This is a genomic window from Massilia sp. CFBP 13721 (assembly GCF_014842025.1).
Lineage (GTDB): Bacteria > Pseudomonadota > Gammaproteobacteria > Burkholderiales > Burkholderiaceae_D > Telluria.
Map to the genome: position 1 here is coordinate 1 of NZ_JACYUY010000019.1, position 113,093 is coordinate 113,093.

Sequence of the window (113,093 nt, forward strand, 5' to 3'; positions counted from 1 at the left end):
CACACTGCCCGCGTTGCATTAACCGTAGGGTGGACTCCGTCCACGCGGTACGACGTATGCATATCGACATCCCCGCACATCCTCGGAGCGCGTGCGCCCGGAAGTTTTGCATGGCGTTGCGGTGTGCGAACGGAAAGCCGTGGACGGAGTCCACCCTACGCAGGGCGCGGCGCCGGGTTTTTCTTGCCCGGTGTTAGGTACGCCACGTGCACTTGTGAGCGGATGCACTATCATGAAGCCAACATTATAAAAAGAGCATCGGCATCATGACCCAGTACAACTTGCAGCAAAAGTTCTTCCTGATCCTGCTGACCATCGTCACCCTCGCCTTCGGCTGGATCCTGCTGCCGTATTCCGGCGCCGTGTTCTGGGGCGTGGTGCTGGCCATCCTGTTCGCACCCTTGTATCGCTACCTGCTGCGCGCCACCAAGTACAAGCCGACGGTGGCGGCGCTGCTGACGCTGCTGTTAATCGTCGTGATGGTGATCCTGCCGTTGTCGCTCATCAGCGCTTCGCTGGTCACACAGGCCCTTGCGATCTACGAGATGGTCAGCTCGGGCCAGATCGACTTCGGCGCCTATTTCCTGCGCATCGTGCATTCGCTGCCGCAATGGATGGAAAACCTGCTGGAACGCTTCGAACTGACCGACCTGTCCTCCTTGCAGCAAAAGCTGACCGAAGGCGCGGCCCAGCTGAGCCAGACGGCGGCGCGCCAGGCGATTGCCATCGGCAGCCGCACCTTCGACTTCCTGGTGAGCCTGGTCATCATGTTGTACCTGCTGTTTTTCCTGCTGCGCGACGGCCAGTCGCTGGCGACCCGTATCAAGCGCGCCTTCCCGCTCAGCAGCAACTACAAGCAGCGCCTGTTCAGCAATTTCACGACCGTGATCCGTGCCACCGTCAAGGGCAACGTGCTGGTGGCGGCGGCGCAGGGCGCGCTCGGCGGCCTGATCTTCTGGTTCCTCGGCGTCCAGGGCGCTTTGCTGTGGGCGGTGGTGATGGCCTTCCTGTCGCTGCTGCCGGCGGTCGGCGCGGCCATCGTGTGGGCGCCGGTGGCGGTGTACTTCCTGGTGACAGGCGCGATCTGGCAGGGCGTGGTGCTGATCGCGTTCGGCGTGCTGGTCATCGGCCTGGTCGACAACGTGCTGCGCCCGGTCCTGGTGGGCAAGGATACGAAAATGCCGGACTACTTGGTGCTGTTGTCGACGATCGGCGGCATGGCCTTGTTCGGCCTGAACGGTTTCGTCATCGGTCCGGTGATCGCGGCGCTGTTCATCGCTTGCTGGGACCTGTTCGTCTCGACCGAGGAATTCCAGCTGCATTGAAGAGTCAACGCGGCTGCGGCAAAATGGCATCGTCTACAGCGGCCCATCGCGTGGCCGCGCTACCTTCCTGGAACCCATGGCGCCCGACTCCCCCTCCTCCGCTTCAGGACCCAACCCGCACCCCAGTTCCGAGACGCGCTTTCGCGAATTGTTCGAGCAGGCGCCGACCAGCATCCAGATCCTCGCGCCGGACGGGCGCACGCTGCGCGTCAACAAGGCCTGGGAAGATTTATGGGAGATCCATGCCGGCACCTCGCTGTACGCCTTCATCCTGAGCGACGAATACAGCCTGCTGAGCGACCCGCAGCTGGTGGACAGCGGCATCGCCGGCTACCTGCGGCAAGCGCTGGCCGGCGAATCGGTCGAAGTGCCGGCCGTGTATTACGACGTGACGGTACTGGGCGGCAGCGGCCGCGCGCGCTGGGTGACGGCGCGCGCGCACCCGATCAAGGACGCCGGCGGCCGCATCCTCGAAGTCATGCTGATGCACGAGGATATCACCGAGCGCGTGCTGTCGGAAAACGCCCTGCGCGAGCGCGAACAGCGCTTCCGTTCGCTGGTGATGGCGACTTCGCAAACCGTCTGGAGTACCGCGCCCGACGGCCGCGTGCTGGAAGATTCGCCGTCCTGGCGCGCGGTGACCGGCCAGAGCTACGAAGAGTGGAAAGAAACCGGCTGGCTCGATGCCGTGCACCCCGACGACCGCGAACGCGCGCACCGGACCTGGATGGAATGCACCACCACGCGCGCCGTCTACGAGACCGAATACCGGCTGCGCCAGCTGGACGGCAGCTACCGCTGGACCGCCGTCAAAGGGGTGCCGATCGAGGGCGCCGACGGGACGGTGCGCGAGTGGATCGGCGCCAACAAGGACATCCACGCGATGGTCACGGCCCAGGCCGAACTGGCGGCGCGCCTGGGCCACGAGCAGCGCCATTCGGCTTTATTAATCAAAGTGGCGCAGGCGTCGCGCACCCTCGGCAGCGCGCTGGCGAGCGAGGACATCGCCGCCGGGCTGGTCGAGGAAGTGCGCGCCATCCTGGAAGTACACCAGGCGGTGGTGTCGCTGAACGTCGGCGGCGACCAGGAAATCAATGCGGTGTCGATGTCGGACAAGTACGCGCGCTACCGCAGCTATGCCGTCAAACCGGACGGCAGCGGCATCTATGCGTACGTGTGCCGCACCAACCAGGTACTGCGCCTGACCCAGGCGCAGCTGGAAGCGCATCCGGCGTGGAAGGGCTTCGGCAGCCATGCGGCGCAGCACCCGCCGATCCGTGGCTGGCTGGCGGTGCCGCTGGTCGACCGCAAGGGCCAGAACATCGGCCTGATCCAGGCGTCCGACAAGATCGAGGGCGAATTTAGCGAGCAGGACGAAGCGATCCTGGTGCAGCTGGCCTCGATCGCGGCCAACGGTTTCGAAAATGCGCGGCTGTACAGTTCGCTGAAGGAACAGGACCGGCGCAAGGACGAATTTCTTGCCATGCTGGCGCACGAATTGCGCAACCCGCTGGCGCCGATCTCCGCCGCCGCCGAACTGCTCAAGATCGGCAGCGCCAGCGAAGAACGGGTGCGCCGCTCGAGCGAAGTCATCTGCCGCCAAGTAAAACACCTGACTTCGCTGGTGGACGACCTGCTCGACATCTCGCGCGTCACGCGCGGCCTGATCCAGCTGGAGAATGTCGCCGTCGACGTGAATGCCACCATCGGCAGCGCCGTCGAGCAGGCGCGGCCCCTGATCGCAGCACGCGACCACGCGCTGACGGTGCGACAAGCGCCGCCGGGCAGCACCGTCGCGGGCGACCCCAACCGGCTGGTGCAGGTGCTGGCCAACCTGCTCAACAATGCAGCGAAATACACGCCGCGCGGCGGACGCATCCTGCTGGCGGCCGAATGCGACGGCACGCATGTGCACATCCGCGTGCAGGACAACGGGATCGGCATCGACAGGCACCTGCTGCCGCAGGTATTCGACCTGTTCACCCAAGCCGAACGCACCCCGGACCGTTCGCAGGGCGGGCTCGGCATCGGGCTGGCGCTGGTGAAAAACGTCGTCGGCCTGCACGGCGGCACGGTGACGGCGCACAGCGACGGGCCGGGTACGGGCAGCACGTTTACGGTGTCGCTGCACACGGTTTAAGCAAAGACATTTCTCGCGGCATCAGGGGCGGCGTCGATCGCGCGCAAAATCGCGGATAATCGCGGCATGTCCACATCGACCTTTCCTGCGGGCGTCTGCCCTTGCGGCGGCCCGGCGCTCGCCACTTGCTGCGGCCCCTTCATCGCCGGCGACGCCCTGCCGCCCACGGCAGAAGCCCTGATGCGCTCGCGCTATACGGCATATACCCAGCGCAATGAAAACTACCTGCGCGCAACCTGGCATCCCAGCACGCGGCCGCACGACGCCATCCTCGACCCCGACGAACAGCTGCGCTGGCTGGGGTTGGAGATAAAATCTGCTTTACGTTTACGTCAACGTAAAGCAGAATTGCCGCAGGATCCAGATAGCGATACGGTTGAATTCGTCGCGCGTTTCAAGGTCGGCGGGCGCGCGCACCGGTTGCACGAGCTGAGCCGCTTCCTGCGCGAACCCGACCCGGAGATCGGCGGCCAGCGGCGCTGGTTCTATCTGGACGGCACATTTCCGAAGTAAGAGAAAAATAGAGGACGGCATGCCCCATATCGAGAGCAAACTCAATCCACGCGGCGACGATTTCAAAGCCAACGCCGCGGCCATGCAGACCATCGTCGACGACTTGCGCGCCAAGGTGGCGGCGGTCGCCGCAGGCGGCGGCGAAGCGGCACGTAATAAACACGTCGCGCGCGGAAAACTGCTGCCACGCGACCGCGTGCAGATGCTGCTCGACCCGGGCACGCCCTTCCTCGAGTTCTCCCAACTGGCCGCCTACGAGATGTATGACGGGGCGGCGCCAGCCGCCGGCATCATCACCGGCATTGGCCGCGTCGCCGGCCAGGAGTGCGTGATCGTCTGTAACGACGCCACCGTCAAAGGCGGCACCTATTACCCGATGACGGTCAAAAAACACCTGCGTGCCCAGGAAATCGCCGAGCAGAATAACCTGCCGTGCATCTACCTGGTCGACTCGGGCGGCGCCAATCTGCCGAACCAGGACGACGTCTTCCCCGACCGCGACCATTTCGGCCGCATCTTTTACAACCAGGCGAATTTATCAAGCAAGGGCATCCCGCAGATCGCGGTGGTGATGGGTTCGTGCACCGCCGGCGGCGCTTACGTGCCCGCGATGAGCGACGAATCGATCATCGTCAAGGAACAAGGCACGATTTTCCTCGGCGGCCCGCCATTGGTAAAGGCGGCGACCGGCGAAGTGGTCAGCGCCGAAGACCTGGGCGGCGGCGACGTCCACACGCGTTTGTCGGGCGTGGTCGACCACCTGGCCCAGAACGATCTACATGCGCTGTCGCTGGCGCGGAACATCGTCTCTAACCTGAACCGCACCAAGCCGGTGCAGGGGGCGACGCGCGAGACGGTGGAACCGAAATACCCGGCGCAGGAGCTGTACGGCGTGATCCCGGTCGATACCCGCAAACCCTTCGACGTGCGCGAAGTGATCGCGCGCGTGGTCGACGGCAGCGAATTCGACGAGTTCAAGGCGCGCTACGGCACCACGCTGGTGTGCGGCTTCGCCCATATCTACGGCGTGAAAGTCGGCATCATCGCCAACAACGGCATCCTGTTCTCGGAGTCGGCGTTAAAAGGGACGCATTTCATCGAACTGTGCTGCCAGCGCAAGATCCCCCTGGTCTTCCTGCAAAACATCACTGGCTTCATGGTGGGTAGAAAATACGAAAACGAGGGCATCGCCCGCAACGGCGCCAAGATGGTGACCGCGGTCGCCACCGCCTCGGTGCCGAAGTTCACCGTCATCATCGGCGGCTCCTTCGGCGCCGGCAATTACGGCATGTGCGGCCGCGCCTTTTCTCCGCGCTTCCTGTGGATGTGGCCGAACGCGCGCATTTCCGTGATGGGCGGCGACCAGGCGGCCTCGGTGCTGGCGACCGTCAAGCGCGACGGCATCGAAGGCAAAGGCGGCCAGTGGTCGGCGGACGAGGAAGCGGCCTTCAAGCAGCCGATCAAGGAACAGTACGAACACCAGGGCCACCCGTATTACGCGTCGGCGCGCCTGTGGGACGACGGCGTCATCGATCCGGCCGACACGCGCATGGTGCTGGGCCTGGGCCTGTCGGCGGCGCTGAACGCGCCAATCGAAGCCACGAAGTTCGGCGTGTTCCGCATGTAAGGAGAACGATGATGAACTACGACACCCTCACCATCGGCATCGCCGACAAGGTCGCCACCGTCACCCTGAACCGCCCGGAGCTGCGCAACGCCTTCAATGAACAGGCGATCGCCGAACTGGCCCTCGCCTTCGATGAACTCGGCCGCAACGAACTGGTGCGCGCCGTGGTGCTGGCGGCGCACGGCCCGGCTTTTTGCGCCGGCGCCGACCTGAACTGGATGAAGAAGATGGCCGGCTACTCGCATGACGAGAACCGCGCCGACGCCGCGCGCCTGGCCGACATGCTGCGCACGATTTACCTGTGCCCGAAGCCGGTTGTCGCCAAGGTGCAGGGCGACTGCTATGCCGGCGGCATGGGCCTGGTCGCGGCCTGCGATATCGTGGTGGCCGCCGAAGGAGTAAACTTCTGCCTGTCCGAAGTCAAACTCGGACTGATCCCGGCGACCATTTCTCCCTACGTGATCAAGGCGATGGGCGAACAGGCCGCGCGCCGCTACTTCTTGACGGCCGAGCGTTTCGATGCCGCCGCCGCGCTGCGCATGGGCTTTGCCCATGAAGTGGTCGTGGCGGAAAACCTCGATACGAGCGTCGCCGCCATTGTCAAGGCGCTGGTGTCGAACAGCCCGAATGCGGTGCTGGAAGCGAAAAAGCTGGTGCGCGAAGTCGTTGGCCAGCCGGTCACGGATGCGCTGCTGCTGGATACCGCCGAGCGCATCGCGGCGATCCGCGCATCGAACGAGGGACGCGAAGGCGTGGCATCCTTCCTCGAGAAACGCAAGCCGAACTGGCTCAACTAAGACGCAATAGAAACAACAGGACTCATCGTGAAGCAGCACACCTCCTCCGACTGGATCGCACGCAGCCTGCGCAGCGTATGGCACCCCTGCACGCAGATGCAGCACCACGAAGAGGTGCCGCTGATCGCGGTCAAGCGGGGGCAAGGGCCGTGGCTGTACGACCATGAGAATAAACGCTACCTGGACGCGATCAGCTCGTGGTGGGTCAATTTGTTCGGCCATGCCAACCCGCGCATCAACGCGGCCTTGAAAGACCAGCTCGATACGCTGGAACACGCGATGCTGGCCGGTTTTACCCATGAACCGGTGATCGAACTGTCGGAGCAGCTGGCCAGCATGACCGGCCACGCGCTCGGCCATGCCTTTTATGCGTCCGACGGCGCTTCCGCGGTCGAGATCGCGATGAAGATGAGTTTTCATGCCTGGCGCAATGCGGGCTTCAGCGACAAGCAGGAATTCGTCTGCCTGCAGGGCAGTTATCACGGCGAGACCATCGGCGCCCTGTCCGTCACCGACGTCCCGCTGTTCAAGGATGCCTACGGCCCGCTCTTGCGCGCGGCGCACGTGGTGGCCTCGCCTGACGCGCGCAATGCGATGGAGGGCGAATCGAGCCAGGACGTGGCGCGCCGTGCATTGAAGGACGTCGAAACACTGTTCGCGGAGCGCGGAAATAAAATCGCCGCGATGATCGTCGAGCCGCTGGTGCAGTGCGCGACCGGCATGGCGATGCACGACCCGCTCTACCTGAAACTGCTGCGCGAGCTGTGCGACCGGTATCACGTGCACCTGATCGCCGACGAGATCGCGGTCGGCTGCGGGCGCACCGGCACCTTCTTTGCCTGCGAACAGGCCGCCATCTGGCCGGACTTTATCTGCCTGTCGAAAGGCATCAGCGGCGGCTACCTGCCGCTGTCGCTGGTGCTGACGACCGACGCCATCTACCAGTCCTTCTATAGCGAAGACATCACGCGCGGCTTTTTGCACTCGCACTCGTACACCGGCAATGCGCTGGCTTGCCGCGCGGCGCTGGCGACCTTGCAGATCTTCCGCGACGACGACGTCTTGAACCGCAACCGCGAACTGGCGACCAAACTCACCATCGCCATGGCGCCGCTGGCCGAGCACGAACGCGTGCGCCATTTCAGGCAGCGCGGCATGATCTTCGCGTTCGATGCGGTCGAACCGGACAGCGGCCGCGCTGCGACCTTCGCCCGCCGCTTCTTCACCAGCGCCCTCGACCAGGAACTGCTGCTGCGCCCGATCGGCCGCACCGTGTACGTGATGCCGCCGTATGTGCTGGATGAGGAAGAGATCGACCTGCTGGGTGTACGTGTGAAAACCGTATTCGAATCCGTGATCGCAGGGGCATGATGGACCTGATCGAGAACGTCAACCGCAAGCTGGCCGCGCTGGACGCACAGAGCCTGATCCGCCGGCGCCGCATCGCCGACACCCGCTGCGCGCCGCTGCAGGTGGTCGACGGACGCGCCATGCTGGCCTTTTGCAGCAACGATTACCTGGGCCTGGCCGCGCACCCGCGTGTGGTCGAAGCCTTGCGCGCCGGCGCCCAGCTATACGGCGCCGGCAGCGGCGCCTCGCACCTGATCAGCGGCCATAGCCGCGCCCATGCCATCCTCGAGGAACGCCTGGCCGAATTTGCCGCGCCCCATATCGAGGAAGCGCGCGCGCTGTATTTCAGTACCGGCTACATGGCTAACCTGGCCGTCTTGAGCGGGCTCGGTGCGGACAAGGATGTCATCATCTTTTCCGAGGCGCTCAACCACGCCTCGCTGATCGATGGCGCCCGCCTGGCGCGCGCAAGCGTCCAGGTCTACCCGCACGGCGATATCGCTGCGCTCGACGCGCTGCTGGGCGCGAGCGGCGCCGCCACCAAAATCGTCGCCACCGACGCCGTCTTTAGCATGGATGGCGACCTGGCGCCGCTGCCGCAACTGCTATCCCTGTGCGAACGCCACGGCGCCTGGCTGATCGTCGACGATGCCCACGGCTTTGGCGTACTCGGTGACCAGGGCCGCGGCGCGCTCGAACATTTCGGCCTGCGCTCGCCAAATCTCGTGTATATCGGCACCCTCGGCAAGGCGGCCGGCGTCGGCGGCGCCTTTATCGCGGCCCACGCCAGCGTGATCGAGCTGATGATCCAGCGCGCGCGGCCCTACATCTATACCACCGCGGCGCCGCCGGCGCTGGCGCATGCCTTGTTGACCAGCCTCGACATCATCAGCGGCGACGAAGGCGCGGCCTTGCGCAGTCATCTCGCCTTGCTGATCGCCCAGCTGGATGCGGAGTTGCAGTTGCAGCGCTGGCAGCGGGTGGCCTCGACCACACCGATCCAGCCGATCGTCATCGGCCCCAACGACGAGGCGCTGCGCATCGCCGCCGCGCTGCATGGGCGCGGCCTGTGGGTGCCGGCGATCCGTCCGCCGACGGTACCACAGGGCACGGCGCGCCTGCGCGTTACCCTGTCGGCCGCGCACACGCACGACGAAGTTGCGCAATTGGCCGCTGCACTGAACGAACTGGAACGGGAGTCCATGTGATCAATAACCTAAACGAGCCGCTGGAACCGGCAGGCGAGATGGTTGCCGGGCGCACCGCCACGTTGCCCAAACCGGTCGAGGAACCGGCGCCGGCGCCCGCCGATGCACTCGCCGCCGAAGGCATCCCGTCGCGCTTTTGCTGCTTCGTGACCGGCACCGACACCGAGATCGGCAAGACCCTGGTCTCCGCCGCCATCCTGCACACCCTGGTCGAACGCGGCCAGCGCGCCTGCGGCATGAAGCCGGTCGCGGCCGGCGCGGAGATGGTCGACGGCGAACTGCACAACGAAGACGCCGACATGCTGGCCGCCGCCGGCAACGTCCACCTGCAGCAGAACATCACGACGCCGTACATGCTGCGCGCCGCCTGCGCGCCACACATCGCGGCAAGCATGGAAGGCGTGACGATCGAGCCGGTGCCGATCATTGCCGCCTATGCCGAGATCCTGGCGGCGTCGGATGCGGTCGTGGTCGAAGGCGTCGGCGGCTTTTGCGTACCCTTTTCCGATACCTTCGACAGCGCGCAACTGGCCGAGCAGCTGAATTTGCCGGTGATCCTGGTGGTCGGCATGCGCCTGGGCTGCATCAGTCATGCATTGCTGACCGTGGAAGCCATCGTCGCGCGCAACCTGGTGCTGGCCGGCTGGGTCGCGAACACGGCCGACCCGGACATGGCCTATTTTGACGAGAACATCGAGGCGCTGGCAGCGCGCATCCCGGCCCCGCTGCTGGGCGTGGTGCCGCGCCTCGAACAAGCAACTGCCGCCAACGCGGCCCGATTCATCGATCTCGCGGGACTGCCGGGCTGGCCGTCGCGCGGGGTCGGCACCACCTGAAGGATGTCCACCATGAATGCCCCCCACACCGTCGCCCTGCACCGCCCGACCGCCGCCATCAAGGAACGGCTGGATGCCACCTGGCCGCTGGCCGATGTGCTGTCCCTGTTCGAACTGCCGTTCAACGAATTGATGTTCCGCGCCCAGGAAGCGCACCGCGCCCACTTCCCCGACGGCGACGTCGAACTGGCGACCCTGCTGTCGATCAAGACCGGCGGTTGCGAGGAAGACTGCGGCTACTGCCCGCAAGCGGCGCGCTACGACACCGGCGTCGAAGCGAAAAAGATCCTCGACATCGACACCGTGCTCGATGCGGCGCGCCAGGCCAAGGCCAACGGCGCCACCCGCTTCTGCATGGGTGCCGCCTGGCGCAGCCCGAAAGAGCGCGACATGGACAAGGTCGAAGAGATGGTGCGCGAAGTGAAAGCGCTGGGCATGGAAACCTGCGCCACGCTGGGCATGCTCGAAGAAGGACAGGCCGAGCAGCTGAAAAAGGCCGGCCTCGATTTCTACAACCACAACATCGACACCGCGCCCGACTTTTATAACAACGTCATCTCGACCCGCGAATACCAGGACCGCCTCGATACCCTCGGCCGCGTGCGCCAGGCAGGACTGAAGGTCTGCTGCGGCGGCATCGTCGGCATGGGAGAGACGCGCGAGCAGCGCGCCGGCCTGATCGCGCAATTGGCGAACCTGAATCCGTACCCGGAATCGGTGCCGGTGAACCACCTGGTGCAGGTCGAGGGCACGCCGCTGCACGGGCTCGATCCGCTCGATCCGCTCGAATTCGTGCGCACCATCGCGGTGGCGCGCATCACCATGCCGCAGGCGCGTGTGCGCCTGTCGGCCGGCCGCCGCCAACTGGGCGAGGCGGTGCAGGCGATGTGCTTCATGGCGGGCGCGAATTCGATTTTCTATGGCGACAAGCTGCTCACCACCGGCAACCCGGAAGCGGAAGACGACCGCATCCTGCTGGCCAAGCTGGGGCTGAAAACCCGCTCGGCGACGCTGGAGTCGGCGCCCAAGGAAGCCTGCGGCTGCTAAGCCCTTTTTAATTTAATCGATATAAAAAATAAGCGAGACAAACGCATGTTCACCAAAATCCTCATCGCCAACCGTGGCGAAATCGCCTGCCGTGTCGCCGCCACCGCGCGCCGCATGGGTATCCGTACCGTCGCCGTGTATTCGGAAGCGGACGCCGGGTCGAAACACGTGGCGGTCTGCGATGAGGCGGTGTTGATCGGGCCGGCCGCGGCCAAGGAAAGTTATTTGCGCGGCCAGAAAATCATCGAAGTGGCGAAAGCCACCGGCGCCCAGGCGATCCACCCCGGCTACGGTTTCCTGTCCGAAAACGCCGAGTTCGCCGAAGCCGTCCAAGCGGCTGGCCTGGTGTTCATCGGCCCGCCGGGTTCTTCGATGCGCGCGATGGGTTCGAAGTCGGCGGCCAAACAGCTGATGGAAGGCGCCAACGTGCCGCTGGTGCCGGGCTACCATGGCGAGAACCAGGACCCGGAATTCCTGCGCCAGCAAGCCGACAGTATCGGCTATCCGGTACTGCTCAAAGCCAGTGCCGGCGGTGGCGGCAAGGGCATGCGCGTGGTCGAACGCAGCGAGGATTTCGTCGCCGCACTCGGCTCCTGCAAGCGCGAGGCGATCAGCTCCTTTGGCGACGACAAGGTGCTGGTCGAAAAATATCTGACACGCCCGCGCCACATCGAAATCCAGGTGTTTGCCGACAAACTCGGCAACTGCGTCTACCTGCACGAGCGCGACTGCTCGGTGCAGCGCCGTCACCAGAAGGTGCTGGAAGAAGCGCCGGCGCCGGGCATGCCGGCGGACCGCCGGGCGGCGATGGGCGAGGCGGCGGTGAATGCGGCGCGCGCCGTCGGCTATGTCGGCGCCGGCACCGTCGAATTCATCGCCAACCAGGATGGCTCGTTCTACTTCATGGAGATGAACACGCGCCTGCAGGTGGAACACCCGGTCACCGAAATGATCACCGGGACCGACCTGGTCGAATGGCAGTTGCGTGTGGCGTTTGGCGAACCGCTGCCGAAAAAACAGAGTGAACTCGCCATCCACGGCCACGCCATCGAGGCGCGCATCTATGCCGAGAATCCGGAGAAGGGCTTCCTGCCGTCGATCGGCACGCTGCGCCACATGGATACGCCTTATGCCGTGAATTTCGAGCTGGGCGGCGTGGCTGGCGTGGAGCCGGCCGCCGTGCGCATCGATTCCGGTGTGCGCGAGGGCGATGCGATTTCTCCCTTCTACGATCCGATGATCGCCAAATTGATCGTCTGGGGCGCGGACCGCACGCAAGCGCTGGCGCGCCTGTCGCAGGCGCTGGCCGAATTTCAAATTGTCGGCCTGGCGACCAACATCGCCTTTTTGAAACACCTGGTCGAAGGCGAGGCGTTTACAACGGCCGACCTGGATACTGGCCTGATCGAACGGAACACGGCGACGCTGTTCCCGCCGCTGCGCCCGGCGCCGGCCGGTGCGCTGGCCCTGGCCGCGGTGGCGCTGATCGAATCGGAAAAACGGCAATCGGCCGGCGCGTCGTCGAACGCGTTTGATCCGTGGGGCCAGGCGCAAGGCTGGCGCCTGAACGGAGACTATCGGCGCGTGCTGTCGTTCGGCGACGAGTATGCCGCTGGCCTGCCTGGTGGCGCCTATCAGGTGGGTGTGGTCTACCACCCGCAAGGCTGGGAACTCGACGTCGATGGCGTCAAACAGCCATTGACCGTCAGCGGCCACGACGGCGCGACGCTGTCGGTGCGCCTGGGTGAACAATCGATGCACGGCGCCGTGCGCCGCGACGGCGACCTGTTCCACGTGTTCAGCAACGGTGAACATCACACGTTCGCCTACAACGACCCGATGGCGCATGCCGGCGAGGCGGAAAGCACCGGCGGACGCCTGACCGCGCCGATGCCGGGCAAGGTCGTCGCGGTGCTGGTCGAGGCCGGCCAGAGCGTGAAAAAGGGCGACGCGCTCGTCATCATGGAAGCGATGAAGATGGAGCACACGATTGCCGCGCCGTCGGACGGCCTGGTTGAAGAGGTGCTATACGCGCTCGGCGACCAGGTCGCGGACGGCGCGCCGCTGCTGGCGTTCAAGGCGGCGTAATGCGCATCCTGCTGTACCGGGGCGATGGGCAGGTCGGCGCCTGGGCCGAGGATGTCGCACACGCGCTGCCGGGCGTCGCAACGATCGGCTGGCAGGAAGGCGACACACTCCCCGCCTGCGACTACGCAGTGCTGTGGAATCCGTCTCCCGCCTTGCTGGCGCAACTCGGCACAGTCAAGGCCGTGTTCCTGATGGGCGCGGGTGCGGATGCAATATTAAAATTCGGAGACGCGCTGCCGCCGGTGCCGATCGTGCGCCTGGGCGACGCCGGCATGGCGCGGCAAATGGCGGAATACGTGGCGTATGCGACGCTGCGCTACTTCCGCCGCTTCGACGAATACGAAGAACAGCGGCGCCATGGCCTGTGGGCGCCGCTGCCGGTCTACGCCCGCGAAGAATTCACGGTCGGCGTCATGGGGCTCGGCAAGCTCGGCTTGCACGTGGCGGCGACCATGCGCGGGTTCGGCTTTCCGGTGCGCGGCTGGAGCCGCACACCCAAGGAAGTAGCCGGCGTCGACTGCTTCGCCGGCATGGACCAGCTGGACGATTTCTTGCGCGGCACGCGCGTGCTGGTGTCGCTGCTGCCGCTCACGGCCGAGACCAGCAACCTGCTCGACCGCCGCCGCCTGGCGACGCTGCCGCGCGGCGCCTATCTGATCAACGTCGCGCGCGGCGCCCAGGTGGCCGAGCCGGATCTGCTGGCGCTGATCCGCGCCGGCCACATCGCCGGCGCCACGCTGGACGTGTTCCGCAACGAACCGCTGCCGGCGCCGCACCCGTTCTGGGACGAGCCGCGCATCACGATCACGCCGCACATCTCGGCGGTGACGCTGCGCGCCGACGCGCTGCGCCAGATCGCCGACAAAATCGCCGCCTTCGAGGCCGGCCAACCGGTGGACGACATCGTCGACCGCAACCTGGGATACTGAAAATGAACCATCAGCCTGACCTGCCGAAGAAAGTCAAAATCGTCGAAGTCGGTCCGCGCGACGGCCTGCAGAATGAAAAGGAAACCATCAGCGCGGAGGTGAAAATCGAGCTGGTCGACCGCCTGTCGCGCGCGGGCTTCAGCAACGTCGAGGCGGCGTCGTTCGTGTCGCCGAAATGGGTGCCGCAGATGGCGACCAGCACCGAAGTCATGGCGAAGATCACGCGCCTGCCCGGCACGATCTACTCGGCGCTGACGCCGAACATGCAGGGGTTCGAGGCGGCGCTGGCCAGCCGTGCCGATGAAGTCGTGATCTTCGGTTCGGCCTCGGAAGCCTTCTCGCAAAAGAACATCAATTGTTCGATCGCCGAATCGATCGCGCGTTTTGAACCGGTGGCGAAAGCGGCCAAGGCGAACGGCTTGCGCCTGCGCGGCAGCATCAGCACCGCCTTTGGCTGCCCGTATCAAGGCGAGGTGTCGTTGGAGGCAGTAGCCGACGTGGTGCGGCGCATGCGCGACCTCGGCTGCGACGAGATCGACATCGCCGACACCATCGGCGTCGCCACCGCGCGCAAGACGCAAGCGGTGATGCTGGCCGCCGCGCGCGAATTCCCGCTGCGGCAGCTGTCGGGCCACTTCCACGATACCTATGGCCAGGCGCTGGCGAACATCTACGCCAGTTTGGAGGTCGGCGTCGAAATTTTCCACTCGTCGGTCTCGGGCCTGGGCGGCTGCCCGTATGCCAAGGGCGCGACTGGCAACGTCGCGACCGAAGACGTGCTGTACCTGCTGCACGGCCTCGGCATCGAGACCGGGATCGACCTCGACCAGGTGGTCGACGCCGGCCAGTTCATCGCGCAGCAGCTGGGCCGCAAGGGTTCCAGCCGCGCCGGGAATGCGCTGGCGGCGAAACGCCTGGGCTGAACCAATAAAAAGGCGCCCTGTCGAAGCTTGTTCGACGGGCGCTTTCTATTTATCTATTGCATCGGTCTTGCGTAAACGAAAAAAGCCGACAACTTTCGCTGTCGGCTTTTCTCTCAATGCTGGTCGGAGTACAAGGATTCGAACCTTGGACCCCCTGGTCCCAAACCAGGTGCGCTACCGGGCTGCGCTACACTCCGAAGACACATATTATAGCGGCTGAGATTCCTTTGATCAAGGTCAGGTTTTCATTTTCTGGATTTTTCTGCAGCGGCATGGGAGACAATGAAGGAATGATGAGATTGGCAGGGGCGGGCGGTGGCGTGTTTGCAGGCGACAAGCGCGGGGTGCAGCGCCGCATCGCTGCCGGGATCGCGCTCTCGCTGGCCGTGCATGCGCTGGTGCTCAACCTGCAGGCGCCAGTGCAACCCGCGGTGGTACAGGCGCCGCGTCCGTTGGCGGTGCGCCTGCGCCCTCCTCCAGCGCCGCCTGTACCACGGGTCGACGAGCCGGCGCCGGCGGTCACCACGCCCCGTCCGGCGCGGCGTGCGCCGCACAAGAAAACGCCGCGGCCCGTGATTGCGCTCGATCCCGCGCCCGCGCCCAGCCAGCCCGATCCCTTTACGGTGGAACAGGCGCCGCAACCCCTGGAGGCGCCCGAGACCCCGCGCTTCGACCGCGAAGCGGCGCGCACGATGGCACGCTCGCTGGCGCACATCCGCGATCCGGCCAAAGAAGGCACGGCGATCGGACAATTTCCCGACAAGCCATTGGAAACCGAAACCCGCGCCGCGCGCGCGATCGGCGCGGCGAAACGGCGGGATTGCAAGGATGGGATTCCAGGAGGCTTACTGGCCCCACTGTTCCTGCTGGCGGACAAGAAGGATAGCGGCTGCAAGTGGTGAGGTCCGTACAGTGCTTACTCGCCCTTGATCTGCAAAGCCCGCTCATACAGCGCATTCTTCTTGCGCCCGGTAATCTGCGCCGTCAGATTCGCCGCCTGTTTCACGCTGCATTCGGCGAGCAAAATGTTCAGGATGCGCTCGGCTTCGGCATCCTGGGCATCGGTCTCGATCGTCGCCCCTTCCACCAGCACGACGAATTCGCCGCGCTCGCGGTGCTGGTCGGCCTTGACCCAGGCCAGCGCTTCTCCGAGCGGGCAGCGGTGAATTTCTTCAAACAGTTTGGTCAGTTCGCGCGCAAACACGACCTGGCGGGTCGGTTCGAACACGGCCATCAGCCCCTCGACGCAATCGACGATGCGGTGCGGCGCTTCGTAGATCACCAGGGTGGCCGGTTCGCGCACCAGTTCCAATAAAGCCGCTTCGCGCTGCTTCGATTTGGCCGGCAAGAAGCCGACAAAATTGAAACGGTCGTTGACCAGGCCGGAGGCGGACAAGGCGGCCACCGACGCCGACGCGCCCGGCAGCGGGAGCACGCGCAGGCCGGCCGCGCGTACGGCATCGACGATGCGCGCACCGGGGTCGGAGACGGCGGGGGTGCCGGCGTCCGACACCAAAGCGACACGTTCGCCGGCGCGCAAGCGCGCAACCAGCTTATCGGCCGCTTCGCGCTCGTTGTGCTGGTGCGCCGCCACCATCTGCTTGTCCAAGCCGTAACGGGTGAGCAGGGCGCCGGTTTTGCGGGTATCCTCACAAGCGACCACGTCTGCCAGCGCCAGCAGGTGCAGCGCGCGCAGCGTGATGTCGGTGGCGTTGCCGATCGGTGTGGCCACCACGTACAACGTTGCTGTAGGATAAGACTGTTGAGCTGCCTCGGCCATTACAGGGAGCTGGGCGATATCGATGGACTGGTTGTCGGTCATGTTGAGGATACGATGCGCATAAAAAGTCTGAACGGCGTGATTGCCACTGCTGCTACTGGATTGATGCTTGGCCTGGCTGGCTGCGGCAGTACGCCCCTGCCGCCCGATCTGGGTTGCGGCGTACCGGGCGGATTGTGCGCGCCCCTCGAGCCAAACACAAGTGCGCGCCCTGCGGAACCGCCCCCACCGGCGCCGGCGCCAAGTTCGGAAACCCGCACGGTGCCGGTGGAACTGTATCCGGACGAGCGCGGGCCGCAAGCGCAGACCGGCCCCAGCGGCACGGCGCGCATCGCGCTGCTGCTGCCGCTGGAGTCGCCTGGCCTCGGCCAGGCCGCCCAGGCCGTGCGCGCCGGTTTTCTCGCCGGCCACGAACGCGACCGCGCCGGCATCGAAGTCAATGTGATCGCCAGCGGCGATTCTCCCGAATCGACGCTGCAGACCTATGCCCGTGCTGCCGCTGAAAACGACATCGTCGTTGGTCCCTTGGCGCGCTCGAGCGTGGCGGCGATCATCGCCGCGAATGCCGTCACCAAACCGACGGTGGCCCTGAACCACCCGCAAATCGACCGCCCCTTGCCGCCGCAGTTACTCGTCGTCGGCCTGTCGCTGGAAGAAGAAGCGCGCCAAGTCGCCGACTGGGCCGCGCAGGAACATCCGAGCGGGCGCGCGCTTGTCCTCGGCGGCAAGGCGGCCTGGCAGCAGCGCGCCGCCGGCGCGTTCAGCGCGCGCTGGACCCGCCTCGGCCATAACAACGCGGCGGTCGAACTGCCGATCCAGGATGGCTATGTCGACGCCAATGCGCTGTCCGAACTGCGTTCGCGCCTCGAAATCGACCGTCCCGAATTGCTGTTTGCCGCGCTCGACGCCGGCGCCCTGCGCCAGGTGAGGAGTGCGCTCGGCACCTCGCTGCCGACCTACGCCATCTCGGCCGCCAATCCGGGCCGCGCGCCGGGACTGTCGGTGCCGGAACTCGACGGCGTGCGCCTGGTCGACCTGCCCTGGACCATCCAGCCCGATCACCCGGGCGTGATGGTTTATCCGCGCCCGGTCGATACCGACTCGCTCGACATGCAGCGTTTATATGCGCTCGGCATCGATGCCTTCCAGGTGGCGCGCACCTTGGTGCAACGGCCGGGCGCCGGCTTCGAGATCGACGGCGTCACCGGGCGCCTGTCGGTACGCCGGGACAATGGCGCCTGGACGCTGCGGCGCGACGAGGCCGCCGCCGTCTACCGCGACGGCATCGGGTATGAAGCAGTCACCGGGAAATCGACCATCGGCCAGTGAGATGGCCCCTATTAAACTCTCGGAGAAGCAATCCCAGGGCCGCGACTGGGAGCAGACCGCGTTGCGCTACCTGCGCCGCCAGGGCCTGGTCCTGATCGAAGCGAATTTTACGTGTAAAGGCGGGGAAATCGACCTGGTCATGCGCGACGGCGAGTCGCTTGTCTTCGTCGAAGTGCGCCAGCGCGCCGACCGCCGCCATGGCGGGGCCGCCGCCAGCATCACCCCCCATAAAATCCGCCGCTTGATCCGCGCGGCCCAAGTCTACCTGCAGCGCCTGCCGACTGTACCGCCCTGCCGCTTCGACGTCGTCGCCATCGATGGCGAGGCGCTGGAATGGCTGCGCGACGCGATTCAAGTTTGACAATCTGTCCGCGCAGTTGTAAGCAATCTTTAAATTGCTTTGCCGCCCACGGTTGCTACTACACTATAATCTTCGGCTATGAATACTCAACGCATCCTCGCTCACTTCCAGGAGAGCGCCGACCTGAAATTGCAGTCGGCCCCGGCCCTGGCGCACCCTATTTCGCAGGCGATCGAACTGATGTTCGGCGCCCTGTCCAACGGCAACAAGATCCTGGCTTGCGGTAACGGCGGTTCGGCCGCCGACTGCCAGCACTTTGCGGCGGAACTGGTCGGCCGCTTCGAGCGCGAGCGCTTCCCGCTGCCCGCGATCGCGCTGACCACCGACACCTCGATCCTGACCGCGGTCGCCAACGACTACAGTTACCGCGAGATCTTTTCGAAGCAGGTGCAAGCCTTTGGCCAGGCCGGCGACATCCTGCTGGCGATTTCGACCTCGGGCAATTCGGGCAACGTGCTGGCCGCCGTCGAAGCGGCGCTCGAGCGCGAGATGCGCATCGTCGCCTTCACGGGCAAGGACGGCGGCGCGCTGGCGAAACTGCTGACCGACGCCGACGTCCACATCAACGTGCAGCACAGCCGCACCGCGCGTATCCAGGAAGTACACCTGGTCGCGATTCACGCTATCTGCGACGGCATCGACGTCGCGCTATTCGGAGGAGACGAGAATGAATAAACCCGGCTTGAAGGGTTCCCTGGCGAAAGCCGTCCTGTGCGCGTCCCTGCTGGGCGCGCTGCAAGGCTGCGTGCCGCTGGTCGTCGGCGGCGCTGCGATGGGTGCGGCCGCCACCATGGACCGCCGCACGCTGGGCGCGCAGACCGAGGACAAATCGATCACCGTCAAGGCCGAGGTGCAGGTTCCAAAAATCGTCGGCAACGCCGGCCACGTGAATATCGCCAGCTTCAACCGCAAGGTCTTGCTGACCGGCGAAGTGCGCGACGAAGCCATGAAGGCCGCCGTCGAGCGCGAAGTGCGCGGCATCGAGAATGTCGCCAACGTCATCAATGAACTGGTGATCGCCGGTCCGTCGAGCTATACCTCGCGCTCGTCGGATGCGCTGATCACCGGTAACGTCAAGGGCAGCCTGATCGAAATGAAAACGATCTCGGCCACCTCGTTCAAGGTCGTCACCGAGCGCGGCACCGTCTACCTGATGGGCCGCGTGACCCAGCGCGAAGGAGACCTGGCAGCCAAGATCGCCCAGAGCGTCGCCGGCGTGCAGGGTGTCGTCAAGATCTTCGAGTACATGAGCGAAGAAGAACTGCGCACCCAGTTCCCGAAATCCGGTTCGGTCGCCCTGTAATCATCCCGGCGGGGCCTGGCCCCGCTTTTTTTTCGCCAGCGCCATGACAGCCAATCATCCAGCTCAACCTCGTTCCTGGCTCAAACCCGCCGCCATTGGCGCGCTCGTGCTGGCGCTGGCGGGTGGCGGCTATGCCTTGATGCGCGCCGAAAAGGCGCCCGAGGTCACCTTCATCAGCATCGCCGGCGACAAGATCGCCACCGCCAACCTGCGCGGCAAGGTCGTGATGGTCAATTTCTGGGCAACTTCCTGCACCACGTGTGTCAAGGAGATGCCGGCCATGGTCGACACCTACAACAAGTTCAAGGGGCAGGGACTCGAATTCGTGGCGGTGGCCATGCAGTACGACCCGCCGAACTACGTCCTGAATTTCACCGAGACGCGCAAGCTGCCCTTCATCGTCGCCCTCGACGCAGGCGGAGACATTGCCAAATCCTTCGGCGACGTCACCCTCACGCCCACCACCTTTGTGATCGGCAAGGATGGGACCATCCTCAAGCGCTACGTCGGCGAGCCCGATTTCAGCGAGGTGCATGCTCTTCTGCAGAAGGCCTTGAAGGCGAGCTGACGCTCACTTGCTGCCGTGCTCGCCTTGCCGCGATTTCAATCTGTTATTACACTGAATCGCAGCATGGTATCCCTAGCGGCGAGAATGCTACAGCACGCCTGAGCTAGCGCAAGCCGGCGCCTCCGCAAGAGGCCAAGCTTGATGCATTCGCGGGCCGTGACGTTGCGGCCATGCGTGCAAAGGAGATGCAATGGGTGAATTTTTACGCATGACAGGCAGGTTCGCCGCGCTGCTGGCGCTGGCCGCGCTGGCCGCTTGCAGCAGCCCGCGGCCCAGGGCACACGCCGTGCTGCAATACCAGCATGTCGCGAATGCGCACGAAATCCGTTTCACCAATCCGATCGCCCTGTCGGCCGCGCTGTACCGCGTCAATTACTTGTCGCCGGTCGATGCGGAGGGCTTCTGGGCCATCTTCGTGCTGTGCAATGCCGACGTCACCGACCAGGCGCGGCGCGGTTTTTACTACAACGTCAATCAATTTCGCGTCAGCCATGAGGGACGCGAATTCGGCGGCGTGCCGCCCTATTCGCTGCGCTACCAGGGTCAAATCGACCTGAACAATGCCGGCGATACGCTGCCGATTCGCGACGCGGTGGCCGCCGAAATCCAGGAAGGACCGCCCGAGCAGCTGTTCCAGAGCGGCTTCTATCCCGACCTGAACTACCGCTTCGCCATCTTCGTGCCCAAGGCGCTGCCCAACTACGCCGGCGAGGAACTGGCGCTCACCTACAAGGGCCAGCCAGCGATCCTGGTCGGCAACGGCAAGCCACCGTCGGACTTGCCGGCCGTCGGCGGCAGCGCGGGCGGGGCAGCGGCGGCGTGCGTGCCGCCGCTGCCCTGAACTCAAGTGCTCTTCGGGTAGAGAATCATTTGGGTGCAGCGAAACAAGGCGATCGTCTTGCCATTCGCTTTGTCCGTCACCTTCACGTCCCAGACCTGGGTGGTGCGGCCCAGATGCGCCACGGTCGCCACGGCGACGATGGTGCCTTCGCGCGCGGTACTGAAATGGTTCGATTTCAGCTCGATCGTCGTGAAATTCTGCGCGCCTTCGGGCAGGTTGGCGACGCAGGCATAGCCGGCGGCGGTATCGGCCAGCGTCACCACGCTGCCGGCGTGCAGGTAGCCGTTCGGCGCCAGGTGGTGCGGCTTGATCGGCAATTGCGCGGTCAGGGTCTGGTGGCCGACTTCGAGGACTTCGATGCCGAGGTAGCCTGGGAACTTGCCGATGCCGCGCTGGTTAAAGACTTCTAAAGTAGGTGCGGTGGTCATGGTGGGGTGATCTGGTGGCTAATTTGATATCGTAACCGATCCGCCATCACCCCGCCCGCCATCACGCCCGCCGCTTGGGCTTGCTGACGACGCCTCCCTGGCGCTTGCGCGTTGCCGCATTCTGCTGCTGCAGCAGCGCGTCGACCCGCTCCGACGCCTCGCGCGCCAGCTGTTGCGCTTCCTCGATACTCGGGAAAAACTCCGGCTCGCGGTAACCGAGCCAGGCATAGGCCGAGTACATGCGGCAAGTGTCTTCGACTTCCTGCAAATTTTTCCACTGCAGCCCGCCCGGCTGCGGGGTCAGTTTCGAGACTTTTTTCCTGGCCAGCGACAGCGCCCAGTGTTCCCATGCGCTTTGCAGCATCGGCACCCGGTTCGAGATCGGCACCAGCGACAGCATGAATTTCTCGGCCACCGTCAGCTCCAGGGTGTCGAGCCATTCGGCGCGTTCGTTCTGGTCTTCGGTGATGCGTGGATAGAAGAAACCGTCCGGCACGTCGATGTTGTGGACGAAGCGCCGCAGCAGTTTTACCAATGAGGTCTCGCCCGTCACCGCCGATATCCGATGTAACTGCTCGAGCGAGGGCGCCACCGCGAAACCGCTGGCTGGTACCGGCGGGATCTTTTCCTTCATCAGGGCGCGCATGACTTCATGGGTGTCGTCGTCGTAGCCGGCGACAAAGCCCTCTTCATGGACGCCGTAGCGGCCGGCGCGCCCGGCGATCTGCTTCGCCAGCGCCGCCGAGATTTCCTCTTCCTCATAGCCGTTGTATTTCACCGCCGTCGTCATCACGATGCGCGCGATCGGCATGTTCAGCCCCATGGCAAGGGCGTCGGTGCCGACCACGATGTCGGCTTTTCCTTCCCGGAAGCGCTCGGCCTGGGCGCGGCGTACTTCGGGAGACAGATTGCCGTAGACGGTGGCGACCGATAAGCCCTTTTCGGTGATCATGTCGCGCCACATCAGCACGTCGCGCCGCGAAAAGGCGATCACCGCATCGCCACGGCGCAGGTTCGACAGTTTGCGGACTGGCCCCGGTTCCATCGCCAGCGGCGCCATGCGTTTCAGTATGTGGACTTCGAGCGGCACCTCCAGCCGTTCGGCCAGGGCTTCGATCGCGCGCCGCGCTTCCGGGGCGCCGACCAGGTAGACGGTGGCGGCCGGCGCGCCGCAGACGGCGGCGGTCCAGGCGGCGCCGCGGTCGCGGTCGGCCAGCATCTGGATCTCGTCGATCACGGCGACCTCGATCGGCGTTTTACTGTCGAGCATCTCGACGGTGCTGGCGACGTGGGTGCTGCCTTCGGTCACGCGCCGCTCTTCCCCCGTGATCAGGCTGACCTTCAACGGTTCGCCATGCGGGCGCGCCGCCTGCAGGCGTTCGTAGTTTTCCAGCGCCAGCAGGCGCAGCGGCGCGAGATAGGCGCCGCTTTTGGCTTTGGCCAGCGCTTCCATCGCACGGTGGGTTTTACCGGAATTGGTCGGCCCCAACAGCGCGATGAATTTACGTTGCATGCGGCTGGCCACCTCGAACGATTCCGGGTACTCGGCCAGGTTGATGCTTTCCTTGGTGCGGGCGGCGTGGCGCTCTTCCTGCTCGCGCTCGATCGCGTGCTCGACGCGCTGGCGGATGCGCTCGAACACATACTCGGCCGGCTCCGAAGTTTCCAGTTCGTCGAGCACGCCGAGGAACAGGCGCGGATCGAAGCCGGCGTCGTCGGCCTGCTCGGCGATGTCGCGCACGAATTCCTCGGCATCGAGATGCAGTTCGGCCAGGGCCTTGTCACCGGTGCGTTCTTCGATCAGCTCGCGCCGCGCAATCAAATCCATCTTGCGCCATTTGCTGGGTTTGGCGAGCACCCCGCGCGCGGGCACCAGCGCATACGGCACGCGCAAGCCTTCGTATTTCACTTCGCCGGAAAAACGCAGGAACACGCGCCCTTCCATTTTGACGAGTTCGATGCCGCGCGCGGCGAGGTCGAGTTCGCGTTCGAGGAAGGCGTCGTCGTCGCCCGTGTCGGTGTCGGCGTCGTAGCGTGGATTGCTCATGTGTGTTGAAGGTGATGTCTGGTTGTTATCACTATAGCGCGGATGACGCGCGGCTCCTGTTCCACTAGACAGCCGCAGCGGCGCTCGCCGCTTCACGATTCTTCCGAAAGTGTGTCCTGGTATCGACAAAAGTTTGACCGGATAGGCAATCGGGGCAGAATGTTATTTTCCTCAAAGAAATTTTCAACTATAGTCTGCGCTTCCCCATCACTTACTGTCGACCTGCGCTCTAGCAAACGCCAGGCAGGACCGCCCAGAATGAAAAATAACAGGATCGGCCTGATTCTCGTCGGCTCCATGCTGGCCGTGATCGCCCTTGTCGTCACCCTGCTGCTGCAGCGCCAGCAGGCGGAACACGCCGAGCAGGTGCGCGTGCAAGGCCTGGGCATGGTGCGGTCGCTGGCCGCGCTGCCGCTCGCCGTGCTGGCGCCGGGCACCGGCCAGCCGGGGGTGCTCGAATCGATCCTGGCTTACCGCGACAATCCCGATTTCGCCTATGCCGCCGTGACTGGCGCCGATGGCCGCAGCCTGGCCGAAGTGGCCAGCGCCGGCGTCCTGGTGCCGCCGAGTGCTCCGCTGACGCTGACCGGTTTCGCCGAACGCGCCATCCCCGCCGGCCAGAACGGCCGCGCGATCCGCGAATTCCATGGCCCGCTGGCCAGCGCCGACGCCAGGACGCAAGTGCGGATCGGCTATTTCGAGCCACGCACGCCGTTCGACATGAAGGACCTGCCCTTCTACGCGCTGATCGCGCTGGCCATGTTCCTGCTGGTGCCGCTGATCTATCTGGTGATCAAGCGCGAAATGGCGCCGCTGGCTGCGCTGGGTGATCAGCTGCGCTCGGTGGCGACACAGGCGGCCAGCCACGCATCGGCTGCGACTACGGTCGGCGACAGCGATGCCGACGTGCGTGGCCTGGCCAGTAAGCTGAATCGCTACATCGACCAGGCCAGTACGCGCATCCGCGAGCTGGAACAGGAAAGCGTGGCCAGCATGGCCAGCGGCAGGCTGCTCGAATACGGCAGCAACAAGATGCAGGCGGTGCTGCAATGCCTGCCCGACGGGCTGCTGGTGCTCGACCCGGCCGGCGAAGTGACCTTCGCCACCGGCAAGATCGAGCCGCTGCTGGGCGTGCCGGTGGCCGACGTGCTGTCGCAGCCGGTCGAGGCCTGGTGCCGCGACCCCGAACTGCGCGCGATGCTGGCGCGCTTCAAGGGCGCGGGGCTGGATACGCGCAGCCAGATGACGATCGAATTCAACCCGGCCGGTGTGCCCGATAAACGCCTGTGGGCCACCGCCCAGGCGCTGCTCGGCCATTCGATGGGTTACGGCACCCTGGTGGTGCTGCGCGACGCCACCCGCGAACACCTGGCGCGCCAGGCCGGCAACGACTTCGTCGCCCACGCCGCGCACGAACTCAAGTCGCCGCTGAACGTAATCGGCATGTACGGCGAAATGCTGGCCGACGTCGGCGAAGACGATCCGGCGGTGCGGGTCGAGGCGATCAACGTGATCCAGGACGAAGTCGAGCGCATGAATTCGCTGGTGAACAACCTGCTCAACGTCAGCAAGCTCGAGATGGGCAGCATGCGTCCGGAACGCCACCGCGTCAAACTCGACGATTTGTTGCGCGACGCCTGGCAGCAGGCGCGCACCCGCGCCGAAAGCAAGGGCATCCGCCTCGAATTGCAGGTGGCGCGCGAACTGGCGGCGGTCTCGGTCGACAAGGACCTGTTCCGCATCGCCCTGAACAACCTGCTGAATAACGCCATCAAGTACAACCAGTCCGGCGGCAACGTGGTGCTGGCCGCCGACGAAGGCGACGCCGACGTCGTCATCGCCGTGCGCGACAGCGGCATCGGCATGAGCGCGGAAGACACCGCGCGCGTCACCGAAAAATTCTATCGCGTGCGCGAAACCGGTACCGAACAGCGCGGCGGCCACGGCCTCGGGCTGTATTTAACGAACCAGATCATCGAGCTGCACCACGGCCGCCTGACGATCGAAAGCGAGCTGGGACACGGCAGCGTGTTCGCCATCCACCTGAAGAAAATGCCGGCCCTGGTCGACGGAGGCCAAGTCTTATGAAAAAAACCATCCTGCTCGTCGACGACGAGCCGCACGTGATCCGCGTGCTGCGCCTGATGCTCGAACGCGATGGCTACGACGTCCTGAGCGCGAACGACGGCAACGAGGCCCTCGACAAGATGAGCGCACGCCGCCCCGACGTCATGGTCAGCGACATCCAGATGGCGGGCATGAACGGCCGCGAACTGTGCCGCACCGCGCGCGCACGCTATCCCGACGAGACCTTCCCGATCTTCGTGATGACCTCGATGACGGCCTCACAGGAACGCGAATGGGTACGCGAACTGGCGAACGTCGAATTCCTCGAAAAGCCGCTCAGCCCGCGCCAGCTGATCGCCCGCCTGACCACTTATTTCACCAACGCCGCCGCCCCGCAGGAGAACCCCGATGCACGCTAACATCCTGAACGACCTCGATTTCACGCGCCACGCGCGCTGGCTGCGTCGCATCACCGGCGTCGATTACGATTTCGCGGTGTGCGGCGCGGACGGTAGCCTCGCCTTTTCCAGCCTGGCCGGCAGCGACGTCGGCGCCTGGATCGCCAGCGCCTGCGCGGCCGGTTTTACCTGGCCCTGCGTCGGCGACGGCATGCAGCGCCATGATGGCGACGGCGCCACCCTGCTGTACATGGCAATCCACGGCAAGACCGGCCTGCTTGGCTACCTGGCCGTGCGCGTCGCCACCGAAGCGGCCGCGCCGACCGCCTGGGATGCGCTGGCCGAGACTTTTGAGGACATCGGCGCCGGCATCGCCGACGAAGCCGCGGCCAAGCGCGAACTCGACAACATGGCGCTGGAACTGTCCGAGCGCTACGAAGAACTGCACCTGGTGTACGCGATCGACAAGACCGTGCAACAGCTCGAACCCGGCGCCGACCTGTTCCAGCGATTGCTGCAAAGCTGGGCCGAGCACATGGATGCCGACGTCGCCGCCTTCGTGAAACCGGGCGAGAACCTGTGCGTGCACGCTACAAATTTGTCGGCGCCGATCCACAACCTGGACCTGGTGCTGGTCGAGATGCGCGGCGATCTGTATCGCTTCACGCACTCGGCACGCGCGCCGATCGTCATCAACGACGTCGCCGACCCGCGCCGCGCCTACATCTTTACCGATTTACCTTTCAAACTGCTGTGCTGCCCGGTGATCCACGACCGCAGCGTGGTGGCGATCCTGGTACTGGCCAACCACCTGGCCAAACCCGATTTTTCGAACAGCGACCGCAAGCTGGGCGAACTGCTGGCGAACCAGCTGTCGGGCCTCTCCAAAATGTACGGCATGCTGGCCGAGACGCAGAAATTCAACGACCAGATGGCGAACGCCCTGATCGAAGCGGTGGAAGCGAAAGACCCGTACACGCGCGGCCACTCCGAGCGCGTGCACTACATCACGATGGAGATCGGCAAGGCGATGAATCTCGGTTCGCGCGATACCGACGACCTGTTCTGGGGCTCGCTGCTGCACGACGTCGGCAAGATCGGCATCCCCGACGCGGTGCTGTGCAAGCCGGGCCGCCTCACCGCGGACGAGTTCACGTTCATCAAAGTGCACCCGGAGCGCAGCTATGAAATCCTGCGCCACATCGACCGTTTAAAGGGTGCGGTGCCGGGCGCGCGCCACCACCAGGAAAAGTACGACGGCACCGGTTATCCGCACGGGTTGAAGGGCAACGACATTCCGCTGCACGCGCGCATCATCGCGGTGGCCGATACCTACGATTCGATCACCAGCTCGCGCGCCTACCGCGCCGGGCGCAGCCACGAAGTGGCGATGGCGGAGATTTCACGCGTGGCCGGCAGCCAGCTCGACCCGGCGATCATCAAGGTGTTCGAGGACGTCTGCGCCCTGGAGCCGGAATGGATCGTGCGTTTCAATATCGCCCGTGACCGCGTGCAGGAGCAGGCGGCCTAAATGAGCGACGCAGTCACCCGCAGCCGCATCGGCTCGATGACCTACCTGGCGCCGTCGATGGCGCTGGTGGCAAGCGACGCCATCGATGCGGTGGAAAGTGCGATCGCCGAGTGCATCGCCCAGCACCAGGTCAGCATCGTGCTCGACCTGGGCAAGGTGCCGCTCTTGTCCGGACGCGCACTCGAATTGACGATGCGCGCGGCCAACCGGCTCGGATCGCTGGGCGGCTGGCTGAAACTGGCCTATCCGAGCCCGCTGCTGCTCGATATCCTGAAGGTCACCGGGGTCGCCGACCAGGTCGCGCTGTACGACGCGCCGCAGGCGCCACCGAAGGCGGCACGCACCGGCGCCCAGCCCAAGCTGGGCGACATCCTGGTCGAACGCGGCATCGTCACCGCCGCCCAGGTGGCGGAAGCGGCGCGCCTGCAGGAGCAGACCGGCAAGCGCATGGGTTTCATCATGGTCGAGAAAAAATGGCTGTCCGAGTCGGCGCTGTTCCAGGCGCTGGCCGAGCAGCTCGACCTGCCTTTCGTCAGCCTGCGCGCCGGTTTGTACGATCCGGTGGCGGTCTCGCTGCTGGAACGCGACGTGGCCAAGCGCCTGAACGTGATTCCGCTGTTCGTGGTCGAGAACACGCTGACGATCGCCACCGGCGAGCCGCAGGCGGTGCACAGCATCGACGAGATCCGCGCCCGCACCGGCTGCCGCATCCGCGTGGCGATGGCACCGCCGCTTGATATCAACCGCGTGCGCGACGATGCCTACGGCGGCACCATGCCGGATTTTATCCACAGCGAGGCGAACGACCTCGAGTTGGTGGACAACCAGATCCCGGACGACTACACGCAGATCGACCAGATGGCCGGCGCCAGCCCGGTGATCAACATGGTCAACGCCGTGATCCAGCGCGCGATCCACGACAACGCCAGCGACATCCACATCGAAATCTCGCGCAACAAGTCGCGCATTCGCCTGCGCATCGACGGCATCCTGTACGAAGTCATGTCGCCGCGCCCCGAGCTGCATCCGGCGATCGTCTCGCGTCTGAAGGTGATGGCGCACCTCGACATCGCCGAACGCCGCTTGCCGCAGGATGGCCGCATCCAGGTAATGACGCAAGGCCGCTCGGTCGACCTGCGCTTTTCCTCGCTGCCCGGCATCTACGGCGAAAAGGTGGTGTTGCGCGTGCTCGACAAAAACCAGTCGATCCTCGACGTCGATAAACTGGGCATGAACCGCGGCGCGGTCGACACGTTTAAACGGCTGCTCGGGCGCAGCCACGGGCTGATCCTGGTCACCGGCCCCACGGGTAGCGGCAAGACTACCAGCCTGTACGCGGCGATCAACTACCTCAAAAGTATCGAAAAAAACATCGTCACGATCGAGGATCCGGTCGAATACCAGCTCGACATCATCAACCAGAACCAGGTCAACGATGCGATCGGCCTGACCTTCCCGAAAATCCTGAAACACGTGCTGCGCCAGGACCCGGACATCATCATGGTGGGCGAGGTGCGCGACCGGCAAACCGCGGAAATCGCGGTGCAGGCGGCGCTCACCGGCCACCTGGTGCTGACCACCCTGCACACCAACGACACCCTGGGCGCAGTGGCGCGCCTGGTCGAGATGGGGGTCGAGCCGTATCTGCTGTCGTCGGCGCTGATCGGCGTGATGGCGCAGCGCCTGGTGCGGCGCATCTGTCCGGGCTGTAAAACCAGCTACCTGGTGCCGCCAGGCGCGGCGGCCGCCTACGGCTACAAGGGAGAAGGCAATCTGAAACTCCTGAAGGGGCGTGGCTGCCCCTCGTGCTACGACTCCGGCTACAAGGGACGGCTCGGCATCTACGAGCTGCTCGAAGTCGGCCCCGACCTGGCGCGCATGATCGTGGCGAACGCCAGCAAGGATGCGATGTCCCAGCACGTGGCAGGTACCGGCCACCGCGACCTGTATGCCGACGGCATGGAACGCGCCTTTGGCGGCGACACCACGCCCGAAGAAATCGCGCGCGTCGTGCATTCGTTATAAGGACCGACGATGGCACTCGAATGGGATGACGCGCCCGCCGACGCGGCGGCACCGACAGTACGGACGACGCGCCGGCCGGCCTGGACCCTGACGTCCGGGGAGCGCATCGGCAGTGCCGACCGCGTGATGTTCACCGAACGCCTGACCCTGCTGCTGGAAACCGGGGTGCCGCTGCACGACGCGCTGCGTGCGCTGCATGAACAAGCCGGCAAGCCGCGTTTGAAGGCGATCGTCGGTGAAGTCGCGGACGACATCGTCGGCGGCCAGCGCTTTTCCGAAGCCCTGGCCAGGCACCCGGACCTGTTCCCGCCCACCTACATCAACCTGATCGGCGCCAGCGAGGAAGGCGGCTTCCTGGCCGAGGTGCTCGAGCAACTGGTCGAGATGGACGAGAAACAGGAACGGCTGCGCAGCACGATCGTCTCGGCGCTGTCCTATCCCGGTTTCCTGATCGTGTTTTCGGTGCTGGTGGTGGTCTTCATCCTGGTCGCCGTGTTCCCGAAGTTCTCGGTGATGTTCACCGCGATCTACGACGAACTGCCGGTCACGACCAAGGTGTTCATTTTCGCCAGCGAACTCTTGACTAAACACGGCGCCGTCTTCGGCATCGGCACGCTGGCCCTGGCTGCCGGCGCATTGCTGGCGCTGCGCCGTCCCGACGTACGCGAAGGCCTCGACCGCCTGAAGCTGCGCCTGCCGCTGGTCAAGGATATCTTCATCAAGATCTACCTGACGCGCCTGATGCGCGTGATGGGGATTTCGCTCGATCGGGGCGTGACCATTCTGGCCACGCTCGGCGCCTGCCGTGACGTGATCCCGAACGCCGAGTTCCAGCGGTTTATCGGCGAACTCGAAGTGCAGGTGACCGAGGGACGCGGGATTGCCGCCGGTTTCCGCGACAGCCCCCTGATCCCGGTCAGCGTCAAGCAGATGATCGAGACCGGCGAACAGACCGGCAACCTGGGACGGGTGATGGGACGCGTCGCCGACTTCTACGAGCGGGATTTGACGCGCCAACTGAACAGCCTGGCGAAGATGGCGGAACCGGTGATGCTGCTCGTGATGGGCGTGCTGGTCGGGACCATCGTCACGTCGATCATCCTGCCCATTTTCAAAATGTCACGGGCTGTGCACTGAAAACCACAATTGGAAAAAGTTAATGCGCATCGGCAACAAAGGAAACGATGGTTCATGTTACTCTTCGTTGCTACTCGTTAAGAACTTGCCGACTGGCAAGCCATCCTTGGCCCATTCTACTAAAAGACCATGACCTCTACTTTCCGCCGCCGTGCCGTCCAAGGCTTCACGCTCATCGAGCTCCTGATCGTCGTGATCATCATCGCCATTCTGGCGGCGATTGCGATCCCGCAGTTTTCGAATACCTCGGGCGATGCGCAGGAATCGGCGTCGATCGCCAACCTGACGACCATGCGCTCGGCAATCGAGCTGTATCGTGCCCAGCATAATGGCAACTACCCGTCCAAAGCACCTGTCGGGACCGCGCCAGCGACGGCTTGCCCGACTGCCGGCGCCACGACCGATAACGATGCCACCACCTTCACCGACCAGCTGACCAAATACAGCAGCGCCAGCGGCCATAGCTGCAGCACCCAGGTTGCCGGCTACATTTACGGCCCTTACCTGCGCGCAATCCCGGTCGAACCGCTGACCAACAAGAATGACGTCACCGTCGTCACGGCCGAAGCCACCAACCCACCAGGCGCGGCGACGACCGGCTGGCGTTTCCTCAACACGACGGGCGCGCTCCAGATCAACAGCACCAAGCTGGCACGCGACGGCGTCACCCTGCTGTCCGCAAAATAATCCAGCAGGTCCATCGTGACGCGTTGTCCTGCCGTTCGGCACGCGGGCGTCACGCTGGCCGAGATGCTGGTTGTCGTTGCCATCCTCGGCATCGTCGCCGTCATCGCCATCCCCCAGGCCTCTTCCCTGTCTCCCGCCACGACCGCCGATGCGGCCGCCGCGGAGATTGCCCGCGCCCTCCGCTTCGCCCAGCGCGAAGCGGTCCGCACGAATAATTATTGCGTCGTCAGCATCGATCCCGCCACCCAGGCACTGCGGGTCGACCAGCCGACCCCGGCCGGCGACACCGCCCCGGTTACCCACCCGATCGACAAGCGCGATTACCAGATCCGCTTTGGCGGCAACAGCATGCTGCGCGCAACGCTGGTCAGTTCCGTTTTTAAATATGAAGGTGGTTTTACCAGCAGTTACGCCTTGTTCGGACCGGACGGCATGCCTGTGTATGTCGACAAGAGCGCGGTCGGCCAACTGTTCGGCTTGCTGCTCGGCACCAAGGAAATCAAGCCCTTGAAGGAAGAGGCCAAGATCACGGTGCGCTACGGCAATGTCGAACGTGTCGTGCGCATCGCCCCGGTCACGGCCAGGGTGAGCCTGTGAGTTGGTCTGTAAGCAGATTTGTAAAAACGGCCGGTCGGGAGCGCGGCTTTTCGTTCGTCGAAATCATGGTCGCCGTCGTCCTGCTGGCCATCTGCGCGGTGCCGATGGGCGACGCCATCCGGAACGGCATCATGGCGTCCACGGTCGGCGTCGACAAGGCACGCGAGCTGCGCTGCATGAAAAATACGATGGAAACCATCCTCGCAGAACCCTACCCGACCCTGTGGAAAGCCGCCAAAGGCACGGGCACGGCTGCGGACTATGCGCTTCCCGACGACGCCTCCTGCGCGAACGTGGAGCGCAGCCTGACGATTGCGCTGTACGAGCAATCCGGCAGCCAGCCGCCCGCCCTCCTCACCTCGACCACGGCGTCGCGCCGCGAATCGGCCCTGCTGTTCGTCTCGCTCAGCTCGGACAAGGGTTATTCGTTCGCCACCCTGGTGTCGCGATGAGCAAGCATCCGCTGCACCGGGCACATGGTCTCAGCCTGGTCGAACTGTTGATCGGCCTGGCCATCACGGCGCTCGTCATGGTGCCGCTGGTGCCGATGCTGGGCACCGCGTCGAACGTCGCGCGCATCGCCGACGACCAGGTTGCGCTCGAACGCGATGCCGACTTCGCCCTCGAGCGGATCGTCGCGCGCATCCGCGCGACCGCACCACCGCTCGACATGCAGAACAAACTGCCCGAGGAGTGGTTGAAACCCGAGGCCGTTTTCAGCCTCATCATCAGCCCCGGCGCCCGCGCCGGCATGCTGGTCGAGCAGCGGGGCACGGAGACCTACGTCCTGACCGATCCCAAAACGGTGACCAACTTCGAGCTCACCATGCCGGTTACCGAGGCATCCCAGCCGGCCATCAGGGTCAGCCTGAGCATGGAACGCGGCGCCGCCAGCACCACGGCGGTGGCCACCGTCCGCATGGGGACCACGCGATGAGCCTTACCAGCCAGCGCGGCATCCTGCTGCTGCCGGTAGCGCTCACGCTGGCCGTGATCGGCACGCTCGCGTATACGATGACCTACGACGGCAGCATGAACGTGGCCGCCGTGGATGCGCAGTACGAAATCGAACGCGCGCGCTACCTGGCTGCCAGCGGCCTCCAGCTTGCCAAATGGCGTGCCGGCAAAGACGACTGCGATAGCGACGACGCCAGGTTCGGCACCATCAGTTTCAAGGATGCCGCCGGCGCCGTCCTCGGGAGCGTTGCCGTCGACGCCAGGAACACCAGTATGGGCGGCGGCAACCTCACGATCAGCCTGATTGCGACGACGAGCGAGCGCAAGACCGTGTACGCGCTGACCCGCAAGGAACAGGTCATCAACCTGACCGAAGTCAAGAACGCGACCATCATCGGCGGCGGCGACGACGACACCACCATCATCGAGGGCGGTAATGCCGGCCAGAACGGTGCCGACACCCTGACCGCAACCCAGGACAAGGCGCACCCGCTGGTCCTGTTCAAGATGCCGGGGGACCTGGACAAGGGCGCGGTGATCCAGGCCACCCTGAAAATCACCAAGAACAACGGCAACGCGACCCAGCCGGGCCGCGCGCTGGCCGTGCACCGCATCACGCGCGAGTGGAAAGCCAAGGAAGCGACCTGGGAAAAGGCCGGGCCGGGACTATGGACCACCCGGGGCGGCGACTACGTGCCAACGGCCAGCGCCAGCGTCGTGATCGATCCGGGCAATGGCGCCTTCAATGGCGCCTACACATGGAGCGTCGACGCGCTCGCGGACAGCTGGGCCAACCGCTCGGTGCCGAATTACGGCGTCTTGCTCAAGCCGACCAACGTGGCGAACGTGACCTTCGTCAGTTTCAACGGCGGCAACAAGCCGGAACTGATCGTCCGCTATTACAAGCGCTGCACTTAACAACAAGAACAAAGCCATGAAAACAACCGCTTCCACCTTCAACGACCTGTCCGGCGTCTGGTCCTGCCTCGATTTCGGCGCACCGGAACTGCGCGACTACGCCGCACCCGTGATCACGGACGAAACCCGGCGCGGCGTCGCCCTGTTGAGCCTGGTCGCCCTGCTGTTCCTGGCGCTGGCCGCCGCCATGTCGGCCGTGTTCGCACTCGGCAGCGCCTACACCTATACGTATTCGGTGCTGTGCCTGCTGGCGCTGCACGTCTACCTGTCGAGTGCAAAAGTGGAACAGCTGCGCGCCCTGTACCTGCTGGCGATGCTGTTGCTGGTGGTGTGCGGCTCGTCGCTGGTGCTGCTGGCGCAGCGCTCGGGCCACCTGCACGCGATGCTGCTATTGAGCGTGGCGGTATTGATCATGCTGGTGCCCGTCGTACCCTGGGGGCTGCGCGAAGCGGCGCTCACTACCGGCGCCATCTACCTGATGTTTACCGCCTCCACTTACCTGAGCCGGCTGCGCTTCGCCGCGCTCGACCTGTGGGTGCTGCAGTGCCTGATGCTGGTGGCGGCGGTGATCTCGCTGGCGCTGGTCGCGCGTGCGCTCGGCCTGCGCAAGCACGACCTGGCGCTGCGCTTTCATCTGGAGCAGGCCCAGCGCGAACTGACCGAACTGGTGAACCGCGACCATCTCACCGGCGCCTGGAACCGGCGCCACATCGAACGCGATTTCGACCGCGTGGTGGCGCATCACCATGGCGCGGGCATCCCCTGCTGGTTCGGCCTGTTCGACATCGACCGTTTCAAGGCAATCAACGACACCTTCGGCCATGGCTGCGGCGACGAGGTGCTGCGCGCGGTGCAGGTGGCGTTCGGCGGCCTGGCCGGCGACGTCGAGTACCTGGCGCGCCTCGGCGGCGACGAGTTCGCGCTGCTGCTGTGCGGCCGCGACGCGCCGGCGCGGGTGGAAGCGGCGCTGGCATCGATCGCGGGCAAGATGGCGTGCACGGTAAGCTGCAGCGTGCAGCCGACCGTGAGCCTGGGCCTGGTGCAGTTGCCGCGTGAAGGCAGCCTCGGCTTCGACGGCGCCTATAAGCTGGCCGACGAATTGCTGTACGCCGCCAAGCGTGCCGGCGGCAATGCGGTGCACGTCAGCGCACCAGCAGAACCAGAAAAGGCGGTCGCATGAAGTCCTGGTTTGCTTCACTGGCGCACAAAAGTACGGCGCCCTCCCCGATCGGCCTCGATTTCGCCGCCCAGCGCCTGAACATGGTGCAGACTGCCCCCGCGCCCGGCGGCCTGGCGGTACGTGCGGCGCTGTCGCTACCTTACCCGGTCGAGCGCGCCCAGTTGCTGGCGGACCGGCGCCGCCTGAAAACCTTCGTGCGAGAGGCGTTAGCCGCCGCGCCCTTCGCCGGACGGCGCGTGGTGTCGGTGCTGGCGCCGAGCGAGGTGCGCATCCTGCCGTTGACGGTGCACGTACCGGGCAACCAGAGCGAGGGGCAAGCCGTGGCCAAGGCCGTGCGCGAGCAGCTCGGCGCCGCGGCGGCCGAGTCGGTGGTCGACTACTACCAGGTGCGCAGCGTCGAGGCGGCCGGCCCGGAAAAGCAGGTGCTGGCGGCGGTGGCGGCATCGAACAACGTGCTGGCCTACCTCGAGACGCTGCGCAGCGCCGGCCTGGAACCGGTGGCGCTCGACATCGGCCCGGCCGCGATCGCGCGCCTGCTCGCGGCGATGCAGGAAGATTTTGACCAGTCGGTCCTGTTGATCAATTTCGGCGCCAGCAAAAGCTATCTCACCGTGATCTGGGGACGGCGCCTGATGCTCGACCGCGAGATCGAGTTCGGCGAGATGCAGCTGGTCGACCGCCTGTCGCGCGCGCTTGGGCTGAATACCGAAGTGGCGTTGGCGCTGTTGCGCGAGCACGGCATCGGCACCCCGGCCGGCGCCCAGCATGGCCCGAACGGCGCCGCGCCCGACATCGGGCGCACGCTGCGCGAGATCCTGCACCAGGAATTCGCCGCGCTGGCCGAGGAACTGGTGCGCACGCAGGTGTACGTGGCCTCGCGCACGCGCGGCAGCGCGATCAGCCGCGTCTACCTGAACGGCAGCGTGGCGCGCTACCGCCATATCGAACAGCGCGTCGAGGAACTGGTGCGCCTGCCGGTCGAGCTGCTCGATCCGATGCGCGCCTTTAGCGGCGCGCCGCTGTCGGCGCCGGTCGGCAGCGACACCCACGGCATCGCCCTGGCGGCCGGCCTGGCATTACGGAGAGAAGTACGTGGCTGATATCGACATGATCCCGCGCAGCTACCGCGAGGGCGTGCGCGTGCGGCGCACGTTAACAGTGTATGGCAGCGCGCTGGCGCTGCTGCTGGTGGCCGGCGGCGGCGCCAGCGCGCTGCTGCACTGGCGCCTGTCTCTGGAAACGCCGCGCCTGGAACAGAGCCGCACGGCCTCGGGCCAGGCCAGCACGCTGCGCACCCAATTGATCGACGCCCAGGCACGCAAGGACCTGCTGGCCGACAACGTCGCCGCCCTGGCTGCCTTGCGCGGCAGCGGCGAAGTCGCGGCGCTCGCGGCCAGCGTGGACGCCGCGATCGACGCCAAGGTCTGGTTCGAGGGGCTGCGTTTTTCGCGCTCCCAGGAATTGCTGCAGGCGCCGCCGCCGGCGCCGCTGCCGGCCGGCGTAGTGCAGGCACGCGTCGCGGCCGGCAGCCCGCAAACCGGCGCCGTGCAGGCCTGGCGCCTGGGCAGCCAGATCGAGATCGATGGCCAGGCCGTCGACACCGACGCCATGACGCGCTTCCTGGCGGCGCTGGCGGCCGATCCGGCCCTCGCGGACGTGCGCTTCCTGAACAGCAGCACGGCGCCGGCCCTGGAAGGCGGTGCCGTGCAATTCAAGGCCACCGCCGCGCTCGTCAAACGTGGAAAGAGACCATGAACGCTACCCTGATCCATAAAGCCGCCGCGCTGCCGCCGCGCCAGCTGCACCTGATGGGCGCCGGCCTGCTCCTGATCGTGGCGGCCGCACTCTGGATGTATGTCCTGCGCGCGCCCTTGACGGCCTTGCGCACGGTCCGCGCCGAGCAGGCCCAGCTCGAACTGGCCGGCACCGACCCGCGCCCCTTCGCGGCACAGCTGGCGGTGCTCGCGCACGACACCGAACTGCTGGCCAAGGGCCTCGGTGGCGCCCCGGCGGGCGGCGCGACGCAACTGCAGGTGCGCCTGGTCGGCGAACTGGGCGCGCTGGCACAAGCCCAGGGCGTCACCCTGCACGGCATCGTTCCGGTGCCGGACGAGATGGTGCTGGCCTTTGTCCAGACCGGCTTCGATGCCGACGTCAGCGGTCCGTATGCCAGCCTGCTGGCCTGGATGGAGGCGATCGAACGCGCGCAGTCGAACCTGGCCATTGCCGGCTTCGAGATGCACCCTGCCGCGACGCCGGGACAGGTGACCATGAAAATACGCATCGCGGCATTCCGGCCGCAAGAAGGCACACCATGAAGCACATCCTGACCACCTCATTGGCGTGCGCACTGGCGCTGACGGGCGCCGGCGCCCGGGCGACGCCGCTGCGCGATCCATTTGCGCGCCCTGCCGCGCCGGCGCCACGCGTCGAGGCCGAGCCGGAAACGCCGCAAGCCTTGCCGCAGCTGCGCGCCGTCATGGTGACGCCGGGGCGCGCACTGGCAAACATCAATGGCCAGATCCTCGCCGTCGGCGAGTGGTTCGGCGACTATCAACTGATCAAGGTGGAAGAACGCGGCGTCACGCTCGACAAACGCGGCGTGAAAAGCGTTCTGCTCCTGAACGAGGCAAGCCGCAAATGAAGCATACTGTTTATCACCTGGCCGCCGCGGGGGCTTTGCTCGCCGTCGCGTTGCATGCAGCCGCCATGCCGCAAGCGGCGCCCGCGCAGCCGGCCACCGCCGTGTCGTCGACGGCCACGCCGCAAAAAAGCGCACCGACCTCCTTCGTCTTTCGCGACACCCCGATCGCCGAGCTGTTCGAGATGATCTCGCGCCACGAACGGGTCAACATCATGCTGGGCAAAGGCGTGACCGGCAATGTCGCCGTCAGCCTGTACGACATGACGCCACGCCAGGCGATCTATGCGATCGCCGAAGCCGGCGGCTACCAGGTGCTCACGCGCGAGAATGGCTATGTGATCGTCAACCCGGCGCAGCCGGCAGCCGAAGTCGTACCGGGCGGCCAGATGGAAGTACGCGCCATGAAGGTGCTGTATTCGGAGCCGCAGCTGGTGGCCGACATCCTGGCGAAACACGTCGGCCGCGGCGGCAAGGTGACGGTATTGCCAACGCGGCGCATGGTGGTGGTCGAGGACACGCCGGAGGGAATGAAACGCATCACCGCGCTGCTCCGCGAGATCGATACCCAGCCGCAGCAGATCATGATCGAAGCGAAGATCCTCGAGATCACGCTCGACGACAACGAAAACTTCGGCATCGAATGGAACAAGGTGTTCAGCGGCGACGCCGGTACCAGCATCAGCAACATCGGCACCCGCGGGCTGGTGCCGCCCGGCGGCGCCGGCCTGGTGTTCAACCTGGTGAATAAAAACGTCGACGTCTACCTGAATGCGCTGAGCAACAAGGGCCGGGTGCGCACGCTGGCCACGCCCAAGCTGCTGACCCTGGAAAACCAGGAAGCGACGACGAACGTCGGCGACAAGCTCGGTTACCGGGTCACGACGACGCTCAACAACATCACGACGGAGACCATCGAATTCCTCGAGACCGGCGTGATCCTGCGCGTGACGCCGTCGGTCGACAACGATGGGAGAATAGCGATGCGGGTGCGTCCGGAAGTGAGTTCCGGGACCTTCCTGGGCGGCATCCCGTCGAAGAAGACGACCGAAGTGAATACCCAGCTGGTGGCGGAAAACGGCCAATCGATCCTGATCGGCGGCCTGATCAAGGCCAACGCCGGCCTGCGCCGCACCGGCGTGCCGCTGCTGGGCGACGTGCCGGGATTAGGTAAACTGTTTTCGAACAGCGAGCAGACCGGCAGCTCGACCGAACTGATCGTCGTGATCACGCCGCGCATCGTGCCGACGCACGCCGTCGGTGCGGAGGCGCAGGTGATCGAACGGGTACAGCGCAACGAAAGCGAATTGAACGACAAGTTCAAGGGGACGGCGACCCTGCAATGAGCGCAGAATGAGCGCAAAGCAGCGCCCATGAAAAAACGGCCTTCGCGAAGGCCGTTTTTATTTGTGCTGCAAGCCGGACTGCTTACGCCGCCACGCCCGCATTGTGCGCCTGCACGTCCGCATGGTACGAAGAGCGCACCATGGCGCCGACGGCGGCATGGACGAAGCCCATTTCGTAGGCCGCTTCTTCGAACTTCTTGAACTGGTCCGGGTGCACGTAGCGGCGCACCGGCAGGTGCGAGTTCGACGGCGCCAGGTACTGGCCGATGGTCAGCATCTCGACATTGTGCTCGCGCATGTCGCGCATCACTTGCAGGATCTCTTCGTCGGTTTCGCCGAGGCCGACCATGATGCCGGATTTCGTCACCGCGTTCGGGTACAGCGCTTTAAAATCGCGCAGCAGCTCGAGCGAGTGCTTGTAGTCGGCACCGGGGCGCGCTTCCTTGTATAGGCGCGGCACGGTTTCCAGGTTGTGGTTCATCACGTCCGGCAAGCCGTCGGCGAAGATCGCCAGCGCTTTCGCCAGGCGGCCGCGGAAGTCGGGCACCAGCACTTCGATCTTGGTGTTCGGCGACAGCGCGCGGGTTTTGCTGATGCAGTCGACGAAGTGGCCGGCGCCGCCGTCGCGCAGGTCGTCGCGGTCGACCGAGGTGATCACGACATACGTCAGGCGCAGGTCGGCGATGGTTTTGGCGAGGTTGCCCGGCTCGTTGACGTCGAGCGGGTCGGGACGGCCGTGGCCGACGTCGCAGAACGGGCAACGGCGCGTGCACTTGTCGCCCATGATCATGAAGGTGGCCGTACCCTTGCCGAAGCATTCGCCAATGTTCGGGCAGCTCGCTTCTTCGCAGACGGTGACCAGGTTGTTCGCGCGCAGGATGTCCTTGATTTCGTAGAAACGCGAGGACGCCGTCGCCGCTTTTACCCGGATCCAGTCCGGCTTTTTCAGGCGCTCGGCATCGGCGATCGGCACGATCTTGATCGGGATGCGCGAGGTCTTGTTGGCACCTTTTTGCTTGTCGGTGGCGTTATAGGCGGGATTCAGACCGGTATCGGTGTCGGTAGTCATGTCGCTCTAGCCCAGGCGGGCTTCAGTTGGTTTGTTCGGTTGCGGCGGGCGCCAGGTGCTGCACGAGTGCGTGCGCCAGCGCCTGTTGTACGTCCGCCAGCGGCGCCTCGATGCCCATGGTGCGCATGTCGACGGTGGAGAGGCCGGAATAGCCGCAGGGATTAATCCAGGTAAACGGCGCTAAATCCATCGCCACGTTCAGCGACACGCCGTGATAGGTGCAGCCGTTGCCGCGCACTTTGAGGCCGAGCGCGGCGATCTTCGCGCCGCGGCGCGGGCCGGCGGCAATATAAATGCCGGGCGCGCCGGCAACGCGTTCACCGCCGAGATTATACGCCGCCAGCACGTCGATGACCGCCTGTTCGATTTTTTCCACAAATTGCCGCGCATATAACTTGCCGCCCGGCTTGTTACGGCGTAAATCCATCAGCAGGTAGATCACGACCTGGCCGGGACCGTGGTAAGTTACTTCGCCGCCGCGGTCGGTCTGCACCACGGGAATGTCGTGCTGCGGCACGCCGGGTCCGGCCAGCAGGTGGCCGCGGTCGGCGCCCAGGCCCAATGTAAACACCGGCGGATGCTCGACGATCCAGAGTTCGTCGGGCGTGTCCGGGGTGCGCGCATCGGTAAACGCGCGCATCGCCGTAAACACGGGTTCGTAATCGGCACGGCCCAGCGCGCGAATCAGCGGGCTGGCGGGGCGGGTGGGGTGCATGGGATCCGGTGGGAAGGTGGACAGCCCCGACATTATATGCCAGTGCCGGGCGGCTTGCCCGGCGCCCTCGCCCGCCGAACCGATTACATCACGATCTTGACCATCGGGTGCGCCGACAAGGCGCGGTACAGATCGTCGAGCTGGGCGCGGCTGGTGGCGCGCACGGTGCAGGTCAATCCCGTGTAGTTGCCTTTGCCGGACGGACGCACTTCCATGCGGCCATCGTGGAAGGTCGGGTCGTAGCCGCAGACCACTTCGACGATCGTGGTAGGGAAGGCGTCGTGCGTCGGGCCCATCACCTTGATCGGGAAGTCGCTCGGGTATTCAATGAGGGAATCTTTCGGGTCCATGATGGCTCCTGTGCAAAACGTCATTGTAGCCAATGCGGGGCTGGCGCGTGAAACTGGTCCCCGCCAGTACCACCTCAGCGGTCCATCTGGCGCGCGCCGTCGCGCTGGCGCGGACCGTCATTGCCGCGCCGCTGCGGCCCCTCTTGCCGCGCCGGCGCCGCCTGGGGCGGCGCCATGGCGGGCGCGGGCGGCGGACTCGGCATTGCACGCGGCGGTGGCGCGACGGCGGCCGCCGCCTGCCGTTGCATCTGCGCCTGTGCTTGCGCCTGGGCCTGGGCTTGCGCACGGGCGGCGGCCGCTTCCATCATCCCGGCCGTACCGCCGCGCTGTTGCTGGGTAAATGGCTGCGGTTGCGGCTGCGGCGCAGCGTCGATGGCCGGGGCGGCGTCGCGCCGCTGGCCGAAACCGCGCTGGCGCTGGCCATCCTCGAAGGCACCGCGTTCTTCACGTCCTTCCCGTCCATCGCGGCCGCGCCAGTCGCGCTGCCGGTCGGGCTGGGGAACGGTCGTGATCACGCCCGGCTGGCGCACGAAACCCGGTTGCGGCGACTGCACCAAGGTGGGCGGCGCCGTCATCAAGGGCGCTGGCGGCGCCGGCTGGGCGGCCGGCGGCTGGCCATCGCGTCCGGGCTGGCGGCCATCACGGCGCCAGCTGTCGTTGTCGCCGCGGCCCACGCGCGGCCCATCCGGACGGCCAACGCCATCGTTATCGTTGCCGCGCCGCTCGCCGATGCGGCCATCGCGGCCATCGCGCCCGTCAGGGCGGCGTGCATCGTCTGCGTTACGCTCGCGCCAGCCACGCGGCACCGGCGGCTGGGCGCCAGGCGTCGCCTGCCAGTTCGCCGGCGGCGTGGCGCGCGGTTCGTGTTTGACGACGACTTCGCCGCGCTGGCCAAAACGGTCTTGCGGCACCACGGTGAGACCGCGCTGGCGGTAGTCGGGACGGCCGTCGCGCCGTCCATCGTGCTTGCCGTCATGGGCATTCAGGCGCCGCAGACGGTTGTCCGACAGGCGGTAACCGGGCACGAAGCGGTCGTAGGGAGACAAGGGATACCAGCCCTGGGCGATCGACGTTCCGGCATTGATGCTCCAGCCGGCGCCGCCGACCCAGCCGACCAGGGCAGGCGCCCACACCGGATGGCGCTCGAGGCGCCCCGGTGCCCAGGCCCAGCGGTTGTTGACGTGGACCCAGCGCCCGTAGTGGAAGGGCGCATAGCCCCAGGGCGCATTGTCGACCCAGGTCCAGCCCCAGGGAGCCACCCAGGTCCAGCGGCCGTCGCGGTAGGGCACCCAGTTCGAGCCGACCGTCGGCAGCCACAGGGCGCCGTATTCGCTGTCGTCGCGCCAGCTGCCATAGCGGTCGAGGTCTTCGTAGCCGGTCATCTCGGCCGGCACGTAGCGGGTGGCGCGCACGGCTTGCGTCTCGCGGTCGCGTGCCAGCGCCCAGTCGTCGAAGGCATCGGCCAGCGCTTGCGTCGTGCGCAGATCGCTGCCCTGTACCTCGGCGCTGCGTCCGCTGCGCACGGTCAGGCGCTCGCCGCCGCCTTCGACGATCGCCACGCCGTCGAACACGCCGATGCTGCTGGTGTCGCGCACCCGCTCGGCATCCACGCGCAGCCGGCCCGGCCCCTGCAGCAGCACGCGCGCCTGCGGCGTGGTCACCTCGAAACCGCCGGCCACTTCCTCGTTGACGACGCGGATGCTGGCGCTGCCGTAATGCAGGCGCAGGCGCAACTGCTCGTCGTCGAGCTGCAGCACTTCCAGCGCGGAGTCGCCGTCGAGGCGGATCGCGGTCGAGCCGATGCGCAGTTCGGTGCGCGCACCGGGCGCCGTCGAGATGGTCTGGTTCGAGGTGACCGGCCAGTTCACCAGCGCGGCATTCGCGGTCTCGCCGGCGCTGCTGATAGTGACCTGGCCTTGCGCCAGGGCGACGCGGCCGACGCGAGCCGGCGGATCTTCCTGCGCGTGCACGACAGTGGAATGAACCGCCAGCGCCAGCAGCGTTGCGGTGGTGAGTAGACGGAGAGTCATCGAAAGCTCCAGGCGAGGGGGACGGAATGCGTCGACCTGATTACACCGCAGACAGCCAGGCCACGACAACCGGGGTTACAGACGGTTGCACATCGTGCACAACCGACACATGCCGCCGCGTTTCAGCTGCCCGCGCGCTTGACGAAAAATAACATTGATCCCACCACGACCAGGACGGCGCCAAAAAACCGGTTCTGGATGCGCATCGCGCGCGGATCGCGAAACAGTCTCTGCATCGAGGCGGCCAGGGTCGCGTAACCGTGCATGACCAGGCTGTCGATGGTGACCATGGTCACGCCCAAAATCAGCAGTTGCGGCAGCAGGGCGGCATCCTTCGAGATGAATTGCGGCAGCACCGCGACCATGAAAATGATGCCTTTCGGATTGGTCGCATTCGTCAGGAAACCGGTCAGCACGCGCTTGCCGAACGAGGGGTGCGCGGCCAGGCCGGCGCTGCTGGCCGTCGGCCCGGTCTCGGCTTTCGAGCGCCATTGCGCGATGCCGAGATAAATCAGGTAGAGGGCGCCAATGATTTTCACGACCAGGAAGGCGGTGGGCGAGGCCAGCAGCAGCGAGCCGACGCCGGCGCCGGCGATCGCCAGCACCAGGATCAGGCCGAACTGCAGGCCGAGCACGGTGGCGCTGGCCTTTTTGACGCCATACGCCAGCCCGTGCGACATCGACAGGACGGCACCGGAGCCGGGAGAAATGGCGATCACGGTGCCGGCGATGACGAAGGCGATCCAGGTAGCGAAAGACATGGGGAGAACTCGGGAAACGGACTGGCGAGGGAACAGGAGGGAAATGGCGCGCGGCATCCTGCCGCCACGCCATGCAGGCTACAAATGACTGTTACTTCTTGCGCGGGTTGACGGCAGCCTTGAGCGTGGCGCCGGCCGAGAAACGTGGCGTCTTCGATGCGCCGATCTTGATGACCTCGCCCGTTGCCGGGTTGCGGCCCTTGCGCGCTGCGCGCTTGGTGATCGAGAAGGTGCCGAAGCCGGTGATGCCGACCGTGTCGCCCTTTTTCAGACGCTCGGTGATGATCTCGATGATCGTGTTGACCGCGCTGTTGGCAGCGCTACCGGACATCTCGGTACGCTTGGCAAATTCCGCGATCAGTTCGCCTTTTTTCATGGTGCCTCCGGGTTTGAAAGAGCGGAAAGAGTAGCACAAATGTTTGCCACTTGTAACTTTCTCGCACCCTTCAAACGGGCGCCACGATACGCTGCGTTTTATTTGGCGCCGTTTGAAGGCGCGCCCGTCACAGCAGGCCCGGTTCGATCCCGGCCGCCGCCAGGCGCGTGCGCAGGGCGGCATTGATCAGGGTCTGGTAGCCGGTGCCGCAGCGCTCGGACAGGGTGCGGAATTCGTTCAGCACTTCGTCGTCGAGGTAGATCGTGATGCGCGTCTTGCGTTTCGGCGGACGCGTGCGGCGCAGCGGGGCAGCGGTCTTGCCGTGGGTCGAATTCGGGGTATGGCTGGGGGTCGGTGTCATCATCATGGTCTCCGTCGGCGGGCGAGGCTGCGAGGTTGAGGGTAACTTCGCGCAGCCTTCGATACTGACTATACGTACACCGGCTGGCACCGGTGCCGCCAAAGCGACGAGCTGCAGATTTTCGGGCGTGAAACGCATTTTATCGCGCTGAACCGTGTGCCCGCGCCAGCGGCGCTCGGTTAAGATGCTGCCATATTGTTAATTTCGTACATCTTCAGGAGTAGTCCATGGCTGCAGGCAGTTTGCTCGCTTTACTCGACGATATCGCCACCGTCCTCGACGACGTGTCCGTCATGACCAAGGTGGCGGCCAAGAAGACCGCGGGCGTGCTCGGCGACGACCTCGCCCTGAATGCCCAGCAGGTCACGGGCGTCGATTCCTCGCGCGAACTGCCGGTGGTGTGGGCGGTGGCCAAGGGATCCCTCTGGAACAAGGCGATCCTGGTGCCGGCGGCATTGCTGATCTCGGCCTTCGTCCCCTGGCTGATCATTCCATTGCTGATGATCGGCGGCGCCTTCCTGTGCTTCGAGGGCGCGGAAAAACTGGCCCATAAATTCCTGCACAGCCCTGAAGAAGACACGGCCCACAAGGAACGCCTGGTCACGGCCGTCGCCACCAAGGAAGACCTGGTCGCGCTCGAGAAGGACAAGATCAAGGGCGCGGTGCGCACCGATTTCATCTTGTCGGCCGAGATCATCGTGATTTCTCTGGGCACGGTGTCGCAGATGCCGTTCATGCAGCAGCTGGCGGTGCTGGTCATCATCGCCCTGGTGATGACGATCGGCGTCTACGGGCTGGTGGCCGCCATCGTCAAGATGGACGACGCCGGCCTGTACCTGACCCAGAAATCGGGCGGCGTTGCCCAGGGCCTGGGGCGCATGCTGCTGGCGCTGGCGCCGCGCCTGATGAAATTCCTGGCGATCGTCGGCACCGCCGCGATGTTCATGGTCGGCGGCGGCATCGTCAGCCACAACTGGGCATTGCTGCACCATTACTCGGAAGGTTTTGCGACCAGCCTGGCGAATGTGCCGGCCATCGGCGGCCTGCTGCACGCAGTTGGCCCGGTGCTGTTCGACGCCCTGGTCGGGATCGCGGTCGGCGTGCTGGTGCTGATCGTCGTTACCTTGATTAACAAGATGCGCGGCAAGAAGCCCGTGCCGGCGCACTAACTAGTACTGCGCCGACAGGCTGATTTTCCTTACGTCATCCTTACGTAAACACAACTGTTGCTTTCTGTACTACAGCACCCGTAGCAAATTGACATGCTCGGGTGCGCCCTCCAGACTGAACTGAGCAGGCAGTGCGCAATCCACTGCTCAGTTCAATCATGCGAGGGGAATTCAATGCAAAGTACGACGAAGAAAACGGTGCTGGCCCTGGCCATTGCCGCGATGTTCACAAGCGCAGCGCAGGCACAAACCCAGGACAGCACCGCCACCGAAGGCAGCGCCGCCACCGTGGTGGTCACTGGCACGCGCGTGGCCAACCGCAGCGCGCTCGACACCGCCGCCGCGGTCGACGTCATCTCGGCCGAGACCCTCAAAAACACCGGCACCACCGAGATGAACCAGGCGCTGTCGGTGGCTTTACCGTCCCTGAATTTCCCCCGTCCTTCGCTCACCGACGGCACCGACACCATCCGCCCGGCCACCCTGCGCGGCATGGCGCCCGACCAGACCCTGGTGCTGGTCAATTCCAAGCGCCGCCATAGCTCGTCGCTCGTCAACCTGAACGGCAGCGTCGGGCGCGGCTCGGCGGCGGTCGACATGAACACGATCCCGACCGCGATCGTCAAAAACATCGAAGTGCTGCGCGACGGCGCCGCCGCCCAGTACGGTTCCGATGCGATCTCCGGCGTCATCAACCTGCGCCTGCGCAACGACCGCGACGGCGGCGAAGCCAGCGTGACCTATGGCGCGCGCTTTACCGAATACGACCTGTTCAACGACGTCACGCCGGCGGGCGGCACCTGGTCCGGCCCGGCCTCGCGCGAGCGCACCGATGGGCAGAGCGCCACCGTCAGCGCCTGGAAGGGTTTAGCGATCGGCGAGACCGGCCACCTGACCATCGCTGCCGAATACAAGGACCAGTCGCGCACCGAACGCGGCGGCTACGACGTGCGCCAGCAATACCCGCGATTGGCGAACGGCACGTTCGACCCGCGCGAAAACACGATCGACCGTTTCAATGCCTGGTACGGCGACCCGGAAATGCAGCAAACGACCCTGTTCGCCAACGCCGGCAACGACCTCGGCAACGGCGTCAAGGTCTATGGCTGGGCCAGCTACCAGAAGAGGGAGGCGCGTTCCTCCGGCTATTTCCGCCCGGCCCAGGATGCGCGCAACATCCCTGCGATCTATCCGGACGGCTTCCTGCCGGTGATCGCCCCCACCGTGGACGACTTCAGTCTCACCGGCGGCGTGACCTGGTCGCTGGGCAGCTGGGACATGGACACGTCGCTCGGCTACGGCAAGAACAAGATGCAGTTCGAGATCCAGAACACGCTCAATCGCTCGATCGGCCCGTCCAGTAAAACCGAATTCGACGCCGGCGGCTTTTCCTACGACCAGCTGGTGTTCAACCTGACCGGCGTGCGCACGCTCGACGTCGCCGGCCTGTCGTCGCCGCTGAACATCGCCGTCGGCACCGAAGTGCGGCGCGAAGGCTATGAACTCTTCGCCGGCGAACCGGACTCTTACCGCTACGGCGGCCAGGTGCTCCCCAACGGCACTCCGGCCGCGCCGGGCGCCCAGGTGTTCCCGGGCTTCCGTCCCTCCAACGAGATCGACACCCACCGCACCGCAGTCGGCGCCTTTGTCGACTTCGAAGCGAACATCACCCCGCAACTGCTGGCCTCGGTCGCGGTGCGCGCCGAACATTACTCGGACTTCGGCGAAAGCCTGGCCGGCAAGATCGCCGGCCGCTACGATTTCAGTAAAAGCTTCGCCCTGCGCGGTTCGCTGCAGAACGGTTTCCGTGCGCCGTCGCCGCAGCAGCAGAATTTCACCTCCACATCCACCAATTTCGTCGATGGCGTGCCCTACGAGATCACCACCTTCAAGCCGACCGATCCGGTGGCCGTGGCGCTCGGCGCGCAGCCGCTCGACGCCGAGAAATCGGTCAACCTGTCGCTCGGCGCGGTGCTGCGTTTCGACCGCGTCAGCCTGACGGTGGACGCCTACCGGATTAAAATCCGCGACCGCATCGTCTTGTCGGAAAACCTGTTGCAGCCGAACGTGCGCAATTACATCGTGTCCCAGGGGTTTATCGGCGTCGGCGGCGGGCGCTTCTTCATCAACGGCGTCGACACCACCACCGACGGCGTCGACATCGTCATGAACTGGCCAGTCAATGCCGGCGCGGCCGGGCGCTTCGACACCACGCTGGCGGCTAATTTCAACAGTACCGAGGTCACCAAGACCCCGGTCACGGCCCAACTGGCGGCCCTGAACCCGGCGCCGGTGCTGTTCGACCGCGTCAACATCATCGCCATCGAGGAAGGCCAGCCGAAGAACAAGTTCAGCGCCAATCTCAACTGGAAACTGGGGCAGTGGGGCGCCACCGCGCGCGCTACCCGCTACGGCAAAACCATGACGCCGGGTACGACCGCCGCCCTCGACTTCCAGCTGGGCGCGAAAACCATCGTCGACCTCGAGGCGCGCTACGCCTTGACGCCGAAGATGACGCTGGCGCTCGGCGCCGACAACGTGTTCGACCAGTACCCGGAAACGCTGCCGCCGGCGCTGAACACGACCGGTAACACGCCATTCTCGAACTATTCGCCGTTCGGCCGTTCGGGCCGGTTTGTGTACGCACGCGCCAACTACGCGTTCTGAAGCTCATGAAATAAAACGCGCCCGGGATTTTTCCTGGGCGCTTTTTTTATTCCGATACCTTTATGACGCCGCCGCGATCGTTCGCCGCCTGCCGGCCGCGACGCCATCGCGCACGGCCCACACGAACGACAGCACCGCCATCGCCGTCAGCACCCAACTGGCCCAGCCGTAATCGACGCGCACGACCGCCGTCGGCGCGCCATGCCACCACACCAGTGCATACGCGACCAGGGTGATCAGGATGCCGAGGCTGATGAACATCAGCAGATGCACCACCCGTTCCGACGTCGGCAAGATGCGCGTGTCGCCCTCGACGATGACGTCACGCGTCGAGACGATCACCTCGCCCAGCAGCAGCGCGCCGATCCACCAGACCCAGGCGCCATGCCATTCGTACCAGGCCAGGCAGGCGAACAGGCTGGCGAAGATCGTTTCGCGCGCGGCGTGCAGCGCTTCCTCGGGGGCGGCGTCGCCGCGCTTCGGCAGTTTCGCCAGCAGCTCGTGGTTGACGACGATGTCGAGAAAGCCCAGCACGCCATGCAGGAGCAGCACATAAATATAGGGCGGCACGATTTCCTCGCCTGTTCTAGACTGGCACGGCTGTCAGCGCTTGCGCAGGGCGATCGCGCCCAGCGCCAGGCCGACGGCAAAGGCGGCGTACACGCCGGCCAGCGATTTTTTCGACAGGCGTTTTTCGTAGCCGGGTTGCAGGCGTTGCGGCGTCAGCTTGTAGTCGGCGAAGCAGGCAAGCGCCGAGGCAGCGGCGGACGCGGCCATTGTCACGCGCAGATCCTTGCGGTCGAGCTTTTCGCCGGCCAGCTTTTCGAACAGCACCGACCAGAAGGTGGCACTGGCGTGGTGGATCAGGTAGCCGGTAATCGTGTACTTCAGCGAAAAGCCGTTGTGCTCGGCCGCTTCGTCGCCCCAGATCCAGTGGCTGACCGCATTGGTCGGCGCATAGGCGCTGCCGGCCTCGGAACGGCCGAGCAGGGCCAGCGCGGCGGTCGAGACGATGCTCGATGCGGCCCCGCCGATCAGGCCGCGTTGTAATGAAGTGTTCCAATCTGACATAGTGATCGTCCTCGCTAACTTGTCATGACTCGATAAATCGGTCGGTAAAGGAATTGCATGCGGATCTTGCTCACCGGCGCCAGCGGTTTCATTGGACAGCATCTGTTACAGGCGCTGCTGGCCGAAGGCCACCACGTCGTCTGCGCCGTGCGCAAGCCCAAAGAAAGCAGCGACCCGCGCCTGAGCTATGTGCATGCTGACTTCGCCAACGATACCGACAAATCGGTTTGGCTGGCGCGCCTTTCCAAGGTCGAGGCCGTCATTAACACGGTCGGGATTTTCCGCGCGTCGGGCCGGCAAACCTTCGAGCGCCTGCATGTGCTGGCCCCGCGCGCGCTGTTCGCGGCCTGCGCCGAATCCGACGACGTGCGCATGGTGATCCAATTGTCCGCGCTGGGAGCGGACGCGCAGGCCGACACGCGCTACCACCTGTCGAAAAAGGCGGCCGACGATTACCTCGCCTCGCTGCCGCTGCGCGCCTACATCGTCCAGCCCTCGCTGGTCTACGGCAAGGAGGGCGCCAGCGCCGCGGTCTTTAAAACCCTGGCCAGCATGCCGCTGTCGGTGCGCTTCGGCAGTGCGCCGCAGCTGGTGCAGCCGGTGCACGTCGACGACGTGGTGGCGGCCATCGTCGCCCTGCTGCGCCACCGCCTGCCGCTGGCGCCGGGCAGCACCGCCATGCGCGTTCCCCTGGTCGGCCCCGAGGCGCTGCCGTTCAGCGACTACCTGGCACGCCTGCGCAGCGCGCTGGGGATCCCAGGACGCCAATGGGTGTTGCCCTTGCCCGGCCCCTTGGCGCGCCTGCTGGCCAAGGCCGGACGCTGGCTGCCGGGCGCATTGCTCGACGAAGACGCGCTGCGCATGCTCGACCGCGGTAATACCGGCGACGCCGCCGTCATCACCCATTTGCTGGGCCGCGCGCCGGCGCCGATCGCCGCTTTCATTACCGACCCGCGCGCCGAGCGCACCCTCGCCAAGCTCGGCTGGCTGCTGCCGACGCTGCGCTGGAGCATTGTCGCGGTCTGGATCGCCACCGCCATCGTCTCCTTCGGCCTGTATCCGGTCGAGGCCAGCTATGCGCTACTGGCGCGCACCGGCATCCCGCCGGCGCTGCAGCCGCTGATGCTGTACGGCGCCGCGAGTTTCGATTTGCTACTCGGTCTCGGCATCGCTTTCCTGCCACGGCGGCGCTGGCTATGGCTCGCACAATTGGGTTTGATTGGTTTTTATACGGTCGTGATAGCGTTCAAATTGCCCGAGTTCCTGCTGCACCCGTACGGACCACTAACGAAAAATTTGCCGATGCTGGCGGCGATCTGGCTGCTGTATGAACTGGAGGAATAATGGAGTATGTCGTTGTTAAATGGCTGCACATCCTGTCGTCGACCTTTTTGTTCGGTACCGGCATCGGCTCGGCCTGGTACATGCTGTTTGCGAATATCAGCCGCGACGTGCGCGCAATTGCCGTGGTCAGCCGCAATGTGGTGATCGCCGACTGGGTGTTCACGGCCACCACCGCCATCATTCAACCGGCCACCGGTTTTTACATGATCCACCTGGCCGGTTATCCGCTGCACAGCAGATGGATCATGTGGTCGATCGCCTTATACGTGCTGGCCGGCGCCTGCTGGCTGCCGGTGGTATGGATTCAAATGCGCTTGCGCGACCTGGCCGCCGAGGCGGTGCGCACGAACGGCGACCTGCCGCCGCAGTACTGGCGTCTCTTCAAAACCTGGGTTGCGCTGGGGGTGCCGGCGTTTATCGCGTTCGTCGTGATTTTCTGGCTGATGGTGGCCAAGCCGACGTAGTGCTCTGCAAACGGAACACCGTGTCATGGCGCGCGCAGTAGAATTGCCTGCTATTGAACGACTTCCAGGAGAACACGATGCGGGCTTACCAGATTCTGCCGGGCGACAACATCGACGGTTTGCGGTGCGTGGATTTCCCCCAGCGCGAATTGGCGAATGGCGAAGTACGGGTGCGTGTGCACGCAGTGTCGCTGAATTACCGCGACTTGATGGTTGCCAGCGGCAACTACCTGGTGAATGTGGATGACCCGATCATTCCCTGTTCGGACGGCGCCGGCGAAGTGCTGGCCATCGGCCATGGCGTGAGCCGGCTGCAGGTGGGCGACCGCGTGGCCGGTTCGTTCTTCCCGCACTGGCAGGATGGGCGCACGTCGCCCGGTAAAATCCGCCATGCGCTGGGCGGCGACATCGACGGCATGCTGGCCGAGGAGGTCGTGCTGCACGAAGAGGCATTGGTCAGAATTCCGCCGCAGTTGAACTATGTCGAAGCGTCGACCATGCCCTGCGCCGGCGTCACCGCCTGGAATGCGCTGTTCGAGTCGAGCAATGCCATCAAACCCGGGGACACCGTGCTGCTGTTGGGCACCGGCGGCGTCTCGGTGCTGGGCCTGCAGCTGGCGCGCGCGGCCGGGCTGCGCACGATCATCACTTCGTCGTCCGACGAGAAACTGCAGCGCGCCCGCGAACTCGGTGCGCACCACACCATCAACTACCGCACCACGCCCGAGTGGCAGGACGAAGTCTTGCGCGTGACGCACGGGGTGGGTGCCGACGTGGTGCTGGAAGTGGGCGGGCAGGGCACCGTGAACCGCTCGGTGGCGTCCTGCGCGATGGGCGGCAGCGTGGCGATCATCGGCGGCGTCAGCGGCTTTGGCGGCGAAGTCAATCCGGCGACGCTACTCGGCGGCGCCAAGCGCATGGTCGGCATTTTCGTCGGCAGCCGCCTGATGCTGGAGCAGGTGATGCGCTTTGCCGCGATCAACGAGATCAAGCCGGTGGTCGACCGCGTGTTCGGTTTCGACGAGGCGAAGGCAGCCTATCGCTACATGGAATCGGGTTCGCACTTCGGCAAGGTGGTGATTTCGGTGGTGGGATAATCACCGGCCCTCGGTTTATCTACCTTCGAAACGCACCAACTCGATCTCGAACAGTTTCGGCCAGAACTTGCCGGTCACGTAGAGCTTGCGGTGCTTGCCGTCGTAGGCGATGCCGTTCAGGACGGCGTCGGCCGAGTTGGTGCCGCGTTTTTCGCGCGGCAGCAAGTTCGTCAGATCGATCCAGCCGGTCACCTTGCCCGAGCCTGGATCGATGCGGGCGATGATGTCGGTGCCCCAGACGTTCGCATACAGTTCGCCGTCGACGACTTCCAGTTCGTTCAGGGAGTCGATCGGCTTGCCCTCGGCCGTCACCTGCACGCGCCGCACTTCCTTCAATGAGCCCGGATCGAGCACGCGGATGCTGGCGCTGCCATCGCTCATGTAGACATTTTTCGTATCGCTGGCCAGGCCCCAACCTTCGCCTTCGTAGGGGAACTTGCCTTTCATGGTGAACGTCTTGGCGTCGAACACATAGCCGGTCTTCGATTGCCAGGTCAGGCCGAGGATGTTGTCGCCGACGGCGGTCGATCCTTCGCCGAACACGTCGTTCGGCAAGTCGGTCTTTTGCAGTACCTTGCCGGTTTTCAGGTCGAGACGGCGCAGGGTCGAGCGGCCGGTCAGTCCCGTCGTTTCGAACAGGTGGCCGTCGCGGAAGAACAGTCCCTGGGTAAACGCCTGCGGATCGTGCGGATAGGTGTTCTTGACGATAAAGCCGTAGACGGGGATGGCCGCCACGGCGGCATTGCAGGCGCAGCCTGCGAGGACGAATGCGGTGAGGGCGGCGGCGGGTTTCAGCATGCTGGCACGGATGCGGTTATTCGGGACGATCACTGTAGCATGCAGCAGGCCGAGCCGCAGGCGCGTCTACAAGTAAGCCAGCAAGCGGCCGCAGCTGATCACCCCCAGCCAGAGCAGGATCGAGAGGGCGGCGCCGCAGCGCGCCAATGGCGGCGCCGCATGATCGCGGTCCCAGCCGGCGACGCTGCGATACGGCAGCATGTGGAACGCCAGCGCATTCAGGCCGGCCAGGGCAATCAGCACGAGTTTTAATATAAACGCGGGATTGTTGGCCAGCTCGACCGGATGCGCACTGAAGAGTAATAAACCGGCCGGCAGCACCAGCAGCACGCTCGCCAGCGCCCAACGCAGCAGGTGATTACCGAGGGCGGCCACCGGCAGCGTGCGCGCCCAGCCGAGCACGCGCAGGTCGAACAGCACGACGCTGCCGACCAGCACCGCGAAGCCGGCGATATGGACGATCTCGACGATCGGATACAGCCAGGCGCCTTCGCGCATCGCCACCGACAACGGGGTCTCTGCCAACGCCTGCAGCATGCCGGCGTCACCCGCCATCAGCGCAGCTCCACCTTCTTGCCGTCGATCGTGATGTTTTCGGCGCGCAGTTCATCGCCCTTGCTGCGGTGCGGATAGCCGTGCACGCTCGCTTTCTGGCCAGCCACCAGTTTTTCGCGCGCCAGTCCCCGGCTTTCCATGCGCGAGGGCGGCGCCAGCACCACCAGCCACGTCTTGTCGGCCGTTTTCAGGCGCACGAAGCCGTGCGGCTGTTCGTAGCCGGCTTGCTCGATGGTGCCGGACAGGTCGAGCGGCTTGTCGGCCTGGTATTCGCTCCAGCCGTGGTGGGCCAGGGTGCCGGCGCTGAACAATAGCCCGGCGGCAAGCAACAGTAAACGTTTCATGACGGGTCTCCCATGAGGTGTTCTCATCAATCTGCCGTGCCGATTCTACGCCTGAAACGGCCGCGCGCGCGCATGTGAGTATTCACGGCGCCGCTTTCTCCGCGGCTGGTACTGGAAGGCGCCCGAGCACCGCCAGCTTGCCATCACGCTGTGTCAACAAGACCATTTCTCCCTGCGCCAAGGACTGTCCGGTGAGGGCGCGGATGTTGACGTCGTGGGTGACCAGCACCAGCGGCGTGGTCTCGGTGCGTGCGGCCAGGCGCGCACGCAAGTCACGCAGTTTCGCGGATGACGCACCGGCGTCGTCCTCGAACATCGAGTCCAGGCTCGGCTCGGGCTGCACGCGGCCGAAGGCCAGGCGCGCGGTGTCCAGGCAACGGCACCAGCGGCTCGACCAGACCGCGCCGGGCGTGACCTGGTGGCGCTGGAAGGCGGCGCCGACGGCGCGCGCATCGGCGCGGCCACGTTCGGAGAGGTTGCGCTGGGTCGGGCACTGGTCCAGTTTGAAACCCGGCGGGTCGCCGATGCCGGGCACCGTCGTCGCATGGCGCATCAGGACCGTGACGCCGCCGCCGCGCAGCTTTTGCCAGAGCGCATCCTCGCTCATGTCGGCTGCCTGGGAGGGCAGGGCGGCGAGCAACAACAACAGGAATGCAGGCGCTTTCATAAGGGTCTCCCTGGGGACAAATGCCGGGTTGTCCCGGCGCAGGCTTATGCTACGCTTTATTCATTGTTTTTTTGAGAACGAAACGATGAAATGTCTTCGCAGAGTGCAGGTGATGGCTGCGCTGTCGGCCGCACTGGCGCCGGCAGCCCAGGCCGCGCCCGAGTGCACCACCTATGCGCAGGAACTGGCAACCATGGTGGAAGCCGCCGACGCCGTGCGCAGCCGGGTCGATGTGCTGGCGCCGCCCGGGGATGCGCAGGCGGCGCGCCACCTGGCCCAGCTGGCACTGGTCGAGCACCACAACGGCGCGCGCCTGGGCGTCCTGATGGCGGCCTGCGGCTGGCCGCGGCGCAGCGTCGAAGGGGCGGAGGCGGCGCGCCAGGCCTGGCTGATCGTCCAGCAGAGGAGCGACGATCTGCCGCTGCAGCGCCAGGCTGTGCGCCAGCTGGAACTGGCCGCCCTCGACGGCGAAGCCGCCATGACCCATCTCGCCGCGGCATCGGACCGCCTGGCCGTCAGGGAAGGGCGCCCGCAGCGCTATGGCACCCAGCTACGCCAGGTCGACGCCTGCAGCTGGGACTATTACCCGCTGGACGACCCGGCGCGCGTCGAGGCACGCCGCCAACGGATCGGCTTGCCGACGCTGGCGGACCATCAACGCAGCATCGACGCGATGATCACGGAAAACTGCCCGGCGCCAGGCAGCACCAGCCCCGGCGCCAGATACTAAAACATACAATATATATCGTTTAATTTATATAAACTATATAAACAATAATACCGTTTAATTGCTGCATTTTCAGGCAATTTTTTCTTTGGACAATAAATGCCAAAAGACAATTTAAATCGCCTGAAATCGCCCTCTTAAAACCCCGCGAGCACCACCTTACCGCTGGCTGCGCCGCTTTCGATAAAGGCGTGGGCACGGCGCAGATTTTCGGCATTGATCGCTCCCATGTTCTGGGCCAGCGTGGTGCGGATGCGGCCGTCGTCAACCAGTTGCGCCACCTCGTTCAGCAGCCGGTGCTGCGCCTGGATATCCGGGGTGGTGAACAGCGAGCGCGTAAACATCAGCTCCCAGTGCAGCGAAATGCTTTTGCGTTTCAGCAGGCGCACGTCGATCGGCTCCGGGTCGTCGATCAGCGCGAGTTTCCCTTGCGGCTTGATGGCATTCACCAGCGCACTGAAATGTTTATCCGTGTGGGTCAGGCTGATGGCGTAGTCGACTTCGCCCAGGCCGGCGTCCAGCAGGGCGGTATCGAGCGGGGTGCTGTGGTCGATCACGTGCTGGGCGCCGAAGATGCGCGCCCATTCCCGCGTCTCGGGGCGCGAGGCGGTGCCGATCACGGTAATGCCGGTCAGCTGGCGCGCCAGTTGCACCAGGATCGAGCCGACGCCGCCGGCCGCACCGACCACCAGCAGTTTTTCGCCTGCATGGCCGCCGAACTCCAGCCCGAGGCGGTCGAACAGGAGTTCCCAGGCGGTGATCGCCGTCAGCGGCAGCGCCGCCGCTTCGGCAAAGCCGAGCGAGGTCGGCATGCGCCCGACGATGCGCTCGTCGACCAGCTGCAATTCGCTGTTGCTGCCGGGACGGTTGATGGCGCCGGCATACCAGACGCGGTCGCCCGGCTTGAACAGCGTCACCGCCGGGCCGACGGCGCGCACGATGCCGCTGGCATCGAAACCCAGCACTTTCGGCTCGGCCTGCCCTGCGGCCGGCAAGCCACGCCGCAGCTTGGTATCGACCGGATTGACGGAGACCGCATGGACTTCGACCAGCAGGTCGTGGCCGCTGGCGACCGGGTCGGGGAGAACGACGTCCTGGAGCGCATTGGCGTCGGAGGCGGGTAGGGATGCGTAGGCGGCGATGGCTTTCATGGTGACCTCTTATTGAATGAACATGGCCCAGTGTAGCGGCTCTGGATTACGATGATTAGTCGTTATAATCCGGAAAGACTATCCACCGGGGTGAACAATGAAACTGGACGCCATGGCGCTGTTCGTGCAGGTCGCCGCCAGCGGCAGTTTTACCCACGCCGCCAGCGTCGCCGGTTTACCAAAATCCACCGTCAGCGCGCGCGTGGCCGAGCTCGAAAGCACGCTTGGCGTACGGCTGCTGCACCGGACCACGCGTCGCCTCAGCCTGACCGCCGCCGGCCAGCTGTACCTGTCCCACTGCCAGACGATGCTCGACGCGGCGCACGCCGCCGACGCGGCGATTTCTCGCCTGCGCGACCAGCCGGCCGGCCACCTGCGCCTGACGGCTCCGCAAGCCTCGGGCATCCTGCTGCTGCCGCCGCTGCTGGCCGCGTTTTACGCGCGCTATCCGGCCGTTACCGTCGACTGCGTGATCACCGACGCCCACCTCGACCTGGTGGCCGAACGCATCGACCTCGCCCTGCGCACCGGCCAGTTGGCCGATTCCTCGTTTGTCTCGCGCCGCATTGGCCCGGTGCGGCGCGTGCTGGTGGCCGCTCCAGCCTACCTGGCGGCGCATGGCATACCTGAGCACCCGGCGCAGCTGGCGCGCCACCAGTTGCTGCTGCACGACGTGCTGCCGCACTGGCCGCTGCAGTGCGAGGGCAAGGTAGTGCAAGTAGCCGCTGGCGGCGCGCCGCTGCGCGCCAACAATTTACATACCCTGCGCGGGCTGTGCCTGGCCGGCGCCGGCATCGCGCTGCTGCCCTGGTTCATGGTGAGAGATGCCGTGGCCGACGCCAGCCTGCAGCTGGTGCTGGCGCAATGCCCGCCGCTCGACAATACCTATTACGCCGTCTATCCCGGCCGCAGCCACCGTCCGGCCGCGCTCAGCGCCCTGCTCGAATTCATCGACGAGTTCGACCTGGCCAGCCAGTTGGCCTGAGCATGCGCAGCTAACGGCACACCCGCGTTCTCCCGGCTATTGTGCGCCGGTCACCAAGTGCTTGCTACTAAGATGGTCGTAATGGAATGACAACAGCATTCCCGGCCGTCCCACGCCGCCTGCACAGCACGCCGCCACCATCCAGAAAGGATTCACCATGACCGCTCCCGAGCGTTATCCGCTCACCCTGCGCATCAACGGCCAGCAACATGACATGGAACTCGAAGCCTGGGTGACCTTGCTGGACTTGCTGCGCGAGCGCCTCGATTTGACCGGTTCCAAAAAGGGCTGCGACCACGGCCAGTGCGGCGCCTGCACCGTGCTCGTCGACGGCAAGCGCATCAATTCCTGCATGACGCTGGCCGTGATGCAGAATGGCCGCGAGATCACCACCATCGAAGGCCTTGCAGAGGGCAACAAGCTGCACCCGATGCAGCAAGCCTTCATCGACAACGATGCCTTCCAGTGCGGCTACTGCACCCCCGGCCAGATCTGTTCGGCCATCGGCCTGATCAACGAAGGGCAAGCCAAGACAGTCGCCGAAGTGCGCGAACTGATGAGCGGGAACGTGTGCCGCTGCGGCGCCTATCCCGGCATCCGCAAGGCAGTGTGCGCCATCGCCGGCATCGACGGCGGAGACAATGCCGAACGCCCGGTCGTGACCGGAACGGTGCCGGCATGAACCCGTTTACTTTTTCCCAGGCCGACAATCCGCAAGCGGCACTGGCGCAAGTGGCCGGCAACGCCAGCTTCGCCGGCGAGGCCGTGCGTTTCATTGCCGGCGGCACCAACCTGCTCGACCTGATGAAAGAGGGCGTCATGGTGTCGAGCCGCCTGGTCGACATCAACCGCCTGGCGCTGGACAAGATCGAGAGCGAAGGCGATGGCTTGCGCCTGGGTGCCCTGGCCCGGAATGCCGATACGGCGTATCACCCGCTGGTGCGCAAACGCTATCCGCTGCTCACAGCCGCCATCCTGGCTGGCGCGTCGCCACAGCTGCGCAACATGGCGAGTAACGGCGGCAACCTGCTGCAACGGACCCGCTGCTATTATTTTTACGACGTCGGCACGCCCTGCAACAAGCGCGAACCGGGCAGCGGCTGTTCCGCGATCGGCGGCATCACCAAACAGCATGCAATCCTCGGCGCCAGCGAGCACTGCATCGCCACCCACCCGTCCGACATGTGCGTGGCGCTGGCCGCATTGGAGGCGACCGTGCACGTCGAATCGGCGCGCGGCCAACGCGCAATCCCATTCAGTGAATTCCACCGCCTGCCGGGCGACGCGCCGCAGTACGACACCGTGCTCGAAGCCGACGAACTGATCACCCACCTGAGCTTGCCGGATGCGCAGCACTATGCGGCGCACTCGGCCTACATCAAGGTGCGCGAGCGCCTGTCGTATGCGTTCGCACTGGTGTCGGTGGCGGCGGCGCTCGACATCGGCGCCGATGGCGTCATCCGCAGCGCGCGCATCGCACTGGGATCGGTCGCCCATAAACCGTGGCGTAAACCAGAGGCGGAAGCGCTGCTGGCGGGGCAGAAGGAAGATCCAGCCCTGTTCGGGCGCGTGGCCGACGTCCTGCTGGAAGGCGCCGCCGGCCAGGGCCACAACGATTTCAAGATCGGGCTGGCCCGTAAAGCCATCGTGCGCGCGCTGCAGACCGCGGTGCAAGGCACCGTTCCCAATACCGGAGAACCGAATGACTGACCTGATCCAGGAACTGAAAACGCCCGTCGCCGAACCGGGCACCGGCCGGGTCGTCACCGGCGGCGCCGTGGCGCGCGTCGACGGCCGCGCCAAGGTCACGGGCGATGCCCGCTATGCCGCCGAATATGGCGCGACCGACATGCTGTACGGCGTGGTCGTCAGCGGCACCATCGCCAAAGGGCGCATCCGCGACATCGATACTTTCGAGGCCATGCAGATCGAGGGCGTGGTCGAGGTGATGAGCCACCTGAACCGCCCGAAGGTACGCTCCTTCGACATCGCCTACAAGGACATGACGGCGCCGGCGGGATCCCCGTTCCGCCCGCTCTACGACGACCGCATCATCTACAGCGGCCAGCCGGTGGCCCTGGTGCTGGCCGAAACCTTCGAAGCGGCACGGCGCGCGGCGGCGCTGGTGCGCGTGCGCTACGAGGAAGAGGACCACGACACCCGCCTGAGTGCGAACCTGGACCGCGCCTACAAACCGCGGCCCTTAAAGGCGGGCTACGAGCCGCCGCCGCCGGAAAAGGGCGATGCCGACAAGGCCTATCACGCCGCCCCGGTCAAAATCGAGGCCGCGTTCTACCACGGCGTCGAGCACCACAATCCACTCGAGCTGTTCGCCTCGACCGTGATCCGCGACGAGGATGGCCATCTCACCATTTACGACAAGACGCAAAGCTCGCAGAACAGCCGCTGGTACGTATCGCACGTGTTCGGCCTGTCAAAAGACAAGGTCACGGTGCGTAACCCGTACGTCGGCGGTGCCTTCGGTTCCGGCCTGCGTCCGCAATACCAGCTGACGCTGGCCGTGATGGCCTCGCTCCACATGCAACGCTCGGTGCGGGTGCAACTGACGCGCCAGCAGATGTTCAGCTTCGGCCACCGCCCGGAGACGCTGCAGTGGGTCAAGCTCGCGGCCGAGCGCGACGGCACGCTTACCTCGATCCGCCACGAAGCGATCGCCGAGACCTCGCAGATCGAGGATTACGTCGAGGTCGTGGTCAACTGGTCGGGCCTACTCTACGCCTGCGCCAACATCAAGCTCGGTTATAAACTGGTGAGCCTGGACCAGTACACGCCGATCGACATGCGCGCCCCCGGCGCCGCGCACGGCATGCATGCGCTCGAAGTGGCGATGGACGAGCTGTCCTATGCGCTCGACATGGACCCGCTGGCGCTGCGCCTGAAGAATTACGCCGAGCGCGCGCCGATCGACGACCAGCCGTATTCGAGCAAGGAATTGCGCGCCTGTTACGAGCAGGGCGCCGAACGCTTCGGCTGGTCGCAGCGGCCATTGGCGCCGCGCGCACGCAAGGAGGGCACCGAATACGTCGGCTGGGGCATGGCGACCGGGGTCTGGGATGCGATGCAGATGTTCGCGCGCGCCAGCGCCGTCATGCATGCCGACGGCAGCCTGGTGGTATCGAGCGCCGCCACCGACATCGGTACTGGCACCTATACCGTGATGGCGACCATCGCCGCCGAAGCGATGGGCTTGCCGCTGGAGCGTGTGACGTTCCAACTCGGCGACTCGACCTTGCCGGCGGCGCCGATCGAGGGCGGTTCGTCGCACGTGGCCACCGTCGGTTCGGCAGTAGCGGGCGTGTGCGAGAAGCTGCAACTGACGCTGCTGCGCTATGCGCAGTCGGCGGCCGATTCGCCGTTCCGCGACAAACGCTTAAAAGACGTGGAATTCGCGGGTGGCGTGCTGCGCCTGAAAAAAGATCCAAACACCTTCATCTCGCTCGGCACCATCGTCGGGCGCGCCGGGCGCGCACGCATCGAGGAAAAATACCTGATGCTGCCGAACATCCTGAAACAGCGCAAGTTCCGGCGCATGGTGCATTCAGCCGTGTTCGTCGAAGTGCGGGTCGACGAGGACCTCGGTGTGGTGCGCGTGACGCGCGTGGTCAGCGCGGTGGCGGCAGGGCGCATCATGAACACCAAGACCGCCGGCAGCCAGATCGTCGGTGGCGTGGTCTGGGGTATCAGCCAGGCGCTGCACGAGGAAAGCCATACCGACCACCGCTTCGGGCGTTTCATGAACCACAATCTGTCCGAATACCACGTGGCCGTGAATGCCGACATCCACGACATCGACGTCATCTTTGTCGAAGAGGATGACCGCATCGTCAGCCGCCTGGGCGCCAAGGGCGTCGGAGAGATTGGCCTGGTCAGCGTGGCGGCAGCGGTCAGCAATGCGATCTACCACGCGACCGGCAAGCGCATCCGCAGTACGCCGATCACGCCGGACAAGGTGCTGGCCGGCGGACCTTGACACCCACCTAACAGCGCCACTGCAGCGGGGAGGTTTTGCCATGAAAACCAACATGCACCACGCAGGCACCATCGACAACGCGCGCGAGGACTTCGGGCGGCTGGTCTTGCGCGTCACGCTTGCGCTGCTGTTGCTGTTCCATGGCGTCTCGAAGTTGTTCGGCGGCGTCGGGTTCATCACCGGCATGCTCGGCAAGATGGGCTTGCCGGAGGCGATCGGCTACCTGGTGTACGTGGGCGAAGTGGTGGCGCCCTTGCTGATCCTGGTGGGCGTGTGGACGCGCCTGGCGGCCCTGATCGTTGCCGGCAACATGGTGGTTGCCATCCTGCTGGTGCATACCAGGGAATTCTTCACGATGAGCGGGAGCGGCGGCTGGGCGCTCGAACTGCAAGGGATGTACTTGTTTGCAGCCATCGCGCTGGCCCTGCTCGGCGCGGGACGCTACAGCATTGGCGGGCGCGCAGCCAAGTGGAACTGAACAAGGAGAACACATGGCAGCACCGGATAACAAGGCGGCGATCGTCACCGGCGCCTCGCGCGGCATCGGGCGCGCGATCGCGCTGCGCCTGGCGCAGGATGGGTATGCGGTCGCGGTCAACTACGCCAGCCGCGCGGCGGACGCCGAGGCGGTGGTAGCCCAGATCACGGCGGCCGGTGGACAAGCCATCGCGCTGCAGGGCGACGTCGCACAGGCGGCCGATTGCGCGCGCCTGTTCGAGGAAACAGTTTACGCGTTTGGCGGCGTCGACGTCGTCGTCAACAACGCCGGCGTGATCCAGCCCGGCACCACCATGCTGGCCGACACCGACGACGCCCTGTACGAGCGCATCTTTTCGATCAACACGCGCGGCACGTTCAACATGCTGCGCCTGGCCGCCACGCGCCTGCGCCATGGCGGGCGCATCGTCAATTTCTCGACCAGCGCGATAGGTCTCGCCATGCCGGGCTATGCCGTGTATGGGGCGGCCAAGTCGGCAATCGAAACCATGACCAACATCTTTGCCAAGGAAATGCGCGGCAAGGGCATCTCGGTGACGGCAGTGGCCCCGGGACCGACCGCGACCGATCTGTTCCTGGACGGCAAACCGGCGGAACTGGTGGAACGCCTAGCCAAGGCGGCGCCGCTCGAGCGCCTCGGCACGCCGGAAGATATCGCTAATACGGTCGCCTTCCTGGTCGGGCCGCAGGGGGAATGGGTGAATGGGCAGACGCTGCGGGTGAATGGCGGGATCGTGTGACAGGCAGGCGGCCCGCATAGGCGATCAACGCACGTTTACTGATCTTGCCGCTCTTGCCGATATTGCTGACTCGACCAAATTACCGATATTGCTGACCTTGCCGGTATTGCCGTTGCCGCTGATATTGCTGCTCTTGGGCGCGCCTGCTGGAATTAAAGATTGCAAAATTGCATCATATCTCAGCTTGAGAACGGGTTCCAGCGCAATGTGTGGCGCCTTCGTCGGCTACTCGATGCGCAAATCGTAATGCACGTCGTTGCGGTCCTGCGTTTGCGGACCGCTGACCAGGTAAGTTCCCCATCCCAGGCGCCCGGCGTGGCGCTCGCCCGACAGGGTGGCGCCGCAGACGTCGGCCGCGCGCAGCACCAGCTCGACTTCGTATTCGAGCGCCAGCCCGGTAAACATCGTCGCCAGGCTTTTCAGGGCGCGCGCGGCCAGGCCGCCCGGCAAAAAGGCTTCGAAGCCGGCGCGGTCGAGCGGACCCACCACCAGGCGCAGGCGCAAATCGCGCTGCCAGACCCGTTCGCCGGCAATCGCGCAGGTGCCGAGGGTGGCGCTAGGGTAGCCGAGGGTACTTTGCTGGGGCGGCGGTACCGGATACCAGGCGCCGACGAATTGTTCTACCCGCAGCGGCTGTCCGAAATAGGCGGACAGCACGCGCGCCATCTGCACGCTCGAGACCGGCCGCTGGCGCAGCGATGCCGCGAAATAGCCGAGCGATTCGTCGAGCACGGCACCCTGTTCCGGCTGCCCCAGGCGCCGCCGCAGCGCCGGGTTGCCGAGGCCTGCCAGCCCCAGCAGCAGCGGCAGGAAGCCATCCTTGCCGTCGAGTTCGTATTTCAGGTGCAGCCGGTACTTGCGCCAGGCGGCATAGAACAGCGCCAGCGAGCGATTCGAAAAGGTGTCGAGGAAGGCGCGCGCACCCTCGTCCTTGTCGGCGTATTGCTGATCGGCGATACGTTCCGTGTAATGCGGCGGCAGCACACCATGCCCGCCCAGCAAGCCCATGAAGGTTGGCGTGATGCGGATCCATTTCAGGGTGGATGCCTGCAGCGCCGCGCCGAGCGACGCCGCGGTCGGCTCGATCGTGCGCGGTTCCACGTGAACCGCTTCCAGCTGGCTGGCCGGGAAACGCAGCGAAATCGAGTTCTGGAAACGCAAGAAATTGGCGACCAGGCCTTGCTGGGGAGCGCCGTATTTGCGCAGCCAGATTTCCAGCATGCGCACCGCCTGGAAATACTCGAAGCGGTAGGGGGCGCGGAACAGGCGCTCGATTACAGCAGGCTCAAATCGCCGCTTTTGGGTAAGCATGTGAATAACTCTTCTCCGCTTTTCGCCGACACGATCACCAGTTGCGTAAAACTGTTGGCATGCACGTAGAGCGCCAAAAAGCGTTCGACGATGTGGGTAAATGCGTGGATGCCGCTGCCAATAAAGGCTTCCTCGTCGATCGACAGGCGCACCTGCACCCCGCGCACCAGGCAATTGAACGGATTGCCGGCGAGCCAGGCGCTGGTCGCCTTTTGTTCGATGGCGTGGATGCCGCCGATCTGGCGCTGCGAGGAAGGGGAGCGCGGCAGGTCGTACAGCGCCAGCATCTCGCGAAATGCCTCGACGCCGCCGGCGCTGATCGACAGGTGGTTCAGGGACAAGTGCGAGATCAGGCGCCAGTGCGCGCTGCGGCCGCTGGGAAAGCGCCAGGACCTGGTCGGTTTGCGCAAGAAATGGATGGCGCGCGCGCCCGAGCCCCCTTCCATGAACAGGTCGCCGCCGGCCTGGCCGGCACTCAGCAGGGCGGGCAGGTCGCGGTTCGAGCAGGTCAGTTCCAGGTTCAGGGTGTCGGTTTCCACCGCGGCCGGATCGAAGTCGATGTCGACAATCGCGATTTGCGTCTCAAAACCGGGGCTGCGCTCGGCCAGCGTTTCGTCGCGCCGCATGGCCCAGTAATGGCCGTTCTGCTCGGGCGTTTGGGCATGTTGTAGGGAGTAAAAGGGGCGGAACTGCACCACGCTTTCGCCTTGCGGCGTCTGCCGCACCAGGTTCACCGAATCGATCGATTGCACCTCGAAGGCGAACGCGCGCCGCGCATCGGCCAGCACCGGATAGCTGGCCGTGGTGTGGGTCAGGCGGATCGGCTCGCCGCGCTGGCGGAACAGGTTGATGACCGGCGTGCAGCCGAGCAGCAGGTTGTTGGTCGAGAGGGTGGCGAGCAGGCGCGCCGTGTTCGAATCGCTGCGGATGCCGCCCAGCGCCAGGTGCAGGGTGACCGATTTCGCACCCGGCAGCGCCTTGCCGAGTGCGCCCAGGTCGATATCGAAGAAATTGAATTTTTCGGGAAAACAAAAATATTCGGTGAGCAGGCGGTAGGCGGCGTGCGAGCGCGCCGGGAAATCGATCAGGGCGTCTTCCTCGTCGAAGCCGGCCGGCCGGATCGGCATGCCTGGCAGCGCCACCCATCGCCCGTTGCCGTCGGCTTCGGCATAGGCGGCCAGCGTGCGCATGAACAGGGCGTCGCGCAGGGCCGCGCAAAACGAGGGTTCGCCATCGATGAAGACGCGCAGCGCCGGCAAGTCGATTCCCTTGAAGCCGGCTTGCTCGACGCCGGCGGCGAGCGTGATGCTGATGCCGGCAGTGGCGCCGGCCGGCGCGCGTACCGCCTCGGGCGCACGCAGGATGTCGGAAAAGGCGGCGCCGGCCAGCGCCAGCGGTGCAAGCGCCACCGGATACACGGTGCGAAAGGTGCAGGGCCCGCCGCGCACCGGGCGCGTGCTGAGCTGGGTGCCGCGTGGGAGGGTGGCGGCTGCGCTTTGCCCGTTGGCGCCGCTGACATCCAGGCGCGCGATCGAGCACGAGGGAAACGGCCGCAGGTAATGCGGGTACAGGACATCAAATAAGGCTTCGGTGAATTCGGGATAGTCGTCGTCGAGGCGCTTGGCGATGCGCGCATTGAGCAGGGCGAAGGACTCGATCATGCGTTCGGTGTGCGGGTCTTCGCATACTTCCCCGCTGATCAAGAGGCGGCCGGCGATCTTCGGATAGCGCTCGGCGAATTCGCGCAGGTTGCGGCGCAGGTAGCCCAGTTCGCTTTCGTAATACGGCAGTAATTGGTCCAATTCGCTATGCTCCCGCTGGCACGGCGCGGCCGGCCTTGCTGATGCTGTAACTCAGGGTCGATGGCTGCAGCACGGCATCGAAGTTGACGGCTTCCTGCGCGGCGCTGGCGACCAGCACGCCGGTAATCGAAAAATCCAGGCGGTTGACGGCGCCTTCGCGCATCTCCAGCTGCGCCTTGACGTCGCGCAGGCGCGGTTCGTGACGGGCGATCGTCTGCTCGATGCACAGGCAGATGAAGGCGCGGTCCGATGGGCTCGACAGGGACAATTCGGCGAAATCCTGCATGCCGTAACTGACGACCGAGCGCTCGCATTCGGGCCAGGCCTTCAGATAATCCTGCGGCAGCACGGCGCGGGTATTCAACAGCGCTTCGAGGTCGCGTGCCACCGCATCCTTCATGTCCTCGACCGACATGCGCGCCATGTTTCCACTCACGCCACGCAGCGATGTCCCTAATAACCGGTCGAACAAGCCCGGCGTAAACCCTTTCATCGGCTTCTCCCTGTTGAGTGGCGACAAGCTCCGTAGTGTTACCGCGCATGGGAAGGCGAATGTTGAAGAAAGATAAGGAAGCGACATCGGCCGTGCTGGCGTTGTGCAAACCCGACGGTTGAGGAATGTCAAATCCCGACCGTCAGGGGCGGTGCTACTGTTTCCGCTGGTAAAAGTTGCGCGCAACGAACAATCACAGACAGGGAGTCCAGCCGATGACCAGCAAAGTACTCTGGGGCGAGGGTTTATTGCTGCGCCCCCAGCATTTCCAGCGCCAGGACCAGTACCACGAGCACTGCCTGCAAAAAGCGATCAAGGCCGTGCACCCGTATGCCTGGGGCGTGGAACGGCTGCAGGTCGACCGCGAGGCGCTGGCGAACAACGTGCTGCGCATCCTCGACCTGGCGCTGCGCTTCCAGGATGGCGAACTGGTCGACGCGCCGAACACGGACGCGCTGCCCGATACGGTCGACCTCAGCCTGCTGGGGCAATCGCAGCAAAGCGTCACCTATTACGCCGCGCTGCCGGGTCTAAAACCGTTCAGCGGCAATTTCGCGGCCCAGGGGCAGGCGGCGAACACGGCGCGCTTCATCCAAACTAACCAGGAAACGGCGGATCTGTACACGCAAGCTGCGCCGGTGCAGCTGGCCTACCTGAAAAAATCGGTGCGCCTGGTGCTCGAATCCGAGCCGCGCGATGCCTACGTTCACTTCCCGCTGCTGCGCCTGCGCCGCGCCGCCGCCGGCGGTTTCGAAATCGACCCGGCCTTCGTGCCGCCCAGCCTGTCGATCGGCGCGGCGGTGCCGTTGTTCCAGCAACTGCGGCGCCTGCTCGACGCGCTGCAGGCGAAAGTCAGCGCCCTATATGGCCACCACCGCGAGCCGAGCCGCAACGTGATCGAATTCCGTTCGGGCGACATGTCCTCGTTCTGGCTGCTGCACACGGCCAGTTCCGCCTACGCCACCCTGAGCCACCATTACCACCATCCGAGCCTGCATCCGGAGCGCCTGTACGAGCAATTGCTCGACGTCGCCGGCGGCCTGATGACCTTTTCGAAAAGCTGGGCCCTGTCCGACCTGCCGCATTATCAACATGCCGACCCGGGCCCGAGTTTTACCAAACTGCACACCATCATCCGCGAACTGCTCGACACGGTGATCTCGTCGAAATATTTTGCGATTGCCCTGAGCGAAGTGCGTCCCTCGTACCACATCGGCGCGCTCGACTCCGGCAAGATCGACGACAAGACGACGTTTTATATTGCCGTCTCCGCCGACATCCCGGCCGTGCAGCTGGTCGACGTCGTGCCCCTGCGTTTCAAGGTCGGGGCGCCGGACGACGTCGAGAAATTCGTCCTGTCGGCGCTCCCCGGCGTGCGCCTGCAATACACCCCGCAACCGCCCGCCGCCCTGGCCGTGCGCCCCGACACCTGTTACTTCATGCTCGAATCGAAAGGGCAGATGTACGAGCGCATGCTCAAGGCGCAATCGATTTCGCTGTACGTGCCGGCGGGGATGAAGGAACTAAAATTGGAGCTGCTCGCAGTCGCAGCCTAGCGCGTCTCGTAGGGTGGGCACTCGTGCCCACGCGGATCCCACCCACCACCAACCTCACAGGCAACAGCCCCACATACCGGGACGTGCCTTTGCGCGGAGACTACCCATGTCCGGACCATTGATCCTGCTCGGCGACAAAACCTCCCACGGCGGCTCCGTCATCGAAGCCTCCTCCCACAGCGACAGCGGCGGCGTCCCCATCGCGCGCATGGGCGATAAAACCGTCTGCCCGAAACACGGGCCGAACCCCATCGTCAGCGGCGATTCCAGCCTGATCATCGACGGCAAGCCCGCCGCCCGCCATGGCGACAAGACCGCTTGCGGCGCATCCCTGATCGCCAGCCAGCAAGCGACCATCGACAAGCTTTGAATTGAAACGATGACTTCGACGACCGTCTCGCCGCCACGCCCGCTGCCCGGCTGGCTGAAAAACACCCTGTTCGCCGCCGGCATCCTGACCCTGTGCTGGGGCGGCGCCATCGTCTACTGGCGCGCTTCGCCCAACACGCCCGCCACGGGCGACCTGCTGCTAGTCTTGCTGGCCGCGCCTTTGTGCCTGTTGGCCGCCATCTGGCTCGGCAAGAAAGTGGTTTTCGCCCGTCCCAAGGCAGCACCCGCTGCCGCCACCGTGGCTCCGGCCCAGGCGGCGGCCTCTACGACGCCATCCACACCACCGCTGGCAATCCTGGCCACCGCCATGCGCGCCCCGCACGGCGCTTCAGCCGAAGAACTGGCCGCGGCCATCGCCGCCAACCAGGCCCGTCCCGACCTCGACCCGGAACTGGTCGACGAGGACGGTTTTCCTGTGACGAGCGCGCGCAGCGGGGAGGCAGTCGACGAAGCGCTGCAGGAAGAAATCACCGAATGGCTGATGTTGACCGGCATGGCCGAACTGCGGCTGGGCGAAACCCACTGGCGCGCCTTGACGCTCGGCACGGCCGTGGTGCGCGACCTGGCGGGCGAGGCGCTGATGCAATTCCTGCCGCAGGCAGGAACGCCGCCACCCCTGCGCCTGCTGCCGCTCCTGCCGGCGACCTGGACCGTCGAGCAGCACCACGCGGCCGGCCTCTGGTTCAAGCACACGGTGGCGCAATTCGGCTGGCCGCTGGAACACCTGACCAGGATCGAGGTCGCGCGCGACGCCACGTTGGCAAGCGTCCTGGGCCAGTGCGCGGCGGACAGCCAGGCCGTGACCATGCTGGTTGCCTGCGATTCGCATATCGCGCAGGAGACGGTAGATGAATGGGCAGCCAACGGAACCGTGTTCAAGTCGGAGCGGCTGCAAGGACGAGTTCCGGGCGAGGGTGCTGCTGGGCTGCTCATAACGAGTTCAAAACATGTGCAATCACTGCAAGAGCGCGCCTTTACCGTGCTTAGCCCGATGAAAGAGGCGAGTATGGCATCGGTTAATAACAACAAACCTTTGGATGCAGCGCTGCTCAACAATCTGGCGCGGCAGGCTTGTAGCGAGGCGAATGTCGAGCTGGGAAACGTCGGGATGATCGTCGCCGATACCGGATCGCGTACCAATCGTGTTGGCGAACTGATGCAAGTGGCATCAGGTGCATTCCCGCACCTCGACACTACGGCCGATGTGACCTGTGTCGGTATCAGCAGCGGCAGTTGTGGCGCTGTTCCCTCTGTGACAGCGCTAGCACTGGCCCAATTCCAAGCTGCCACGCTCGGGGCGCCAGTACTGTATGCAAGTAACGAAGAGGCCCAAGTTCGTTATGTAGCGCTTGTTCATCCAATACCTTTACGCACGTAACTACCTTTATTTTCTGCGCTCTTTGTCCTCGCCGTCGTAGCGATCGGTCCGTCTATTGCCCTCTCTAATCTCAATCATGCACACTTCAAAGCTTTTTGTTTTTTCGTTGCTAACCGGCTTGCATACTCTGGTGTTCTGTGGAGAAATAACTTCCCCTGCAGAGAAACTCAGCCTGGAGGCAAATATGGAGGCACGCGTTAATAACCTTTTGACGAAGGTGAAAGCATCACTTCGGCCGCTAAAGGGCGGCACCTTCGAGATGGGAGATTGGGGCAATGAAAAGGGCACGCCTTACGATTTTGATGCGCATTCCCGGCCCGTACACGAAGTGACACTGGATGACTTTTCGATGATGGCTTACAAGGTGACATACGAGGACTTCGACGTTTTTACAGATGCTACCCGCAATGAAAGAATAAACATGGATCCGGAAGATATGGAAGATCGGGCACCGAAGCGTCCGGCCGGGGTAAGCTGGCATGGCGCAAAGGCCTATTGTCGATGGCTAGCAAACATCACAAAGCTTCCCTTTGATCTGCCTACTGAGGCTCAATGGGAGTACGCAGCCCGTTCGGGCGGGAAAAAAGTTCTATTTGCGACAGACAATGGAAAAATTGAAAGAGGAAGAAATTTTCCGGAAAAATGGAAGCATGGAGAAAGAAAGCCTCGGATTCCGGAGGTTGGGAGTTATCCACCTAACCCAGCTGGCCTATACGGGATGTCGGAAGATACAGGCGAATGGATTAACGACTGGTTTAGCGCGGATTATTACAAAATCTCATTGAAAAATAATCCAACCGGCCCTTCAGACGGCACTAAAAAATTAATGCGTGGCAGTGTAGGTGGGACTTCCGAGATTTCTGCCATGGTTTTTATGCGTACGGGGAGGTTACCTCAGCCTATGCAAACCACTTATCCTAACGGAATTAGAGGTGGAGAAGTCACGGTGCCGTTCCCTGGTTATTCCGGATATCAATCTAGTAATTTTCGATGCATTAATAGCGGGATTATCAGAAAATTCTAAGCAATATTATAAGCTGGATGATGCAGAGGAAACTGGGCCATTTTAAATTCTGGCTCATCGTTACGAAGAAACGCCCGGCCAAGAAGAGGTGTAGCTTGCGCCAGCTGCGTTGTACAGCGATTAATACAATTAGCGAATTGAGTTCCTTCAACTACTGAGTTTATTATCGCTACACCTTGGTTCCGGCCCGACTCGCTTCTCAAGGAAGTATTAATTCTATCTAACGTATTATTTAAGTGACCGATTGATTGAGTAGTAGCGACTAACTCGTTGAGAGAAAAAGCAGCTAACTTTTGCAGTTCAACGTCGTTTGAGTAGTCTGGCTGATTGCGCACATCAGCAATGCTGTAAATTAAGGCACCTCTTGACTCCGGTGGCATGTATGAAAACCAGCCCCACCTAGACTTGAGCTGCTCTGCAACTTGTCGTATAAATTCTTTTCCATTAGCCTTTGCTGCTTTAACAGCATCATGATAATCCTTAGACATCTTCTCTATCTCTACACCTACAAAACTTTCCAATTTCTTGCCAACGACAACGTGTAAATACAGTATTTGATTAAATACTTCGAATGCCAGTTCATCCACCATGCCAGGAATTTTTCGGTAATCAACTTGTTTTAGTTGATGTGCTATACACATGAAGAATTGCGCGATCTGCTCCTCTTCGGCCTCGCATGCCCAGCTTGACTCCCCGCCTATGCCAAAGCATGCTCCAGCCTTTGCGGCAATGACAAACTTTCCGTTACGATAGGCGCATTCGAAGCCTAGACTAGCCGCCAGACCTTGAATCAAGCTTGCGCCGCCACTAATTTTTGCCACGTCCGCATAGGTGGCAATTGCTTTGTTCGGATCTGGCTTTTTCGGACCAGTCGAACCGATGAGCCCTTCGGGGTTAAGCCATTGCAGTGTCCCCCCGATATCAATTGACTCTTTCACCCCAGCGAACACGTCCGCCTTACCTTTCGCGCCAACCTTCGCGGTGGCGCGGGACTGACTGCGTGGCGTACCCCGGATCTGCTGCTTATGCTCAGTAATCATAAACGCTGCATCAGCCTCCAAGGCGACGCTGGCGCCTGCGATTGCCGAGAGCGTAAGGTCAAGATACATACGGAAATAACCAAAATTTAGCCGCTGGTTGTTAAGATTACTGTCAAGATTCCATCCTGCTGCGTGCGGGAGGTAGAGCTTGGTTTTCACCTTGGCTTCGCCGAGAGCAAAGGAGGCTTCCGCATTGGCTTTGACGCTAAACTGGGCGGATTTCAGACCACGCTTGAAGCGTTGCTTCCAGTTCCTGTCACGTGCGTTGTGCAAATCACCTTGGAACGGCATAAATACCGCTTCTGCACCAGCACCGGCTGACCACCTCATGAGTTGGGCTTCTGGCTTTACATCGATAGATCGATGCGGATTGTCGGGATCATTACAGGTACCGTCTAGGATTTCCCGCTTGGTTCGCTCTAACCAGGCATTGACATTCGGCCCCATCACCTTCGCCCAATCCCCCAGGATGCCTCCGAATGCGTCGGCGTCTTCGGGAGCAAGCTTCCACTTCTTGCTGAATTTCGCCTTGTCTTGAACCTGATCCAGGATGCGGTTACGAACTTCCGTTGTATTGAGGGAGGTCCCGTTTAAAAGTTTTTCCTTGGGCTGCTTTTTCCTTTCAGCCGAGCCTTCCACTATATAAACTCGATGATCAGATAAAGCACTTCGCAAGCGATCGACGTTGACGTAGATCGGCGTTCGTGTCCGTCCTTCCAATCGTTTCATCGTCATTGGCACGAGTTCGACCAATTTGCTGGGATCGACTTCCTGGCTGCTCAGCGCTTCCACCCTGGCCTTGGCCGCATCGCTTTTTTGCGACAGCGTGTCCAAGGCAGCGTCGAGATCCCTCCTTGCCTGGGCAATTAAGGCTTTTGCCGGGTTCGGTTGCTCGATCAGTTCCTGCAGAAGCAATGACTTGGCTGTGACGTCGCGGTTGGCTTCCTGCAGCTCTTCGATGGCGGTTTTATTTTTAAAACCATCTGCGCGGCACATAAGCCACTCGTCAGGATAAAGCGCGATGAAGGAGTTATCACTTGGTCGGTACACGAGGACGCCTTCGGTCGAGGTATGCGTCACCTCGATATAGGTTTCTCGTAGCGTCGTCGTCGACGTGGATTTAACAGCAGTCAGTATTTCGCTCATGATTTCCTAATGATCTGATGGCATTACAAAATTAACTGCTGAGGTCACTCATCGGTTGGCAAATGCAGGGTGAGTTCTTCGCGCTTCGCGGTGAAGATGCGTTGCGTGCGCCCTTGGGTATCGGTGATGCCCTCCACAACGACGCCACTGGCCGATTCCAGCCGATACCGCACATTGGCCATTGGCTGCTTCGTTTCCTCGTTCATGACGACAAAGGCTTCGTTGTAGATTTCCTTCGCTTTCGGCAGGTCTGGTTTGCTGATGCTGCCATCGGCGGGACCTGTCACTTCTCTCATCGACGCCTTGAAGTCGACTTTTCCTGGGGCATGGAGCATGATGTTTCCTCCCTCGAGCTTGAGGCAGGCCCCCTGCGCAGTGAGCAAGACATGCTTTGCCGCTGCGATACGGACGTTCTTGTTCACACTGGCGACAGTCACTGCCTTGTCTGCCGTAAGACGGGTAGCGCCGGACTGACTCTGGCTGCTCAGCTTGCCGCTTGCCGCATGCAACTTGACCCCGGTTTCCTGATTGGGCTTGTCTTTTGAATGGGCTTTGCCATAGGTGAACAGGGTAATGCCCTCTTTCACAGCATGTGCGCTGTTGCCTGATGCGCCCAAGTTCACATCCTGTCCAGCTGCAATGCCCGTTGTACTTCCTGCGGCAAAAATGGCGTCTGCCGATGTGCTCATCACGATGCCTGCCGGGCTCGACAGTTGAAAGTGCGGTTGATTGAAGGCAGCAACGCTGTGAGTCGCACCGTCATGACTCACATTCTTGAGGATGTCGATCGTTGTTTCCATGGCACTGATTGCCAGCAGTTCGGCGAACGGTTCCAGTACCGCGTTATGCTGTTTCGCGGTGCGCACCATCGAACTCTGTAATTCCTTGCTTTCCTCGTTTTGGGCTTGCGCCTCGCGAGCGTCGAGCTGGTCGCCGTTGGCGCCGGCGCGCGCATCTGTCGACAACAGCAGGCCTTTACCGGCCCGTAGCGCAGCGCTATGTGCCGTCTTCAATTCCGCACCGAACCCGACAGGATGAAGGCGCTGGTTATCGGTCTGGTGACGCAGGTGTCCAAGGTTAAGTTCCGCAGTACCCGCATGTGGACGCATATGACTTTGCAAGGCCAGGCGCGATTGCGCTGCACTGTCATCGAATACAAGCTGGTTGTAGGCCCCGTTGCCGTCCTGGCTGGTACCCATGCCCTGCGTCTTGATTCCTGATAAAACTGCCGGATGTGCATGCGCGCCGGTTTCACCGGGGAACCAGGAAGCGGCATTGCCGGTCGCAATGCCGGCACCATGAACTACCGAACTGTGCTGTGCGTCACTGTTGCCCTTGCCGTTGTATAAAGCGCCGATGACAACCGGCCGGTCGATATCGCCGTCCAAAAAGTCGATCAGGACTTCCGTACCGACGCGAGGAATGGCGACCGCGCCCCAGTTTGCGCCGGCGATCGCCGCCATCGTGCTTGCGACCCGCACCCAGGTACAGGAGCGGTCGTCGGCCGGAGCTCCTATTTGGGCATTGGGGGTGGGATGATCCAGGCGGCTGTGGCTTTGATGGCTCGTGGTGGAATTGCGCTGCCAGTGGAATTGCACTTTGATGCGATGATCGCGATCCGTGTGGATGACTGCACCTGGCGGACCAACGACGATTGCCGTTTGCTGCCCTTTCACCGTTGGTTTTGGATGCAACAATGTCCCGTGGCCGTCGATGCCGCTGCTTCGGTAAGGGACCACATTACGGATCGCATCAATGCGATTGCGATAGAGCGGGCGCTCGACTATCGCGGTGCCAAGGTACAGACCATCCTGCCGCTCATTCCCGAACTTAGGAATAGACTCGGGGCCAAGTGCCTGTGCAATTGCTGAACGCAATTCAGCACTGAGATTGTTATGCGCTGAATGCACCACGCGGGTAATGGCAAATGTGCGCCCGTCATCGTTTTCAGCTTGTTCAAGGTGCGCATGGCCGCGCAGGGCAAAGGTTGTGCCCGGCGCGAAGGTACGCACGGTCCCGGCGCCAGTATGCTGTTCTTTCGTTACCTCCATCGCCTGCAGATGGTTGTCGACGATGCGCTGACCACGCGCGCGGGTTGGATAGCCGTAGGTGCCGGGCGTGTCGCGACTTGCCGGTCCCGATGCGTTGCAATCTGTGACAGTGCTCGCCTCGACCGGACGATTGCTCATCGACCGATAATCCCAGCTATCCAGACTGGTCGCGCCGACGACTGAACGCGTTGTGATGCGCCAGCGGTCCACGCTGTCTTCCCGCATGACCGCACCGGGCTGGGTAAAGCGAACTTCCGCCTGTGTATTCGGCCGAAATGCGCCGTTATGGTCAGCAATAACCAGGGTATGGCTGGCTTGCCGGTTTTCGTTTGTGGCAGGACTGTGTTCGAAATAATAGAACAGGCCTTCCTCATGCATCAGGCGTTCAGCAAAAGCATAATCCGACTCCTGATATTGGCAGGTGAGCGAACGCGAAGGATAAATACTGCGGTCGGCAATGTCGTAGCGCCATCTAGGCGCAAGCCTGCCTTTACCTTGCAAGCTTTCAAAAACACCATCGAGTATTTGAAAGACTGTCTTATCCTGGAACATTCGGCTGTCTCGGCCAAGCTGGAGAAATGCAGTCCACGGTTCGATGGTCACCGTGTAGCGAGCGACACCTCCGTTGGCGCCGACGCATTTTGCAGAGGTAACGTAGCCGTGAAACGGCCGCCATTTCATCTCCGCACTGGCCGTCAGGAGTTCAAGCAAGGCCGGCTGGCCGAGCAGGGATTTCAGAGGAATATGCGCATCGGTAGAAAGCAACGAGACGTCGAGGCAGAAATTATTGCTCAGGCTTTCTTCACCTCGCAGGCACTCGACAAGCAGCTTGTCGGTCCCAAGGGGAGTAGTAATACGAAGCAGGCGCGTGTCCTGGGTAAAGCGGGGAAAGAGCTCAACCAATCGATGCTCCTGTCAGGTTATACAACGCATCGCGGAAAACGCAGGTCGTGATGCGTCTCCCAACCAGGGCCAGACGAGTTTGACCGCAAAGGCGCATTGTTGTCCGCAAGGTGACGCAAATCGTTGAGAATGAGCAAGAGATAATAGGGGTGTGGATTTTTAGCCTCACTTCACAGCTGTTATTTAAAAGTGCTGTACGTCGCTTCCTACACCCCCTCAGCCATCCATCCTATTGGTGTGCCGCCGTAATTGACTAACATCGAACCCATGGGTCAATTACCAGGAGTCGAACATGGCTGGAAATCAACAAAACGAGATCGGTGCCGACAACAACGGCACGCATAACCCCGGCACGCGCGGGCCGGATTCGCTGTCGGGCCGCTCCGATCCTGCCGATCCGGACAGCGGCCAGCGCCAGCAGGACGCCGGCCATTACACCGGCGCGCCTGAAGCGGACCAGGGCGAGCGCGCGGGCGGCATCGTCAGCGCGCCGCCGGAAAGCAACGTCGGGCCGGCCGGCGCCGCGCAGAGCAGCCGCGGCAGTGCAGGCGAGGGCGCGTCGAGGGAAATGAGCGCGGCGGCGGGCGGCGGCAAGCCCGGTACCTCGGCCTCAGGCAATGACGCGGGCGAGAACGCATCGGGCGATGCCGGCGTGACCGGCACGGGCGTCGACGAACTAGCCGAGCAAACCCCGGACCAGCCGGGTGGCGCCGACTCGCGCTGAAAGGCAGGAATCGCCACACACAATGCCGCTGGAGACAGCGGCATTTTTTATGGGCGCGTTGGATCAGCGTGACAATTCGATAGTCTTTTGACCCTGGGCAACAGCTACCATGCGCCGTTGCCCAGTACTCCTGCGCCTGTAAAAAATAATCCTGAAAGAAAAGCATGAACCAGCGTCTCATCCCGCTCGCCCTGTGTTGCGCATTGTCCCTGTCCGCCTGCGGCGGTGGCGGCGGTAGTCCCGGCAACACCAACAATCCCGGCGCGCCGGCGCCGGTATCGACGCTGTCGATCATTACCGCGACGAATGCCACCGACATTGCCGCCGCTGCCTATGCCGGTACCACCGCGGTCAGCGAATCCTCATCCGCCCTGAGCAGCATCCTGACCGGCGTCAGCGTCGGCGGCGCCAACATCAGTGTGGTGACGCCAGCCCTCCGCCTGATCCGCAACGCCTATCCGCGCGCAAAAGCCCAACTGCTGACCGGCGTGACCATGACGGAAGCCTGCAGCGGCGGCGGCAGCCTCACCATCGAGGCCAACCTGCGCAACGAGCAGATGGCGAGCAATGGCGATACCATCACGATGACGGCAAACAACTGCGTCGAAGATGGGGAAACCGCCAACGGCAAGCTGTCGACCACGCTGTCGAACGTCAGCGGCGACGTGTTCAATTCGTGGAACTGGGCAGCCACCATGGACACCACCTTGACCGATTTCGCCATCACCAGCGGCGGCGAGACGGTCAGCGTGAATGGCGACATGAAGATCGCGCTCACCCAGACCAATTCCACCACCAGTGCACTGGTCCTGTCGGGCAAGGCCCTGCGCACCACCGTAAAGCGCAACGGCGTGACCGTGGACACCTTCACCCTGGCCGATTATTCGATGACCGGCAGCACCCGCGACACGACCGTCACCAGCGCCGCCAGTTTCGCGATGTCGGGCAGCGCCAGCGGCCTCGGCCAGTTCTCGTTTACGGTCAAGAACCTGCAGCCTTTCGTCAGCACGGGCGGCGCCATGCCGACCAGCGGCTCCCTGATCGTCAACGGCGCCGCCTCGTCGGTGACGATCACCGTTGCCTCGACCAGCGGCGTGCGTCTCGACGTCAGCGCCAAGGGCGATGGCGCGATCACGCAAACGAACACCCTGAGCTGGATGGCATTCCTGGCGGCGTTCTGAGGCGCGATCTGAAGTTTGTGTATCCGGTGCCGCTGCAACAGCGGCACGTTTGCAGGTGGACGTCAAATGAAATCGTTAATCAGTGCCGCCCTTGGCGCGGCACTTTCCCTGTTGCTGGTCCAGCCGGCCAGCGCGCAATGGCAAGCCAAGGCCGGTGCCGGCGTGCGCGCCGTCAGCCATACCGAAACCGACGGCAGTGGACGCCGCCTGGTGCGCGAATCGGGCTGGCTGCCGGGCCTCGCCCTGCAGGCCGATTACACGACCGGCAAGTTCACCTGGTCCGGGGCGCTCGACTGGTACCGGGGCGACATCGATTACCGTGGCCAGACACAAGCAGGCGTTGCCGCCGCCTCGCGCACGGCCACCGGCCTCGCGTCGCTGCGCTTCGGCGCCGCGTATGCCATCCAGAATGGCTATTCCGCCACGGCCGCCGTCGAAGCCGATACTTGGAAACGCGACATCCGCGGCAGTGGCAACAAGGTCGGCTTGCAGGAGCGCTACCGCTCGGAACGCTTGATCGTCGGCCTGAGCAAAGCATGGCAACTGCCGGGTGCGGTGGCGGCGGCCGACGTTGCCGTCCTGTTGGCGACCCCGGAACGGATGCGCGTCGGTTTTTCCGGCGTGCTCGATCCAGTTTCGCTGAACACGAAACGCGCACGCGGCATTCGCATCGGCGCCCAGTACCGTCCGGCGTTTGCACCGTCGCTGGAATTGCACGCGTCGTTTGACTGGATCAGGATCGGGCGCAGCGAGGAGGCGCCGGTGACGCGCGACGGCCAGTTTGCTGGCAGCGTGGCGCAGCCGGAGCATGTGCGGCAGGGGCTGAGTGTGAATGTCGCGCGGCTGTTCTGAGCGGCTACGCCGGATGTGACAACGCGGCGGGTCCGGCATGCCATCCTGGAAAATCCATGGATGGTGGCCGTTCCCGCCGCGTTGCTTTCCCTTGAGGGAATAAGCTGCTTTACTCCACCGTCACCGATTTCGCCAAATTCCGCGGCTTGTCAACGTCAGTCCCCCGCGCCAGCGCCGTGTGATACGCCAGCAGCTGCAGCGCACACACGTGCAGGATCGGCGACAGTTCGCCATAGTGTTCCGGCAAGCGAATCACGTGCAAGCCTTCGCCCGAGGTGATGCGCGAATCGACGTCGGCGAACACGTACAGCTGGCCGCCGCGGGCGCGCACTTCCTGCATGTTCGACTTCAGCTTTTCCAGCAGCGCATCGTTCGGAGCGATGGTCACCACTGGCATCTCTTCGGTCACCAGCGCCAGCGGGCCGTGCTTCAGTTCGCCGGCCGGATAGGCTTCGGCGTGGATGTAGGAAATCTCTTTCAGTTTCAATGCACCTTCCAGCGCGATCGGGTAGTGCATGCCGCGGCCGAGGAAGAGGGCGTTTTCTTTTCTCGCGAATTCTTCGGCCCAGGCGATGATCTGCGGTTCCAGCGCCAGCACCGAGGCGATGGCGACCGGCAGGTGGCGCATCTGTTTCAGGTGCTCGGCTTCTTCTTCGTCCGACAGGCGGCCGTTGACTTGCGCCAGCGTCAGGGTCAGCAGGAACAGCGCGGCCAGCTGGGTGGTAAATGCCTTGGTCGAGGCGACACCGACTTCGACGCCGGCGCGGGTGATGTAGGCCAGTTCGCATTCGCGCACCATGGCACTGGTCGAGACGTTGCAGATGGTCAGGGTGTGCGGCATGCCCAGGCTGCGTGCGTGTTTCAGTGCGGCCAGGGTGTCGGCGGTTTCTCCCGATTGCGAGATGGTGACGACCAGGGTGTTTGGATGCGGCACGCTGTCGCGGTAGCGGTATTCGCTGGCGATCTCGACGTTGACCGGCAGCTTGGCGACGCACTCGATCCAGTATTTGGCGGTCAGGCCCGCATAATAACTGGTGCCGCAGGCCAGGATCAGCACGCGGTCGATCTCCTTGAACACGCCATACGCCTTGTCGCCGAACAGTTCCGGCATGATGCCGGTCACACCCTCGAGGGTATCGCCGATGACGCGCGGCTGCTCGAAGATTTCCTTCTGCATGTAGTGGCGGTACGGGCCGAGTTCGGCCGCGCCGGTGTGGGCGTGCACGGTTTTGACTTCGCGCTCGACCGGCTTGCCTTCGCTATCGACGATCCAGTAGCGCGCCAGTTGCAGGTCGACGACATCTCCCTCTTCCAGGTAGATGATCTGGTTGGTGGTGCCGGCCAGCGCCATCGCGTCGGAGGCGACGAAATTCTCGCCTTCGCCGACGCCGAGGATCAGCGGCGAGCCCTGGCGGGCGGCGACCACGCGGTGCGGTTCTTCGCGTGCGAAGACGGCGATCGCATACGCGCCATGCAGACGTTTCACGGCTTGCTGGACGGTGTCGAACAGGTCGCCGTTGTACATGTGGTCAACCAGGTGGGCGATGACTTCGGTGTCGGTCTGGCTGGTGAAGACGTAGCCGAGTTCGGTCAACTCACGGCGCAGTTCGTCATGGTTTTCGATGATGCCGTTGTGGACCAGCGCGATGCGCGCGCTTTCTTCGGTCGGCGAGAAGTGCGGGTGCGCGTTGTGCGACGCCGGGGCGCCATGGGTGGCCCAGCGGGTATGAGCAATGCCCGTAAAACCTTGCAAGCCGGTGCCGGCAATTTGCGTTTCCAGGTCGGCCACGCGCGAAGTGCTGCGCGAACGGGCCAGGCGGCCTTCGACGTGCAGGGCGACGCCACAGGAATCGTAGCCGCGGTATTCGAGGCGTTTCAGGCCCTCGATCAGGATAGGGGTGATGTTACGTTGCGCAACCGCGCCGACGATACCGCACATGAGAACCTCGTTTATAAAAATTAAGCAATGGGTCGTATCGTAGGGCAACGGTCATGAAATATGCTTTCAGAATCACGTTATTTTCGTTATAAAATTTCACGTATCATGAAAGATGAAATATTCTTTCATTTATTAAAAAATATTAAGTGAAAATTTCATGACAATCGACATAACGACGCTGGACGAACTTGATCGTCGCATCCTGAATGCCTTGCAGACTGACGCATCGCAGACGAATACCGAACTGGCCGCGCAAGTCCATGTATCGCCGCCAACTTGTCTGCGCCGCGTCAAGCAGCTGACCGAGAACGGTGTTATCTCACGGCAAGTTGCGATTGTCGATCCGGACAAGGTGGGGGCGCGCTTGAGCGCCATCGTCGAGATCACCCTCGACGTCCAGGCGGCCGAGCGGATGGCGCAATTCGAACAGCTGGCAACGAATGAGGAGGCGGTGATGCAGTGCTACCGGGTGGCGCCGGGACCGGATTTCGTGCTGATCATCCAGGTCGCCGACATGCCGGCCTATCACGCCCTGGCGCACCGCCTGTTTGCCACGCACGCGAATGTGCGCAACGTAAAAACCTATTTTTCGACGTTCAGGAGCAAGTTCGACACCCGCATCGCGGTCTGAGTTTATCCGATGAGGCCTGTGGATAATTCTGTGCAGAACATTGTGGAAGGTCAGGGGGTATCCCGTGCAGAACCATGTGGATACCCCTGTGATTTTCCAGTGATTTACTGATGTAAAACCGGTGGATTACTTCGGCTTTTTCACTGGACGGCTCCAGCCGTCGATGGTGATTTGCTTGGGACGAGATATGGTCAGCTTGCCGGCCGGGGCGTCCTTGGTCAGCGTGGTGCCGGCGCCCAGGGTCGCACCTTTCCCGACCGTGACCGGCGCCACCAGCTGGCTGTCACTGCCGATGAATGCGTCGTCTTCGATCACGGTGCGGAATTTGTTGGCGCCATCGTAGTTACAGGTGATGGTGCCGGCGCCGATATTCACGCGCGAACCGACCGTGGCATCGCCCACATACGCCAGGTGATTGGCCTTGCTGTGCGCGGCAACCTGGCTGTTTTTGACTTCCACGAAATTACCGATGTGGACATCTTCGCCCAATTCGGTGCCGGGGCGCAGGCGCGCATACGGACCGATCTGGGAAGCGGCGCCCACCACGGCGTCTTCGATATGGCAGAACGGTTTGATGATGGCGCCGGCGCCAATCCGGGCGTTGACCAGCACGCAGTGGGGTCCGACCTTGACGCCGTCGGCCAGTTCCACCCGTCCCTCGAAGACGCAGCCGACGTCGATGACGACGTCACGCCCGCACACCAGTTCGCCGCGCACGTCGATGCGCGCCGGGTCCATCAGGGTGACACCCTGTTCCAGCAACGCATTGGCAATGTTCAGCTGGTGGCGGCGCTCGAGTTCGGCCAATTGCACCTTGCTGTTGACGCCCGCGACTTCCCACTCGCCGGCGGGGGAGGCCGACACCACCTCGACGCCATCGGCCACGGCTTGCGCCACGATATCGGTAAGGTAATATTCGCCCTGCGCATTGTTGTTCGACAGCCCAGTCAACCAGCGTTTCAGGTGCCGGGTTGGCACTACCAGGATGCCGCTGTTGATTTCGCGGATGGCGCGTTCGGTGTCGCTCGCATCCTTTTCTTCGACGATGCGCACGATGCGGCCATTCTCGCGCACGATGCGGCCCAGGCCGAACGGATTGGCCTGCTCGACGGTGAGGATGCCGAGCTTGTCGACGCCGGCGGCCTCGACCAGGCGGCGCAGCGAATCGCCGGTCGTCAACGGAACGTCGCCGTACAGCACCAGGGTCGGCACGTTGTCATCGAGCTGGGGCACGGCCTGCATCACGGCGTGGCCGGTGCCCAGCTGCGGCTGCTGCAATGCGGTGTCGATCGGCGCCTCGCCGGCGGCGGCTAGAGCGGCCACCATCTCGGGCACCGCTGCGCCCCCGTGACCGTAAATCACGCATAATTTACTCGGCCGCAGTTGGCGGGCGGTATCGATCACATGCTGCAACAGCGGCTTTCCAGCCAGCGGATGCAACACTTTAGGCAGCGCGGACTGCATGCGCTTTCCCATGCCGGCGGCAAGGATGACAACGTTCATAAGCCGTATTCAAAAAGAGTTAATAAGATGAAAAATTTTAGCATGCATGACCCCTCGCAGTACTCCCTGCTCCAGCGCGCACGTGCGCTGTTCCTGATCGCCTTGCTCGCTTGCCTGGGCGCCTGCAGCACCATCCGCTTCAGCTACAACCACGGCGACACCCTACTGTACTGGTGGCTCGACGCCTATGTCGATTTTGAGGGGGCACAGTCCGATTGGGTCAAACGCGATATCCGCGAACTGTTTCAATGGCACCGCAAAACCCAGCTAGACGATTACGCCCAGCTGCTCGGCACCTTCCAGCGCCAGCTGGGCGGCAATCCGACCCAGGCCGATCTGCTCGCCGATTACCGCATCATCCGCACCCACACCGAAACCCTGGCCATGAAGGCCGTTCCCCATATGGTCGACTTGGCGCGCTCGTTGACGCCGGACCAGATCGAACAAATGGAAGAACGTTTTAAAAAGAAAAACGACGAATACCGCCGCAAGTTCGTCAGCGGCAGCGTCGACAAGCGCCAGGAGGCGCGCTTCGACAAATCGATGGAACAATTCAAATTGTGGTTCGGCAGTTTTAGCAGCGAACAAGAAAAGGCCTTGCGCCGCGCTTCCGATGCCCGCCCCCTGGACAGCAATGTCTGGCTGGAAGAGCGCATCCTGCGCCAGCGTAAAATCCTGGCCCTGGCGCGCAAGATTCAGCAGGAAAAGCCGAGCAAGGAACAAACAAGCGTGATGATCACGGCGCTGCTGCACGAATTCTTTACGCGCATGGATTCGCCCGAACGTAAAGGATTTTATGACGCCTATATCAATACCACCAGCAATTACATCCTGAGCGCGATCCGGATCGCGACCCCGGCCCAGAAAGCCCATGCCCAGCAGCGCATGCAGGGCTGGATCGACGATTTTAAAGTATTGGCGAAAGAGGCGAAATAAGCATCTGGTATAGTGCGCGCCATGCAAAAACGACCGACTAAATCGCAAGGCCAGCACGGCCGGCCGCGCCTGGCGCCGCAGCAGGTGCGCATCATCGGCGGCGAATGGAAGCGGCGCCTGCTGCCGGTGCTCGACGCCCTCGGCCTGCGTCCCACGCCCGACCGCGTGCGCGAAACCGTGTTCAACTGGCTGCACCACCAGGTTGGGGGCGACTGGGCGCAGGTCGATTGCCTCGACCTGTTTGCCGGCAGCGGCGCCCTCGGCTTCGAGGCGGCCAGCCGCGGTGCGCGCAGCGTGACCATGCTCGATTTTCACGCAGCGGCCGCGCGCCAGCTCGAGGCGAACAAGGAGATGCTGAAAGCGGACAATGTCAACGTCCTGCGCGCCGACGCGTTGACTGTCGCGCGCGACCTGGCGGCGCGCGGCCAGCGCTACGACGTGATTTTCCTCGATCCGCCCTACCAGCAGGATTTCATCAGTAAAGCCTTGCCGCTGTGCGTGGCGCTGCTGAAGGAAGACGGCATGGTGTATGTGGAAGCGGAATATGCGCTGCCGCAGGAACCTGCCGCAGGCGATACAACCCCGGACTGGCTGGCGCCCTGGGACATCGTCCGCGCCGACAAGGCGGGCATGGTGTTCTATCACTTGCTGAAGTTGAACGGCAAGGTGCACGAAAACCGCGCCTGAGCGGCCAGGTTTGCCCAATTTGCGGGCAAAACCGGCCCCCTGCTGGGGCAATTGCCAGATTTTCAGGCATAATGCGCGTTCCAAGGGGCGTAGCGCGCGCTCCCATCAATGTTTCTCTTCCAGGGAGCTGCAATGGTAGTAGCCGTTTATCCGGGTACCTTCGATCCGCTCACCCGCGGCCATGAAGATCTGGTCCGCCGTGCGTCGGGGCTGTTCGACACGCTCGTCGTCGGTGTCGCCGACAGCAAGAACAAGAAGCCGTTCTTTTCGCTCGACGAGCGCCTGGAGATCGCCAACGAGGTGCTGGGCCATTACCCGAACGTGAAGGTCGAGAGTTTTTCCGGCCTGTTAAAAGATTTCGTGCGCAGGCACGATGCGCGCGTCATCGTGCGCGGTTTGCGCGCCGTGTCCGACTTCGAATACGAGTTTCAGATGGCCGGCATGAACCGCTACCTGCTGCCCGACGTCGAGACGCTGTTCCTGACCCCGTCCGACCAGTACCAGTTTATCTCCGGCACCATCGTGCGCGAAATCGCGATGCTCGGCGGCGACGTATCGAAATTTGTCTTCCCTTCGGTGGACCGTTGGCTGCAACGTAAAATTGCATCCATGAACCCACCGAGCGCCTGATCCAGGCGTTGACTCCTTAAAGCAGCAGCATCATGGCCCTACTGATTACCGACGAATGCATCAATTGCGACGTGTGCGAGCCGGAGTGTCCGAACGACGCCATTTCGATGGGTGCGGAGATCTACGAGATCGATCCGCATAAATGCACGGAATGCGTCGGCCACTTCGACGAACCGCAGTGCCAGGCCCTGTGCCCGGTCGCCTGCATTCCATTCAATCCCGCCTGGCGCGAAACGCGCGAAGAGTTACTGGCCAAGTACGAACGCCTGACCGCCGGCAAGAACGCCGTCTGATTTCCATCGCGGCCGGCGCGCCGTGCGCCGCCGGCACCTGCTATGCTCGGCCATGGCTACTTCGGATCCCTCTTCCGGCAACGCGCTGCCGTCGACCATCGACGAGAACATCGGCACCATTGCCGCCTATTGCGAACGCAATGAGCAGCGCGCGACGCCCGCCCAGAAAATCGTCGAAAAGGTCAGCCTGTTCCTCGGCAGCCCGAGTTATTTCGCGGTGAACGTCCTGTTCATCGTGGGCTGGCTTGCCTGGAACGCCAGCGCCCCGCTGTTCGACTTGCCCCAGCCGGACGAGCCGCCGTTTTACTGGCTGCAGGGATTCGTGTCCCTCAACGCATTCATCATTTCCACCACCGTGCTGATCCGCCAGAACCGGATGTCGAAGCTGGCCGATCGGAATGCCCACCTCGATTTGCAGATCAGCCTGCTCTCCGACGAAAAGACCAGCAAGATCATCGCCATGCTGGAAGAAATCCGACGCGACTCGCCGAATCTGGCCGACAAGCCCGACCGCGAAGCCGAGGCGCTTGCTGAACCGGCGGATACCACCAGCGTGCTGGAAGCGATCGACCAGAAAACAAAATAAGGTCATGCGGCACGTGCGGCCACTGGGAGCGCACCCGATACGACAAAAACGCGGCGCCGGGTGACCGGACGCCGCGTTTTTTTATTGAACGGGATGGCTGTGGCGGGCTTGTCAGGCGCCGGCGCCGCGCGCCGGGCGGGCAGGGCGCGGACGCACGGTCAACACCAGTGCGCGCACCAGGCCGGACAGCAGGGGACGGAAGAACATCAGCACACTGGCCAGCAGCGCCAGCACCAACGCACCCTGCAACAGTTCAGTCAACGACAGCAGCGGAAACGAGAATTGGGTGACGGCAGGGCGAACGACATGATTATTTACTATGAGATGTTGTTTTAAAAAACTATAGTGCATTGCAACATATAAATCTAATTTCGATTCCTGATGTGGCTTATATTGATCGTGAATGAAATGCGGTACACTTTGATGCGGACCCTTTGATGCAGACCAAGGGTCTACATCAAATACCTGCACCGCTACCGAGACATCGCCATGAGCTTCCTGACACTGGACCTGAATTTGCTGCGCGTGTTCGACGCAGTCATGACCGAACAAAATCTGACACGCGCGGCCGGCCACCTGGCCATGACGCAGCCGGCCGTGTCGAATGCGATTAAACGCCTGCGCGAAAGTTTAGGAGACGAACTCCTGATCCGCACCGCCTATGGCGTAAAACCGACCCCGCGCGCCGAAGCGCTGTGGCCATCGGTGCGGGCGGCGCTGCAGTCGCTGGAAGCGGCGGTGATGCCGGAAACCTTCGATGTCTCGAAAGCGCAGGCGACCTTCCGCATGGCGATGGCCGACGCCACCGCCGCCTACTGGCTGCCGTCCTTGATGCGTTCGATCGAAAGCGAAGCGCCCGGCGTGAACATCCGCATGGTGCCGCTGACCACGCGCGAGCCGCGCCCGATGCTGTTGCGCGGAGATATTGACCTCGCAGTCGGCTTTTTCCCTGGCGTGGCAGCGCAATTGTCGTACGAAACCGGTTCGCCGATCCGCCACGAGCGCCTGTATTCCGGGCAGTACGTGTGCGTGATGCGCAAGAACCACCCGCTCGCTAACAACAAGCTCGACCTCGACACCTATTGCAAGGCGAACCATTTATTGGTCAGTTTCTCCGGCCGCGCACACGGGTTGGTGGACGAGGCGCTGGCGCAAATCGGGCGTGAACGGCGCATCCTGTTGACCGTGAACCAGTTTTTCACGGCGGGACGGGTGGTGGCGAATTCGGATTTGATTACCGTGCTGCCGAAACATTTGATGGTGTCGACCGGCATGACCGAATCGCTGGTGTGGCGCGAACTGCCGTTCGCCCTGCCGGCGGTGCACCTCGACATGCTCTGGCACGAACGCGACGGCCGCAGCCCGGCGCACCGCTGGCTGCGTAATAACCTGGAAACGACGGCTGCGCACGCAACTGCGCCGAAGGGCGAACGCGCCGCGGCGTGATGTGGTGTTGTAGGGTGGGCGCCCTGTGCCCACGCGGTGATCGATAACAGCAAGATCATCCGGCACGATATCGAAGACGGTAACAATCACCGCGTGGACGGGAGACCCGTCCACCCTACCGAATCGGCAACTTGGTCGTATTCTTGACTTCTTCCATCACCGCATAGGTATGCGTCTCGCGCACACCCTTTTGCAAGAGCGTCTTGCCGAGGAATTCGCGGTACGCCGCCATATCCTTCACACGCGCTTTCACCAGGTAATCGAAGCCACCGGCCACCATGTGGCATTCGAGTACTTCCGGAATCAGTTGCACGCTCTGCTTGAAGGCGTCGAACACTTCCGGCGTGGTGCGGTCCAGCACCACCTCGATGAAGACCAGCAGCGAGACGTCCAGCAATTGCGGGTTCAACTGGGCCGTGTAACCCATGATGTAGCCGGACTCGTGCAGCTTGCGCACGCGCTCGAGGCAAGCCGCCGGCGACAGGTTCACCCGGGTCGCTAGCTCGACGTTGCTGATGCGGCCGTCGTTCTGCAACTCGGCGAGAATTTTCTTGGAAATCTTGTCCAGCATGCCGTCGCTCCTGCGCGTAAATATTATTTGGTCGAATTCTCGCACCAAAAACTATCTATTGCTAGTACCCGTTAAAAACAGAATTAATCCAGAAGATTTCCTTCTACAATCGAACGATTGAAGCACGTACCAAAACGCGCGCCGGCTGTCACGACAGACCGGCGCGTTTTGCTGTGCGCACCCTCACTTTTCCTCATAAAGACACGCCATGCAGATCGCCGCCACCCCGGCCACCACCTTCGTCCCGTTCGACGCCTTCCAATCCGAGATCAAGCCGGAGCAGACCCCGCTGCGCGCCGCCATCACCGCCGCCTACCGCCGCGACGAGCGCGAGGCCGTGCAATGGCTGCTGGCGCAAGGCGCGCGCCCGAGCAGTGAAGCAAAACCGCTGGCGCACCGCCTGGTCTCGAGCGTGCGCGCCAAGCGCACGCGCGCGTCGGGCGTGGATGCGCTGATGCATGAATTTTCGCTGTCGTCGGAAGAGGGCGTCGCCCTGATGTGCCTGGCCGAAGCCTTGCTGCGCATTCCCGACAGCGCCACCGCCGACCGCCTGATCGCCGACAAGATCAGCCGCGGCGACTGGCGCAGCCACCTGGGCGAATCGCCGTCGCTGTTCGTGAATGCCGCCACCTGGGGTTTATTGATCACCGGCAAACTGGTCGGCAGCAACAGCGAACGCGGCCTCGGTTCGGCCATGACACGACTCATCGCCAAGGGCGGCGAGCCGCTGATCCGCAAGGGCGTCGACCTCGCCATGCGCATGCTCGGCAACCAGTTCGTCACCGGCCAGACCATCGACGAAGCGCTGAAAAACAGCCAGCCCAACGAAGCGCGCGGCTATCAATATTCCTACGACATGCTGGGCGAAGCGGCGCTCACCGAGCTTGACGCGCAAAGCTATTACGCCTCGTACGAAAAGGCGATCCACGCGATCGGCAAGGCCTCGAATGGGCGCGGCATCAAGGATGGCCCGGGCATCTCGATCAAACTGTCGGCGCTGCATCCACGCTACAGCCGTGCGCAATCCAACCGCGTAATGAGCGAACTGCTGCCGCGCGTGCGCAGCCTGGTGCTGCTGGCAAAACAGTACGACATCGGCATCAACATCGATGCCGAGGAAGCCGACCGCCTGGAAATCTCGCTCGACATGCTGGAAGCGCTGGCATTCGATGCTGAACTGAGCGGTTTCGAAGGCATCGGCCTGGTGGTGCAGGGTTATCAGAAACGCTGCCCGTTCGTGATCGATTACGTGGTCGACCTGGCCAAGAGAAGCGGCCGCAAGTTCATGGTGCGTCTGGTAAAAGGGGCGTATTGGGATGCCGAGATCAAGCGCGCGCAAGTCGATGGCATGCCGGGCTATCCGGTGTACACCCGTAAGGTGTATACGGACGTGTCGTATCTGACCTGCGCCGAAAAGCTGTTGGCGGCAACCGACGTCATCTATGCCCAGTTCGCCACCCACAATGCCCACACTTTATCGGTGATTTACACCTGGGCCCAGGAACGCGGCATCGACAATTACGAATTCCAGTGCCTGCACGGCATGGGAGAAACGCTGTACGACCAGGTCATCGGTAAAGAGAACCTGAACAAGGCTTGCCGCATCTATGCGCCGGTCGGTTCGCACGAAACCCTGCTGGCCTATCTCGTACGCCGCCTGCTGGAGAATGGCGCGAATTCCTCGTTCGTCAACCAGATCGTCGACGAAAAGGTCGCGATCGACACCCTGATCAACGATCCGTTCGAGATCGCGCGCGCCAGCGCCGGTGCGCCGCACACGGGGATTCCCCTGCCGCGTGCGCTGTTCGGCACCGAGCGCAAGAATTCGGCCGGTATCGACCTGACGAATGAAGATGCGCTGCGCGAACTCGGCACGGAACTGGCGCGCCAGCGCACGTACAACGCTACGCCGCTGGTCGCCGGTCCGTTCGTGCAATCTGCGTGGGAAGAAATCGTCAATCCTGCGCAATCAGCCGATGTCGTAGGGCATGTACATGAAGCATCCAGCACCGACGTCGAGACGGCTCTGGCTGCCGCTGCCGCCTTTGCCGGCGAATGGAATACCAGCGCCAACCGCGAACGCGCAGCCATCCTCGACCGCGTTGCCGACCTGTTCGAGGCCAATTGCGCCGAGTTGATGGCCCTGGCCGTGCGCGAAGCGGGTAAATCGCTGCCGAACGCGATCGCCGAAATCCGCGAAGCGGTCGACTTTTTGCGTTACTACGGCGCCCAGGTGAAAGACGCTGTGCACGCCGACGCCCTCGGTCCGGTGACGTGCATCTCGCCATGGAACTTCCCGCTGGCGATTTTCACCGGCCAGGTCGCCGCCGCCCTGGCCGCCGGCAACGTCGTGCTCGCAAAACCGGCCGAGCAAACGCCGCTGATCGCGCACCGCGCCGTCGAGCTGTTTTATGAGGCCGGCATTCCACGTGCCGCCCTGCAATTGCTGCCGGGCCGCGGCGAAGTGGTGGGTGCCGCCTTGACGGCCGATCCGCGCGTAAAGGGCGTGATTTTTACGGGGTCGACCGAAGTCGCCCAGTTGATCAACCGTACGTTGGCGAAGCGTGGCGAAGCCGAGGGCATCGACATCCCGCTGGTGGCGGAAACCGGTGGCCAGAATGCCCTGATCGTCGATTCGTCGGCGCTGCCGGAGCAGGTGGTGCAGGACGTACTCAGTTCGGCCTTCGACAGCGCCGGCCAGCGCTGCTCGGCACTGCGCGTCTTGTTCCTGCAGGAAGATATTGCCGACAAAACGATCCGGATGCTGAAAGGCGCGTTGACCGAACTGCGCGTCGGCAGCCCGGACCGGCTGGCGACCGACATCGGTCCCGTCATCGATGCCGAGGCACAGCGCAACCTGCTGGCCCACATCGAGCGCACCAGGGCGACGGCGAAACAGCATTTCGCGCTGGAGTTGCCGGCAAGTGTGACGGCGCAAGGCACCTTCGTGCCGCCGACCGTGCTCGAGATCAGTTCGCTGGGTGAACTGAAACAGGAAGTGTTCGGCCCGGTGCTGCACATCGTGCGTTACCGCCGCGCCGACCTCCCGCAAGTCGTCGATGCGATCAATGCCACCGGATATGGCTTGACGCTGGGTATTCACTCGCGCATCGACGAAACCATCGATTTCATTACCACCCGCGCCCACGTCGGCAATATCTACGTGAACCGGAATATCGTCGGCGCCGTCGTCGGCGTGCAGCCTTTCGGTGGCGAGGGTAAATCCGGCACCGGCCCGAAAGCGGGCGGCCCGCTGTACATCAAGCGCCTGCAGCGCCAGGCGGCGCCGCTGCTGATGCACTCGAACCCGGCGTATGCGGCGCTGTCCGCACTGCTGGTCTGGGCGCGCAGCAATGGCCACGGCGACATCGTCAGCCTGGGCGAAGGGTATGCCCGCACCCAGCTGAACGGGACGACGATTGCCTTGCCGGGTCCGACGGGCGAGAAGAACAGCCTGGCGTTCTTCCCGCGCGGCGTCGTGTTGTGCGCGGCCGGCTCCGTGAAAGGCATGCTGAACCAGCTGGCGGCGGCGCTGGCGACGGGCAACCGCGCCTTTGTGCTGGCCACTTCGCAGGCAGCGGTGCCGGAAGGCTTGCCGCCGGAGGTCAAGGACCGCATCCGTTTTATCGGCGCGGCCGAAGTGGCGAACTGCGAATTTGGCATTGCCTTGCTCGAAGCCGGCCTGCAAGGCAGCCTGCGCACGCAGCTGGCGGCGAGAAATGGCGCAATCGTCGGCATCGTCGATACCGATGCGGCGTCTCCGGTTGCCCTGTGGCGGCTGGTGGCGGAACGGGCGGTGTGCGTCAACACGACCGCGGCTGGCGGCAACGCAAGCCTGATGACGCTGGGGCTGTAATCATGCTGTAGTTGTATAAAACCATTGGAGGAAGACATGTTAGTTGGCGTTCCAAAAGAGATCAAAAACCATGAGTACCGGGTCGGCCTGACCCCGCCTTCCGTGCATGAGCTGGTCGCACGGGGGCATCAAGTGATTGTCCAGAAGAACGCCGGCAGCGAGATCGGCCTGGCGGACGAGCAATACGTCAGCGCCGGTGCCTCCATTGTCGACAGCGCCGAGGAGATTTTTGCGCGCGCCGAGATGGTCGTCAAAGTCAAGGAGCCGCAGCCGGGCGAATGCGCGCTGCTGCGCGAAGGGCAGATTTTATACACTTACCTGCACCTGGCGCCGGATCCGGAGCAGACCGCGGCGTTAGTAAAATCGAAGGCGGTCTGCATTGCCTACGAGACGATCACCGGTCCCGGCGGCGGCTTGCCGCTATTGGCGCCGATGAGCGAAGTGGCAGGGCGCATGGCGATCCAGGCCGGCGCCGCGCACCTGGAAAAATCCAAAGGCGGCATGGGCCTACTATTGGGCGGCGTGCCGGGCGTGGCGCCGGGCCACATCGTCATCATCGGCGCCGGCGTGGTCGGTACCAACGCGCTGCAAATGGCGGTCGGCACCGGCGCCCGCGTGACGGTGCTCGATAAAAACATCGAGCGCCTGCGCCAGCTCGACCTGGTCTATGGTAACCGCATCGCCACCGTATATTCCACCGCGCATGCGATTTCAGAAGCGGTGCTGGCGGCCGACCTGGTGGTTGGCGGCGTGCTGGTGCCGGGTGCGGCGGCGCCGAAGCTGGTCACGCGCAGCATGATCGCGCAAATGAAAAAGGGGGCGGTGGTGGTCGACGTGGCGATCGACCAGGGCGGCTGTTTCGAAACCTCGCATGCGACCACCCACGCCGACCCGACGTTCATTGTCGATGGCGTGGTGCATTACTGCGTGGCAAACATGCCGGGCGCCGTCGCCCGTACCTCGACCTTTGCGCTGAACAACGCGACCATCGGGCATGCGCTGGCACTGGCCAATAAAGGCTGGCGCCGCGCGCTGCTGGACGATGCGCACCTGCGCCAGGGGCTGAATGTGTGCTTGGGCCAGGTGACTTACCAGGCAGTGGCGCAGACGCTGGGTTACGACTACGTGCCGGCCGATTCTCTGCTGGCCTGAATTTTTACTGTTTCCTCGTCCTGCCGGCAAAAACGGCGCACAACATAAAACGCATACTGCGCGGCCACCGATTTTACGAAACGTAAAAAATCGGTGGCCGCGTTTTCATTGGCGTTGTCCGAAATCGTGCGCATCACGGCGCATGGAATCGCCAGCTCGTAGCACGCCTGCGCCACCGCCGCTCCTTCCATTTCCACCGCCACCAGCCCGGGCAGATCCGCATTCAAGCGGTTGATGTGCGCCGGGTCGTCCATGAACTGGTCGCCGCTGGCGATCAAGCCGCGGTGCACGCGTGGCCGGGTCAAGCCAAATGCCGCTCGTTCCTGCGGCGCGATCGCCGCTGCGAAATCCTCGTCCAGGAAAGCATAAGCGGCATCGGCCAGGCGCGTACTCAGGTGGTGATCGGCCGGGAAGTGCGTCAGGCCCGTCAGCGGCACCTCGAAACGCGGGAACAGGGGACTGGCATCCATGTCGTGCTGAACCAGCGATTCGGCTACCACAATATCGCCCACCCGCACCGATTTGTCGCCAGCACCGGCAACACCCGTAAACAGGATGTGGGTAACTCCGAACTTCTCCACAAGCGTGGTCGCCGTCACTGCCGCGGCAACCTTGCCTATACGCGACAGAACGCACACAGCGTCGATTTCCCACAGTTGTCCGACCCAGTAGGTGCGTTGACCATGGACGAGCTTGTAGGGGCTCTGCATGGCCTCCACGAGCCCCTGCTGTTCTTCAGCCAGTGCGCTGATAATCCCAAGAAGCATGTTTTGCTTTGTTGACGAAGGTTTTGAGGGACAAGAACAGCGTTTTTAGCCTGGGTTTTGTCTTGCCGACGGGTTTGTCCACGGTGCTCCCGCTGTTCTCTATTTACAGTAATAAAGTAAGTATACAAACTGGTAATGATAGTAAACGCGCAGTTTACTGTGGATAAGATCGGTTTACTCCACAAGATCAGTGGTTTACGCCATCCTGAACATGCTGGACAAGAATTGTATCGGCCTTGCACCGATGTTGGAGAAAAAACGACTTGCCTTCAGTAAACGTCGTTTTGCACATCGGGTCCTGTGGATATGCAGGGGCTTGTCCACAGCCGAGGTGGCTGGTAGCCGCGTTTTGCTGAAAATGTTTGTATCGAGCGCGATGCACTGACCTGTAAGGTGGGCAGCTCTACCTGCTCAGTTTGCAGACCAGCGGCATTTGCGCTGCCCACGCGTTCAGCCAGCCGTTGATCCATCGCGAGGCTTCAGCATGTTGTTGAACGCGTGTGCGGCATCGAGATAGCGGACAAGCACATCCAGGTATAGCCGCCCACCTTACGGGTGCGCTTCCGAGTCCACGCGTTCTCAGCCGCCGAGATCTGACGCCATGTCATTTCGACTTCAAGCCCCCGCATTCCATTTTCTGCCAAACCATTCAACACGTGATTGTCTGCAAGGTCGCGCCTGGCCACGAACAGATGCCGATCTTTTTTTACGGCATTTGCATTTCACCATCCCGTTTTCAGCCACCTCATCCGCATTACGTTTTCCTGCAGACCAGTCATCAGTCGAAAAAACATGGCTTGTCTCCTGGCCAGGAACGGGCGCAGCCGGGTTTTTCACAGCGCGCGCTCCCTTATCTGTTTAATTAAAAGGTATACATAAAAAATAGTAGTAGTAGTAAACGCGGCGTTTACTGTGGATAAACGGGATTTTCTCCACAGGCTCAAGCACTTAGCAGCGTTTTGATGTGCTGGACAAGCGGTGTATCCGGCCTGCACCGAAGGTGTACAGATTTCGGGCGGCAGTGAATCGCAGCGCTTCTGCACATTCGCTCCTGTGGATATGCATGGGTTTGTCCACACCCGGTTTGCCAGAAAAGGCGCGCAGCTTCAGCTGGAGCAACTGGCAGGCAGAAAAACGATGGGCTGGCCGGCAAATCACGGTGAACCAGCTGTCTGATGCCGAATCTGACGCAGGAGGCCAACAAAAGACGTAGGAGCCAAAAAAAAATTTCGCCAAGCCGCAGCGTGCGCTCCTCAGGTTTACAACCAAGATAGGTATACAACGGTAGTAGTAGTGTTAACAAGTGGCATTTTCTGTGGATAAGCCTGTTAACAGCCGAGAAATCATCGGTTTACGCGCTGTACAAGCCTGTGATGGCGTCTGTATCGCCGCGATGACAAATCTGGACAAGATTTTTGCGCGCACAGAAATCGGCGTTTTTGCACAATCGGTTCCTGTGGATATCAAGAAGCTTATCCACAGATGAGGCAGCGCGGGGGTACTGGCGCGAAGTTTACGATCTGGTAAGCTTGCCTTAGTGAACTGAAATGAAATGAAACCGCATTGAAAACGACATCGACAACGGAGGCGGACATGGGCATCGACGGCTTGTTCCAGATACCGGTCATCCAGGGCCCGATGGCGGGCGGCGCTTGCACGCCGCAACTGGTCGCCGCCGTGTCGAATGCCGGTGCACTCGGCGCCTTGCCGTGTTCGCTGCTCAGCCCGCAAGCCATCGCGCAGCAGGTGGCGCAAATCCGCAGCCTGACGCGTTCTCCCTTCATGCTGAATTTTTTCGTGCAGGGCAAGCCGGCGCCGGGCGAAGCTGAAGTATCGAAGGCCGTTGAATTGCTGCGCCCGGTCTGGGAAAGCCTCGGCTGGGACAGCCTGCCATTACCGAAACAGTGGTGCGAGGATTTCGAGGCGCAGTTCGAAACCTTGATCGCCCTGCGTCCGCCGGCCGTCAGTTTTACCTTCGGCATCCTGGAAAGCGTGCAAGTCGAACGCCTGCACGGCGCCGGCATCCGCGTGATCGGCACCGTCACCACGGTCGCCGAGGCGCTGGCCTGGGAAGCGGTCGGCGCCGACGCCGTGGTAGCGTCCGGCATCGAGGCGGGCGGACACCGCGGCACGTTTATTGGACGCCAGGAAGAAGCCACGCTGGGGGCTGAGGAACTGTGGCCGGCGGTGGTGGCGGCCGTCAACATCCCCGTGATTGCCGCTGGCGGCATCATGACCGGCGCAGACATCCGACGGGCGCTGGCGCTGGGTGCGCGCGCGGTGCAGATGGGCACCGCCTTCCTGGTCACCGACGAAGCGGCGCTGCATCCCGCGTATAAAGCGCGGCTGTTGAGCGGGGAAGGGCAGACGCGGCTGACGCGCAGTTTTTCCGGACGTTACGCGCGCGGTATCGAGAACCGTTTCATGCGCATCATGGAAACGGCCGAGCCGATGGTGCCGCCGTACCCGGTCCAGAATGCCTTGACCGGTCCGATCCGCGCCGCAGCGGCAAAAAGCGGCGATACCGAATTGATGTCGATGTGGGCCGGCACCGAATTCAAACGGGCGCGGCCGATGCCGGCGGCAGACCTGGTGAAGTTGCTGGCAGATGAGTTGGCAAATAAGTTGGCATCCGAGTAGGCATCCAAACAGTCACCCTGAGGAGTGCGCGTGGAATCGGCTGGAGAATACGACTACATCATCGTTGGCGCCGGCACCGCGGGCTGCGTTCTTGCCAACCGCCTGACGCACAACAAGCACGTCAACGTCCTGCTGATCGAAGCCGGCGCGCGCGACGATTACCTGTGGATCCACATTCCCGTCGGCTACCTGCATTGCATCGGCAATCCGCGCACCGACTGGCTGTTCAATACGGAACCCGATCCCGGCCTTGGCGGGCGCGCCCTGATTTATCCTCGCGGTAAAGTGCTGGGCGGCAGTTCGTCGATCAATGGCATGATCTACATGCGCGGCCAGAAGCAGGATTATGCGCGCTGGGCCGAAGCGTGCGGCGACGATTCCTGGCGCTGGGAGCAAGTGCTGCCGTTGTTCAAAAAAAGCGAAGACCACTACCTGGGCGCCAGCGAGGTACACGGCGCGGGCGGCGAATGGCGCGTCGAAAAGCAGAGACTGTCCTGGAAAATCCTGGATGCCTTCCGCGACGCCGCCGCCGAAGTCGGTATCGCCAAGGTCGACGATTTCAATACCGGCGACAATGCCGGTTCCTCGTATTTCGAAGTCAACCAGCGCCGCGGCATCCGCCTGAACACGGCGAAGGCATTCCTGAAACCGGCGGCGCAGCGGCCGAATCTCACCATCATGACCGGCTGCCACGTCGAACGCCTGCTGCTGGAAACGACGGACTCCGGCACCGCTTGCTGCGGCGTGCAGTTTACCGGCGGCGGCCGCGCCTTCAGTGCCACCGCCCAGCGCGAAACTTTATTGGCTGCCGGGTCGATCGGCTCTCCCCACATCCTGCAACTGTCGGGCATCGGCGATGCGGGCCACCTGCACCGCCACGGCGTCGCGCCGCTGGTCGACCTGCCCGGCGTCGGCGACAACCTGCAGGATCACCTGCAACTGCGCATGGTCTATAAAGTGCAGGGCGTCAAAACCCTGAACACGAGTGCGGCGAGCTGGTTCGGCAAGTTCAAGATCGGGCTCGAGTATGCGTTGACGCGCAGCGGGCCGATGTCGATGGCGCCGTCGCAGCTGGGCGCGTTTGCCCATTCCAGTCCGCAGCAGGCGACACCGGACCTGCAATACCACGTGCAACCCTTGTCTCTGGAAAAATTTGGCGACCCATTGCACGGTTTCCCTGCGTTCACCGCCAGCGTCTGCAACCTGCGCCCGACCGCGCGTGGGCATGTACGCCTGGCAACGCACGACAGTTATGCGCCCCCGAAAATCACGCCGAACTACCTCAGTACCGCGGAGGACCGCCGTACCGCGGCGGCGGCGCTGGCATTGACGCGGCGGATCGTCGCCGCACCTGCGCTGGCGCGCTATCAGCCGCAGGAATTCAAGCCGGGCCCGCTGTATAACACCGAAGAAGAACTGGCGACAGCCGCCGGCCAGATCGGCACCACGATTTTTCATCCGGTCGGCACCTGCAAGATGGGCAAATCGGACGATCCGCTCGCCGTGGTCGACAGTCAATTGCGCGTGCGCGGAGTAGGGCGGCTGCGTGTGGTTGATGCCTCGATCATGCCGTTTATTACTTCCGGCAATACGAATTCGCCCACGCTGATGATTGCCGAAAAAGCGGCGGCGCTGATTGCCGCCACGGCAAACTAAACTAATACTGCCTGTGTAAACGTGCACAATCGGTCTGCGCCAGCGGCCCCGTTGTGCACGGCTGCACAGAAAGACGTTGTATTGTGTAAACAACCGATCTGTGACATATTTGCCAAGTAGTCCCGCGGCAGATTGTATTCACGCACTGGAGACACAATGGCAGACGTCATTCTTGAAACGAAGAACTTGACCAAAGAGTTCAAGGGATTTACCGCAGTTAATGATGTCAACCTGCGCGTCCAGCGCGGTCACATCCACGCTTTAATCGGCCCCAACGGCGCCGGCAAAACCACCTGTTTTAATCTGCTCACTAAATTCCTGGTGCCGACATCGGGGCAGATCCTGTTCAACGGGCGCGATATCACCCGCGACAAACCGGCGCAAATCGCGCGCCGCGGCATCATCCGCTCCTTTCAGATTTCCGCCGTCTTTCCCCATCTGACCGTACTGCAAAACGTACGGATAGGACTGCAGCGCGAGTTGGGCACCAGTTTTCATTTCTGGCGCAGCGAAGGTTCCCTGTCCGCGCTCGACGCGCGCGCCATGGCGCTGCTCGACGAAGTCGATTTGAGCAGCTTCGCCGACACCGTCACCGCCGACTTGCCGTATGGCCGCAAGCGCGCGCTCGAGATCGCGACGACCTTGGCGATGGAGCCGGAACTTATGCTGCTCGACGAGCCAACCCAGGGCATGGGCCACGAAGACGTGCACCGCGTCACGGCCCTGATTAAAAAAGTGTCACAAGGACGCACGATTTTGATGGTCGAACACAATATGAACGTGGTCTCCGGCATCTGCGACCGCATCTCCGTCCTCCAGCGCGGCGCCATGCTGGCCGAGGGAAGCTATGCCGAAGTATCGAAAAACCCGCAGGTGATGCAAGCCTATATGGGCACCGCCGACGGCGAACTCGAAGCGGGGCACGCATGAGCGGGCCACGGACGGCCGGGCTACAAAACGCGGCGGCACTGGAAATCCGCGATCTGCAAGCCTGGTACGGCGAATCGCACATCCTGCACGGCATCAGCCTGGCGGTCGCCCCCGGCGAAGTCGTGACCTTGCTCGGCCGGAATGGCGCCGGCCGCACCACCACGCTGCGCGCCATCATGGGGCTGACCGGACGCCGTACCGGTTCGATCCGCATCAACGGCGTCGAGGCGATCGGCTTGCCGACCCACCGTATCGCCCACCTCGGCGTCGGCTATTGCCCGGAAGAGCGCGGGATTTTTTCGTCGCTGTCGACCGAAGAAAACCTGCTGTTGCCGCCGGCTTTAAAGGAGGGCGGGACGGCGATGTCGATCGACGACATCTACGAGATGTTCCCGAATTTGAAAGAGCGGCGCCATAGCCAGGGCACGCGCCTGTCGGGCGGCGAGCAGCAGATGCTGGCGGTGGCGCGCATCCTGCGCACCGGTGCGCGCCTGCTGCTGCTCGATGAAATTTCCGAGGGGCTGGCCCCGGTCATCGTGCAAGGCCTGGCGCGCATGATCACCATGCTCAAAGCCAAGGGCTACACCATCGTCATGGTCGAGCAGAATTTCCGGTTTGCCGCGCCGCTGGCCGACCGTTTTCATGTCGTCGAGCACGGGCAAATCGTCGAAACCATCGAGGCGCACGATCTCGAGGCGAGGATGCCGGTCCTGACCGAACTGCTCGGCGTTTAGTAAGCCCATCACCAATCACAACAACGGAGACACCACAATGAAACGTACCGCCCTTGCCCTCGCCGCCAGCGCCGCCGCATTTGCTACACTGGCCGGTTTCATGGCGCCCGCCCAGGCCCAGATCAGCGACGACACGATTAAAATTGGCCTCATCACGGACCTGTCCGGCGTCTATTCCGACGTCGACGGCAACGGCGGCGCCGAAGCCGTGCGCATGGCGATTGCCGACCTCGGCGGCGCCATCAACGGCAAGAAGGTCCAGTTCATGGTCGCCGACCACCAGAACAAACCGGACATCGCCGCCTCCAAGGCACGCGAATGGTTCGACCAGCAAGGCGTCGACATGCTGATCGGCGGCACCAATTCCGGCGCCAGCCTGGCCATGGCCAAGGTCGCGGCTGAGAAAAAGAAAGTGTTTATTGCGATCGGCGCCGGCACCGCCCAGCTGACCAACGAACAGTGTTCCCCCTACACCGTGCACTACGCCTACGACACCGTGGCGCTGGCGCGCGGCACCGGTTCGGCAGTCGTCAAACAGGGCGGCAAGAGCTGGTATTTCATGACCGCCGACTATGCCTTCGGCCAGTCGCTGGAAAAGGACACCACCGAGGTATTGAAGGCCAACGGTGGCCAGGTGCTGGGCAGCGTCAAGCACCCGCTGTCGGCGTCGGACTTTTCATCGTTCCTGCTGCAGGCGCAATCGTCCAAGGCGCAGGTGCTGGGTCTCGCCAATGCCGGCGGCGACACGATCAACTCGATCAAGGCGGCCAAGGAATTCGGGCTGACCAAGAACATGAAGATCGCCGGCTTGCTGGTGTTTATTAACGATGTCCACACGCTGGGCTTGAATGCGACCCAGGGCATGTATCTGACCGACGGCTGGTACTGGGATATGAACGCCGACACCCGCGCCTGGTCGAAGCGATATTTCGCCAAGATGAAGAAAGAGCCGTCGATGCTGCAGGCGGCCGATTATTCGGCGACGACCAATTACCTGAACGCGGTGAAAGCGATCGGTACCGACGATGCGACCAAGGTAATGGCCAAGCTGCGCGCGACCAAGATCAACGACATGTTCGCCAAGAACGGCGAGATCCGTCCGGATGGCCGCATGGTGCACGACATGTACCTGATGCAAGTGAAAGCGCCGAACGAATCGAAGTACCCATGGGATTACTACAAGCTGGTCGCCACCATCCCGGGTGCGCAGGCGTATACGACCAAGGCCGAGACCAAGTGTGCGGCGTGGAAGTGATTTGAATGGTTTCGCGCCTGCGGTTATGCAGGCGTGCGTTGAACGCGTGGGCGGGGAACCCGCCCACCTTACGTCCCTCCGAATAAAGCAAACATTCCGCGAGCCAACGTAAGGTGGGCGGGTCTCCCGCCCACGCGTTCAATCAGTGTTCGCAGGCCTGACTTCTAGGTCTTGTTAGTCCAACCTTTGGCCGGTCCGACCGCCCGGCTGGCCGCCATCCCGCTATCCTGACTTTTGCTTTGGGTACCTATGGAAATTTTCGGCGTCCCCCTCCAAGCCATGATGAGCCAGCTGCTGCTGGGCTTAGTGAATGGTTCCTTCTACGCGATGCTCTCGCTCGGCCTGGCCGTCATTTTCGGTCTGCTGAACGTCATCAATTTCTCGCACGGTGCGCTGTACATGATGGGGGCGTTCATCGCCTACATCGGCGTCACCTCATATGGCTTGAACTACTGGATGATGCTGGTGCTGGCGCCCTTGGTGGTCGGCGCCTTCGGCATTGCCGTCGAAAAGACGATGTTGCGCTGGCTGTATAAACTCGACCATCTGTATGGCCTGCTGCTGACCTTCGGCATCACGCTGTTATTGGAAGGCGTGTTCCGCTCCTTCTTCGGCGTCTCCGGCCAGACCCTGGACGTGCCGGAAGCGCTGACCGGCGCCACCGACCTCGGCTTCATGATGCTGCCGAATTACCGCGCCTGGGTGGTGGTCGCCTCCCTGGTCGTCTGCCTCGGCACCTGGTTCGTGATCGAAAAAACGAGACTCGGCGCCTACCTGCGCGCCGGTACCGAAAACCCGAAACTGGTCGAAGCCTTCGGTATCAACGTGCCGCGCATGGTGACACTCACCTACGGTTTCGGCGTAGCGCTGGCTGGCCTGGCCGGGGTGCTGGCGGCGCCGGTGATCAACGTTACGCCGCTGATGGGCTCGAACCTGATCATCGTCGTCTTCGCCGTGGTCGTGATTGGCGGCATGGGCTCGATCCTCGGGTCGATCATCACCGGCCTGCTGCTGGGCGTGATCGAGGGGCTGACACGCGTCTTCTATCCGGAAGGGTCCGAGGTCGTCGTGTTCGTGGTCATGGTCATCGTGCTGCTGCTGCGCCCGGCTGGTCTGTTCGGTAAGGAGAAATAAGCGATGAACAAGAAAGTTTTATATACGCTGGCATTCATCGTCGCCCTGGCCGCGCCTTATTTTGGCTATCCGGTCTTCCTGATGAAGCTGCTCTGCTTCGCGCTGTTCGCCTGCGCCTTCAATTTGCTGATCGGTTTTACCGGACTGCTGTCGTTCGGCCACGCCGCCTTTTTCGGCAGCGCCGGCTACGTCACCGGCTACCTGCTGACCACGGTCGGCTTGCCGACCGAGCTCGGCATCCTGGCCGGTGTCGGCGCCAGCGCCGTGCTGGGACTGGTCATCGGTTCGCTCGCCATCCGCCGCCAGGGCATTTACTTTTCGATGATCACGCTGGCGCTGGCGCAGATGGTGTATTTCGCCGCGCTGCGCAGCCCGTTTACGCACGGCGAAGACGGCTTGCAGGGTGTTCCACGTGGAACACTGTTTGGCGTGATCGACCTGGGCAATGACTTGACGCTGTACTACGTCGTGCTCGCCATTGTCGTGGCCGGCTTCGCGCTGATCGTGCGCACCGTGCACTCGCCCTTCGGGCAAGTGCTAAAGGCGATCAAGGAAAACGAACCGCGCGCGATCTCGCTCGGGTATGACGCCGACAAATACAAGCTGCTGGCGTTCGTACTGTCCGCCGCCCTGACCGGCCTGGCCGGGTCCACCAAGACCCTGGTGCTCGGCTTCGAAACCCTGACCGATGTCCACTGGACCATGTCGGGCCTGGTGGTGCTGATGACCCTGGTCGGCGGCATGGGGACAATGGCCGGGCCGATCATCGGCGCCTTCATCATCGTGGCGCTGGAAAACAAGCTGGGCGAGGTCGGCAACTTCCTGGCCGAGGGCACCGGGATTGGGTGGTTCTCGAGCCTGGGCGAGTCGGTCGGCATGGTCACCGGCCTGATCTTCATCGTCTGCGTGCTGCTGTTCCGCCGCGGTATCGTCGGAGAAATTGGCGCCTTGTTCGAACGCATGGGGCGCAAGAAGCCGGCGCCGGCGGCGCGCGCCGCCACGGCGGAACGGGAAACGGCATGAGGCAGGAATCGCTGCAGCTGATGGTAAATGGCTTGCGCCTGCACGTGCAAAGCGTGGGGCAGGGACCGGCGGTGGTGCTGCTGCACGGTTTTCCTGACACCCACGTTGTCTGGCGCAAGCAGGTCGCACCGCTGGTGGCAGCCGGTTACCGGGTGCTGGCGCCCGACCTGCGCGGCTATGGCGGCAGCGACGCGCCGCTGGCGATCGATGCGTACCGCCTGAAGCACGTGTGCGCCGACGTGCTCGCCATGCTCGACGCGCTCGCCATTCCGCGTGCGCGCATCGTCGGCCACGACTGGGGCGCGGTGGTCGGCTGGCTGCTGTGCATGCGCGCGCCGGAGCGTATCGAACAATTCGCGGCGCTGTCGGTTGGCCACCCCGCAGCGTTCGCCCGCGCCGGCATCCTGCAAGCCCTTCGCTCGAGCTACATGATGTGGTTCCTGGTACCGGGGCTGGCGGAACGCTCGCTGATGGCCGGCGATTTTTATCTGATGAGCCGGTTCACCAAAGACCGTGCCCAAGTGGGGCACTGGAAGCGCAGTTTTCGGGATGCGTCACGGATGACGGCGGCATTGAATTATTACCGGGCCAACGTGCCGCGCGGGCTTGGACTGCTTAGCCAGGATGAACCGGTGCAAGTGCCGGTGATGGGCGTCTGGAGCAGCAACGACCCGGCGCTGGGCGAAACGCAGATGCGCGCGTCGGCGCGCTATGTGGCCGGCGGTTTCAGGTACGAACGTATCGACGGCGCCGACCACTGGTTGCAAGTCACGGCGCCCGACCAGGTCAACGCCCTATTACTCGATTTCTTTGCAGGGGCGCCGCAGTCCGCCGCGCCTGCATCCCCGCTCTGAATTACAAAGCCGCGGCGTAGATCGCGCGTGCATCGGCACGCGTAAGTTCGCGCGGATTGTTCCCCAGCAGGCGCGTCTGCAGCATGGCGTCCTCCGCCAGCCGGTCGAGGTCTGCTTCAGCGATACCCATTTCCTGCAGCCGCGTCTGGATCCCGGTGCGTCGGGCGATGTCTTGCATCGCCCCGATCAACGCTTCGGTGCGCTGTTCCGCGCTACCGCTGCAGCCCGGCACCACGATGTCGGCCAGTTCCGCATACAGCGGCGCCGCATGTGAGGCGTTGAAACGCAACACGTGCGGCAAGACCAGCGAATTCGACAGCCCGTGCGGCACGTGAAAAATGCCGCCGATCGGGTAGGCGAGGGCGTGCACGGCGGCGACCGGTGCATTCGAAAACGCCTGGCCGGCGAGGCAGGCGCCGAGCAGCATGGTCTGCCGCGCTTCCAGGTTGGCGCCATCCTCGACCGCCACCAGCAGGTTGCGCGACAGCAGGCGCAGCGCTTCGCGCGCCAGATTGTCCGACAGCGGGTTCTTTTTGTGCTTGCTGGTATAGGCCTCGATCGCATGCACCATCGCATCGATGCCGGTGGCGGCGGTGACCAGCGGCGGCAAGCCCAGTGTCAGGGTCGCATCGAGCAGGGCCAGGTCCGCATACAGCTGCGGTGCGACCACGCCCATCTTGGTCGTCTCTCCGGTGGTGACGATGGCGATGTTCGTGACTTCGGAACCGGTGCCCGCGGTGGTCGGCACTTGCACCAGCGGCAGGCGACTACCGGCGACATTGCCGATGCCATAGATCTGGGGCAGCGTCTGGCTGCTGTTGGCCAGTACCGCCACCAGCTTGGCGACGTCCATCGAACTGCCGCCGCCAAAGCCGATGACGAGGTCCGCTTCCATGGCGCGGGCGGCGCCGACCGCACTGTCGACGATGTATTCGGGCGGGTCGGCCACGACATCCGAAAACACGTTCACCGTAAAACCCTGTTGCGCCAGGCTGGCGCGTGCCGGTTCGAGCAATCCGGTGCGCAGGAAGCCGGCGTCGGTCACGAGCAGCACGCGGCGGGTTCCCGTAAACCGTTCGGCGACGATCTGGCCGAGGCGGGCGGCGGCGCCTGGTTCTGAAACGATGCTGGCAACGGTGTTGAAGGCAAAGGCGCTGATGGTCATCTTGAGTCGTCCCGAGTCGAGTGAACAATCAGCTTACACCAGAAAATGCGCAATGGACGGGCAGGGAATTGCTGCGTTACCGTACAATTTCGCCTCTTTGAATGGAAGCGAAAGCAGTGCATCATGGATGTTGTTTGGCTCGGCGGCGCCGCCTTTTTGGCGGGTCTGGTGGACGCGGTGGTCGGGGGCGGTGGCTTGATCCAGGTACCGGCGATTTTCTCTTTCTTGCCGAAAGAGTTGCCGGCTACTTTGCTCGGGACGAATAAACTGGCCAGCATTTGCGGCACCGGCGCCGCGGCCGTGAATTATGCGCGCCGGGTGCGCGTCGCCTGGAGCGCAGCGGCGCCGGCGGCAGTCGCCGCTTTCGCACTTTCGTTTGTCGGCGCCTGGACCATAACGCGCGTGCCCGGCGATTTCGTGCGCAGCCTGCTTCCCTTTATCTTGCTGGCGGTGGCGTTCTACACCTTCCGCAAGAAAGACCTGGGTGCGACCCATGCGCCGCTGCACAGCGGTGCTGCAGAGCGCTGGTGGGCGGTGGGCATCGGCGCGGCGATCGGATTTTATGATGGCTTCTTCGGTCCCGGCACCGGCAGCTTTTTGATCTTCCTGTTCGTGCGCTTCTTCGGTTTCGATTTCCTCAGCGCGTCGGCGGCCGCCAAGATCGTGAACGTGGCCTGCAACCTGTCGGCGCTGCTGTGGTTCGGATACAGCGGCCACTTGCTGTGGCAACTTGGCTTGCTGATGGCCGTATGCCAGGTCGGCGGCTCACTGGTCGGTACCCGCCTCGCCATCAAGCACGGCAGTGCCTTTGTCCGTAAACTGTTCCTGGTGGTGGTGTCGACCCTGATCGTCAAGACCGGGTTTGACGCGATCGTGCGGCTGGCGAGTTAGCGCCTATTCCAGTAGGCCGGGGGACGCGGCGAGCGATGCATGGCGAGCGCGGGCAAGGCGCGAGGAGGGCGCATGGCGGGCCATGCAACCGACGAGCAACGCAGCACCCGCTTGCCAGGCGCGCTCGCAGCGACTCTGGCGTACTGGGATAGGCTCTTAGATTGTTTCACGTGGAACAAAGCCGGACAGGTGTGAGCCGTCCGGCTTTTTTATTGCTTGAAGACGGTACAAACAGCCCCATTGTTTCACGTGAAACATCGCATTAAACACTCGCGCCTGTGTTCCACGTGAAACAAAACCAGCGCCAATTTTGGCCGCGCTGCGTTTGAGAACGCAAAAGCTCCTATAATCGCGCATTAGACTCCTCGCCTCACACCTTCCCATCATGCTATTTCCAACTGAATTCGACGTGATCGTCGTCGGTGGCGGCCATGCCGGTACCGAGGCCGCACTCGCGTCCGCACGCATGGGGCAGAAGACCCTGCTCCTCACCCACAATATCGAAACCCTGGGCCAGATGTCTTGCAATCCATCGATTGGCGGCATCGGCAAAGGCCATTTGGTGAAAGAAGTCGACGCCCTCGGCGGCGCGATGGCAATCGCCACCGATGAAGCCGGCATCCAGTTCCGCATCCTGAACTCATCCAAGGGACCGGCGGTGCGTGCCACCCGCGCCCAGGCCGACCGCATCCTGTACAAGGCTGCGATCCGTTCGCGCCTGGAAAACCAGCCAAACCTGTGGCTGTTCCAGCAGGCGGTTGACGACCTGCTGGTCGAAGGCGACCGCGTGGTCGGCGCCGTCACCCAGATCGGCTTGCAGTTCCGCGCCCGTGCCGTGGTGCTGACCGCCGGCACTTTCCTGGACGGTAAAATCCACGTCGGCCTGCAAAACCATACCGCCGGCCGCGCCGGCGACCCGGCTGCGGTCGCCTTGTCGAGTCGTTTAAAAGAACTGAAACTGCCGCAGGGACGCCTGAAAACCGGGACGCCGCCGCGCATCGATGGCCGCAGCATCGATTATTCGGTGCTGGCCGAGCAGCCCGGCGACCTCGATCCGGTGCCCGTGTTTTCCGTGATGGGCAATGCCGCCATGCACCCGCGGCAGGTGCCGTGCTGGGTCACGCACACGAATGCGCAGACCCACGACATCATCCGCAACGGCCTCGATCGCAGCCCGATGTATACCGGCGTGATCGAGGGCGTCGGCCCACGCTATTGCCCGTCGATCGAAGACAAGATCCACCGCTTCGCCTCCAAGGAATCGCACCAGATCTTCCTCGAGCCGGAGGGGCTGACGACGCACGAAATCTACCCGAACGGTATCTCGACCAGCCTGCCGTTCGACGTGCAGATCGCCCTGGTGCGCTCCATGAAAGGCATGGAAAACGCCTTCATTTTGCGTCCTGGCTATGCCATCGAATACGATTATTTCGACCCGCGCGGCCTCAAATCGTCGCTGGAAACGAAGGCGATCCATGGCCTGTTCTTTGCCGGCCAGATCAACGGTACCACCGGCTACGAAGAAGCAGCCGCCCAAGGACTGCTCGCCGGTATGAACGCCGCCCTGCAAACCAAAGGGGAAGACGCCTGGACGCCGGGCCGCTCGGAAGCCTATCTCGGTGTGCTGGTCGACGATTTGACCACGCAAGGCGTGGCCGAACCCTACCGCATGTTCACCAGCCGCGCGGAATATCGCCTCTCTCTGCGCGAAGACAATGCCGACATGCGCCTCACCGACATGGGCCGCAAGCTGGGCGTGGTCGGCGATGCCCAGTGGGCGGCCTTCGAGACCAAACGCGAAGCGGTGGCGCGCGAGCTGGAACGCCTGCGTTCGACCTGGGTCAATCCGCGCATCCTGGGCGCCGCCGAATCCGAGCGCGTCGTCGGCCAGGCGCTGGAACGCGAGTACAACCTGGCCGATTTGCTGCGCCGTCCGGGCGTCGAATACACGACCCTGATGACGATGACCGGGGTTGAAGGCCAGCCGCTGGCCGGCCCTGGCGTGGCCGATCCGGCAGTGAAGGAACAGGTCGAAATCCAGCTGAAATACGCCGGCTACATCGACCGCCAGGCGAAAGAAGTCGAGCGCCACGACCACTACGAGAACCTGAAATTGCCGGAAAACCTGGATTACCTGGACATCGCCGCGCTCTCCTTCGAGGTGCGCCAGAAGCTCGATAAACAGCGTCCGGAAACGCTTGGACAGGCATCGCGCATCTCCGGTGTGACGCCGGCGGCGATCTCTCTGCTGCTGGTGCACCTGAAAAAACGCGGCGCAAAAGGTTTCACGGCAACCGCAGCGACCAACGAGGAGGCAGCACAGTGAGGGGTTTTGACCGCGAAAAATTGATGACGGTGCTGAGCGACGGCATCGACGAGATGGATTTGCCCCTGTGGGCGGCTCAGCGCGAACAATTAATGGATTACCTGGCCCTGATGGCCAAGTGGAACGGCGTCTATAACCTGACGTCGCTGCGCGATCCACTGCAAATGGTGACCCACCACGTGCTCGATTCGCTGGCCGCGGTGCCGGCGTTCGCCGAGGCGAAAAACGTGCTCGACGTCGGGGCAGGGGGCGGCTTGCCCGGCATCGTACTGGCAATCGCCCGGCCGGACATTAAAGTGTCGCTGATCGACACCGTGCACAAGAAAACCGCGTTTTTGACGCAGGTGAAAGCCGAGCTGGGCTTATCCAACGTCACCGTGTACACGATGAAGGTGCAGGATCTGCAGGCGGGGCCGTTCGACGTCATCACTTCGCGCGCGTTTGCCGACCTGTCGGATTTCGTCAACTGGTCCAGGCACCTGCTGGCCGAGGGCGGGCAATTCATCGCCCTGAAAGGCACGGCGCCGGCCGAGGAACAGGAGCGGCTGCCGGCGGCGTGGAAAATCAAGGAACTACGGCCGATCAGGGTGGCGAAACTGGAAGCGGAGCGGCACCTGGTTTTCATCGAGAAGCGCATCGAAAAGCAGATCGAAAAGCAGATCGAAAAGCAGATCGAAAAGCAGAGCGGAAACGCAGCGTAAACAAATTAACGATATAAATGGTTTATGCCGTTTATTCCATATAAACCAATGTAATGGTTTATTGAGAATGATCGGTATAAACCGTATAGTCGTGTCTGGAAAGAACAGATGGCAAAAATATTTTGTGTGGCAAACCAAAAGGGTGGCGTCGGTAAGACCACCACCAGCGTCAACCTGGCGGCGGGACTGGCCAAGCTGGAACAGCGCGTGCTGCTGGTCGACCTCGACCCGCAGGGCAATGCGACCATGGGCGCCGGCATCAACAAGGCCAGCCTGGCCGCATCGACATACCACGTGCTGCTCGGTGAAGCGGAAGTGACCGAGGCGCGCCAGCGTTCGGAAGCAGGGCGCTTCGACGTGCTGCCCGCGAACCGAGAGCTGGCCGGCGCCGAAGTCGAGATGGTGGAACTCGACAGCCGCGAGCGCAGGCTGAAGCACGCCCTGGCCAAGGTCGATGGCGACTACGATTTTATTTTGGTCGACTGCCCGCCCGCCCTGTCGATGCTGACCCTGAACGGCCTGTGCGCCGCGCATGGCGTGATCATCCCGATGCAGTGCGAGTACTACGCCCTCGAGGGCTTGTCCGACCTGGTCAACACGATCAAGAAGGTGCATGCGAACCTGAACACGGATCTGAAGATCATCGGGCTGCTGCGCGTGATGTTCGATCCGCGCATGACCCTGTCGCAGCAAGTCTCGGCCCAGCTCGAGCAGCACTTCGGCGGCAAGGTCTTCAAGACGATCATCCCGAGGAATGTGCGCCTGGCCGAAGCGCCGTCGTACGGCGTGCCGGGCGTGAGCTTCGATCCGTCCTCGAAGGGCGCGCAGGCGTACATCGCGTTCGGGGCCGAAATGGTCGAGCGCATCAAGACAATGTAAGGGATACATAAAACAACCATGGCGACGAAAAAACTCAAGGGCCTCGGCCGCGGCCTCGATGCGCTGCTGGGCGGGGACATGGACGACGCACCCGCACCGGTGGGGGCACCCTCCGCGCTGCCGATCGCCCAGCTCCAGGCCGGCAAGTACCAGCCGCGCACCCGCATGGACGAGGGCGCCCTTGGCGACCTGGCCGCCTCCATCAAAACCCAGGGCATCATGCAGCCGGTGCTGGTTCGTCCCATAGACGGCGGGCGCTACGAGATCATCGCCGGCGAACGGCGCTTCCGCGCGGCGCAGCTGGCCGGACTCGACGAAATCCCGGTACTGGTGCGCGACGTCGACGACCAGGCCGCGGCGGCCATGGCCCTGATCGAGAACATCCAGCGCGAAGACCTCAATCCGCTGGAAGAAGCGCAGGGCATCGCGCGCCTGATCTCGGACTTCGATTTTACCCACGAGCAGGCGGCGCATGCCGTCGGCCGCTCGCGCAGCGCCGTGTCGAACTTGCTGCGCCTGGTGAACCTGGCGCAACCTGTGCAAACCATGCTGATGGCGGGCGACATCGACATGGGCCATGCCCGTGCGCTGTTGTCAGTTGACAACGCCAGCCAGATTGCGCTGGCCAGCCACGTGGTGGCGAAACGGCTGTCGGTGCGCGACACCGAAAAGCTGGTGGCGCGCGCGCTCGAAGAACAGACCAGCTCCGCCACCCAGCCGCGCCTGAAAGAAAAGTCGGGAGACATCGTGCGCCTGGAAGAAGAACTGTCGGACAAGCTGGCGACGCCGGTCGCGTTCAAGATGGGGCCGAAAGGCAGGGGGCAGATGATCATCGATTTCGCCGACCTGGATATTCTGGAAGGGGTGTTGGCGCGACTGCGGGCGTAGTTTGTTCAACTTCTGCGGCGTACGCCTGTGGATAAGCTTGTCGATAAGCGTGTACGCAGGCGTGTATGGAGGTGTGGGCAAGCCGGTGGAAAAGCGGTGGAGGGGCTGGGGATAAAGCTAAGGGGACAATCCGGTGAGCAATCGGCGTGGCCGAAACGGGTGTTGCGCCATGCAGGCATGCATGGTGGGCATGCCCACCCTACGGACCTGCTCTGTATATTGTGGATAAACATGTGCGCAAGCTTGTGCGAAGCGAGTGGATGATGTGTGTGCAAGCTCGGAGCACCAAACTGGTGCGTTCAAGCGAGAGACCAATCGGCACTGCAACCAATCAATAAACTGATTTTCGCGTTACCACAGGATGCCGCAGCGCGCTACCGCAAAACTACGGTAGCAGTCACAGCAACGGCTCGCATTTCTGCTTCCACATCTGTATTTCCTGACGCGAACTACTGCGAAAACCCCCGTTTCGAGCAATATTCCGGTGCCATTTTGCGCCTGTGGGAAATGGTTTGGCACAACGGGAATCGTTTGACTCAGATGCACTAACGAACATATAATCCCGCTGATTCATGTAATTACCACACCGTAACTCGTTTCAAATGGCCAAGGCGAAAGAATAAAAATGTTGCGCCTGGTCTCCCTGCAATTGATCGCGACAGCAGTCGTCGGCCTCGTTGCCGCACTGTTGGGGGGATGGCCTGCGATGTTTTCGGCGGTACTCGGCGGAATCTGTTGTGTCGTGCCCAACGGCATCATGGCGGTGCGGCTATTCGCCAGCGCGCAGAAAGCGGGCGGGGCAAATCCCGCAACGTTTTTCATCTGGGAATTTATAAAGATTGCACTGACGGTTGCCCTGCTATGGATGACCGCCACGCTGTACCACGACCTGAACTGGCTGGCGCTTCTCGCCGGGTTCGTCGTGGCGCTGAAAAGTTACATATTCTTATTATTTAGGCACTGATATGACGACAACCGTAGAAGGCGCAGCACACCACGCGCCCACCGCATCAGAGTACATCAAGCACCACCTGGGCCACCTGTCGACGAGTCATCAGAACGGTCCGGTCGATTTTTCCGTGATCAATCTCGATACCGTGTTCTGGTCGATCGCCATGGGCGTGCTCGGTTGCCTGATCATGTGGTCCGCAGCCCGCAAAGCGACGGCCGGTGTGCCGGGCCGCTTCCAGGCAGCCGTCGAAATCCTGGTCGAAATGGTGGATAACCAGGCCAAGGCCATCGTCCATGGCGACCGCAGCTTCATCGCGCCGGCCGCGCTGACCGTGTTCGTCTGGGTCGCCCTGATGAACTCGCTGGACTTCCTGCCGGTCGACCTGTTCTCGGCCGCCTTCGGCTGGTTCGGCGTCGAACATCTGTTCCCGTACCACCGCGTCGTGCCAACCGCCGACCTGAACGGCACCATCGGTATTTCGCTCGGCGTGCTGGTATTGATGCTGTACTACGGCATCAAGATCAAGGGCTTCGGCGGCTGGCTCCACGAATTGTTCGCAGCTCCGTTCGGCATCTATATGGCGCCGTTCAACCTGCTGCTGAACATCATCGAATACGCAGCAAAAATGGTGTCGCTCGGTATGCGACTGTTCGGCAACATGTTTGCCGGCGAGCTGTTGTTCCTCTTGATCGCTTTGCTTGGCTCGACCGCTACCGTCTTCGGTTTCGCCGGTCAGGTGCTGGCCGGCTCGATCTGGGCAATCTTCCACATCCTGATCGTCTTCCTGCAGGCATTCATCTTCATGATGCTGACGCTGGTGTACCTCGGTCAGGCCCACGAAGGCCACTGATCGGCGCAGAAGCATCGAACAGAATCGTAGTAGTAACGAAGTAGTAGTTTTTAATCCAGCTTTTTTTAAATTCACTTTTTGGAGTAATCATGACTGACCTTTCTTTTGTTGCACTGGCTTGCGGTTTGATCATCGGCCTGGGTGCTATCGGTGCTTGTATCGGTATCGCTATCATGGGCGGTAAATACCTCGAAGCTTCTGCACGTCAGCCAGAACTGATGAACACCCTGCAGACCAAGATGTTCCTGCTGGCCGGTCTGATCGACGCGGCATTCCTGATCGGCGTCGGTATCGCCATGCTGTTCGCATTCGCGAACCCGTTCGTCCCAGTCTAAGACGACGCATCTCAGGTTTTGAAGGGCCGAACCATCGCGGTTCGGCATCCGTTTTTGTGAGAAGGAAAATACCGTGAACCTCAACGCAACCCTGTTTGCCCAGTTCGCAGTCTTCTTCATCCTGGCGATGTTCACGATGAAGTTCGTCTGGCCACCGCTGATGAAAGCGCTCGACGAG

At 63.3% G+C, this 113,093-nt stretch carries 108 protein-coding genes and 1 tRNA gene (1 of these 109 running past the window's edge); 80 read left to right on the plus strand and 29 right to left on the minus strand.

Features of this window, described 5'->3' with window-relative positions:
• Positions 1-266 precede the first annotated feature (266 nt).
• The 12 genes from IFT60_RS17500 (at position 267) to IFT60_RS17555 (ending at position 14,783) form a co-directional block, all read left to right on the plus strand.
• On the plus strand, positions 267-1,325 hold the full coding sequence (locus tag IFT60_RS17500; protein ID WP_192053866.1) for an AI-2E family transporter: 1,059 nt from the start codon (positions 267-269) through the stop codon (positions 1,323-1,325).
• A 76-nt stretch (positions 1,326-1,401) separates the two neighbouring features.
• A complete protein-coding gene (locus IFT60_RS17505) occupies positions 1,402-3,465 on the plus strand; it encodes a PAS domain-containing sensor histidine kinase (RefSeq protein WP_192053868.1) in 2,064 nt (687 codons plus the stop codon).
• A gap of 66 nt (positions 3,466-3,531) precedes the next feature.
• Complete coding sequence (locus tag IFT60_RS17510) at positions 3,532-3,978, plus strand: YchJ family protein (protein ID WP_229510964.1); 447 nt, start codon at positions 3,532-3,534, stop codon at positions 3,976-3,978.
• Between the two features lie 19 nt (positions 3,979-3,997).
• Positions 3,998-5,605, plus strand: a complete 1,608-nt coding sequence (locus tag IFT60_RS17515) for a carboxyl transferase domain-containing protein (RefSeq protein ID WP_192053870.1) — start codon at positions 3,998-4,000, stop codon at positions 5,603-5,605.
• Between the two features lie 11 nt (positions 5,606-5,616).
• Positions 5,617-6,402: an enoyl-CoA hydratase/isomerase family protein gene (locus IFT60_RS17520; protein ID WP_192053872.1), complete on the plus strand. Its 786-nt coding sequence runs from the start codon at positions 5,617-5,619 to the stop codon at positions 6,400-6,402.
• 27 nt (positions 6,403-6,429) lie between these two features.
• Positions 6,430-7,773, plus strand: a complete 1,344-nt coding sequence (gene bioA / locus IFT60_RS17525) for an adenosylmethionine--8-amino-7-oxononanoate transaminase (protein WP_192053874.1) — start codon at positions 6,430-6,432, stop codon at positions 7,771-7,773.
• Entirely contained in the window at positions 7,773-8,960 is a 1,188-nt protein-coding gene (bioF, locus tag IFT60_RS17530) for an 8-amino-7-oxononanoate synthase (protein WP_192054095.1), read from the plus strand. The genes bioA and bioF overlap by 1 nt, the downstream gene beginning before the upstream one ends.
• A gap of 38 nt (positions 8,961-8,998) precedes the next feature.
• On the plus strand, positions 8,999-9,796 hold the full coding sequence (bioD, locus tag IFT60_RS17535; protein ID WP_192054097.1) for a dethiobiotin synthase: 798 nt from the start codon (positions 8,999-9,001) through the stop codon (positions 9,794-9,796).
• A gap of 12 nt (positions 9,797-9,808) precedes the next feature.
• Entirely contained in the window at positions 9,809-10,843 is a 1,035-nt protein-coding gene (gene bioB / locus IFT60_RS17540) for a biotin synthase BioB (protein WP_374001146.1), read from the plus strand.
• A 45-nt stretch (positions 10,844-10,888) separates the two neighbouring features.
• Positions 10,889-12,931, plus strand: coding sequence for an acetyl-CoA carboxylase biotin carboxylase subunit (locus IFT60_RS17545; RefSeq protein WP_192053876.1), 2,043 nt, complete (start codon positions 10,889-10,891; stop codon positions 12,929-12,931).
• On the plus strand, positions 12,931-13,860 hold the full coding sequence (locus IFT60_RS17550; RefSeq protein WP_192053878.1) for a 2-hydroxyacid dehydrogenase: 930 nt from the start codon (positions 12,931-12,933) through the stop codon (positions 13,858-13,860). Before IFT60_RS17545 ends, IFT60_RS17550 begins: the two co-directional genes overlap by 1 nt.
• Before the next feature lie 2 nt (positions 13,861-13,862).
• Positions 13,863-14,783, plus strand: a complete 921-nt coding sequence (locus tag IFT60_RS17555) for a hydroxymethylglutaryl-CoA lyase (protein ID WP_192053881.1) — start codon at positions 13,863-13,865, stop codon at positions 14,781-14,783.
• A 120-nt stretch (positions 14,784-14,903) separates the two neighbouring features.
• Here the strand turns inward: IFT60_RS17555 and IFT60_RS17560 are convergent.
• Positions 14,904-14,980: transfer RNA gene (locus IFT60_RS17560), tRNA-Pro, on the minus strand.
• Between the two features lie 93 nt (positions 14,981-15,073).
• Here IFT60_RS17560 and IFT60_RS17565 point away from each other — a divergent pair.
• On the plus strand, positions 15,074-15,685 hold the full coding sequence (locus tag IFT60_RS17565) for a hypothetical protein (RefSeq protein WP_192053883.1): 612 nt from the start codon (positions 15,074-15,076) through the stop codon (positions 15,683-15,685).
• 14 nt (positions 15,686-15,699) lie between these two features.
• Here IFT60_RS17565 and rsmI read toward each other — a convergent pair whose 3' ends face one another.
• Positions 15,700-16,605, minus strand: coding sequence for a 16S rRNA (cytidine(1402)-2'-O)-methyltransferase (rsmI, locus tag IFT60_RS17570; protein WP_192053885.1), 906 nt, complete (start codon positions 16,603-16,605; stop codon positions 15,700-15,702).
• Between the two features lie 12 nt (positions 16,606-16,617).
• Here rsmI and IFT60_RS17575 point away from each other — a divergent pair, with 12 nt between their 5' ends.
• From IFT60_RS17575 to IFT60_RS17600, 6 genes are all read left to right on the plus strand, one after another.
• Positions 16,618-17,892, plus strand: a complete 1,275-nt coding sequence (locus IFT60_RS17575) for a penicillin-binding protein activator (RefSeq protein WP_192053887.1) — start codon at positions 16,618-16,620, stop codon at positions 17,890-17,892.
• A 1-nt stretch (position 17,893) separates the two neighbouring features.
• On the plus strand, positions 17,894-18,253 hold the full coding sequence (locus IFT60_RS17580; RefSeq protein ID WP_192053889.1) for a YraN family protein: 360 nt from the start codon (positions 17,894-17,896) through the stop codon (positions 18,251-18,253).
• 78 nt (positions 18,254-18,331) lie between these two features.
• Positions 18,332-18,928 carry a phosphoheptose isomerase gene (locus tag IFT60_RS17585; protein WP_192053891.1) on the plus strand — a complete coding sequence of 199 codons (597 nt, stop codon included), beginning with the start codon at positions 18,332-18,334 and terminating at the stop codon, positions 18,926-18,928.
• A complete protein-coding gene (locus IFT60_RS17590) occupies positions 18,921-19,556 on the plus strand; it encodes a BON domain-containing protein (protein ID WP_192053893.1) in 636 nt (211 codons plus the stop codon). Before IFT60_RS17585 ends, IFT60_RS17590 begins: the two co-directional genes overlap by 8 nt.
• Before the next feature lie 43 nt (positions 19,557-19,599).
• Positions 19,600-20,124: a peroxiredoxin family protein gene (locus IFT60_RS17595; RefSeq protein WP_192053895.1), complete on the plus strand. Its 525-nt coding sequence runs from the start codon at positions 19,600-19,602 to the stop codon at positions 20,122-20,124.
• A 190-nt stretch (positions 20,125-20,314) separates the two neighbouring features.
• Entirely contained in the window at positions 20,315-20,965 is a 651-nt protein-coding gene (locus IFT60_RS17600) for a hypothetical protein (protein ID WP_192053897.1), read from the plus strand.
• A 2-nt stretch (positions 20,966-20,967) separates the two neighbouring features.
• Here the strand turns inward: IFT60_RS17600 and IFT60_RS17605 are convergent, their stop codons facing one another.
• A complete protein-coding gene (locus IFT60_RS17605) occupies positions 20,968-21,393 on the minus strand; it encodes a PaaI family thioesterase (protein ID WP_192053899.1) in 426 nt (141 codons plus the stop codon).
• Positions 21,394-21,454: 61 nt separating this feature from the next.
• Positions 21,455-23,440, minus strand: coding sequence for a helicase-related protein (locus IFT60_RS17610; RefSeq protein ID WP_192053902.1), 1,986 nt, complete (start codon positions 23,438-23,440; stop codon positions 21,455-21,457).
• Positions 23,441-23,698: 258 nt separating this feature from the next.
• Between IFT60_RS17610 and IFT60_RS17615 the strand changes: the two genes are divergently transcribed.
• From IFT60_RS17615 to IFT60_RS17690, 16 genes are all read left to right on the plus strand, one after another.
• Positions 23,699-25,528, plus strand: a complete 1,830-nt coding sequence (locus IFT60_RS17615) for a sensor histidine kinase (RefSeq protein WP_192053904.1) — start codon at positions 23,699-23,701, stop codon at positions 25,526-25,528.
• The gene (locus IFT60_RS17620; RefSeq protein ID WP_192053906.1) at positions 25,525-25,926 is read left to right on the plus strand and encodes a response regulator; all 402 of its coding nucleotides are present in this window, start codon (positions 25,525-25,527) and stop codon (positions 25,924-25,926) included. Before IFT60_RS17615 ends, IFT60_RS17620 begins: the two co-directional genes overlap by 4 nt.
• Positions 25,916-27,436, plus strand: coding sequence for an HD domain-containing phosphohydrolase (locus tag IFT60_RS17625; RefSeq protein WP_192053908.1), 1,521 nt, complete (start codon positions 25,916-25,918; stop codon positions 27,434-27,436). The genes IFT60_RS17620 and IFT60_RS17625 overlap by 11 nt, the downstream gene beginning before the upstream one ends.
• Positions 27,437-29,461, plus strand: coding sequence for an ATPase, T2SS/T4P/T4SS family (locus IFT60_RS17630; RefSeq protein ID WP_192053910.1), 2,025 nt, complete (start codon positions 27,437-27,439; stop codon positions 29,459-29,461).
• 9 nt (positions 29,462-29,470) lie between these two features.
• Positions 29,471-30,598 (plus strand): type II secretion system F family protein, encoded by a 1,128-nt coding sequence (locus IFT60_RS17635; protein WP_192053912.1) that lies wholly within the window; start codon positions 29,471-29,473, stop codon positions 30,596-30,598.
• A gap of 129 nt (positions 30,599-30,727) precedes the next feature.
• Entirely contained in the window at positions 30,728-31,285 is a 558-nt protein-coding gene (locus tag IFT60_RS26310) for a prepilin-type N-terminal cleavage/methylation domain-containing protein (RefSeq protein ID WP_197986379.1), read from the plus strand.
• A gap of 15 nt (positions 31,286-31,300) precedes the next feature.
• Positions 31,301-31,882, plus strand: coding sequence for a pilus assembly FimT family protein (locus IFT60_RS17645; RefSeq protein WP_192053914.1), 582 nt, complete (start codon positions 31,301-31,303; stop codon positions 31,880-31,882).
• Positions 31,879-32,334, plus strand: a complete 456-nt coding sequence (locus IFT60_RS17650) for a type II secretion system protein (protein WP_197986380.1) — start codon at positions 31,879-31,881, stop codon at positions 32,332-32,334. Before IFT60_RS17645 ends, IFT60_RS17650 begins: the two co-directional genes overlap by 4 nt.
• Positions 32,331-32,819 carry a PilW family protein gene (locus tag IFT60_RS17655; protein ID WP_192053918.1) on the plus strand — a complete coding sequence of 163 codons (489 nt, stop codon included), beginning with the start codon at positions 32,331-32,333 and terminating at the stop codon, positions 32,817-32,819. The genes IFT60_RS17650 and IFT60_RS17655 overlap by 4 nt, the downstream gene beginning before the upstream one ends.
• Entirely contained in the window at positions 32,816-33,757 is a 942-nt protein-coding gene (locus tag IFT60_RS17660) for a DNRLRE domain-containing protein (RefSeq protein ID WP_192053920.1), read from the plus strand. Before IFT60_RS17655 ends, IFT60_RS17660 begins: the two co-directional genes overlap by 4 nt.
• 16 nt (positions 33,758-33,773) lie before the next feature.
• Complete coding sequence (locus IFT60_RS17665) at positions 33,774-34,937, plus strand: GGDEF domain-containing protein (RefSeq protein WP_192053923.1); 1,164 nt, start codon at positions 33,774-33,776, stop codon at positions 34,935-34,937.
• The gene (gene pilM, locus IFT60_RS17670) at positions 34,934-36,037 is read left to right on the plus strand and encodes a pilus assembly protein PilM (protein WP_192053925.1); all 1,104 of its coding nucleotides are present in this window, start codon (positions 34,934-34,936) and stop codon (positions 36,035-36,037) included. Before IFT60_RS17665 ends, pilM begins: the two co-directional genes overlap by 4 nt.
• Entirely contained in the window at positions 36,030-36,692 is a 663-nt protein-coding gene (locus IFT60_RS17675) for a PilN domain-containing protein (RefSeq protein ID WP_192053927.1), read from the plus strand. The genes pilM and IFT60_RS17675 overlap by 8 nt, the downstream gene beginning before the upstream one ends.
• Positions 36,689-37,255 carry a hypothetical protein gene (locus IFT60_RS17680; RefSeq protein ID WP_192053929.1) on the plus strand — a complete coding sequence of 189 codons (567 nt, stop codon included), beginning with the start codon at positions 36,689-36,691 and terminating at the stop codon, positions 37,253-37,255. Before IFT60_RS17675 ends, IFT60_RS17680 begins: the two co-directional genes overlap by 4 nt.
• On the plus strand, positions 37,252-37,581 hold the full coding sequence (locus IFT60_RS17685; RefSeq protein ID WP_192053932.1) for a hypothetical protein: 330 nt from the start codon (positions 37,252-37,254) through the stop codon (positions 37,579-37,581). The genes IFT60_RS17680 and IFT60_RS17685 overlap by 4 nt, the downstream gene beginning before the upstream one ends.
• Positions 37,578-38,924, plus strand: a complete 1,347-nt coding sequence (locus IFT60_RS17690; protein ID WP_192053934.1) for a type II secretion system protein GspD — start codon at positions 37,578-37,580, stop codon at positions 38,922-38,924. Before IFT60_RS17685 ends, IFT60_RS17690 begins: the two co-directional genes overlap by 4 nt.
• Positions 38,925-39,006: 82 nt before the next feature.
• On the opposite strand, the gene lipA is transcribed toward IFT60_RS17690, so the two are convergent.
• The 7 genes from lipA to IFT60_RS17725 all read right to left on the minus strand — a co-directional run bounded on the left by lipA (position 39,007) and on the right by IFT60_RS17725 (position 44,592).
• Entirely contained in the window at positions 39,007-39,993 is a 987-nt protein-coding gene (gene lipA, locus IFT60_RS17695) for a lipoyl synthase (RefSeq protein WP_192053936.1), read from the minus strand.
• Positions 39,994-40,015: 22 nt separating this feature from the next.
• Complete coding sequence (gene lipB / locus IFT60_RS17700; protein WP_192053938.1) at positions 40,016-40,708, minus strand: lipoyl(octanoyl) transferase LipB; 693 nt, start codon at positions 40,706-40,708, stop codon at positions 40,016-40,018.
• Positions 40,709-40,791: 83 nt separating this feature from the next.
• On the minus strand, positions 40,792-41,058 hold the full coding sequence (locus tag IFT60_RS17705; RefSeq protein ID WP_192053940.1) for a DUF493 family protein: 267 nt from the start codon (positions 41,056-41,058) through the stop codon (positions 40,792-40,794).
• Positions 41,059-41,132: 74 nt separating this feature from the next.
• Positions 41,133-43,088: a DUF6600 domain-containing protein gene (locus tag IFT60_RS17710; RefSeq protein ID WP_192053942.1), complete on the minus strand. Its 1,956-nt coding sequence runs from the start codon at positions 43,086-43,088 to the stop codon at positions 41,133-41,135.
• Positions 43,089-43,210: 122 nt separating this feature from the next.
• Positions 43,211-43,849, minus strand: coding sequence for a LysE family transporter (locus IFT60_RS17715; RefSeq protein ID WP_192053945.1), 639 nt, complete (start codon positions 43,847-43,849; stop codon positions 43,211-43,213).
• 91 nt (positions 43,850-43,940) lie between these two features.
• Entirely contained in the window at positions 43,941-44,225 is a 285-nt protein-coding gene (locus IFT60_RS17720) for an HU family DNA-binding protein (RefSeq protein WP_192053947.1), read from the minus strand.
• Between the two features lie 127 nt (positions 44,226-44,352).
• Positions 44,353-44,592: a BrnA antitoxin family protein gene (locus tag IFT60_RS17725; protein WP_229510966.1), complete on the minus strand. Its 240-nt coding sequence runs from the start codon at positions 44,590-44,592 to the stop codon at positions 44,353-44,355.
• A 221-nt stretch (positions 44,593-44,813) separates the two neighbouring features.
• Between IFT60_RS17725 and IFT60_RS17730 the strand changes: the two genes are divergently transcribed.
• Both IFT60_RS17730 and IFT60_RS17735 read left to right on the plus strand, forming a co-directional pair.
• Positions 44,814-45,755 (plus strand): DUF808 domain-containing protein, encoded by a 942-nt coding sequence (locus IFT60_RS17730; RefSeq protein WP_192053949.1) that lies wholly within the window; start codon positions 44,814-44,816, stop codon positions 45,753-45,755.
• A gap of 174 nt (positions 45,756-45,929) precedes the next feature.
• A complete protein-coding gene (locus IFT60_RS17735) occupies positions 45,930-48,422 on the plus strand; it encodes a TonB-dependent receptor plug domain-containing protein (RefSeq protein WP_192053951.1) in 2,493 nt (830 codons plus the stop codon).
• Between the two features lie 60 nt (positions 48,423-48,482).
• Here IFT60_RS17735 and IFT60_RS17740 read toward each other — a convergent pair whose 3' ends face one another.
• Both IFT60_RS17740 and IFT60_RS17745 read right to left on the minus strand, forming a co-directional pair.
• On the minus strand, positions 48,483-48,992 hold the full coding sequence (locus IFT60_RS17740) for a hypothetical protein (protein ID WP_192053954.1): 510 nt from the start codon (positions 48,990-48,992) through the stop codon (positions 48,483-48,485).
• A 33-nt stretch (positions 48,993-49,025) separates the two neighbouring features.
• Positions 49,026-49,493, minus strand: coding sequence for a hypothetical protein (locus IFT60_RS17745; RefSeq protein ID WP_192053956.1), 468 nt, complete (start codon positions 49,491-49,493; stop codon positions 49,026-49,028).
• A gap of 57 nt (positions 49,494-49,550) precedes the next feature.
• Between IFT60_RS17745 and IFT60_RS17750 the strand changes: the two genes are divergently transcribed.
• The 3 genes from IFT60_RS17750 to IFT60_RS17760 all read left to right on the plus strand — a co-directional run bounded on the left by IFT60_RS17750 (position 49,551) and on the right by IFT60_RS17760 (position 52,398).
• A complete protein-coding gene (locus IFT60_RS17750) occupies positions 49,551-50,837 on the plus strand; it encodes an SDR family oxidoreductase (protein WP_192053958.1) in 1,287 nt (428 codons plus the stop codon).
• Positions 50,837-51,301, plus strand: coding sequence for a DUF2269 family protein (locus IFT60_RS17755; protein WP_192053960.1), 465 nt, complete (start codon positions 50,837-50,839; stop codon positions 51,299-51,301). Before IFT60_RS17750 ends, IFT60_RS17755 begins: the two co-directional genes overlap by 1 nt.
• A 77-nt stretch (positions 51,302-51,378) precedes the next feature.
• Positions 51,379-52,398 carry a zinc-dependent alcohol dehydrogenase family protein gene (locus tag IFT60_RS17760; RefSeq protein ID WP_192053963.1) on the plus strand — a complete coding sequence of 340 codons (1,020 nt, stop codon included), beginning with the start codon at positions 51,379-51,381 and terminating at the stop codon, positions 52,396-52,398.
• Between the two features lie 15 nt (positions 52,399-52,413).
• Here the strand turns inward: IFT60_RS17760 and IFT60_RS17765 are convergent, their stop codons facing one another.
• From IFT60_RS17765 to IFT60_RS17780, 4 genes are all read right to left on the minus strand, one after another.
• Complete coding sequence (locus IFT60_RS17765) at positions 52,414-53,229, minus strand: glutaminyl-peptide cyclotransferase (RefSeq protein WP_374001150.1); 816 nt, start codon at positions 53,227-53,229, stop codon at positions 52,414-52,416.
• Between the two features lie 33 nt (positions 53,230-53,262).
• Entirely contained in the window at positions 53,263-53,751 is a 489-nt protein-coding gene (locus tag IFT60_RS17770) for a DUF6644 family protein (protein WP_192053965.1), read from the minus strand.
• Complete coding sequence (locus tag IFT60_RS17775; RefSeq protein WP_192053967.1) at positions 53,751-54,095, minus strand: DUF6152 family protein; 345 nt, start codon at positions 54,093-54,095, stop codon at positions 53,751-53,753. Before IFT60_RS17775 ends, IFT60_RS17770 begins: the two co-directional genes overlap by 1 nt.
• 82 nt (positions 54,096-54,177) lie before the next feature.
• Entirely contained in the window at positions 54,178-54,762 is a 585-nt protein-coding gene (locus IFT60_RS17780; RefSeq protein WP_192053969.1) for a histidine phosphatase family protein, read from the minus strand.
• 85 nt (positions 54,763-54,847) lie between these two features.
• On the opposite strand from IFT60_RS17780, the gene IFT60_RS17785 reads away from it, so the two are divergent.
• A complete protein-coding gene (locus tag IFT60_RS17785; RefSeq protein ID WP_192053971.1) occupies positions 54,848-55,492 on the plus strand; it encodes a DUF6624 domain-containing protein in 645 nt (214 codons plus the stop codon).
• Between the two features lie 134 nt (positions 55,493-55,626).
• Here IFT60_RS17785 and IFT60_RS17790 read toward each other — a convergent pair whose 3' ends face one another.
• Positions 55,627-56,640 (minus strand): zinc-binding alcohol dehydrogenase family protein, encoded by a 1,014-nt coding sequence (locus IFT60_RS17790; protein ID WP_192053972.1) that lies wholly within the window; start codon positions 56,638-56,640, stop codon positions 55,627-55,629.
• 97 nt (positions 56,641-56,737) lie between these two features.
• On the opposite strand from IFT60_RS17790, the gene IFT60_RS17795 reads away from it, so the two are divergent.
• The 6 genes from IFT60_RS17795 (at position 56,738) to IFT60_RS17820 (ending at position 62,854) form a co-directional block, all read left to right on the plus strand.
• Positions 56,738-57,625 (plus strand): LysR family transcriptional regulator, encoded by an 888-nt coding sequence (locus tag IFT60_RS17795; protein WP_192053973.1) that lies wholly within the window; start codon positions 56,738-56,740, stop codon positions 57,623-57,625.
• A gap of 157 nt (positions 57,626-57,782) precedes the next feature.
• On the plus strand, positions 57,783-58,307 hold the full coding sequence (locus IFT60_RS17800) for a (2Fe-2S)-binding protein (RefSeq protein ID WP_192053974.1): 525 nt from the start codon (positions 57,783-57,785) through the stop codon (positions 58,305-58,307).
• Positions 58,304-59,335, plus strand: a complete 1,032-nt coding sequence (locus IFT60_RS17805; RefSeq protein ID WP_192053976.1) for an FAD binding domain-containing protein — start codon at positions 58,304-58,306, stop codon at positions 59,333-59,335. Before IFT60_RS17800 ends, IFT60_RS17805 begins: the two co-directional genes overlap by 4 nt.
• Positions 59,328-61,616, plus strand: coding sequence for a xanthine dehydrogenase family protein molybdopterin-binding subunit (locus IFT60_RS17810; protein ID WP_192053978.1), 2,289 nt, complete (start codon positions 59,328-59,330; stop codon positions 61,614-61,616). The genes IFT60_RS17805 and IFT60_RS17810 overlap by 8 nt, the downstream gene beginning before the upstream one ends.
• A 40-nt stretch (positions 61,617-61,656) precedes the next feature.
• Complete coding sequence (locus IFT60_RS17815; protein ID WP_229510967.1) at positions 61,657-62,094, plus strand: DoxX family protein; 438 nt, start codon at positions 61,657-61,659, stop codon at positions 62,092-62,094.
• 13 nt (positions 62,095-62,107) lie between these two features.
• Positions 62,108-62,854 carry an SDR family oxidoreductase gene (locus IFT60_RS17820; RefSeq protein ID WP_192053980.1) on the plus strand — a complete coding sequence of 249 codons (747 nt, stop codon included), beginning with the start codon at positions 62,108-62,110 and terminating at the stop codon, positions 62,852-62,854.
• A 225-nt stretch (positions 62,855-63,079) separates the two neighbouring features.
• On the opposite strand, the gene tssG is transcribed toward IFT60_RS17820, so the two are convergent.
• From tssG to tssE, 3 genes are read right to left on the minus strand one after another with little or no spacing between them, the layout of a single operon-like run.
• Complete coding sequence (gene tssG, locus IFT60_RS17825) at positions 63,080-64,165, minus strand: type VI secretion system baseplate subunit TssG (RefSeq protein WP_192053982.1); 1,086 nt, start codon at positions 64,163-64,165, stop codon at positions 63,080-63,082.
• Positions 64,129-65,967 (minus strand): type VI secretion system baseplate subunit TssF, encoded by a 1,839-nt coding sequence (gene tssF, locus IFT60_RS17830; protein WP_192053984.1) that lies wholly within the window; start codon positions 65,965-65,967, stop codon positions 64,129-64,131. The genes tssG and tssF overlap by 37 nt, the downstream gene beginning before the upstream one ends.
• Before the next feature lie 4 nt (positions 65,968-65,971).
• Positions 65,972-66,460 (minus strand): type VI secretion system baseplate subunit TssE, encoded by a 489-nt coding sequence (gene tssE / locus IFT60_RS17835; RefSeq protein WP_192053986.1) that lies wholly within the window; start codon positions 66,458-66,460, stop codon positions 65,972-65,974.
• 215 nt (positions 66,461-66,675) lie between these two features.
• On the opposite strand from tssE, the gene tssK reads away from it, so the two are divergent.
• The 4 genes from tssK to IFT60_RS17855 all read left to right on the plus strand — a co-directional run bounded on the left by tssK (position 66,676) and on the right by IFT60_RS17855 (position 70,808).
• Entirely contained in the window at positions 66,676-68,016 is a 1,341-nt protein-coding gene (gene tssK, locus IFT60_RS17840) for a type VI secretion system baseplate subunit TssK (RefSeq protein ID WP_192053988.1), read from the plus strand.
• 106 nt (positions 68,017-68,122) lie between these two features.
• Positions 68,123-68,386, plus strand: a complete 264-nt coding sequence (locus IFT60_RS17845; protein WP_192053991.1) for a PAAR domain-containing protein — start codon at positions 68,123-68,125, stop codon at positions 68,384-68,386.
• Positions 68,387-68,395: 9 nt separating this feature from the next.
• Positions 68,396-69,784, plus strand: coding sequence for a hypothetical protein (locus IFT60_RS17850; RefSeq protein ID WP_192053993.1), 1,389 nt, complete (start codon positions 68,396-68,398; stop codon positions 69,782-69,784).
• 76 nt (positions 69,785-69,860) lie between these two features.
• Positions 69,861-70,808 (plus strand): formylglycine-generating enzyme family protein, encoded by a 948-nt coding sequence (locus tag IFT60_RS17855; RefSeq protein ID WP_192054003.1) that lies wholly within the window; start codon positions 69,861-69,863, stop codon positions 70,806-70,808.
• Here the strand turns inward: IFT60_RS17855 and IFT60_RS17860 are convergent.
• Entirely contained in the window at positions 70,805-72,994 is a 2,190-nt protein-coding gene (locus IFT60_RS17860; protein ID WP_192054005.1) for a hypothetical protein, read from the minus strand. The two genes, IFT60_RS17855 and IFT60_RS17860, sit on opposite strands and share 4 nt — an antisense overlap.
• Before the next feature lie 44 nt (positions 72,995-73,038).
• Positions 73,039-75,948 (minus strand): type VI secretion system Vgr family protein, encoded by a 2,910-nt coding sequence (tssI, locus tag IFT60_RS17865; RefSeq protein WP_192054007.1) that lies wholly within the window; start codon positions 75,946-75,948, stop codon positions 73,039-73,041.
• A 292-nt stretch (positions 75,949-76,240) separates the two neighbouring features.
• Between tssI and IFT60_RS17870 the strand changes: the two genes are divergently transcribed.
• The 3 genes from IFT60_RS17870 to IFT60_RS17880 all read left to right on the plus strand — a co-directional run bounded on the left by IFT60_RS17870 (position 76,241) and on the right by IFT60_RS17880 (position 78,705).
• Positions 76,241-76,672: a hypothetical protein gene (locus IFT60_RS17870; protein WP_192054009.1), complete on the plus strand. Its 432-nt coding sequence runs from the start codon at positions 76,241-76,243 to the stop codon at positions 76,670-76,672.
• Between the two features lie 164 nt (positions 76,673-76,836).
• Positions 76,837-77,853, plus strand: a complete 1,017-nt coding sequence (locus IFT60_RS17875; protein WP_192054011.1) for a hypothetical protein — start codon at positions 76,837-76,839, stop codon at positions 77,851-77,853.
• A 66-nt stretch (positions 77,854-77,919) separates the two neighbouring features.
• Positions 77,920-78,705, plus strand: coding sequence for a hypothetical protein (locus tag IFT60_RS17880; protein WP_192054013.1), 786 nt, complete (start codon positions 77,920-77,922; stop codon positions 78,703-78,705).
• A 109-nt stretch (positions 78,706-78,814) separates the two neighbouring features.
• Here IFT60_RS17880 and glmS read toward each other — a convergent pair whose 3' ends face one another.
• Positions 78,815-80,644 carry a glutamine--fructose-6-phosphate transaminase (isomerizing) gene (glmS, locus tag IFT60_RS17885; RefSeq protein ID WP_192054015.1) on the minus strand — a complete coding sequence of 610 codons (1,830 nt, stop codon included), beginning with the start codon at positions 80,642-80,644 and terminating at the stop codon, positions 78,815-78,817.
• A 157-nt stretch (positions 80,645-80,801) separates the two neighbouring features.
• Here glmS and IFT60_RS17890 point away from each other — a divergent pair, with 157 nt between their 5' ends.
• Positions 80,802-81,275 (plus strand): Lrp/AsnC family transcriptional regulator, encoded by a 474-nt coding sequence (locus IFT60_RS17890; RefSeq protein WP_192054018.1) that lies wholly within the window; start codon positions 80,802-80,804, stop codon positions 81,273-81,275.
• A gap of 126 nt (positions 81,276-81,401) precedes the next feature.
• Here the strand turns inward: IFT60_RS17890 and glmU are convergent, their stop codons facing one another.
• The gene (glmU, locus tag IFT60_RS17895) at positions 81,402-82,778 is read right to left on the minus strand and encodes a bifunctional UDP-N-acetylglucosamine diphosphorylase/glucosamine-1-phosphate N-acetyltransferase GlmU (protein ID WP_192054020.1); all 1,377 of its coding nucleotides are present in this window, start codon (positions 82,776-82,778) and stop codon (positions 81,402-81,404) included.
• A gap of 27 nt (positions 82,779-82,805) precedes the next feature.
• Here glmU and IFT60_RS17900 point away from each other — a divergent pair, with 27 nt between their 5' ends.
• The 5 genes from IFT60_RS17900 (at position 82,806) to IFT60_RS17920 (ending at position 85,910) form a co-directional block, all read left to right on the plus strand.
• Positions 82,806-83,714: a DUF6279 family lipoprotein gene (locus IFT60_RS17900; RefSeq protein WP_192054022.1), complete on the plus strand. Its 909-nt coding sequence runs from the start codon at positions 82,806-82,808 to the stop codon at positions 83,712-83,714.
• A 21-nt stretch (positions 83,715-83,735) separates the two neighbouring features.
• Entirely contained in the window at positions 83,736-84,401 is a 666-nt protein-coding gene (gene rsmD / locus IFT60_RS17905; RefSeq protein ID WP_192054031.1) for a 16S rRNA (guanine(966)-N(2))-methyltransferase RsmD, read from the plus strand.
• Positions 84,402-84,533: 132 nt separating this feature from the next.
• Positions 84,534-85,031 (plus strand): pantetheine-phosphate adenylyltransferase, encoded by a 498-nt coding sequence (coaD, locus tag IFT60_RS17910; RefSeq protein WP_192054033.1) that lies wholly within the window; start codon positions 84,534-84,536, stop codon positions 85,029-85,031.
• Between the two features lie 32 nt (positions 85,032-85,063).
• The gene (locus tag IFT60_RS17915; RefSeq protein ID WP_192054035.1) at positions 85,064-85,324 is read left to right on the plus strand and encodes a YfhL family 4Fe-4S dicluster ferredoxin; all 261 of its coding nucleotides are present in this window, start codon (positions 85,064-85,066) and stop codon (positions 85,322-85,324) included.
• 52 nt (positions 85,325-85,376) lie between these two features.
• On the plus strand, positions 85,377-85,910 hold the full coding sequence (locus IFT60_RS17920; RefSeq protein WP_192054037.1) for a DUF1003 domain-containing protein: 534 nt from the start codon (positions 85,377-85,379) through the stop codon (positions 85,908-85,910).
• Between the two features lie 111 nt (positions 85,911-86,021).
• Here the strand turns inward: IFT60_RS17920 and IFT60_RS17925 are convergent, their stop codons facing one another.
• Positions 86,022-86,171, minus strand: coding sequence for a hypothetical protein (locus IFT60_RS17925; protein WP_192054039.1), 150 nt, complete (start codon positions 86,169-86,171; stop codon positions 86,022-86,024).
• A gap of 228 nt (positions 86,172-86,399) precedes the next feature.
• On the opposite strand from IFT60_RS17925, the gene IFT60_RS17930 reads away from it, so the two are divergent.
• The gene (locus IFT60_RS17930) at positions 86,400-87,356 is read left to right on the plus strand and encodes a LysR family transcriptional regulator (protein WP_192054042.1); all 957 of its coding nucleotides are present in this window, start codon (positions 86,400-86,402) and stop codon (positions 87,354-87,356) included.
• Between the two features lie 115 nt (positions 87,357-87,471).
• Here IFT60_RS17930 and IFT60_RS17935 read toward each other — a convergent pair whose 3' ends face one another.
• On the minus strand, positions 87,472-87,927 hold the full coding sequence (locus tag IFT60_RS17935; protein WP_056340766.1) for an Lrp/AsnC ligand binding domain-containing protein: 456 nt from the start codon (positions 87,925-87,927) through the stop codon (positions 87,472-87,474).
• Between the two features lie 208 nt (positions 87,928-88,135).
• On the opposite strand from IFT60_RS17935, the gene putA reads away from it, so the two are divergent.
• Both putA and ald read left to right on the plus strand, forming a co-directional pair.
• Positions 88,136-91,783 (plus strand): trifunctional transcriptional regulator/proline dehydrogenase/L-glutamate gamma-semialdehyde dehydrogenase, encoded by a 3,648-nt coding sequence (gene putA, locus IFT60_RS17940; protein WP_192054044.1) that lies wholly within the window; start codon positions 88,136-88,138, stop codon positions 91,781-91,783.
• Between the two features lie 36 nt (positions 91,784-91,819).
• Positions 91,820-92,935 (plus strand): alanine dehydrogenase, encoded by a 1,116-nt coding sequence (gene ald / locus IFT60_RS17945; protein ID WP_192054046.1) that lies wholly within the window; start codon positions 91,820-91,822, stop codon positions 92,933-92,935.
• On the opposite strand, the gene IFT60_RS17950 is transcribed toward ald, so the two are convergent.
• A complete protein-coding gene (locus IFT60_RS17950; protein ID WP_192054048.1) occupies positions 92,905-93,702 on the minus strand; it encodes a 5'-methylthioadenosine/adenosylhomocysteine nucleosidase in 798 nt (265 codons plus the stop codon). The two genes, ald and IFT60_RS17950, sit on opposite strands and share 31 nt — an antisense overlap.
• Positions 93,703-95,295: 1,593 nt before the next feature.
• On the opposite strand from IFT60_RS17950, the gene IFT60_RS17955 reads away from it, so the two are divergent.
• The 8 genes from IFT60_RS17955 (at position 95,296) to IFT60_RS17990 (ending at position 103,928) form a co-directional block, all read left to right on the plus strand.
• The gene (locus IFT60_RS17955) at positions 95,296-96,342 is read left to right on the plus strand and encodes an NAD(P)H-dependent flavin oxidoreductase (RefSeq protein ID WP_192054107.1); all 1,047 of its coding nucleotides are present in this window, start codon (positions 95,296-95,298) and stop codon (positions 96,340-96,342) included.
• A 30-nt stretch (positions 96,343-96,372) separates the two neighbouring features.
• On the plus strand, positions 96,373-97,998 hold the full coding sequence (locus IFT60_RS17960) for a GMC family oxidoreductase (RefSeq protein ID WP_192054050.1): 1,626 nt from the start codon (positions 96,373-96,375) through the stop codon (positions 97,996-97,998).
• A 156-nt stretch (positions 97,999-98,154) separates the two neighbouring features.
• Entirely contained in the window at positions 98,155-98,928 is a 774-nt protein-coding gene (locus IFT60_RS17965) for an ABC transporter ATP-binding protein (protein ID WP_192054053.1), read from the plus strand.
• On the plus strand, positions 98,925-99,662 hold the full coding sequence (locus IFT60_RS17970; protein ID WP_192054055.1) for an ABC transporter ATP-binding protein: 738 nt from the start codon (positions 98,925-98,927) through the stop codon (positions 99,660-99,662). Before IFT60_RS17965 ends, IFT60_RS17970 begins: the two co-directional genes overlap by 4 nt.
• Positions 99,663-99,699: 37 nt before the next feature.
• On the plus strand, positions 99,700-100,917 hold the full coding sequence (locus IFT60_RS17975; protein WP_192054057.1) for an ABC transporter substrate-binding protein: 1,218 nt from the start codon (positions 99,700-99,702) through the stop codon (positions 100,915-100,917).
• A 249-nt stretch (positions 100,918-101,166) separates the two neighbouring features.
• Positions 101,167-102,051, plus strand: coding sequence for a branched-chain amino acid ABC transporter permease (locus tag IFT60_RS17980; RefSeq protein WP_192054059.1), 885 nt, complete (start codon positions 101,167-101,169; stop codon positions 102,049-102,051).
• A gap of 3 nt (positions 102,052-102,054) precedes the next feature.
• Positions 102,055-103,074 carry a branched-chain amino acid ABC transporter permease gene (locus tag IFT60_RS17985; protein WP_192054062.1) on the plus strand — a complete coding sequence of 340 codons (1,020 nt, stop codon included), beginning with the start codon at positions 102,055-102,057 and terminating at the stop codon, positions 103,072-103,074.
• Positions 103,071-103,928 (plus strand): alpha/beta fold hydrolase, encoded by an 858-nt coding sequence (locus IFT60_RS17990; RefSeq protein ID WP_192054064.1) that lies wholly within the window; start codon positions 103,071-103,073, stop codon positions 103,926-103,928. The genes IFT60_RS17985 and IFT60_RS17990 overlap by 4 nt, the downstream gene beginning before the upstream one ends.
• Before the next feature lies 1 nt (position 103,929).
• On the opposite strand, the gene IFT60_RS17995 is transcribed toward IFT60_RS17990, so the two are convergent.
• Positions 103,930-105,087, minus strand: a complete 1,158-nt coding sequence (locus tag IFT60_RS17995; RefSeq protein WP_374001155.1) for an iron-containing alcohol dehydrogenase — start codon at positions 105,085-105,087, stop codon at positions 103,930-103,932.
• Positions 105,088-105,216: 129 nt separating this feature from the next.
• Between IFT60_RS17995 and IFT60_RS18000 the strand changes: the two genes are divergently transcribed.
• The 9 genes from IFT60_RS18000 to IFT60_RS18040 form a co-directional block, all read left to right on the plus strand.
• Complete coding sequence (locus IFT60_RS18000) at positions 105,217-105,984, plus strand: sulfite exporter TauE/SafE family protein (RefSeq protein WP_197986381.1); 768 nt, start codon at positions 105,217-105,219, stop codon at positions 105,982-105,984.
• 385 nt (positions 105,985-106,369) lie between these two features.
• Positions 106,370-108,310 carry a tRNA uridine-5-carboxymethylaminomethyl(34) synthesis enzyme MnmG gene (gene mnmG / locus IFT60_RS18005; RefSeq protein ID WP_192054068.1) on the plus strand — a complete coding sequence of 647 codons (1,941 nt, stop codon included), beginning with the start codon at positions 106,370-106,372 and terminating at the stop codon, positions 108,308-108,310.
• A complete protein-coding gene (rsmG, locus tag IFT60_RS18010; protein ID WP_192054070.1) occupies positions 108,307-109,011 on the plus strand; it encodes a 16S rRNA (guanine(527)-N(7))-methyltransferase RsmG in 705 nt (234 codons plus the stop codon). The genes mnmG and rsmG overlap by 4 nt, the downstream gene beginning before the upstream one ends.
• Positions 109,012-109,119: 108 nt before the next feature.
• Positions 109,120-109,890: a ParA family protein gene (locus tag IFT60_RS18015; protein ID WP_192054072.1), complete on the plus strand. Its 771-nt coding sequence runs from the start codon at positions 109,120-109,122 to the stop codon at positions 109,888-109,890.
• An 18-nt stretch (positions 109,891-109,908) separates the two neighbouring features.
• Positions 109,909-110,778, plus strand: a complete 870-nt coding sequence (locus IFT60_RS18020; RefSeq protein WP_192054074.1) for a ParB/RepB/Spo0J family partition protein — start codon at positions 109,909-109,911, stop codon at positions 110,776-110,778.
• 625 nt (positions 110,779-111,403) lie between these two features.
• Positions 111,404-111,742 carry an ATP synthase subunit I gene (locus IFT60_RS18025; RefSeq protein ID WP_192054076.1) on the plus strand — a complete coding sequence of 113 codons (339 nt, stop codon included), beginning with the start codon at positions 111,404-111,406 and terminating at the stop codon, positions 111,740-111,742.
• Between the two features lies 1 nt (position 111,743).
• Positions 111,744-112,580 carry a F0F1 ATP synthase subunit A gene (gene atpB / locus IFT60_RS18030; protein ID WP_192054078.1) on the plus strand — a complete coding sequence of 279 codons (837 nt, stop codon included), beginning with the start codon at positions 111,744-111,746 and terminating at the stop codon, positions 112,578-112,580.
• An 89-nt stretch (positions 112,581-112,669) separates the two neighbouring features.
• Positions 112,670-112,915 carry a F0F1 ATP synthase subunit C gene (gene atpE / locus IFT60_RS18035; protein WP_183554857.1) on the plus strand — a complete coding sequence of 82 codons (246 nt, stop codon included), beginning with the start codon at positions 112,670-112,672 and terminating at the stop codon, positions 112,913-112,915.
• Positions 112,916-112,988: 73 nt separating this feature from the next.
• A protein-coding gene (locus IFT60_RS18040; protein ID WP_192054080.1) for a F0F1 ATP synthase subunit B crosses the window boundary here: on the plus strand, positions 112,989-113,093 show its 5' end (the start). 366 nt of this gene lie beyond the right edge of the window; 105 of the gene's 471 nt are visible here — the first part of the coding sequence; its start codon is at positions 112,989-112,991; its stop codon lies beyond the right edge, outside the window.

What these genes read in the sequence shown, in the direction of transcription:
- IFT60_RS17955 (WP_192054107.1), top strand. Translation starts at nt 95,296, where the DNA reads ATGGGCATCGACGGCTTGTTCCAGATACCGGTCATCCAGGGCCCGATG.
- IFT60_RS17705 (WP_192053940.1), bottom strand. Translation starts at nt 41,058, where the DNA reads ATGGACCCGAAAGATTCCCTCATTGAATACCCGAGCGACTTCCCGATC.
- glmS (WP_192054015.1), bottom strand. Translation starts at nt 80,644, where the DNA reads ATGTGCGGTATCGTCGGCGCGGTTGCGCAACGTAACATCACCCCTATC.
- IFT60_RS17875 (WP_192054011.1), top strand. Translation starts at nt 76,837, where the DNA reads ATGAACCAGCGTCTCATCCCGCTCGCCCTGTGTTGCGCATTGTCCCTG.
- glmU (WP_192054020.1), bottom strand. Translation starts at nt 82,778, where the DNA reads ATGAACGTTGTCATCCTTGCCGCCGGCATGGGAAAGCGCATGCAGTCC.
- IFT60_RS18000 (WP_197986381.1), top strand. Translation starts at nt 105,217, where the DNA reads ATGGATGTTGTTTGGCTCGGCGGCGCCGCCTTTTTGGCGGGTCTGGTG.
- IFT60_RS17655 (WP_192053918.1), top strand. Translation starts at nt 32,331, where the DNA reads ATGAGCAAGCATCCGCTGCACCGGGCACATGGTCTCAGCCTGGTCGAA.
- IFT60_RS18015 (WP_192054072.1), top strand. Translation starts at nt 109,120, where the DNA reads ATGGCAAAAATATTTTGTGTGGCAAACCAAAAGGGTGGCGTCGGTAAG.
- IFT60_RS17520 (WP_192053872.1), top strand. Translation starts at nt 5,617, where the DNA reads ATGAACTACGACACCCTCACCATCGGCATCGCCGACAAGGTCGCCACC.
- IFT60_RS17565 (WP_192053883.1), top strand. Translation starts at nt 15,074, where the DNA reads ATGATGAGATTGGCAGGGGCGGGCGGTGGCGTGTTTGCAGGCGACAAG.
- IFT60_RS17595 (WP_192053895.1), top strand. Translation starts at nt 19,600, where the DNA reads ATGACAGCCAATCATCCAGCTCAACCTCGTTCCTGGCTCAAACCCGCC.
- IFT60_RS17730 (WP_192053949.1), top strand. Translation starts at nt 44,814, where the DNA reads ATGGCTGCAGGCAGTTTGCTCGCTTTACTCGACGATATCGCCACCGTC.
- IFT60_RS17970 (WP_192054055.1), top strand. Translation starts at nt 98,925, where the DNA reads ATGAGCGGGCCACGGACGGCCGGGCTACAAAACGCGGCGGCACTGGAA.
- IFT60_RS17710 (WP_192053942.1), bottom strand. Translation starts at nt 43,088, where the DNA reads ATGACTCTCCGTCTACTCACCACCGCAACGCTGCTGGCGCTGGCGGTT.
- IFT60_RS17870 (WP_192054009.1), top strand. Translation starts at nt 76,241, where the DNA reads ATGGCTGGAAATCAACAAAACGAGATCGGTGCCGACAACAACGGCACG.
- IFT60_RS17590 (WP_192053893.1), top strand. Translation starts at nt 18,921, where the DNA reads ATGAATAAACCCGGCTTGAAGGGTTCCCTGGCGAAAGCCGTCCTGTGC.
- IFT60_RS17725 (WP_229510966.1), bottom strand. Translation starts at nt 44,592, where the DNA reads ATGATGATGACACCGACCCCCAGCCATACCCCGAATTCGACCCACGGC.
- IFT60_RS17505 (WP_192053868.1), top strand. Translation starts at nt 1,402, where the DNA reads ATGGCGCCCGACTCCCCCTCCTCCGCTTCAGGACCCAACCCGCACCCC.
- mnmG (WP_192054068.1), top strand. Translation starts at nt 106,370, where the DNA reads ATGCTATTTCCAACTGAATTCGACGTGATCGTCGTCGGTGGCGGCCAT.
- IFT60_RS17805 (WP_192053976.1), top strand. Translation starts at nt 58,304, where the DNA reads ATGAACCCGTTTACTTTTTCCCAGGCCGACAATCCGCAAGCGGCACTG.
- IFT60_RS17950 (WP_192054048.1), bottom strand. Translation starts at nt 93,702, where the DNA reads ATGCTTCTTGGGATTATCAGCGCACTGGCTGAAGAACAGCAGGGGCTC.
- IFT60_RS17935 (WP_056340766.1), bottom strand. Translation starts at nt 87,927, where the DNA reads ATGCTGGACAAGATTTCCAAGAAAATTCTCGCCGAGTTGCAGAACGAC.
- IFT60_RS17550 (WP_192053878.1), top strand. Translation starts at nt 12,931, where the DNA reads ATGCGCATCCTGCTGTACCGGGGCGATGGGCAGGTCGGCGCCTGGGCC.
- IFT60_RS17780 (WP_192053969.1), bottom strand. Translation starts at nt 54,762, where the DNA reads ATGAAAGCGCCTGCATTCCTGTTGTTGTTGCTCGCCGCCCTGCCCTCC.
- pilM (WP_192053925.1), top strand. Translation starts at nt 34,934, where the DNA reads ATGAAGTCCTGGTTTGCTTCACTGGCGCACAAAAGTACGGCGCCCTCC.
- IFT60_RS17585 (WP_192053891.1), top strand. Translation starts at nt 18,332, where the DNA reads ATGAATACTCAACGCATCCTCGCTCACTTCCAGGAGAGCGCCGACCTG.
- IFT60_RS18025 (WP_192054076.1), top strand. Translation starts at nt 111,404, where the DNA reads ATGTTGCGCCTGGTCTCCCTGCAATTGATCGCGACAGCAGTCGTCGGC.
- IFT60_RS17815 (WP_229510967.1), top strand. Translation starts at nt 61,657, where the DNA reads ATGAAAACCAACATGCACCACGCAGGCACCATCGACAACGCGCGCGAG.
- IFT60_RS17775 (WP_192053967.1), bottom strand. Translation starts at nt 54,095, where the DNA reads ATGAAACGTTTACTGTTGCTTGCCGCCGGGCTATTGTTCAGCGCCGGC.
- IFT60_RS17770 (WP_192053965.1), bottom strand. Translation starts at nt 53,751, where the DNA reads ATGGCGGGTGACGCCGGCATGCTGCAGGCGTTGGCAGAGACCCCGTTG.
- IFT60_RS17985 (WP_192054062.1), top strand. Translation starts at nt 102,055, where the DNA reads ATGAACAAGAAAGTTTTATATACGCTGGCATTCATCGTCGCCCTGGCC.
- IFT60_RS17990 (WP_192054064.1), top strand. Translation starts at nt 103,071, where the DNA reads ATGAGGCAGGAATCGCTGCAGCTGATGGTAAATGGCTTGCGCCTGCAC.
- IFT60_RS17890 (WP_192054018.1), top strand. Translation starts at nt 80,802, where the DNA reads ATGACAATCGACATAACGACGCTGGACGAACTTGATCGTCGCATCCTG.
- IFT60_RS17600 (WP_192053897.1), top strand. Translation starts at nt 20,315, where the DNA reads ATGGGTGAATTTTTACGCATGACAGGCAGGTTCGCCGCGCTGCTGGCG.
- IFT60_RS17680 (WP_192053929.1), top strand. Translation starts at nt 36,689, where the DNA reads ATGAACGCTACCCTGATCCATAAAGCCGCCGCGCTGCCGCCGCGCCAG.
- IFT60_RS17980 (WP_192054059.1), top strand. Translation starts at nt 101,167, where the DNA reads ATGGAAATTTTCGGCGTCCCCCTCCAAGCCATGATGAGCCAGCTGCTG.
- IFT60_RS17795 (WP_192053973.1), top strand. Translation starts at nt 56,738, where the DNA reads ATGAAACTGGACGCCATGGCGCTGTTCGTGCAGGTCGCCGCCAGCGGC.
- IFT60_RS17500 (WP_192053866.1), top strand. Translation starts at nt 267, where the DNA reads ATGACCCAGTACAACTTGCAGCAAAAGTTCTTCCTGATCCTGCTGACC.
- atpB (WP_192054078.1), top strand. Translation starts at nt 111,744, where the DNA reads ATGACGACAACCGTAGAAGGCGCAGCACACCACGCGCCCACCGCATCA.
- IFT60_RS17610 (WP_192053902.1), bottom strand. Translation starts at nt 23,440, where the DNA reads ATGAGCAATCCACGCTACGACGCCGACACCGACACGGGCGACGACGAC.
- IFT60_RS17810 (WP_192053978.1), top strand. Translation starts at nt 59,328, where the DNA reads ATGACTGACCTGATCCAGGAACTGAAAACGCCCGTCGCCGAACCGGGC.
- IFT60_RS17920 (WP_192054037.1), top strand. Translation starts at nt 85,377, where the DNA reads ATGGCTACTTCGGATCCCTCTTCCGGCAACGCGCTGCCGTCGACCATC.
- rsmI (WP_192053885.1), bottom strand. Translation starts at nt 16,605, where the DNA reads ATGACCGACAACCAGTCCATCGATATCGCCCAGCTCCCTGTAATGGCC.
- putA (WP_192054044.1), top strand. Translation starts at nt 88,136, where the DNA reads ATGCAGATCGCCGCCACCCCGGCCACCACCTTCGTCCCGTTCGACGCC.
- IFT60_RS17930 (WP_192054042.1), top strand. Translation starts at nt 86,400, where the DNA reads ATGAGCTTCCTGACACTGGACCTGAATTTGCTGCGCGTGTTCGACGCA.
- IFT60_RS17820 (WP_192053980.1), top strand. Translation starts at nt 62,108, where the DNA reads ATGGCAGCACCGGATAACAAGGCGGCGATCGTCACCGGCGCCTCGCGC.
- IFT60_RS17855 (WP_192054003.1), top strand. Translation starts at nt 69,861, where the DNA reads ATGCACACTTCAAAGCTTTTTGTTTTTTCGTTGCTAACCGGCTTGCAT.
- IFT60_RS17755 (WP_192053960.1), top strand. Translation starts at nt 50,837, where the DNA reads ATGGAGTATGTCGTTGTTAAATGGCTGCACATCCTGTCGTCGACCTTT.
- atpE (WP_183554857.1), top strand. Translation starts at nt 112,670, where the DNA reads ATGACTGACCTTTCTTTTGTTGCACTGGCTTGCGGTTTGATCATCGGC.
- rsmD (WP_192054031.1), top strand. Translation starts at nt 83,736, where the DNA reads ATGCAAAAACGACCGACTAAATCGCAAGGCCAGCACGGCCGGCCGCGC.
- IFT60_RS17630 (WP_192053910.1), top strand. Translation starts at nt 27,437, where the DNA reads ATGAGCGACGCAGTCACCCGCAGCCGCATCGGCTCGATGACCTACCTG.
- coaD (WP_192054033.1), top strand. Translation starts at nt 84,534, where the DNA reads ATGGTAGTAGCCGTTTATCCGGGTACCTTCGATCCGCTCACCCGCGGC.
- IFT60_RS17690 (WP_192053934.1), top strand. Translation starts at nt 37,578, where the DNA reads ATGAAGCATACTGTTTATCACCTGGCCGCCGCGGGGGCTTTGCTCGCC.
- IFT60_RS17575 (WP_192053887.1), top strand. Translation starts at nt 16,618, where the DNA reads ATGCGCATAAAAAGTCTGAACGGCGTGATTGCCACTGCTGCTACTGGA.
- IFT60_RS17625 (WP_192053908.1), top strand. Translation starts at nt 25,916, where the DNA reads ATGCACGCTAACATCCTGAACGACCTCGATTTCACGCGCCACGCGCGC.
- IFT60_RS17615 (WP_192053904.1), top strand. Translation starts at nt 23,699, where the DNA reads ATGAAAAATAACAGGATCGGCCTGATTCTCGTCGGCTCCATGCTGGCC.
- IFT60_RS17880 (WP_192054013.1), top strand. Translation starts at nt 77,920, where the DNA reads ATGAAATCGTTAATCAGTGCCGCCCTTGGCGCGGCACTTTCCCTGTTG.
- bioF (WP_192054095.1), top strand. Translation starts at nt 7,773, where the DNA reads ATGGACCTGATCGAGAACGTCAACCGCAAGCTGGCCGCGCTGGACGCA.
- IFT60_RS17510 (WP_229510964.1), top strand. Translation starts at nt 3,532, where the DNA reads ATGTCCACATCGACCTTTCCTGCGGGCGTCTGCCCTTGCGGCGGCCCG.
- IFT60_RS17605 (WP_192053899.1), bottom strand. Translation starts at nt 21,393, where the DNA reads ATGACCACCGCACCTACTTTAGAAGTCTTTAACCAGCGCGGCATCGGC.
- ald (WP_192054046.1), top strand. Translation starts at nt 91,820, where the DNA reads ATGTTAGTTGGCGTTCCAAAAGAGATCAAAAACCATGAGTACCGGGTC.
- IFT60_RS17735 (WP_192053951.1), top strand. Translation starts at nt 45,930, where the DNA reads ATGCAAAGTACGACGAAGAAAACGGTGCTGGCCCTGGCCATTGCCGCG.
- IFT60_RS17635 (WP_192053912.1), top strand. Translation starts at nt 29,471, where the DNA reads ATGGCACTCGAATGGGATGACGCGCCCGCCGACGCGGCGGCACCGACA.
- IFT60_RS17555 (WP_192053881.1), top strand. Translation starts at nt 13,863, where the DNA reads ATGAACCATCAGCCTGACCTGCCGAAGAAAGTCAAAATCGTCGAAGTC.
- IFT60_RS17620 (WP_192053906.1), top strand. Translation starts at nt 25,525, where the DNA reads ATGAAAAAAACCATCCTGCTCGTCGACGACGAGCCGCACGTGATCCGC.
- IFT60_RS17715 (WP_192053945.1), bottom strand. Translation starts at nt 43,849, where the DNA reads ATGTCTTTCGCTACCTGGATCGCCTTCGTCATCGCCGGCACCGTGATC.
- IFT60_RS17750 (WP_192053958.1), top strand. Translation starts at nt 49,551, where the DNA reads ATGCGGATCTTGCTCACCGGCGCCAGCGGTTTCATTGGACAGCATCTG.
- IFT60_RS17845 (WP_192053991.1), top strand. Translation starts at nt 68,123, where the DNA reads ATGTCCGGACCATTGATCCTGCTCGGCGACAAAACCTCCCACGGCGGC.
- IFT60_RS17580 (WP_192053889.1), top strand. Translation starts at nt 17,894, where the DNA reads ATGGCCCCTATTAAACTCTCGGAGAAGCAATCCCAGGGCCGCGACTGG.
- IFT60_RS17720 (WP_192053947.1), bottom strand. Translation starts at nt 44,225, where the DNA reads ATGAAAAAAGGCGAACTGATCGCGGAATTTGCCAAGCGTACCGAGATG.
- IFT60_RS17665 (WP_192053923.1), top strand. Translation starts at nt 33,774, where the DNA reads ATGAAAACAACCGCTTCCACCTTCAACGACCTGTCCGGCGTCTGGTCC.
- IFT60_RS17785 (WP_192053971.1), top strand. Translation starts at nt 54,848, where the DNA reads ATGAAATGTCTTCGCAGAGTGCAGGTGATGGCTGCGCTGTCGGCCGCA.
- IFT60_RS17745 (WP_192053956.1), bottom strand. Translation starts at nt 49,493, where the DNA reads ATGTCAGATTGGAACACTTCATTACAACGCGGCCTGATCGGCGGGGCC.
- IFT60_RS17545 (WP_192053876.1), top strand. Translation starts at nt 10,889, where the DNA reads ATGTTCACCAAAATCCTCATCGCCAACCGTGGCGAAATCGCCTGCCGT.
- IFT60_RS18020 (WP_192054074.1), top strand. Translation starts at nt 109,909, where the DNA reads ATGGCGACGAAAAAACTCAAGGGCCTCGGCCGCGGCCTCGATGCGCTG.
- bioD (WP_192054097.1), top strand. Translation starts at nt 8,999, where the DNA reads ATGGTTGCCGGGCGCACCGCCACGTTGCCCAAACCGGTCGAGGAACCG.
- tssE (WP_192053986.1), bottom strand. Translation starts at nt 66,460, where the DNA reads ATGAAAGGGTTTACGCCGGGCTTGTTCGACCGGTTATTAGGGACATCG.
- IFT60_RS17965 (WP_192054053.1), top strand. Translation starts at nt 98,155, where the DNA reads ATGGCAGACGTCATTCTTGAAACGAAGAACTTGACCAAAGAGTTCAAG.
- IFT60_RS17915 (WP_192054035.1), top strand. Translation starts at nt 85,064, where the DNA reads ATGGCCCTACTGATTACCGACGAATGCATCAATTGCGACGTGTGCGAG.
- IFT60_RS17660 (WP_192053920.1), top strand. Translation starts at nt 32,816, where the DNA reads ATGAGCCTTACCAGCCAGCGCGGCATCCTGCTGCTGCCGGTAGCGCTC.
- tssK (WP_192053988.1), top strand. Translation starts at nt 66,676, where the DNA reads ATGACCAGCAAAGTACTCTGGGGCGAGGGTTTATTGCTGCGCCCCCAG.
- lipA (WP_192053936.1), bottom strand. Translation starts at nt 39,993, where the DNA reads ATGACTACCGACACCGATACCGGTCTGAATCCCGCCTATAACGCCACC.
- lipB (WP_192053938.1), bottom strand. Translation starts at nt 40,708, where the DNA reads ATGCACCCCACCCGCCCCGCCAGCCCGCTGATTCGCGCGCTGGGCCGT.
- bioB (WP_374001146.1), top strand. Translation starts at nt 9,809, where the DNA reads ATGAATGCCCCCCACACCGTCGCCCTGCACCGCCCGACCGCCGCCATC.
- IFT60_RS26310 (WP_197986379.1), top strand. Translation starts at nt 30,728, where the DNA reads ATGACCTCTACTTTCCGCCGCCGTGCCGTCCAAGGCTTCACGCTCATC.
- IFT60_RS17515 (WP_192053870.1), top strand. Translation starts at nt 3,998, where the DNA reads ATGCCCCATATCGAGAGCAAACTCAATCCACGCGGCGACGATTTCAAA.
- tssG (WP_192053982.1), bottom strand. Translation starts at nt 64,165, where the DNA reads ATGCTTACCCAAAAGCGGCGATTTGAGCCTGCTGTAATCGAGCGCCTG.
- IFT60_RS17850 (WP_192053993.1), top strand. Translation starts at nt 68,396, where the DNA reads ATGACTTCGACGACCGTCTCGCCGCCACGCCCGCTGCCCGGCTGGCTG.
- IFT60_RS17760 (WP_192053963.1), top strand. Translation starts at nt 51,379, where the DNA reads ATGCGGGCTTACCAGATTCTGCCGGGCGACAACATCGACGGTTTGCGG.
- IFT60_RS17860 (WP_192054005.1), bottom strand. Translation starts at nt 72,994, where the DNA reads ATGAGCGAAATACTGACTGCTGTTAAATCCACGTCGACGACGACGCTA.
- IFT60_RS17790 (WP_192053972.1), bottom strand. Translation starts at nt 56,640, where the DNA reads ATGAAAGCCATCGCCGCCTACGCATCCCTACCCGCCTCCGACGCCAAT.
- IFT60_RS17900 (WP_192054022.1), top strand. Translation starts at nt 82,806, where the DNA reads ATGAAAAATTTTAGCATGCATGACCCCTCGCAGTACTCCCTGCTCCAG.
- IFT60_RS17975 (WP_192054057.1), top strand. Translation starts at nt 99,700, where the DNA reads ATGAAACGTACCGCCCTTGCCCTCGCCGCCAGCGCCGCCGCATTTGCT.
- IFT60_RS17685 (WP_192053932.1), top strand. Translation starts at nt 37,252, where the DNA reads ATGAAGCACATCCTGACCACCTCATTGGCGTGCGCACTGGCGCTGACG.
- IFT60_RS17800 (WP_192053974.1), top strand. Translation starts at nt 57,783, where the DNA reads ATGACCGCTCCCGAGCGTTATCCGCTCACCCTGCGCATCAACGGCCAG.